Raw genomic sequence first — 96891 nt, 5'->3', positions numbered from 1 at the left:
CTTCGCGTTCGAGAAATTCCCGCAGGCCGACAGCCACCTGACCACGCAGATGAAGTCGGTCGGTGAAGTGATGGCCATGGGCCGTACGTTCCAGGAGTCGTTCCAGAAGGCGCTGCGCGGCCTGGAAGTCGGCGTGGACGGTCTGGATGAAAAGTCCACCGACCGCGACGAGATCATCGAAGAGATCGGCGAAGCCGGTCCGGACCGCATCTGGTATGTGGGCGACGCATTCCGCCTGGGCCTGTCGATCGACGAGGTCTACGCCGAGACGTCCATCGACCCGTGGTTCCTCGCGCAGATCGAAGACATCGTCAAGACCGAAGCGCTGGTGAAGGCCCGCACGCTCGACAGCCTGTCGGCTGCTGAACTGCGTCTGCTCAAGCAGAAGGGCTTCTCGGACCGTCGCCTGGCCAAGCTGATGAAGACGACGGCCAAGGCCGTGCGCGAAAAGCGGATCGCCGAGAAGGTGCGCCCGGTCTACAAGCGCGTGGATACCTGCGCCGCTGAATTCGCGACCAACACGGCCTACCTGTACTCGACGTACGAAGCCGAGCATGGCGAGTGCGAAGCCGAGCCAACCGGCAACAGGAAGATCATGGTCCTGGGCGGTGGCCCGAACCGCATCGGCCAAGGCATCGAGTTCGACTATTGCTGCGTGCACGCCGCGCTGGCGCTGCGCGAAGACGGGTACGAGACCATCATGGTCAACTGCAACCCGGAAACCGTCTCGACCGACTACGATACGTCCGACCGCCTGTACTTCGAGCCGGTGACGCTGGAAGACGTGCTCGAGATCGTCGACAAGGAAAAGCCGGTCGGCGTGATCGTGCAATACGGCGGCCAGACGCCGCTGAAGCTTGCGCTGGACCTGGAAGCCAACGGCGTGCCGATCATCGGTACGTCGCCGGACATGATCGACGCCGCCGAAGACCGTGAGCGCTTCCAGAAGCTGCTGCACGAACTCGGCCTGCGTCAGCCGCCCAACCGCACTGCGCGTGCCGAAGACGAAGCGCTCAAGCTGGCCGAGGAGATCGGCTACCCGCTGGTGGTGCGTCCGTCGTACGTGCTGGGCGGCCGTGCGATGGAGATCGTGCACGAGCCGCGCGACCTCGAGCGCTACATGCGCGAAGCCGTGAAGGTGTCGAACGACAGCCCCGTGCTGCTCGACCGCTTCCTGAACGACGCCATCGAATGCGACGTCGATTGCCTCTCCGATGGCAAGCGCGTGTTCATCGGCGGCGTGATGGAGCACATCGAGCAGGCCGGCGTGCACTCGGGCGACTCGGCTTGCTCGCTGCCGCCGTACTCGCTGTCGCAGGCGACCGTCGACGAACTGAAGCGCCAGACCGCCGCGATGGCGAAGGCGCTGAACGTCGTCGGCCTGATGAACGTCCAGTTTGCCATCCAGCAGAAGGGCGGCGAAGACATCGTCTACGTGCTGGAAGTGAACCCGCGTGCTTCGCGCACGGTGCCGTACGTTTCGAAGGCGACCGGTGTCCCTTTGGCCAAGGTTGCAGCTCGCTGCATGGCGGGGCAGTCGCTGGATTCGCAGGGCGTCGAGACGGAAGTCGTGCCGGCGTACTACAGCGTCAAGGAAGCGGTGTTCCCGTTCAACAAGTTCCCGGGCGTCGACCCGGTGCTCGGACCGGAAATGCGCTCCACCGGTGAGGTGATGGGCGTGGGCAAGACCTTTGGCGAGGCGCTCTTCAAGAGCCAGCTTGCCGCAGGTTCGCGCCTGCCCGAGAAGGGCACCGTGCTGATGACGGTCAAGGACAGCGACAAGCCGCAGGCCGTGGAAGTGGCCCGCGCGCTGCATACGCTGGGCTACCCGATCGTCGCGACGCGCGGTACGGCCTCGGCCATCGAAGCCGCGGGCATTCCCGTGCGCGTGGTGAACAAGGTCAAGGACGGCCGTCCGCACATCGTCGACATGATCAAGAACGGCGAGATCGCGCTCGTGTTCACGACCGTCGATGAGACGCGCACGGCGATTGCCGACTCGCGTTCGATCCGCCAGGCCGCCCTGGCCCAGCGCGTGACGTACTACACGACCATTGCCGGCGCCCGCGCTGCGGTGGAGGGCCTGAAGCACATGCAGAATCTAGACGTGTACGACCTCCAGGGCCTGCACGCCGCCCTGTAAGGCGTTCGTCAGAACCCGCGGCGCGGCATCGCGTCGCGGCGGGCCGCCCACGGGGGGGCAGTTGCCGCCTCCGGACGGTTCGCCTACACTACAGCGTCCGTGTCAAAACAACGACAGCCGCCGTCAGGCGGGTGTGCGCTACGCGCCCTCCCGCTTCGCAGCGGCTGATTTTTTTGTGATTCCGAATTACTTACGATGAGCACCATTCCGATTACCAAACGCGGTGCCGAGATGCTGAAAGACGAACTGCAGCGTCTGAAGACCAAGGAGCGTCCGGCCGTCGTCAACGCCATCGCCGAGGCTCGCGCCCAGGGCGATCTGTCTGAAAACGCCGACTACGATGCCGCCAAGGAGCGCCAGGGCTTCATCGAAGGCCGCATCATGGAGATCGAATCGAAGCTGGCCGCAGCGCAGATCATCGATCCGGCCGCGCTGGATGCTGACGGCCGCATCGTTTTTGGCGCCACGATCGATCTGGAAGACCTCGATTCCGGCAAGGCCGTGACCTACCAGATCGTCGGGGACGACGAAGCGGACCTCGAAACCGGCAAGATCTCGATCAGTTCGCCGATTGCGCGCGCCTTGATCGGCAAGTACGAAGGCGACGTCGCTACCGTCGTCGCCCCGGGTGGCGAGCGCGAGTACGAAGTCGTCGCGGTCAAGTACCTCTAACGTATCCGTACCTCTAACGCACACTCGGAGTCGAACACCATGCCGCAGCGCTTTTTCCAGTTGCTTGTCACGGTGTGGTGCGGTTCGCTCTGGACGATCGGCTACATCGTCGCGCCGACGCTGTTTGCCATGTTGGAGGACCGCCAGCTTGCCGGCTCGATCGCGGGCCGCCTTTTTCACGCGCAGGCGTGGATCGGCCTGGCGACGGGCTGTCTGTTGCTGCTGACCGCCACGGCGTTGGTGCGGCGGGGGCAGGTCGGCTACAGGGCGGTGCGCTGGCTCGTGCTGGCCATGCTGCTCTGCGTGCTGATCGGCTACTTCGGGCTGCAACCGTTCATGGCGTCGCTGCGGGAACAGGCCGATACGCTGGGCGTGGCCGTCGGCGATTCGCCTTACCGCGCCCGCTTTGGCATGTTCCACGGTGTGTCGAGCATCTTCTATCTCGTGGAAAGCCTGCTCGGCCTGGTGCTCGTCTGGAAAGCGGCAGGTATCCGGCAAGGCGGTTGACAAAAAAAGACCGGCGTAAAGCCGGTCGATCTTTGTGCAGGCCAGAAACGAATCAGGAAAGCGCCTTTTTCTTCTGGCTGGACTGCCGCGGCTTGGCGCGCTTCACATTGCCACCGGCGGTGACGCGCTCGTTGCCGAGCACGCTCAGGCGAATCGGCTTGGGGCGGCGCGTGCTGTTCGGGTTGGGCTTGCGCACCACCACGGAACGCGGGCCGGCGCCGACGGAAGTCTTGCGGGGCGGCTTCAGGTCCTTCGGCTGGTTTTCCTTCAGATAGGCCGGACCTTCTCGCCAGATCACCAGCAGCTTGCCGATGTGCTGCACGGGCGCTGCCTGCAGGCGGGCGCAGATGGTGTCGTAGATTTCGATACGCGCTTCGCGGTCATCGCCTGCCACGCGCACCTTGATCAGCGTGTGTGCGGCCAGCGAGCGGTCGATTTCGGCCAGAACGGCCTTGGTCAGGCCCTCCGCACCGATGATGACGACTGGATTCAACGCATGTGCTTCCGAGCGCAGTTCCGATCGCTGGGCAGGGGTGAGGGTAAGGGCGGGCATAAATGAGGGCGGGATCGCGCAAATGGACAAACGGCGCGTATTATCCGCCAAAATCAGTCCAAGCCGCCATGATTGGCGCGACGTTTGGGCGATATTGCAACCAATTCGATGGCTAAGAACAAGTTCAACCAGTCGTGGCTGCACGACCATATCAACGATCCGTACGTGAAGCTGGCGCAGCGCGAGGGTTACCGGGCGCGCGCGGCCTACAAGCTCAAGGAGATCGACGAGCAGGATAAGCTGATCAAGCCTGGCCAGGTCATCGTGGATCTCGGCGCCGCACCGGGCAGCTGGAGCCAGTACGTGCGCAACAAGTTGGCCGCCTCGCCGCGCGCCAAGGATGGCCGGATCGACGGTGCCATCGTCGCCATCGACATCCTGCCGATGGAGCCGATTGCCGACGTCACGTTCATCCAGGGGGATTTCCGCGAGGAGGACGTCTTCCAGCAGCTCGAAAAGATCGTCCTGGATGCCACAGGCGGTGGCAAAGTGGACCTTGTTTTGTCGGATATGGCCCCCAATCTCTCAGGCGTGGCGTCGGCGGACGCCGCGCGCATGGAGCACATTGCCGAACTGGCTGTCGAATTTGCCATGGCGCACCTGAAACCCGAAGGCGCCTTGCTGATCAAATGTTTTCACGGCAGCGGTTACAGTCAGATCGTCGAGATGTTCAAGCGCCATTTCAAGATCGTGGCGCCGCGCAAGCCCAAGGCTTCCCGCGACAAGTCTTCCGAAACGTTCCTGCTGGGACGGCAGCTCAAGCATGCGGGCTGACGGACGATACACGGGGTAGCATCCGGCGACAGGGCGGGAGTTCCGGTTTGCCGCCAATCAACCCGCGGCGGTGTCCGTGCATTACAATGCCAAGCATCCCGTCAAGGCATTTCTAAAGGAGTCTCGCCTTGAATAACAACTGGTTCCAGAAGGCGGCCATCTGGCTGGTGATTGCCTTGGTGCTGTTCACCGTCTTCAAGCAGTTCGACAAGCCGCGCGCCCAAGAGGGTGTGACGTATTCGCAATTCATGGACGACGCGAAGGGCGGCAAGATCAAGCGCGTCGAAGTCCAGGGCCGCACGCTGTTGGTCACGCCCAACGAAGGCAACAAGTATTCCCTCATCTCGCCGGGCGACATCTGGATGGTTGGCGACCTGATGAAGTACGGTGTGCAGGTGACCGGCAAGGCCGAAGAAGAACAGGGCGTGCTTCTCACCGCGCTCTACTACCTGGGCCCCACGCTGCTGATCATCGTGTTCTGGTTCTACATGATGCGGCAGATGCAGGGGGGCGGGAAAGGCGGCGCCTTCTCGTTCGGCAAATCCCGGGCGCGGCTCATCGATGAGAACAACAACAGTGTCACGTTCGCTGACGTGGCAGGTTGCGACGAATCGAAGGAGGAAGTCGTCGAACTGGTCGATTTCCTGAAGGATCCTCAGAAATTCCAGAAGCTGGGCGGCCGCATCCCGCGCGGGGTGCTGCTGGTCGGCCCTCCGGGTACCGGTAAGACGCTGCTGGCGCGCGCCATTGCCGGCGAGGCCAAGGTGCCGTTCTTCAGCATCTCCGGCTCGGATTTCGTTGAAATGTTCGTCGGCGTGGGCGCGGCCCGCGTGCGCGACATGTTCGAAAACGCCAAGAAGCAGGCACCCTGCATCGTCTTCATCGACGAAATCGATGCGGTGGGCCGTCATCGTGGCGCGGGGATGGGCGGCGGTAACGACGAGCGCGAGCAGACCTTGAACCAGATGCTGGTCGAGATGGACGGTTTCGAGGCCAACTCCGGTGTCATCGTCATCGCGGCGACCAACCGTGCTGACGTGCTGGACAAGGCGCTGCTGCGTCCGGGCCGTTTCGACCGCCAGGTCTATGTGGGCCTGCCCGACATCCGCGGCCGCGAGCAAATCCTCAAGGTCCACATGCGCAAGGTGCCGATCGGCAACGACGTGGATGCCTCGGTGCTGGCACGCGGTACGCCGGGCTTCTCGGGGGCCGACCTGGCCAACCTCGTCAACGAGGCTGCGCTGTTTGCCGCTCGCCGCAACAAGCGCGTGGTCGACATGCAGGACTTTGAAGACGCGAAGGACAAGATCTACATGGGTCCGGAGCGCAAGTCGGCTGTCATCCGAGAAGAAGAGCGCCGCGCCACCGCGTACCATGAATCCGGTCACGCTGTGGTGGCCAAGCTGCTACCCAAGGCCGACCCGGTGCACAAGGTGACCATCATGCCGCGCGGCTGGGCTGGCGGCCTGACCTGGCAGCTGCCTGAGCACGACAAGCACTACGCGTACAAGGACACGATGCTCGAAGAGATCGCCATCCTGTTCGGCGGCCGTGCAGCGGAAGAGGTTTTCCTGGGCGCGATGAGCACCGGTGCTTCGAACGACTTCGAGCGTGCGACGAAGATGGCCCGCGACATGGTGACGCGCTACGGCATGAGCGATACGCTCGGCACGATGGTCTATGTCGATACCGAGCAGGACGGCTTCTTTGGCCGGATGGCTTCGAAGACGGTGTCGGAGGCAACGCAGCAGAAGGTCGACGCGGAAATCCGCCGGATCGTCGACGAGCAGTACGCCCTGGCCAAGGGCCTGCTCGAAGCCAACCGCGACAAGGTCGAGGCGATGACCGCCGCGCTGCTTGAGTGGGAAACCATCGACGCCGATCAGGTCAACGACATCATGGCCGGCAAGCCGCCGCGTCCGCCGCGCTACGGCTCCACGGGTGGCGGCAGCACGCCGCCGGGTGGTGGTACGCCGGCCGGTGTGAATCCGGGCAACGTGCCGGCGACGGCATAATTGCCGCCCCGGCGGCGACGCAAAGGAGCCGGTGCACGTGCACCGGCTTTTTTGTTGGCGCCTTTTTTGGCATGCTTCCGCCGCTGCTTCCTGACCAGTCTACCGTGCCTGCCTCCGTTCCCCCGATCACGCACTTCCAGTGCGGACGTTTCCGTTATCCGCGTGACCGGCGCCCGCTGGTCATGGGTATTCTCAATGTCACACCTGACTCGTTTTCCGACGGCGGGCAGCATGCCACGCGCGATGCAGCGCTGCGCCATGCCGAGCAGCTGATCGCCGAAGGTGTCGACATGATCGACATTGGCGGTGAATCGAGCCGCCCAGGTGCGGCGCCGCTGGCCCTCCAGGAAGAGCTGGACCGGGTGATGCCGATCGTCGAGGCGCTGCACGCGTGCGGCAAGCCGCTGTCGATCGATACGTACAAGCCGGAGGTGATGCGTGCCACGCTGGATGCCGGCGCGGACTTGATCAACGACATCTGGGGATTCCGGCGGCCGGGCGCGATCGAGGCCGTGGCAGGCACCAACGCGGGCCTATGCGTCATGCACATGCAGCGCGATCCGGAGACGATGCAGGAGGCGCCCCGTTACACGGACCTGATGAGCGAGGTCGCCGCGTTCCTGCGCGTGCAGACCGAGGCGCTGGCTGCCGCCGGCGTGGCGATGGAGCGCATCTCGCTGGACCCTGGATTTGGCTTCGGCAAGACGCCGGCCCACAATCTGACGATGCTCAACCGACTGGCGGAGTTCCAGCAGATCGGCTTGCCGCTGCTGGTCGGGCTGTCGCGTAAGTCGACCTTGGGGGCGGTGTTGGGTGGCAAGCCGCCCGCCCAACGCATCGCGGCCAGTGTAGCGGCCGCGCTGCTGGCCGCGGAGCGGGGCGCCTTCATCGTCCGCGTGCACGACGTGCGACCCACCGTGGAGGCGCTCCAGACATGGTGGGCGATGCGTCACGAACGCGTCGATCCGCCGCTGGAATGACAGCGACCGCACCTCGCGCGGTCGGGGTCGGGCGAACAGACGATTGTCGGAGCAGGGCCGTCGCCTTACAAACAAAACAAACACTTTAGGAGAGATTCCCCATGTCCAGGAAGTATTTCGGCACCGACGGCATTCGCGGGCGTGTCGGCGAGAGCCCAATCACGCCGGACTTCGTGCTGCGTCTCGGTTATGCCGCCGGCCGGGTGCTGGCGCATGGAGGCGAAGCCCATGGCCACGGCCGGCCCACCGTGCTGATCGGCAAGGACACGCGCTTGTCGGGCTACATGCTTGAAGCCGCCCTGGAAGCCGGTTTCACGGCCGCGGGTGTGGACGTGCTGATGAGCGGCCCGCTGCCGACGCCCGGCGTGGCGTATCTGACACGCGCACTCCGGCTGTCTGCGGGCGTGGTGATTTCAGCCTCTCACAACCCGTATCACGACAACGGCATCAAGTTCTTTTCCGCCACGGGCGACAAGCTGCCCGACGAAACCGAGGCGGAGATCGAGGCCGAGCTGGAAAAGCCGATGGAGTATGCGGCGTCGGACGCCCTAGGGCGTGCGCGCCGCATCGACGATGCCGCAGGCCGCTACATCGAGTTCTGCAAGAGCACGTTCCCGAGCGATCTGAACCTGTTCGGCATGAAGATCGTGCTCGACAGCGCGCACGGCGCGGCCTACCACATTGCGCCGCACGTCTTCCACGAGCTGGGCGCGGACGTCATTTCCATCGGCAACCAGCCGAACGGCCGCAATATCAACGACGGCTATGGCGCGACGGCGCCAGGCAAGCTCGTCGAAGCCACGCGCGAGCATGGCGCCGACATCGGCCTGGCGTTTGACGGTGACGCCGACCGCCTGCAAGTCGTCGATCGCAACGGTCGTCTCTATAACGGCGACGAGTTGCTGTACGTCATGGTGCAGGCGCGCCGGGCTGCGGGGCTGCCGGTGCCGGGCGCCGTCGGCACGCTGATGACCAACCTCGCGGTGGAACTGGCCCTGAAGGCGCAAGGCGTGGAGTTCGTCCGCGCCAAGGTGGGCGACCGCTACGTGCTTGAAGAACTGAAGAAGAACGGCTGGCTGCTCGGCGGCGAAGGCTCCGGCCACCTGCTGTGCCTGGACAAGCACAGCACCGGCGACGGCATCATTTCGGCGCTGCAGGTGCTTGCGGCATTGCGCCGCAGCGGCCAATCGCTGGACGAGATGCTCGACGGCGTTCGTCTCTTCCCGCAAAAGCTGATCAATGTCCGGGTGGAGAAGGGCTTCGACTGGCGGGCCCACGCCGGCCTGCAGGCCGCGCTGAAGGCGAGCGAGGCCGAGCTCAACGGCAAGGGCCGCGTGTTGATCCGTCCCTCCGGTACCGAACCCGTAGTGCGTGTGATGGTGGAGGCGCAAGATGCCGATATGGCCAGCCAGCACGCCGAACGGCTGGCTGCCACGTTCCGCTGACGCACTTTCCTGCCTCACCACAAAAGCGACCTGCGGGTCGCTTTTTTCGTGCGCGCGCGTCCACTTTCACGTACGCACCGTGGGCTGTGAGAAGTTTTCGTGTTGTCACAGAACTGTCATTTGGGCGGCCTAAAGTTCGGATGTCAAAAATTTGTCATCGCTCAACCGCTCCTCTGGAGGACACATGAAACTGGTCAAAACCGCGATCGCGGGCGTGGCTTCGCTGGCTTTCGTTGGTGTTGCGTTCGCTGCCGACATCACCGGCGCTGGCGCGACGTTCCCTGCTCCCGTCTACAGCAAGTGGGCCGATGCCTATCAGAAGGCGACGGGCACGAAGGTGAACTATCAAGCCATCGGCTCGGGCGGCGGCATCAAGCAAATCACCGCCAAGACCGTGGATTTCGGTGCGTCGGACATGCCGCTCAAGGACGCTGACCTGAACAAGGATGGCCTGCTGCAGTTCCCGACCGTGATCGGCGGCGTGGTGCCGGTGATCAACCTGCCTGGCGTGAAGGCTGGCGAGCTGATGCTGACCGGTGAAGTGCTGGGCAAGATTTACCTGGGCGAGATCAAGAAGTGGAATGATCCGGCCATCGCCAAGCTGAACCCCAAGGCCAAGCTGCCGGATCAGGACATCCTGGTGGTGCGCCGTGCAGATGCTTCGGGCACGTCGTTCATCTTCACGAACTACCTCTCGAAGGTGAACGCCGAGTGGAAGAGCAAGGTGGGCGAAGGCACGACCGTGAACTGGCCGACCGGCACGGGCGGCAAGGGTAACGAAGGCGTGGCGGCGTTCGTGCAGCGCCTGGGTGGCGCGATCGGCTACGTCGAATACGCCTACGCCAAGCAGAACCACATGACCCACGTGAACCTGCAGAACGCCTCGGGCGCCGTGGTGCAACCGACCGCCGAAGCCTTCAAGGCTGCAGCAGCAGGCGCCGAGTGGAACAAGTCGTTCTACCAGATCCTGACGAACCAGCCCGGCAAGGACGCATGGCCGATCGCCGGCGCAACCTTCATCCTGCTGCACAAGACGCAGGACAAGCCGGCGCAAGGCGCGGAAGTGATGAAGTTCTTCGACTGGGCCTACAAGGGTGGCGACGACGCTGCCAAGGCGCTGGACTACGTGCCGCTGCCGGATTCGGTCAAGAACCAGATCCGCACGACCTGGAAGTCGAACGTGAAGGACGCGTCGGGCAAGGCGGTCTACTGAACGTTGCCCCGGCATCGCACGCGATGCGTGCAAGGTGCGGGCGGCGGTGCAAAGACGGCCGCCCGCGCCAATTCAACAGCTTCACTCACGGCTGACCGGTTCCCACAATGGCCACGCTCTCTGATTCTTCTACCGCTTCCAGCATGCGCGCCCCGAGCCGCATCGGCGATCTGCTGTTCGGCGGCCTGACCCGCCTTGCCGCCATCGTCACGCTCCTGTTGCTGGGCGGCATCATCGTCTCGCTGATCGTCAGCGCCTGGCCGTCGATCCAGAAGTTCGGTCTGTCGTTCCTGTGGAATTCGGAGTGGGATCCGCCCGCCGACATCTACGGCGCGCTGGTGCCGATCTACGGCACGCTGGTCACGTCGCTGATTGCGCTGATCATCGCCGTGCCCGTGAGCTTCGGTATCGCGCTGTTCCTGACCGAGCTGTCTCCGGCGTGGCTGCGCCGGCCGCTCGGTACTGCCATCGAACTGCTGGCCGCCGTGCCGTCCATCGTCTACGGCATGTGGGGCCTGCTCGTATTTGCGCCGATCTTCGGCGAGTACTTTCAAAAGCCGCTGGCGGCGACGGTCGGCAAGGTTCCATTCATCGGTGCGTTGTTCCACGGTGCGCCGATCGGTATCGGCCTGCTGTGCGCCGGCGTGATCCTGGCGATCATGATCATCCCGTACATCTCGGCCGTCATGCGCGACGTGTTCGAGATCACGCCGACGCTGCTCAAGGAATCGGCCTACGGGGTGGGCTGCACGACCTGGGAAGTCATGTGGAACGTGGTGCTGCCGTACACGAAGGCCGGTGTGATCGGCGGCGTGATGCTGGGTCTGGGGCGTGCGCTGGGCGAAACCATGGCCGTGACGTTCGTGATCGGCAACACCAACCTGCTGGATAACGTCTCGCTGTTTTCGCCGGGCAACAGCATCACGTCGGCGCTGGCCAACGAGTTTGCGGAAGCGGGGCAGGGCCTGCACACGGCGGCGCTGATGGAGCTCGGCCTGATCCTCTTCGTCATCACGTTCTTCGTGCTGGCGGCGTCCAAGGTCTTGCTGCTGCGCCTGCAGAAGGGCGAGGGCCGCAAGTGAACCAACGCGATCTGCCTCAGGTGCCGACTCCAGCCATGAGACCGAATACCATGCGTACCCCTTCCATCCCTGCCGTCCGCGCCGACTCCGAGAAGATCAAGTCGCGCCTGCAGGCCCGCCGCCGCAACGTCAATCGTGTGGCGCTCACGCTGTCGCTTGCGGCCATGGCCTTCGGCCTGGTGTGGCTCGCCTGGATTCTGTGGACCACGCTGTCGCTGGGCGTGGGTGGTCTGTCGCTGTCGCTCTTTACCGAGATGACGCCGCCGCCCAATACGCCCGGAGGCGGTCTCGCCAACGCCATCGCCGGTTCGTTCCTGCTGGTGGGGCTGGCAACGCTGATCGGCACGCCGCTGGGCATCCTGGCCGGCATCTATCTGGCCGAGTATGGCAAGGGTTCGCCGCTGGCCAGCTGCACTCGCTTCATCAACGACATTCTGCTGTCGGCGCCGTCCATCGTGATCGGCCTGTTCGTGTACGCACTGGTGGTAGCGCGTGTGCAGCACTTCTCGGGGATCGCCGGCGTGATCGCTCTGGCGCTGCTGCAGATTCCGATCGTGGTGCGCACCACGGAAAACATGCTCAACCTGGTGCCGAATGCCATGCGTGAAGCCGCGATGGCGCTCGGTACGCCCAAGTGGAAGATGGTGTTGTCGATCACGCTCAAGGCGTCGTATGCCGGCGTGATTACCGGCGTGCTGCTCGCGATCGCCCGTATTGCCGGCGAGACCGCGCCGCTGCTCTTCACCGCGCTGAACAACCAGTTCTGGAGCCTGGATCTGAACCAGCCCGTGGCGACGATGCCGGTGGTGATCTTCCGCTTTGCGATGAGCCCGTTCCCCGAGTGGCAGCAATTGGCCTGGGCCGGGGTGTTCCTGATTACGCTGGGTGTGCTGGGGCTGAACGTCCTCGCGCGTGCCTTGTTCACCAAGAAATGACCATGACTGCTACGTCCCTTGAAGTGCGCGCGCAAAGCCCGAAGATCGATGTGCGCGACCTGAACTTCTACTACGGCAAGTTCCACGCGCTGAAGAACATCTCGCTGCAGATTCCAGAGAAGCAGGTGACGGCCTTCATCGGCCCGTCGGGCTGCGGGAAGTCCACGCTGCTGCGCACGTTCAACAAGATGTATGCGCTTTATCCGGAGCAGCGTGCCGAAGGCGAGATCAACATGGACGGCGAGAACCTGCTGACCTCGCGCATGGACATCGCCCTGCTGCGTGCCAAGGTCGGCATGGTGTTCCAGAAACCGACGCCGTTCCCGATGTCGATCTACGACAACATCGCCTTCGGCGTGAAGCTGTTCGAGCGCCTGTCTCGCTCCGAGATGGACGACCGCGTGGAATGGGCGCTGACCAAGGCCGCGCTGTGGAACGAAGTGAAGGACAAGCTCAACCAGTCCGGTTATGGCCTGTCGGGCGGCCAGCAGCAGCGGCTGTGCATCGCGCGCGGCATTGCCATCCGCCCCGAAGTGCTGCTGCTGGATGAGCCATGCTCGGCGCTGGACCCGATCTCCACGGGCAAGATCGAAGAGCTGATCGCCGAGCTGAAGGATGACTACACGGTCGTCATCGTCACGCATAACATGCAACAGGCTGCCCGTTGCTCCGACTACACGGCGTACATGTACCTGGGCGAGCTGATCGAATTCGGCGAGACCGAGAAGATCTTCATCAAGCCCCAGCGCAAGGAAACGGAAGACTACATCACCGGCCGTTTTGGCTGATCCGGAGAACACGATGTCCGACAAACATCTGTCGACGCAATTCGATACCGACCTGACCTCCATCAGCACGAAGGTGCTGCAGATGGGCGGCCTGGTCGAAGCGCAGATCGCGCGTGCCATGCGTGCGCTCGCGAATTTCGACACGGCCATGTGCGACCAGGTGCTGGCCGTGGAGCTGGAGATCAACGCGCTCGAGATCGAGATCGACGGCGACTGCAACAACATCATCGCCCGCCGTCAGCCGACCGCGCGCGACCTGCGCCTGGTGATGGCCATCTCCAAGACCATCACCAACCTCGAGCGCGCCGGCGACGAAGCCGAGAAGATCGCCAAGCGCACCAAGCGCATCATGCAGGACCCGTCGGCACACGCGCTGAACTACGCCGGCGTGGAGCGCTCGGGCGAAATGGCGGCGACGATCCTGCGTCACGCGCTGGATGCGTTCGCGCGGCTGGATACGGCGGCTGCGGTGTCGATCCTGCAGGAAGACAAGGCGATCGACGAGGAATTCCGGGGCTTCATGCGCGAACTCATCACGTACATGATGGAGAACCCGCGCACCATCTCGGTGGCGCTGGATCTGCTGTTCATTGCCAAGGCCATCGAGCGCATCGGCGATCATGCCAAGAACATCGCCGAGTTTATTATTTACATCGTCAAGGGAACCGACGTCCGTCACGCCTCGCGCGAGGCGCTGCAGCGCGAGATCCTGGGCGAGGGCGAATAAAAGGCAGGATTGGAGACGTGAGTATGCCGAGCAGTATTCTGGTCGTGGAAGATGAGCCGGCAATCGCTGAGCTGATTGCCGTGAACCTGCAGCACGCAGGGCATTACCCGATCCGCGCGTATAACGCTGAACAGGCACTGTCGCTGATGAGCGACGTGCTGCCCGACCTCGTCCTGCTCGACTGGATGCTGCCGGGCAAGTCGGGCGTGATGTTCGCCAAGGAGCTGCGCGCCAACGAACGCACGCGGCAGATCCCGATCATCATGCTGACCGCGCGCAGCGAAGAGCAGGACAAGATCATGGGGCTGGACAGCGGCGCGGACGATTACGTGACCAAGCCGTTCTCTCCCAAGGAACTGCTGGCCCGCATCAAGGCCGTGCTGCGCCGCCGCGCGCCGCAGCTGACCGACGACGTGGTCGCCATCAACGGCCTGAAGCTGGATCCGGCCACGCACCGTGTCACGGCCACGCAGCCGGAATCGGAGAATCCGATCAAGCTCGACCTGGGGCCGACGGAATTCCGCCTGCTGCATTTCCTGATGACGCACCCCGAGCGCGTGCACAGCCGCTCGCAGTTGCTCGACCAGGTGTGGGGCGACCACGTGTTCGTGGAAGAACGCACGGTCGACGTGCACATCAAGCGCCTGCGCGCGGCACTCGCGCCCGGCGGTTACAGCAACATGATCGAAACCGTGCGCGGCAGCGGATATCGCCTGGCCCGCAATCCGGGGCAGTAACACCGTCACCCGACCGGATACGCGAGCAGGTTGCCTGGTCGCGTATTCACACGATCTTCGCGGTCCAGCGCTTAGAATGCCTTCATGAACGTCTTCTGGACCCGCTTTGCCGTCTTTGCCGCGTTGCTGGGCATCGCCACGGCATGTCTCTATGTCTTCGTCGGCCATGCGGTTGCACTGGCTGCGCTCAGTGCGATGCTGCTGGCGACGCTGCTGTATTACGTCTACCAGATCCAGCGGCTGTGGCGTGTGCTGGACTCGCCGGCCTATGGCGAGATCCCCAGCGCGCTGGGCCTGTGGGGCGAGGTCTACTATCGCCTGCACCGGCTGATGAAAGGCTGGCGCACGCAGGTGCTGCAGGTCGAGCAGCAGCACAGCCGCTTCATCCAGGCCATCCAGGCGTCGCCCAACGGCGTGCTGATGCTCGATGGTGAAGACCAGATCGAATGGTGCAACGCCGTGGCCGAGGAGCACTTCGGCCTGTCTGCCCGGCGTGACCTGCGCCAACGCATTACCCACCTGATCCGCCGACCGGAGTTCGTGCGCTACCTGGCGCGCGGCGAGTTCGAGGAGCCGCTCACCATGCATGACGTGGGCCCGCACAAGCAAAGCATCGTCTCTGTCCAGGTCCTGCCGTATGGCGAAGACCGCAAGCTGCTGGTGTCGCAGGACATCACCAAGCTCGAGAACACCGAGGCCATGCGCCGCGACTTCGTCGCCAACGTCTCGCATGAGCTCAAGACGCCGCTGACGGTGCTCTCGGGTTTTCTCGAAACCGTGCGCGACATTCCGCTGCCCGAAGAAGACAAGAAGCGCTACCTGGACATGATGCACGTGCAGGCCATGCGCATGCAGCATCTGGTGGAAGACCTGCTGGCTCTGGCCACGCTGGAAGGCAACTCCGAGCCGCCGGCCGTCACGCCGGTGCCGATGCAGCGGATGATGCTGCAGCTCCAGCACGACGTTGAAGCGCTATCCGCCGGCCGTCACACCATCAGCATGACATGCGACCCAGGCGTGAGCGTGTGCGGGGCGGAGCTCGAGCTGCTGTCGGCCTTCAGCAATCTGGCGTCCAATGCCGTGCGCTACACGCCGGACGGCGGTGCGATCCGCCTCGACTGGAGTGTGAAGGACGGACACGCGGTGTACTCCGTGACGGACACCGGCATCGGTATCGCACCGGAACACATCCCGCGCCTGACAGAGCGCTTCTACCGCGTCGACCGCAGCCGCTCGCGTGACACCGGTGGCACCGGGCTCGGCCTGGCCATCGTCAAGCACGTGCTCTCGCGCCATGGCGGCGAGCTGCAGGTGACGAGCGAACACGGCAAGGGCAGCACGTTCAGCGCGGTGTTCCCGCCTGAGCGGACGGTGGTGCGCACCGCGGCCATCGGCGATGAACGCGCGGCCTGATCCAACGCCTGCGAGCTTCCGGAGCGCCCCATGAAAAACGCACGCCATTGAGCGTGCGTTTTCGTTGAGGTGGACCGGCTCTCAGCCAGCGGAAATCTCCACCGGAGCACGCACGGTCGGCTCAGCCGCTGTTGCCGCCGCAACCGCCGCTGCGGTTTCGGCAGCTGCAGCGGCCTGGGGCGAGAAGTGGTTCAGCAGCTCGAGCTGACTAACACGCACGTGCTTGCCGCGCGTGCGGCGCTGCACGTAGACCCCATCGGGCTGCATCACCCATGCCGATGCGTTGTCGCGCAGATGCACCTGCAGGCTTTCCTTGATGACGCGCGCCTTGAGCTTGCGATCGAGAACGGGGAAGGCCACCTCCACGCGGCGGAACAGGTTGCGGTCCATCCAGTCGGCGCTCGAGAGGTAGACGACTTCCTCGCCGCTGGCGTGGAAGTAGTACACGCGATGGTGTTCCAGGAAGCGCCCCACGATCGAGCGCACGCTGATGTTCTCCGACAGCCCCGGCACACCGGGCTTGAGCGCACACACGCCGCGCACGATCAGGTCGATCTTCACGCCGGCACGCGAGGCCTTGTACAGCTCGTCGATGATGGTGGGCTCCAGCAGCGCATTCATCTTGCCGATGATGCGCGCACGTTTGCCTGAGCGCGCGGCGCGCGCCTCGGCGCGGATATGCTCGATCAGGTTGTCGTGCATCGTGAACGGCGAGTGCCACAGATGATGCAGCTTGACCTGCGCGCCCGTGCCGGTCAGCAGCTGGAATACGTGATGCACGTCTTCGCAGATCTGCTCATTGGCCGTCATGAGGCCAAAGTCGGTGTAGAGGCGGGCGGTCTTGGGGTGATAGTTGCCGGTGCCCAGGTGCGCATAGCGGCGCAGCTTGACGGCCTTGCCCTTGCCGGCGGCCTCGCGGCGCACCACGAGCAGCATCTTTGCGTGGCACTTGTGGCCGACCACCCCGTAGACGACATGCGCCCCCGCCGATTCGAGCTGGTCAGCCCAATTGATGTTGGTCTCTTCATCAAAGCGCGCCAGCAACTCGACGACCACGGTGACTTCCTTGCCGTTGCGCGCCGCCTTGATGAGCGCTTCCATGACCGGCGATTCATTGCCGGTGCGGTACACCGTCTGCTTGATGGCCACCACATCCGGATCGCGCGCGGCCTGCTGCAGCAGCTCGAGCACGGGCGTGAAGCTCTCGTACGGGTGGTGCAGCAGGATGTCGCCCTGGCGGATGGCGTCGAACACGCTCGAGCTGTTGGCCACCTGCTTGACGGTGGCCGGCACGTGCGGGGGATATTTCAGGATCGGCTTGTCGACCATGTCGGGCACCTGCAGCAGGCGCACCAGGTTCACGGGACCCTTGACGCGGTAGCAGTCGGCCTCGGTCAGCCCAAATTCCTGCAGCAGCCGGCGTACGAGTGCCGGCGAGGTGTCGTGGGCAAGTTCGAGGCGCACCGCGTCGCCAAAGTGCCGTGTCGATAATTCACCCTGCAGCGCTTCGCGCAAGTCGGTGATTTCGTCTTCGGACACGAACAGGTCGGAATTGCGCGTCACGCGGAACTGGTAGCAGCCGTGCACATCGATCTGCGGGAACAGCTCGTGCACGAAACCCTGCATGAACGACGACAGCAGCACGAACCCATACGGGTAACCCGACAGCTCGGGCGGCATCTGCACGAGGCGGGGCAGGGCACGCGGCGCCTGCACGATGGCGAGTTCGGCCTCGCGGCCAAAGGCGTCCTTGCCGGACAGCTCGATGATGAAGTTCAGGCTCTTGTTGAGTACCCGCGGGAACGGGTGCGCCGGGTCCAGCGCCATCGGCGTGAGGATCGGCACCAGCTCGCGCTGGAAGAAGCTGCGGCACCACGCGCGCTGCGCCTCGTTCCAGTTGGTGGTCATGTGGAAGAAGACGCCTTCCTTCTCCAGCAGTGGCAGGATCTCGTCCTGCAACATGGCATACTGTTGCGCGACCAGTTGTCGCACGCGCTCCGTGACCACGCCAAACGCCTGCTGCACCGACAGCCCATCGGGCGTCACCGACGACGGGTTGTCGCGCATCTGCTCCTTCAACCCGGCAATGCGGATTTCAAAGAACTCATCGAGATTGCTCGATACGATGCAGATGAACTTCAGCCGCTCCATCAGCGGCACACCGGGGTCTGCCGCCTGGGCCAGCACACGGGCGTTGAATTCCAGGATGCCCAGTTCGCGATTGAGCAGGTCGCCCGCGGGCAGAGTCGACATGTTGCGTTCAGACGGATGACGATCCAGCCACTTTTTCATAGTTAAGTGTCAAATTTGTGACACATTGGAATTGTCACGTTCGGGACACAATAAAGACATATTTTGTTGGCCGACGTTGCGAACCACAATACTCCGCGTTTCGAAGGCGCGCCTCACCCGTTCCCATTCATGAGTCCCACCCCCCGTCTGCTGGCCGCTGTCGACATGGGCTCCAACAGCTTTCGGCTGATGATCGGCCGCGTCGACGAAACGATCGGTCCCAACGGTGCCAGCAGCACCCAGATCTTTCAGGTTGACGCGCTGCGCGAGCCGGTGCGTCTGGCTGCCGGCCTGACGCAGGACAAGTACCTCGACCAGCCGGCGCGCCGGCGCGGTGTGGACGCCCTGCGCCGCTTTGGCGACCGCCTGCGCGATTTCGCGCCCGACCACGTGCGTGCTGTGGCCACCAACACACTGCGCGTGGCCAAGAACGCGCAGGAATTCCTGATCGAAGCGGAGGCGGCGCTCGGCTTCCCCATTGAAGTGATTGCAGGCCGCGAAGAGGCTCGCCTGATCTATCTCGGGGCGTCGCACGATGCGCCGGCGTGCCAGGGCAACCGTCTTGTCGTCGACATCGGCGGCGGCTCGACCGAATTCATCATCGGCAACGGATACAAGCCCAGGCTGATGGAGTCGCTGTATATCGGCTGCGTGTCGCACAGCCGCCATTTCTTTCCGAATGGCAATGTCGACGAGTACGCGATGAAGCAGGCCGAGCTGGCCGCGCGCCGCGAGATCCAGGTGCTCGTGCAGCAGTACCGTACCGCGGGCTGGAACCAGGCGGTGGGCTCGTCGGGCACCGCCCGCGCACTGGCCGAGCTGATCGAGCTGAACGGCTTCAACGAGAAAAGCACCGAGCACGGCATCACGCGCGAGGGGCTGGAGCGGCTCAAGCGCGCGCTCGTGAAAGCCGAGAACACCAATCGCCTGAAGCTCAATGGCCTCAAGCCCGACCGCATTCCGGTGTTGCCGGGCGGCCTGTCGATCATGCTGGGCGTGTTTGCCGAGCTCGACATCGATCGCATGGACGTGACGGATGGCGCGCTGCGCCTGGGCGTGCTGTACGACCTGCTCGGTCGCACGCACCATGAAGACATGCGCACGGTGACGATCGAGCAGTTCATGCGCCGCTACAACGTCGATCGCGCGCAGGCGCAACGCGTGCGGGATGCGGCGACGGCGCTGCTCTCGCAGTTCCCGGATCCGCCCGACGAGCGCCGCGAAGACAACCTCGCCCTGCTGGGCTGGGCCGCGAGCCTGCACGAGATCGGCATGAGCATCTCGCACAGCGGCTACCACAAGCACTCGGCATACATCGCCAGTCATGCGGATATGCCGGGCTTTTCCAAGACCGACCAGGCACGCCTGGCGACGCTGCTGCTCGGGCATGCGGGCAAGCTGGGCAAGCTGTCGGGCGGCGGCAAGTTCCTGGATTGGCGGATGCTGTTCAGCCTGCGCCTGGCGTTCGTGCTGTGCCGCCGCCGCGGGGCGATTCAGTTGCCGGACCTGCGTGTGCGCCACAGCGAAGGCGAGCTCAACGAAGGCGGCTTCGAGGTGGAACTGCCCAAGAGCTGGATCGAGCAGAATCCACTGGTCGAATACAGCCTGGCGAAAGAGGCCGACGAATGGCAGCGCATCGGCCGCCGATACAAGGTGGTGTACGTGTAGCGCCGCGCGGTGGCAGCGGCCCAATGCAAACGGCCCGGAAGACTCCGGGCCGTTTTGCTTGTATGGCGAACGCGCCTCAGGCGCGCAGGAAATGCCGTGCGTAGCGCGGGTTGATGTCGGACAGGCGCAGCAGGGTGAGGAAATCGGCGACGTTGAAGTCCGGATCCCAAGCCGGTGCGCCGCAGATGCGTGCACCCAGGCGCAGGTACCCCTTCACCAGCGCGGGCGGCTCTACTTCAAGCGTCTGGTTCAGCTCCTCAACCGGCAGCGCCACACGCGGAAACGCGTGGTATTCGATGGGCGCGAGCGAGCCGTCTTCCACGAAGCTGCGGTACAGGCTTGCTGCAAAGTGCCCGCCATCGCCCATCGACACGCTCGCGCAGCCCAGCATCGATTCAAAGCCGTAGCGCTGCATGTATTCGCCAAGTCCCGCCCACAGCGCCATGATGACGCTGCCCGAGCGGTAGTCGCGGTGCACGCACGAGCGACCCAGCTCGACCATCTTCGGGCGCAGGTGAGCCAGGCGCACGAGGTCGAACTCGGACTCCGAGTACAGGCAGCCGATCTGCTTTGCGGCGTCCGGGCGCAGCACGCGGTAGGTGCCGACCACGCGCAGCGTCTTCTGGTCACGCACGATCAGGTGGTCGCACACGGCGTCGAACATGTCGACGTCAAGCTCGGCGTGGGCCGAGGCCAGGCGGGCGCCCATCTCTTCGGCAAAGACCTTGTAGCGCAGGCGCTGCGCCTCGGTCACTTCATCCTGGTGGCGCGCCCACGAAACGGCCAGAACAGGCTTGTCACGCGTCGGAACAGCGTCCGGTGTGCGAGGAAGACCCCTCCGTGCGTTGGCTTGCCCGATATTCGCCAGGCTCAGGCTCGGCAGTGCGTCGATCAACGGCTGGGTGGGCGTCGGCAGGTCTCGCATTCATCATCCCCATGGGTGAATTTCGGGGCGATTCTAGAGACGCTGCGTGACAGATCAGCGACAAAAGGGTGTCAATCGTGACGGTTGCGTGAATTTTGCGTGGCGTTGGCGTGACAGGCACGTCGTGTCACACAAGATCGGGGTTCACCACGGCGCGCAGCACGGTCTGCGCCTCGCCTTCGCGCACGCGCCGGCATAGCCACCACACGGCCGCCTTCTTGACGCTCCAGTCCATCTCGTTGCCGGCGATGAGGAGGCTCGCCAGCCGCCCGATCCACGGTTGGTGGCCGACCAGCAGCAGATTCGTATTCGACGGCCAGTCCAGTGCGTCGAGGATGGCGCTGACGTCCGCGCCCGGCGAAAGCGCGGGCAGGGTCTGGTAGTGCTCGGTCAGCGCGCGCGCTGTCTGCTGCGTGCGCACTGCGGGGCTGGCGAGCACCAGCGTGTCTTCGGGCAGGCGGGGACGCAGCCATGCGGCCACTTTCTCGGCCTGCTTGTGGCCGCGCTTGGTGAGTTCACGCTGGAGATCGGTGCTGCGCTGGATGCGCAGCGGTGCGGCCACGTCTTCGGCTTCGGCGTGGCGCCACAGGATGAGGTTCATGAGCAGGTGTCAGGCAGTGCAGCGATGCTGTCGTTATAGCACCCGCATATGACACGGCTTGTCGTGCACGAAGCAAAACGGCTTACGCGATGAACGTAAGCCGTTTTGCTTGACTGCTTATTGTGGTCGGAGCGATAGGATTCGAACCTACGACCCTCTGATCCCAAATCAGATGCGCTACCAGGCTGCGCTACGCTCCGGAACCGGCGATTGTACCGCTTTCGCAACAATCCGGTCAAATAAAGGCCCTGGCGATCAATCCGAGCGCGACCACGCCCGCAAATGCGGCGAACCCGCGCTGCAGTGCGGGCCCGGCCAGATGGCGCGCAAAGCGCCGGCCGACAAGCATGCCGGTCAACGCACCGGCGGCAAACGGCAGCGCGACAGACCAATCGACATGCCCACCGATCGCCGCGGCAACCACGCCCCCCGTCGACACCAGCGCGATGACGGCAAGCGACGTGGCGACGATGGTCTGCATCGGCAGATCGGTCGCGCGGCGAAGCGCCGGCACGATCACGAAGCCGCCGCCCACACCCAGCAGGCCGGACAGGAACCCGGCTCCCGCTCCGGATGCGGCGAGCGCGCGGGCACAGGGCAGCGTCCAGATGAGCCTGGCAGTCGTTTGATCGAGGTGGCAGGGCGGGGCGGCATGCCGATGCTGCGGTTCGGTATGGCCGGCGGCCTGCGCCTGACGGAACATGCGCATCGCCACATGGCCCAGGACGGCAGCAAACACGACGGTCAGCGGGGTATTCGGCACCTGGTGCGCGACCCAGAGGCCAAGCGGCGACGCCACGATGCCACATGCCGCCATCAGCGCGGCGGCCTTGTAGCGCACCTTGCCTTCGCGCAGGCCCAGCACCGCACCGAGCCCCGCTGACAGGCCGACCGCAAGCAATGCGATCGGCGCGGCCTGCTGCACGGACAGATGCAACCCGAAGATCAACAGCGGCACCGCCACAATGGCGCCGCCGGCCCCGGTCAGCGCAAGAATGAGGCCCACCACGGAACCGAGCCCCGCGCTGAGGATCCAGCCCATCTCCGACGGCGACATGCTCAGCGCCCCGCGACCGTGATGCCGCGCGGCGGTCGCCGCGGGCGCAGGCCGGCAGCCACGCCAATGCGCGCGGCGCCGCAGCCCAAGGGCGGTACAGAAGGGAGTTCGGTCAGCATGCGATCTAGTGGAGGCCGCCGGGCTATCCGGCGGGTGCATCGATGGAAGGGTGCGGCAGGCGGCCTATGTGACCGTCTTCAAGACCTTGCCGCAGTACAGGGCGGAGAGCGTCTGCATGATCTGGATGACCTCGAAGCTCGCCAGCCGGTAATAGATGTATTTGCCTTCGCGGCGCGTAGCCACGAGGCCTTCATCGCGCAACACGCCCAACTGCTGCGACAGGCTGGGCTGATGCAGCCCCACCAGCGCCTCGAGTTCGCCCACGTTGCGCTCGCCCTGGGTGAGCTGGCACAGCAACAGCAGGCGGTCTTCGTGGGCCATGGCCTTTAGTACCGCACACGCCTGCGAGGCAGACGCGCGCAGCATGGAGATGGCCGCCTCGGGCAGCGGCACAACGTCGGGTGGGGCGGTGGTCGAATCGGTCATCGGGGCGCTGCGCAGGCGAAATCTGCGCTATTGGCAGACACAATGTCTGACGATATTCTATAAAAATATAGATTGTTTGCGAAAGCCCGCCATGCACGCCCAGATCGAACCGTTCTTCGACCCCGATACCTGCACCATGAGCTACGTGGTCCACGCAGGGCCGGGCACGCAATGCGCCATCATCGATTCCGTGCTCGATTACGACCCCAAATCGGGCCGCACGCGGACGCACTCGGCCGATCGTGTGGCGGCGTTCATCGAGACGCAAGACTTGCGCGTGCAATGGCTGCTCGAGACGCACGCGCATGCCGATCATCTGTCGGCTGCGCCGTACCTGCGTGCGCGCTTTGGCGGCCGCATTGCCATTGGCGAGTCGATCCGCGTGGTGCAGGGCGTCTTCAAGCCGATCTTCAACCTCGAGCCCTCGTTCCGGCTGGATGGCTCGCAGTTCGACCACCTGTTCGCGCCGGATGAGGTCTTCCGCATTGGTGAGCTTGAAGCCAGGGCGCTGGCCGTGCCGGGCCACACGCCGGCCGACATGGCGTATCAGGTGGGCGACGCTGTCTTCGTGGGCGACACGCTGTTCATGCCGGATGTCGGCACCGCGCGCTGCGACTTTCCCGGCGGCGATGCGGGCACGCTGTATCAGTCCATCCGCCGCCTGCTGGCGCTGCCGCCCGACACGCGGCTCTACATGTGTCACGACTATCCGCCCGCCGGCCGGGAGGCGATGTGCCAGACCACGGTGGCGGAACAGCGCCGCGCCAATATCCACGTGCATGACGGCGTGACCGAGGCCGAGTTCGTGCAGATGCGCACGAAGCGCGATGCGACGCTTTCCATGCCGACCCTGATGTTGCCCTCCATTCAGGTCAACATCCGCGCGGGCGCGCTGCCGCCTGCCGAACCGAACGGCGTGCAGTACCTCAAGATCCCGCTCAACGCGCTGTAGCGCTCACGGCGCCCGGAGCGCCGAGCGCGCCGCGGCCATCACTTCGCGGCTCAGCCCATCGAGCAATGTGGAAGCCGCCCGCGCGTATTGCCAGTGCAGCGGTACATCCAGCGGGGTATCGGGCACCAGCTCGACCATCGCGCCGTCTTCAAGATGCGAGGCAATGAGCGCCTCTGGATGCATGCCCCATCCCATGCCAGCCAGCGCGGCCGCCACAAATGCCTGCGACGAAGGCAGCGTGTGGCGCGGCAGCTCGACATGCCGATGGCAAAGGCGCCGTGCCCAGCGCGTCTGCAGTTCGTCCTTGGTATTGAAGACGAGGCTTGGCGCCTTGGCGAGGGTGCCGGCGCCCACGCCGTCGGGGAAGTGCCGTTGCATGAACGCGGGGCTTGCTGCGGCCAGGTAGCGCATGGAGCCGAGCGGACGGCTGTTGCAGCCCGCGGCCGGGCGTGCCGTTGCCGTGACGGCCGCCAGCACCGCGCCGCTGCGCAGCCATTCGGTCGTGTGGTCCTGGTCATCGACCGCCACATCCATCAGCACCGGATGCGCTGCCGCAAAACCGGCAATGGCCGGGGCCAGCCATGTGGCGAGGCTGTCTGCATTGACAGCAATGGGCAGCGCCACACGCGCCTGGCCTTCAGGGGCCAGGGTGGGCAGCGCTTCGTGCAGTTCCTGTTCGAGCAGCCGTACGCGATCGACGTGCTGACACAGGCGCCGGCCCGTTTCGGTGGCGCGGCAAGGTTGATCGCGCACTACCAGCGCGCAGCCAACGCGCTCTTCGAGCAGCCGGATGCGCTGCGACACGGCCGAAGGCGTGACATGCAGCGCCCGCGCCGCGCGCTCGAAGCTGCCTTCGCGGATGACGGCGGCCAGCGCGGCCAAGGCGGAGTAATCGAGCATGGGAATTAGCAAAACTGAATCAGGTAAAGAAAATATAGTTTGTCTTCATCGCAACGTGCCGGCAAGCTGCACGCATGACGACCGCACTTTCCTCGGCTCCGCCGATGTTTTCCGTGTTTCTGCAGGGCCTCGCACTGAGCCTCGGGCTGATTGTCGCCATTGGCGCCCAGAACGCTTTCGTGCTGCGCCAGGGGCTTCGACGCGAGCACGTCGGCAGCGTGGTGCTGTTCTGTGCGATGGCCGATGCGCTGCTGATTTCAGCCGGCGTGCTCGGCATGGCGCATGCCCTGGGGGAGCGTCCAGCGCTGGCGAGAGGGCTGGCGGTGGCGGGCGCCGCCTTCCTGCTGCTCTACGGCGTGCAGGCGCTGCGGCGCGCACGGCATCCGCACCAGCTGAGGGCGGCGGCGGGCGGCGAGGGTATGAGCCGGGTCGCGGCGCTTGCGCAGGCGGCGGCCTTCACGCTGCTCAATCCGCACGTCTATCTCGACACGGTCCTGCTGGTCGGCAGCATTGGCGCGCAGCAGGCGGCCGGATTGCGCGGGTGGTTTGTGGCGGGCGCAAGCTCGGCCAGCCTCTTCTGGTTTACGGGGCTGGGGTTTGGTGCGCGATGGCTGGCACCGTGGTTTGCGCGGCCAGGGGCGTGGCGCGTGCTGGACGGCCTGATCGGCGTGACGATGCTCGTGCTGGCAGCGCTGCTGCTGCGTCACGCCGTGGCCGGGCTCTGATCGGCCCTCCATTGGCCGCCGAAGAGGCGGCCGACCGATGCGCCCGTGCCGTCACCGTAAGGCCGAGAGGCACCCCCTGCGGGCCGGCGTGCGCATGACGCCGAGCGACTTCAACAACGCATGTCCCTGAACCGTGACGCGCGGCTCGCTCAACCCCGAGTCCATCGGCTCGAGCGTAATGAGCTGATGTGCGAGCAGCGCCTCGATGTCGGCCATGTCGAGATCGCGGGGTTTGGACTCCTCGCACACCAGGACCAGCGCCGCAATTTCATGGGGGCTCAACATGGTTGTCTCCTGTGCTCCTTTCTCTTTATTGGATGGCCGGCCGCACCATGCGCGACGCGTTTGTACAACCTGCGCGTAACGGCTACCGGCTTCACGCCTCGGCTGCATGGCCGCCACAGTGCCGCAACCGGCGGTTATGCGGCCTGCCACGCGCTTCACGTCGGCCTGGCGCGAGGCACCGTGCCCCGGGCGCGTGCGGTCACGCAATTGGCGTTCCCGCTGGCCGTGCATGAAGCGTTCGAATGGGTACGGCCCGTGCTGGGTGATCAGTGTTCCATCGGCGTAACGCGCCGGCGCCCTTGGGGCAACCGGTCATCCAGTCGGCGCATGAGGAGATTCCATGAGAGTTCGAGAAGCGATGACGCAGGACGTCAAGCTCGTCAATCCGGATCAGACCATTCAGGACGCCGCGCGGCTGATGTCCGAATGCGACATCGGTGCGCTGCCGGTCGGGCAGGGTGACCGGCTCGTCGGCATGCTGACGGATCGCGACATTGCCGTACGCGCGGTAGCGGAAGGGCGCGGGCCCGACACCCGGATCGGCGATGTGATGTCGCAGGAAGTGATGTACTGCTACGACGACGAAGACCTCGACCACGTCACGCACAACATGGGCAACATCCAGGTGCGGCGCCTGCCCGTGGTGAGCCGCGACAAGCGCCTGGTGGGCATCGTCTCCATCGGCGACATCGCGGGCTGCGGCAATCCGAAGAAGACGGGCCAGGCCGTGAGCGGCATTTCCACGCCCGGTGGCAGCCACTCGCAGACCGCGCACTGACGCGTAACTGCTTCAGCAGCGGGTAAGTTCTCAACGGACGCCTGTCGCCTTAACGACGCGCCGGGTCTCTTGTAGATTCGTGTCTGGCTCCCCAACCGGAAAGCGAGACATGAAACAAGTCACATTGCCCGATGGAGAACGCGTCCCGGCGCTCGGCATGGGCACGTGGAACATGGGCGACCGCCCGGCCGCGCGCGCAGAGGAAATCGCCACGTTGCGCCTGGGCCTCGACCTGGGCCTGCGCCTTATCGACACCGCCGAGATGTACGGCGAGGGCCTCTCCGAAACCTTGATCGGGGAGGCCATCGCCGGGCGCCGCGACGAGGTCTTCCTCGTCAGCAAGGTCTACCCGCACAACGCGACCCGGCGCGGCATTGCCGCCGCGTGCGAGCGCAGCCTGCAGCGGCTTGGCACCGACCGCCTCGATCTCTACCTGCTGCACTGGCGCGGCAGCGTGCCGCTCGAAGAGACCGTGCAAGGCCTGCAGGCCCTGCAGCGCGAAGGCAAGATCCGCCATTACGGCGTCAGCAACCTCGATCTGTCCGACATGGAGGAACTGTGGGAGGTGCCCGGCGGCGATGCGGTCGCGGTCAACCAGTTGCTGTACAACCTGAGCCGCCGTGGCATCGAATGGGACCTGCTGCCGTGGCTGCGCCAGCGCCGCGTGCCGGTGATGGCCTATTCGCCCATCGAGCAGGCGCGGCTGCTCCGGCACCCGAAGCTCGTCGGCTTTGCGCGCGAATGCGGCATGACGCCGGCGCAGGTCGCCCTGGCATGGCTGCTGGCCCGCGACGACATCATCGCCATCCCCAAGACCGGGCACCGCCGGCGGCTGAAGGAGAACGTCGGCGCGTTGTCGCACACGCTCACGGCTGAGCAGCTCGCCGCGCTGGACGACATCTTCCCGCCGCCGAAGGGGCCGCGCGCGCTGGAGATGCTGTAGCGCTCTAGCGCGAGTTCGCCACGTAGCGTTCGTGTTCGACGTAGCCGGTGAGGTAGACGCGCGCTTTCTCGCGGGTGTCTTGCGTGACGCGGTCGGAGGCCCGGCGCGCGCCCGACGACGACATCTGCGTGCTGAGGTGGTCGCGGAAGGCGTCGTGCATGGCACTCAGGTCGCCTTCGCACGCGCTCAGGGCCGCTGAGACGACCGACTTGGCCTGGGCCGTGCCGGGGATGCCGTCTGCGGCGCGGCGCTGGACGCAGTCCATGTATTTGGCACGCAGCGCCTGCCAGCCGTTGTCGGCTGCGGCTGCGCTCGTGGTGTCTGTGAGGGCGGCGTCGGCTTGTTGCTGGGGCGTGCGTGAAGCGCACGCGGCAAGCAAGGCGAACACGATCAGAGGCGAGTAAAGGCGGGCGTCTTTCATGACATGGACTTTACTGCACGGCCACGCCCGCTGCGTAGTGCCGAAGTCGGCATTGGCTCACGCCGGTAACATTTGGAAACGAAAACGTGGCGGAAGGCTGGGCCGGATGTGAGGCGCGTTCGCTGGGGCTGATCTTCGTGCCGAACAATCGCGGCGCCCGGCGCCCAAAAACGCAATTCGCTGCCGCGTCGTGGTCGGTGAACGGTACCATCGCCCGCACCGCTGCTTCTAAGCTTGATGCCGTGCAAGCGGGTTGGCGCGCCGGTCGGCCCGTTGTCTGCTTTCGGCGTTCACTCACTCAGGAGCATTTCATGGCCCTTCGGGATTTCAAGGTGCTGACTTTCGACGTCGTCGGGACGTTGATCGATTTCGAGGGCGGCATGCTCGCCTACCTGCGCCGCGCCGTGCCCAACAGCACGGTGACGGACGATGCGTTCCTCGCGGCGTATCGCGCAGCCCGCAAGCGCGGCCAGACGGAGTGGTACCCCGATGACCTCGTGCCGTGCTGGCACATCGTCGCGCAGCAGCTTGGGCTGCCCGATACCGATGCGCTTGCCAAGGGCTTTCGCGATTCGGTGGCCGAGTGGCCCGCGTTTCCCGACTCGGTGGAGGCCCTGCAGCGCCTGCGCAAGCGCTTCAAGCTCGTGACGATGACGAACGCGCAATCCTGGGCGCTGGCGCATTTTCAGCGCACGCTGGGCTCGCCATTCGACCTGCTGCTCTCGTGCGATGACGCGCTGTGCGAAAAGCCCAACCCGCGCTACTTCGCCTACGCGCGCGGCCGCTACGAAGGCGCCTGGGGCTACAGGCAGACCGACAACCTGCACGTGGCGCAGAGCCAGTATCACGACATCGGCATCTCCAAGCGGCTTGGCATCGCCACGTGCTGGATCGAGCGTCGCCATGGCATGCCGGGCTCGGGCGGCACCATCGAGTCCGAACACACCGTGCCGGACTATCACTTCCACACGCTGGCGCAACTTGCCGATGCGGTGGAGGCTGGCCAATGAAGCCCGACGCCGTCGTGGAGCCCGTGGCGGACCTGCTGCCCGAACTCGTCGCCCTGCGCCGCGACCTGCATGCCAACCCGGAACTCGCGTACGAGGAACACCGCACCGCGGGCATCGTGGCGCAGTCGCTGCGGGTGCTGGGGCTCGAGGTGGAAGAGGGCGTCGGTGGCACCGGCGTGGTCGGCACGCTGCGCGGCGGCCGGAGCGGCCGCAGTGTCGGGCTGCGTGCCGACATGGACGCGCTGCCGATGGTGGAACTTGGCCGCGCGCCGCATGCCAGCCGCGTGCGGGGCCGGCACCATGGCTGCGGGCATGACGGCCACACGAGCATGCTGATCGGCGCCGCGCGCCAGCTTGCCCGCACGGGCGTCGATGGCACGGTCCGTTTCATCTTCCAGCCCGCCGAAGAGGGTCAGGCGGGCGCGCGCCGCATGATCGAAGACGGCCTGTTCGAGCGCTTCCCGTGCGACAGCGTCTATGCCTTGCACAACTGGCCCGACCTGCCGCTGGGCCACGCACAGACGCGCCCCGGCCCGATCATGGCGGCCGCCGATCGCTTCGACATCACCCTGCGCGGACGCGGCGGCCATGCCGCGCAGCCGCACCACACGCCCGACGCCATCCTCGCCGCCAGCCAGCTGGTGGCGCAGCTGCATACGATCGTGTCGCGGCGTATTGATCCGGGCGAATCGGCGGTGCTGTCGGTCACGCGCATCGAGGGCGGCCGCAGCCATAACGTGCTGCCCGCCGAAGTGCGCGTGACGGGTACGGTGCGCAGCTTCGATGCGGCTTCACAAGACCGCATCGAAGCTGCGCTGCGCGACACGGCCCACGGCGTTGCGCTGGCCAGCGGCACGCAGGTCGACGTCGAGTATCGCCGCTACTACCCGGCCACGATCAACACGGCAGCCGAAGCCCAGCTCGCGCTGGATGCGGCGAAGGCGATCGGCCTGCAGGCCGACATGGCGCCGCGCGCGGCGTTCACCTCGGAAGACTTCGCCTTCATGCTGCAGCAAAAGCCGGGTGCGTATCTGTGGCTCGGCCAGGGGCGCGCGGAGCCAGGCCCAGATGGCGAATACCCGCTCCATCATCCGTGCTACGACTTCAACGACGATGCGCTGCCGCTTGGCGTGCGCTGGTTTTGCGAAGTCGCCCGCCGCGCGCTGGCCGCCGTCCCATCCGGTTCCTGAACTGTGGCCATGTGGGATGGCCCCCCGGTATTGCCGCCCTAGAAGTCAGCGACCTTGCCCCAGGCCGAGTGCCTGAAGCGCGCCGGGTCGTAGGGGGCAGGGTCGAAGATCGGCTTTTCACCCGTCACCAGATCGGCAATCAGATGGCCGGCGCCGGGACCGATACCGAACCCGTGGCCCGAGAAGCCCGCGGCCAGGATGAATCCGGGGACCTCCGGGACTTCGCCGATGCCGGGCACGCCGTCGGGCGTGTTGTCGACGAAACCGGCCCAGGCATTGGCGATACCAGCCTGGCCGAACACCGGCAGCAGTTCGACGGCGCGGTCGTAGGTTTGCCTGACCGCGACCGGATCGGGCCGGGGGTCGAGGATCCGCATGCGCTCCATCGGTGTGGGCGTATCGAGCCGCCACCGCGCGAGGGTTTCGTGGCCCGCGCGAATGCCTTCCAACCCGCCGGGGAACACATTGCGCCAGCGCTTCGCGAACATCGGCAGGAACTGCGGCGCAAAGCGCAGCAGCTGCGCCGTCGGGTCGACGCGTCCGCGCCCGCTGATGGCGAGGTTGTAGCTGCCATCGCTGCGGCGGGTGATGGACACGCGCGCCGTATGCAGGGCGTCGGGCACCGGTTCGGTCACGCCGGTCACCCGCACGATGGACTGGCGAACCGTTGCCTGCGGAAAGCGGATGCCCAACTGGCGGCAGAACGACGAGGCCCATGCCCCGCCTGCAAATACCACGGTGCGCGTCTTGATGGTGCCCGCTTCGGTGACGACGCCGCTCACGCGGCCGCCCTCCACCTCAATGCCCCGCGCGGCGCAGTTCTGGTGCACCGTGCCGCCGAGTTTCATGAGCGCCGCTGCGACCGACGGTGCCGCCTTCGCCGGGTCGGCCGTGCCGTCGCTCGGTGAAAACACGCCGCCCTTCCACGTGCGGCCCGTCAGACGGCCCCGCTCGGAGGCCTCGCGGCTGCTCAGCATGTGCGTGATCACGCCGGCCGTCCTGGCGAAATCGCGCCACTTCGTCCAGCGCGCGAGTTCGTCTTCGTCGTTGCTGAGATAGAGCAGGCCGCAGCGGCGGAAACCCGTGTCTTCGCCGGTGTCTGCGGCAAATTGCTCCCACAGTTCAAGGCTCTTGGTGGCCATCGGCAGCTCGCGCGCATCGCGGTTTTGCTGCCGGCACCAGCCCCAGTTGCGGCTCGACTGTTCGGCGCCGATGCGGCCCTTTTCGACGACGGCCACCGACACGCCGCGCCGGGCCAGGTAGTAGGCGGCAAACACGCCGATGATGCCGCCGCCGATCACGACGACGTCGGCTTGCGCTGGCAGGGAAGAGGCGCTCTCGATGAGACGCAGCGGCTGGGACATGGATGGCTCTCCTCGCTCTTTCAGGCTTGCGCGTTTTGCACCACGTAGAACTTCGCCACGCGCTGCGTGCTCTCCCACCCGATGGGCGCGCCCTGCGGCACGAAGATGGCGTCGCCGGTGCTCACGGTGACTGCGTTGCCGTCGGGGCCGGCAAATCGCACAACGCCATCGAGCACGTACATGAATTCATTCACCGGATGCGGGCGGACGATGCGGTGGTAGGGCGTCGAGTCCCAGGTGCCAGCGCGGTATTGCGTGGGCTCGTCGGTGAAGACGTTGTCGCTGCGGCATTGCGGGGAGGGCCCGAGCAGCACCTCCGGGGCCGGGCCGCCGGACGGCTTGAAGTCTGCATCTGCGCGCAGCGGGATGAGAGCCGGCGACGTGGGCGCGTTACCCGCGGCGGCGCAGAACACAAACCGGACGCCGGCAGCAGCCTCGATGCGCACGGCCGTGCCGGCGGCGATCACCGCGCCGGCGCCCGCGCCGATGACGTGCCGCGCCGAGCCCGGTGCGCTGAGTGTGAGTTCGCCCTCCACGACGGCGAGTGTCTCCGTATGGGGATAGCTCGCGACGTCGCGTTGGCCAACAAAGCTGGCGCGGCCGGCGCTCATTGCATTCGGGCCCTCCCAGGCAATCTCGCGGCCTTGCGCGAACGGGTCTTCGGCGCTCAGTGCCGCTTGCCGGAATGCGGTCGACAGGGGCGCGCCATCGGCGCGGTGCAGCATCAGGGCAGTGCTCATGCGGATTCTTCCTCACCGTATCCAAGAATGGCCTGGCTTTCGCGGTACGCCTCAAGGCCTTTGACTGGAGTCATTGCAACATAGAGTTGCGAGGCGCTTGTCACGAAATGCCGCATCGATCATGAGGAAGCTGCTGTTTTGAAACGGGTTGCCAGCATGGCGTGCTGAGCGTGCGAAAGGCCTGCATGAGCGCCCGTTCCCGGGTGGCGAACGCCGTACGGAAAGGGCCGGTGTAACGCCGGCCACGGCGATCGCGGCGAACGGCAAGCGGCACCCTCGTGCGCCCGCCAGCGTCAGGTACGTGGCATCAGCGCTGGTTGGGAAACAGCCGCTCGATCGGGCAGTACGTCTTCACGAACGGCGACTTGATGACGATGTAGCTGAAGTACTTGGCGATGCCGATATTGCGCTCCAGCAGGCCCTCGATGACTTCCTGGTAGTGGTTGACGCCCCGCGTGATGAAGCGCAGCAGGTAGTCGTAGCCGCCGCTGAGCAGGTGGCATTCGAGCACCTCGTCCACGTCTCGGATGGCGGCTTCGAAGCGCGCGAAGGTTTCGCGGTGGTGGTCCGACAACGTGACTTCAGTGAAGACGGTGAGCGTGTCGCCCAGCTTCTCCATGCGGATGTGCGCGCCGTAGCCCGAGATATAGCCGGCCTGCTCAAGGCGCTTGACGCGGATGAGGCAGGGGCTGGGCGAGAGGCCCACGGCGTCCGCCAGATCCACGTTGGTCATGCGGCCGTTCTTCTGCAGCTGCGCGAGGATGCGCAAGTCCAGGCGGTCGATCTTGAGAGCTTCGGTCATGGCGGTGGCGCGTGCGTGGAAGATGGATCGATTCTGCGGCAGCCAGCGTCTCTTGTGTCAGGTTGTTGCGTCAACCGAGCGCCGCGCGTACGGCCGGCACGGCCAGCACGTCGTCGAGCGTCGTCTTCAGCCGGGTGAACAGTTGCGCGAACTCGTCTTCGGTATACGTCAGCGCGGGGGCAAAGCCGAGGATGTTGTCGCCGAACGCCCGGAACACGATGCCGTTGCGATAGGCAGCCGAGGCAATCAGATCCGGCAGGCCGAGGCTCGCGTCAAAGCCGCGTTTGGTGGCCTTGTCGCTCACCAGTTCGAGCGCGCCGAGCAGGCCGCGGTGGCGTGAATCGCCCACCAGCGGATGCGCCAGCAGCGCATCGAGCCCCGCCGCAAAGCTGGCCGCACCGCGCTGGCCGTTGGCGAGGATGCCGCCTTCCTCGTACAGCCGCAGCACTTCCAGCGCGACCGCCGCGCTTACCGGGTGGGCGGAATACGTGGCGCCGTGGCCGATGGGTGCGCCGGCGGGTGCGCCGTCGGCAATGCCGGCATAGATCTCGTCGGAGATCATCGTGGCGCCCATGGGCACGTAGCCGGCGGTGAGGCCCTTGGCCATCGTCATGACGTCGGGCTCCACACCCTCGGCATCGCACGCAAACATGGGGCCGGTGCGGCCAAAGCCGGTGATGACTTCATCGACGACAAACAGGATGCCCAGCTCGCGCGCGGCATCGCGCATGGCCTTGAGCCAGCCCTTGGGCGGCACGATCACGCCGCCCGACCCCTGGATCGGTTCGCAGAAGAACGCCGCGACGTTGTCGGCGCCCAGCTCGGCCACCTTCGCACGCAAGGCAGCCACGGAGCCGGCGATGATGCCTTGCGCATCCGCTGGGTCGGCCGCCCGGTACGGGTTCGGCGACGGGATGTAGTGCTGCGTGGCCAGCGGCAGGTCAAAGCCGCGATGAAACGCGGGCAGCGCCGTCAGCCCCGCGCCCGTCGACGACGAGCCGTGATACCCGCGTTCCAGCGCAATGAAGTGCTTCTTCGTGGGTTTCCCGATCGCGTTGAAGTACTGCACGATGAAGCGCACGGCAGCATCCACGGCTTCGGAGCCGCCCAGCGTCAGGTACACATGGGTCAGCGAGCGGGGCGCGATCTGCACGAGCTTCTCGGCCAACTGGATGGCGGGCTCGCTGCTGAAGTGGAAGTAGCCGGTGGCGTAGGGCAGGCGGCGCATCTGCCCGGCGGCAGCCTGCACCACGCTTTCCTGGCCGTAGCCGACGTTGACGCACCACAGGCCGGCAAACGCATCGAGCAGTTCATGGCCGTGCGCGTCGGTCAGCCATGCGCCCTTGCCGGACGAAAGCACGGTCGGCCCGCGTTGCTCGTGCGTGCGCCACGACGCCACGGGGTGGATCAGATGGGCACGGTCAATGGCATCGAGCGAGGCAAGCTGGGGCAGATCGGTTAGCTGGGTCATGGCGGAGTCCGTGCGTGCGGGAGAGCAATCGATGGACTCAAGAGTAGGCCGTGGTGCCCAAGGCTTGGTGCTGCTTTGCGGGCAGGAAACGCACTGTGCTGCTGTTGTTCGGGCAGCGGCAGCACATCGTGCCGAGCGTCGTTTCCCGCCTCGTTTCAATAGCCGCGCGTGCGGTCCACCAGCCCGAGCAGGGGCTCCCCGGCGGCCAGGCGGCGCAGGTTGTCGATGACTACGGCTGCCGCAGAAAGCGGCTGCGTCATGCTCGCGATGTGCGGCGTGATCTGGATGCGCGGGTGCCGCCAGAGCGCATGTCCGGACGGCAGCGGTTCGGGGTCGGTCACGTCGAGCATGGCTTCGCTGAGCCTGCCGCTGTCGAGCGCGGCGAGCAGGTCATCGCTCACCAGCTGCGGGCCGCGGCCCACGTGCACCAGCATGGCGCCTTGCGGCAGCTGGGCGAACAGCGCGGCGTTCAGCATGCCGCGCGTGGCGTCCGTCAGGGGCAGCAGGCACACGAGGATGTCGGTGCGCGCCAGGAACGCCGGCAACTCTGCCTGCCCGGCAAAGCACTGCACGCCGTCGATCGCATGGCGGGAGCGGCTCCAGCCCGCGCAGTCAAAGCCAAAGCCGCTCAGTTGTTCGAGCACCGCCTGCCCGAGCGAACCCAGGCCCAGCACGCCGACGCGGCGCTCGCCCGCCTGACGCACCGGCAGCGGCCGCCATTGTCCGGCCGACTGCTGGCGCCGATACGCGGGAATGTCGCGGTGCAGCGCAAGGACGGCATGCGTGACGTACTCCACCATGCCGCGCACGATGCCGGGCTCGACCATGCGCACGACCGGCAGCGTTGGCGGCAGCGCGGCGAAGTTGAACTGGTCGACCCCGGCGCCCGATGAAAACAACACTTCGAGGTTCGGGAACTGCGCGGCGATATCGGCCGGTGGCTCCCACGCGGCAAGAAAGCGCACCTTGTGCGGATCGCCGATGTCGGGCCAGATGCGGAAGTCGATGTCGGGCGCGTGCTGGCGAAAAACCTCGGCCCATTGCTGGCCGCGCACGGGGTCGGACTTGTAGAGGAAGGTCGTGGTCACGGAGAAGCGTCTGTGCAATGTGGAGATCAGCCCACCGCCTGGGCGACGATGGCAACCAGCGCGGCCGCCCCGGGCGGCGTTGACAGCGGCGCGCCGCGCACCATGGTGGTCGACGTATCCACGCGCAGCAGGCCGATGCTCTCGAGCCATTCGGCCAGCCCGCTGTCGAAGTCGATGTCGATGCGCGTGAAATGCCCCGCGTTGATGCCGGCCAGATGCGCAATCAGCGCCTTGGCACTCTCGGCGTCGGGCGCCACGACGGGGCCGATCGCATGGCCGCGCCCGAAGCGGCGCAGCATGGCGAAGCCGCGCGGCTCGCCGTCGTCGTCCAGCACGACGCAGCCGTCGGCGATGGCGAGCAGGTCGTCGATCAGCGCGTCGCGGGGCATGCCGCGCGCCTGCGCGTCGAGCCGGCGCAGCGTTTCGGCTTCATTGGTGCCAGCCGGCCGCAGCCGCCAGCCCGCGGGCAGCGCGATCAGCGGCGTGGGTTGCGCAATGCCCTGGTGCTGGCGGATTTCACCGGTACGCACGAAACCGAGCCGCTCATACAGGCCACGCCCTTCGGCCGTGGCGTGCAGCAGCACGGTGTGGTCCTCCAGGCCATCGAGCAATGCGCTCATCAGGCGATGGCCGACGCGCCGGCCCTGACAGGCGGGCGTGACGATCACCAGCCCGATCGTCGCGTGGCGCGGGCCCCAGCGCCAGCGCTGGGCCGTGGCGATGATCTGTCCGTCGCGCTCGGCCACGAAGCCTTCGGCGTGCGCAAACATCTGGGCCCAGTCGGCAGGGCGATGCGGCCAGCGCTGTTCTTCGGACAGCGCGTGCGCCGCGGTGAGATCGTCGGCGGTCATGGGACGCAGCACCACGCCGTCGTCGGCGGCGGTGGTCTGGGTGGACGCAGGGGAGCTGAGCATGGAGGGCGCCTTCTGAAGGTGGGCATAACACGCTCTCATCTTGGACGACATCGCGCCGCTGGGCCAGATCGAATTGGGGTTTGCCCGCAATTTGCAAGCATCGTCTGCCGAGGGTGCGGGTTTCGCAATTCGATGCGGTGGCGGCCGGCGTTACGAACACAAATGCCGGGCCATCCTGCCTAGCATCAATAACCTCCATCCGATATGGGTGCCCGGCTGCGGCACCTCCTCATCCTGTGCCGATCTTCAACCCTGAAACCATCCGCGTGCCTTCGGGCCATTTCATTGGCGGCGAGCATGTCAGCGACGCCCGCCACACCGGGGCGCTTGCCGTGCGGCGGCCGTCCGATAACGCGGTGCATGCCGATTTGCCGATGGCCGATGCCGACATGGTGGACATGGCCGTGCAGAACGCCTGGCAAGCGTGGGGCACCACCGACTGGGCACGCCGCGCGCCGCGCGAGCGGGCCCGCGTGCTGCGCCGCTGGGCTGATCTGATCGACGCGGACGTGGCGCATCTGGCGCCGCTGGAAGCCGTGTGTTCCACACGCCCCGTGCGCGATGCCGTCGCCTGGGATGTGCCGTTCACCGCCGAAGGCCTGCGCTTCTTTGCCGAATACGCCGACAAGCTCGGCGGCGACGTGGCGGCCACGCGCCACGATCATCTGGGCATGGTCGTGGCCGAGCCTTACGGCGTGGTGGGCGCGATCACGCCGTGGAATTTTCCGCTGGTCATGGTGTCGTGGAAGGTCGGTGCGGCGCTGGCGGCCGGCAATGCCGTCGTGCTCAAACCATCCGAGCTGACGCCGTACTCGGCCATCCGGCTCGCCGAACTGGCCGTGCAGGCCGGTGTGCCGGCCGGGCTCTTCAACGTGGTGCAGGGCGATGGCCGCACCACGGGCGATGCGCTCACGCGGCATCCGCGCATTGCCAAGATGACGTTTACCGGTTCGACACGCACCGGTGCCGCGATCATGGCGACATGCGCGTCGCACGGCCCCAAGCCCGTCACGCTGGAGCTGGGCGGAAAGAGTCCGCAGCTGGTGTTTGATGACGCGCCGCACATCGACCGGCTGGCCGGCATCATTGCCGGCGCCATCACGGGCAATGCGGGGCAGGTCTGTGTGGCGGGGTCGCGCCTGATCGTGCAGCGCGGCGTTGCCCAGGCATTGATCGACCGCATTGCGGCGCGCTTTGCGGCACTGCGGCCGGGTGCCACGTGGGACGACACGGCCACGCTGCCGCCCATCATCTCTTCCGTGCAGGCGGCACGCATCCAGGACATCGTCGATCGCGCCAAGGGCGCCGGCGCGGACGTGCGCTGCGGCGGCGGCCTGTTCGACGGCGGCCCCGGCGGGGCGTATTACCAGCCAACGCTCATCGAAGGCGTGCGCGCAGACAACCCCGCCGTGCAGGAAGAGATCTTCGGCCCGGTGCTGACCGTGCAGACCTTCGACGACGAAGAGGAGGGCCTGGCCCTGGCCGCGCACGAACACTACGGCCTGGCCGCCGGTGTGCACACGGCCGACATCGGACGCGCGCTGCGCGCCATGCGCGGCATTGCGGCCGGCACGGTCTGGATCAACCGTTACGGGCGCAGCGCCGATTTCGTCATCCCCACCGGCGGCTATCACCAGTCGGGCATCGGCAAGGATCTCGGCCGGCAAGCCGTGGAGGCCAACCTGCGCTTCAAAAGCGTGCTGATCGACTTTGCTGCAGCGCATTAGCAGTGCGTCCGGCACACCGGCGGTGCAGACCGCATGGCATGCCGCGAGCGCCATCGCAAACAGCAGCTTTCTCACGTGAGGCACCGCAATTCCCTACAACGCGTGCGGGCCTGCATGCTTCAATGATTTCGTCATAACCCTGTCGCACAGACCGCATCAGTGCACCGACCCTGAGGATCACCGCCATGACCTTCCGACCCAAGTACATCACGTTCGATTGCTACGGCACGCTCACCCGTTTCCGCATGGGCGAGATGACGCGCGAGCTGTTTGCCGACCGCATTCCGGCCGAGCACATGGAGCAGTTCATTGCTGACTTCACCGCTTACCGCTTCGACGAGGTGCTGGGCGACTGGAAGCCGTACGAGGTCGTGCTGAAGAACGCCGTGCGCCGCCTGTGCAAGAAATGGAAGATCCAGTATTTCGATACGGACGGGCAGGCCTACTACGACGCGGTGCCCACGTGGGATCCGCACCCCGACGTGCCGGCCGGCCTGGCGAAGGTCGCCAGGGAAATCCCGCTGGTGATCCTGTCGAACGCCGACGACGCGCAGATCCAGAAGAACGTGGCAATGCTGGGCGCGCCGTTCTATCGTGTCTATACCGCGCAGCAGGCCCAGGCCTACAAGCCGCGCCTGAAGGCCTTCGAATACATGTTTGATTCGCTCGGCTGCAACCCGGAAGACGTGCTGCACGTGTCGTCCAGCCTGCGCTATGACCTGATGTCGGCCGACGATCTCGGCATCGTCAACAAGGTGTTCGTCAATCGCGGCCACGGCCCCGGCAACCCGGCGTACCGCTACACCGAGATCCAGGACATCGGCGGCCTTGCCGGCGTCGTGGGTCTGTAAGCACGACGTGCCTGACCGCGCCATGACCTCCATGAAACTCGACTCCTACTGGAACGACTCGGTGCCCGCGCTGGCGCTCGATCCGCACGATCTGCCGGCGCAGGTGGATGTGGCGATCGTGGGCGGCGGCTTCACGGGGCTGTCGGCGGCCCTGGCGCTGGCGCGGCGCGGTGCCAGCGTGGTCGTGCTGGAGGCCGGCAGCACCGTGGCCGTCGAAGCCTCGGGGCGCAACGGCGGCCATGTCAACAACGGCCTGGCAATCGATTACGCCGAGCTGGCCGGCAAGGTCGGCGTGGACCGGGCGCGGGCCTGGTATCACGCCTACGACGCGGCCGTGGACACGGTGGAGCGCATCGTCCGCGAAGAAGGCATCGCCTGCGACTTCCAGCGCAATGGCAAGCTCAAGCTCGCCACCCGGCCGTATCACATGGATGCGCTGCAGCGCAGCGCCGACCGGCTCATTGGCGACGGCGTGGACCTGGACGTGGAGATTCTCGATGCCGCCCGCGTGCGCGCCGAGGTGCAGAGCGAACGCTTCCACGGCGGTTTGCTGTACAAGCGCAGCGGCCAGATGCACATGGGCCGCTTCGCGCAAGGCCTGGCCCTGGCAGCGCAGCGGCAGGGCGCGCAGATCCACACGCGCACGTGCGTGCAGCGCCTTGAGCGCGTGCAGGGGCAGGTGCATCGCGTGCATACCTCGCGCGGCACGGTGCTGGCCAGCCAGGTGCTGCTCGCCACGGGGGCTTCGCGCCACGGCGGCTACGGCACGTTCGGCTGGCTGCGTCGGCGCATCGTGCCGATCGGCAGCTTCATCGTCACCACGGAGCCGCTGGGCGCGGAGCGCGCGCACGCCTTGCTCGCGGCGCGCCGCACCTATGTGACGGTGGCGAACATCCACCATTACTTCCGCCTGACGCCCGACCACCGCCTGGTGTTTGGCGGCCGCGCGCGCTTTGCGGTCTCCAGCCCGCAGCAGGACGCCATGAGCGGCGAGATCCTGCGCAGCGGCCTGGCCGAGACGTTTCCGCAACTGCGCGACGTGCGCCTCGATTACTGCTGGGGCGGCCTCGTCGACATGACGCAGGACCGCCTGCCGCATGCTGGCGAGCGCGACGGCCTGTTCTATTCGATGGGCTACAGCGGCCACGGCACACAGATGTCCGTGCACATGGGCGAGCGCATGGCCGCGGTGATGGCCGGCGATGCCTCCGCCAACCCGTGGCGCGATCGCGGCTGGAGCGCCATTCCCGGCCACTTCGGGCCGCCGTGGTTCCTGCCCGCCGTGGGCATGTACTACCAGCTCAAGGACCGGTTCGCCTAGCCGCGCACCGTCTGTATTCCCATTACAAGCAACGCAGTGTTCGCTGTTCCCACATCAGATCCATCAGGAGCCCCACCATGAGCGACCGCCGTAATGAGTTCGAGAACCTAGTTGGCCCCAGCGAAAGCCTGCGCGTGATGGAGTCGCTCAAGCGCGGTGCCTCGCGCCGCGACGTCCTGAAGATGCTGATGGCGGGCGGCATGCAAGCCACGCTGGCCGGCAGCCTCGCGGGCACGGCCCTCAATGTGTACGCGCAGACGCCGCGCCGCGGTGGGCGCATCCGCGTGGCCGCCGCCACCGCCGCCGCGACCGACACGCTGGACCCGGCCAAGCAGTCGAACCAGAACGACTACGTGCGCTGCAACATGGTCTACAACGGCCTGTTCGCGCTCGACGGCAGCCTCACGCCGCGCCCGGCGCTGGCCGAGTCGTACCAGACGGCGGATGCCAAGACGTGGGTGATGACGCTTCGCAAGGGCGTGACCTTCCATGACGGCAAGGCGCTGTCCCCGGCCGATGTGGTGTATTCGATCATGCGCCACAAGAACCCGGCCACGGCATCCAAGGCCAAGGTATTGGCCGACCAGATCGACAGCGTGAAGGCCACGGGGCCGAACGAGGTCACGGTGGTGCTGACGGCACCGAACGCCGATCTGCCCGTGATCCTGGGCACCTTCCACTTTCACATCGTCAAGGACGGCACGACGGACTTCAACGCCGGCATCGGCACCGGCCCGTACAAGATCAAGGAATTCAAGCCGGGCGTGCGTACGCTCGTGGTGCGCAACGAGGGCTACTGGAAGCCTGGCAAGCCGTACCTGGATGAAATCGAGTTCGTCGGCATTGGCGACGACAGCGCGCGGGTGAATGCGCTGCTTTCCGGCGGGATGGACCTGGTGGCCTCCGTCAACCCGCGCGCCGTGGCCCGCGTGAAGGGCACGCCGGGGTATGCGATCTTCACCACGCAATCGGGCCAGTACTCCGACCTGATCATGCGCAAGGATACGGGCCCGGGCACGAACGCCGACTTCGTGATGGCGATGAAGTACCTGTTCGACCGCGAGCAGATGAAGAAGACCATCGCGCTGGACCACGCCGTGCTGGCCAACGACCAGCCGATCGACCCGACCAACCGGTTCTACTTCAAGGAGCTGCCGCAGCGCGCGTTCGACATCGACAAGGCGAAGTTCCATCTGCAGAAGTCGGGCGTGACGGGCAAGGTCCCGGTGGTGACGTCGCCCGCGGCCATGTATTCGGTCGAGATTGCGCTCGTGCTGCAGCAGACGGCCCAGCGCATCGGGCTGGACCTCGACATCAAGCGCATGCCGGCCGATGGTTACTGGTCCAACCACTGGCTCAACAGCCCGGTCGGCTTCGGCAACGTCAACCCGCGCCCGAGTGCGGACACCATCCTCACGCAGTTCTTCAAGTCCGACGCGGCGTGGAACGAGTCGCGCTGGAAGAGCCCGAAGTTCGACCAGCTGCTGACCAGCGCACGCGCCGAGACGGACCTCGCAAAGCGCAAGCAGATGTACGCCGACATGCAGACCATGATCCACGACGAGGCGGGCATCGGCATTCCGCTGTTCCTGGCGAGCATCGACGGCCACTCGACCAAGCTCAAGGGGCTGGCGCCGATTCCGCTGGGCGGCCTGATGGGCTACGCATTTGCCGAGAACGTCTGGCTGGACGCCTGACGGACGGTGCGGTGCGGCGTGTTTTTGCGTAAGGGGCTGCCATGAATGGAGTGATCCTCAAGCTGCTGGCGCGGCGCGTGGCGATGGCGCTGCTGTCGCTGCTGGCCGTATCGGTGATCGTGTTCTCGATCACAGCCGTGCTGCCGGGCGACGCGGCGCAGGAGCAACTCGGGCAGGACGCGACACCCGAGGCGCTGGCCGCGCTGCGGGCGCAGATGGGCCTCGACGTGCCTGCGCCGCAGCGCTACCTGCATTGGCTCGGCGGCATTGCCCGGGGCGATCTCGGGCAATCGACCACCACGCAGATGCCGGTGGCGGAGCTGGTGGCGAGCCGCCTGCCGAATTCGCTGCTGCTGGCCGCGGTGACGGCGCTGTTCTCCGTGCCGATTGCGCTCGGCCTCGGGATAGCGTCTGCCGTGTGGCGCGGCTCGTGGTTCGACCGGCTGGCGTCGACCGCGTCGGTGGCGGTGGTGTCGGTGCCGGAGTTCCTGGTGGCGACGCTGGCGGTGCTGGTGTTTGCCGTCAAGCTGCGCTGGCTGCCGGCGCTGTCGTACGTCAACGATATCGAATCGCTCGGGCAGATGCTGCAGGCCTTTGCCATGCCGGTGCTGAGCCTGTGCTGCGTGATCGTCGCGCAGATGATGCGCATGAGCCGCGCCGCCGTCATCGACCAGCTCGAAGCGCCGTACATCGAGATGGTCCGGCTCAAGGGGGCATCGCCCATGCGCGTGGTGCTGGCGCATGCGCTGCCCAACGCCGTGGGGCCGATCGCCAATGCCGTGGCGCTGTCGCTGTCGTACCTGCTCGGCGGCGTGATCATCATCGAGACGATCTTCAACTACCCCGGGATCGCCAAGCTGATGGTGGACGGCGTGTCGCAACGCGACATGCCGCTCGTGCAGGCCTGCGCCATGATCTTCTGCACGGGCTACCTGCTGCTGGTGACCACGGCCGATGTGCTGGGCATCGTTGCGAACCCACGTTTGCGCCATCGCTGACATCGCGCCAAATGCGGATGCTGACCTTATGAACAAGAGCCTCACGATGGAAACCACGCCCACCTCTCCGACCTTGCCGGCCGCCACGCCGCCAGCACCGCGCCATCCGGTGCGGCGTCTGCTGGGCGGCTTCGGCAGGCTCGGCACAAGCGGCCTCATCGGCCTGGCCGTGCTGGTGTTCTGGCTGCTGGCGGCGCTGGCTGGCCCCGCGCTGTTGCCGGCCCACCTGATCACCAGCGGCGACGGCAATGGCGCGGTCTTCGGCCCCATGAGCGCCGCGCACTGGTTCGGTACCGACTACCTCGGCCGCGACATGTTCGTGCGCGTGGTGGAAGGCGCGCGCTACACCGTGGGCGTGGCGCTGGTGGCCACGCTGCTGGCCAGCGGCGCGGGCACGGTGCTGGCGCTCTTCGCCGCCGCGATGGGCGGCTGGGTCGATACCGCACTGAGCCGCCTGCTCGACACGCTCACCGCCATCCCGAGCAAGATGTTCGCGCTGCTGATGGTTGCCGGCTTCGGGTCTTCGGTGACGATGCTCGTGGTGACCGCCGCCATCATCTATGTGCCCGGCGCGTATCGCATCGCCCGCTCGCTGGCGGTCAATATCAACGCGCTCGATTACGTGACCGTGGCCCGCACGCGCGGCGAAGGCACGCTCTACATCATGCTGCGCGAGATCTTTCCGAACATCGTCGGGCCGATGCTGGCCGACCTGGGCCTGCGCTTTGTCTACGTGGTGCTGCTGCTCGCCAGCCTGAGTTTTCTGGGCCTCGGCATCCAGCCGCCGTCGGCGGACTGGGGCTCGCTCGTGCGCGAGAACATCAGCGCGCTGCCCGATGCCGGCGCGTCCGTCATCTTGCCGGCCCTGGCGATCGCCAGCCTGACCATCTCGGTCAACCTCGTCATTGACAACCTGCCGGGCCGCGCGGCCCGCGAACGCGGAGGGCGTTGACCATGGGCGCATCCGTCGTTGTGGAAGGCCTGCACATCACCGCAGGCGAACAGACCCTGGTGGACAACCTCAGCTTTGCCATCGAGCCCGGCGAAGTGCTGGCCCTGATTGGCGAATCCGGCTCGGGCAAGACCACCACCGCGCTGGCACTGATGGGCTTTGCGCGCCATGGCTGCGCAATCGCATCGGGCAGCGTGCGCATCGGCGATATCGATGTCCTGCATTTGCCGGCCGCACAGCAACGCGCCTTGCGTGGCCGCACCGTTGCCTACATCGCGCAGAGCGCCGCCGCGTCCTTCAACCCGTCGCGCACGATCATGGACCAGGTGGTGGAGCCCGCCCGCATCCACGGCACGATGACGCGCGCAGAGGCGCAAGCCAAGGCCGTGCAGCTGTTCCGCGAGCTGGCGCTGCCCGAGCCCGAGACCATCGGCCAGCGCTACCCGCACCAGGTGTCGGGCGGCCAACTGCAGCGGCTCATGGCTGCGATGGCGCTCATCACCGATCCGGATCTGGTGATTCTCGACGAGCCCACCACCGCGCTGGACGTGACCACGCAGATCGAAGTGCTGCGCGCGTTCCGCCGCGTCGTGCGCGAGCGCCGCGCCACGGCCGTCTACGTGAGCCACGACCTGGCGGTGGTGGCGCAGATGGCGGACCACATCCTCGTATTGCGCGGCGGCCAGATGCAGGAGCTGAACCCGACGGGGCACATTCTTGCCACGCCCGATCACGACTACACCAAGAGCCTGCTGGCCGCCGCACGGCCCGCACCGCGGCCGCTCGAGCATTGCCTGGGCGAGGGCGAACTGCTGCTCGACGTGCACGGACTCAGCGCCGGTTACGGCCCGGTCGACGCCAACGGCCAGCCGGCCACGCGCATCCTCGACGACATCGATTTCAAGCTCTATCGCGGACAGGCCATCGGCGTGATCGGCGAATCGGGTTCGGGCAAGACGACGCTTGCACGCGCCATCGCGGGCCTGATCGCGCCCTGCCACGGGGGCATGACGTTCCGGGGCAGGCCGCTCCAGCCGCAGCTCGCCAACCGCACGCACGATGAGCTGCGCCGCATCCAGATCGTGTTCCAGATGGCCGATACGGCGCTCAATCCGTCGCACACCATCGAGCGCATCCTGGCGCGGCCGCTGCAGTTCTACAAGGGGTTGAAGGGCGAGGCACTGCAGCGTCGCATTCGCGAGCTGCTCGATCTCGTGCGGCTGCCGCATAGCGTCGCGCGGCGCCTGCCCGGCGGGTTGTCCGGCGGGCAGAAACAGCGCGTGAACCTGGCGCGCGCACTGGCTGCAGAGCCGGACCTGATCCTCTGCGACGAGGTGACCTCTGCGCTGGACACCGTGGTGGGCGCCGCCGTGCTCAACCTCATGGCCGATCTGCGGCGCGACCTGGGTGTGTCGTATCTGTTCATCAGCCACGACCTGCACACCGTGCGCGCCGTCTGCGACGAGATCGTCGTGATGCAGCACGGCCGCAAGCTCGCGCAGGTGGCGCGCGCCGATTTTGACCGCGGCCCGCACCATCCGTACTACGAACAGCTCGCCAACTCGGTGCCGGAGCTGCGGCAGGGCTGGCTCGACGAACGGGACCACGCGATGCCGCATCCGGTGCCGCTCTCCGCCTGACAAGACAAAGGAACACCATGAACCCAGCATTCCGCATCGCAATCATTCCCGGAGACGGCATCGGCAAGGAGGTCATGCCCGAGGGCCTGCGCGTCATCCAGGCGGCGGCCGAGCGCTTCGGTTTCGAGCTGGAGTGCCATCACATCGAATGGGCCAGCTGCGATTACTACGAGCAGCACGGCCAGATGATGCCCGACGACTGGAAGACCCAGCTCAAGGGCATGGATGCAATCTTCTTCGGTGCCGTCGGCTGGCCGGCCACCGTGCCGGACCACGTTTCGCTGTGGGGTTCGCTGCTCAAGTTCCGCCGCGAATTCGACCAGTACATCAACCTGCGTCCGGTGCGCCTGTTCGAAGGCGTGCCGTGCCCGCTCGCCCACCGCAAGCCCGGCGACATCGACTACTACGTCGTGCGCGAGAACACCGAAGGCGAATACACGTCGCTCGGCGGCATCATGTACGAAGGCACCGACCGCGAAGTCGTGATCCAGGAATCGGTTTACTCGCGCAAGGGTGCAGAGCGGCTGCTGAAGTTCGCCTTCGACCTCGCGAAGAGCCGCGCACGCAAGCACGTGACGCTTGCCACCAAGAGCAACGGCATCGCCATCAGCATGCCGTGGTGGGACAAGCGCGCGGATGAAGTCGCGCGGCAATATCCCGATGTCACGCTCGACAAGCAGCACATCGACATCCTGACCGCGCGCTTCGTGCTGCAGCCGGGCCGCTTCGATGTGGTGGCCGCCACCAACCTGTTCGGCGACATCCTCTCGGACCTTGGGCCCGCCACCACCGGCACGATCGGCCTGGCGCCATCGGCCAACCTGAACCCCGATCGCACGTTCCCGTCGCTGTTCGAGCCGGTGCACGGCTCGGCGCCCGACATCTACGGCAAGAACATCGCCAACCCGATCGCGATGATCTGGTCCGGCGCGTTGATGCTGGATTTCCTCACGCAAGGCCAGGGGGCGGGACGCGCCGCCCACGACGCGATCGTTGCCGCCATCGAGGCGGTGCTCAAGGACGGCCCGCGCACGCCCGACCTGGGCGGCACCGCCAACACCACGCAGGTGGGCGAGGCGATTGCCGCGCACGTTGCCTCCGCCTGATCGTTCATTTGCTGCCGACTCCACACCATGTCTCTCTCGATCCAACGTGCGGATCTGATCCGCAACGCCAACTACATTGCCGGCGAATGGCAGGCCGCTGCCGGCGCGCAGCTCGACGTGACCGACCCGGCCACCGGCAACCTGATCGCGCGCGTGCCGGATTCGGGCGCGGCGCAGGCCCGTGCCGCGCTCGATGCCGCGCATGCTGCATTTCCGGCCTGGCGCAAGGTGCCGGCCAAGCAGCGCGCCCAGATCATCAAGCGCTGGAACGATCTCGTGCTCGCGCATCAGGATGACCTGGGCGCGCTCATCTCGCTGGAGCAGGGCAAGCCGCTGGCCGAAGGCAAGGGGGAGGTCGCCTATGCCGCAAGCTACATCGAATGGTTTGGCGAAGAGGCCACGCGCATGAACGGCGAGACCATTCCCGCGCCCGTGCCAGGCCGCCGCATGTTTGCGTTGCGCGAGCCGGTGGGCGTGGTGGCGGCCATCACGCCGTGGAACTTTCCCGCGGCGATGATCGCGCGCAAGATCGCCCCCGCGCTGGCGGCGGGCTGCACGGTGGTCTGCAAGCCGGCCGAGGACACGCCGCTGACTTCCCTCGCGCTCGTGCGGCTGACGCAGGAGGCGGGCGTGCCGCCCGGCGTGCTGAACATCGTGACGGCCTCGCGCGAGCGCACGCCGGAAGTCGTCGATGTGTGGCTGGACGATGCGCGCGTGCGCAAGATCACGTTTACCGGCTCCACCCCCGTGGGCAAGCACCTGGCGCGCCGCAGCGCCGACACGCTCAAGAAGCTGTCGCTCGAGCTGGGCGGCAATGCGCCGTTCATCGTATTTGATGACGCCGATATCGACGCGGCCGTCGACGGCTTCATGGCCGCCAAGTTCCGCAACGGCGGGCAGACCTGCGTATCGCCGAACCGCGTGTTCGTGCACGACGCCGTGCACGATGCGTTTGCCGCCAAACTGGCTGCCCGCGTGGCAGCGCTCAAGGTGGGCCCCGCCAGCGACCCCTCCTCCCAGATCGGCCCGATGATCAACGCCCGCGCCGTCGAGAAGATCGATCGGCATGTGCGGGACGCCATCGGCAAGGGCGCCAGGCTGATGGCAGGCGGCGAGCGCCTCACGCAGCTCGGCCCGAACTACTACGCCCCCACGGTGCTGACCGGCGCCGATGCCACCATGGCCTGCGCGTGCGAAGAAACGTTCGGCCCCGTCGCACCGCTCACGCGGTTCTCCAACGAGGCGGAGGTCGTTGCCGCCGCCAACGACACGCCGTTCGGCCTGGCCGCCTATTTCTACAGCCAGGATGTACGCCGCATCTGGCGCGTGGCCGAAGCGCTGGAAACCGGCATCGTGGGCATCAACGAAGGTGCGCTGGCCGCGGAGGCCGCACCGTTCGGCGGAGTCAAGGAATCCGGCTATGGCCGCGAAGGCTCGGTGCACGGACTGGACGACTACCTGCACATCAAGTATGTCTGCCAGGGACAGCTTGATTAGGGCGATGCGGTAGAGCGGTAGGCATCCGGAGGGGGAGATGCGTCTCCTCCTGTGCGTTTGTCCTTGAGGACATTTCGCCAAGACAGTGCCGACGCGAGCCGGCGAGCGGGGCTTATGTCGCGTAGGCTTTCAGGATGTCTGGTGTGCTGCTGGCGTTGCATGCCAACGCCGCTGTTGCGGTCGCACTGTGCTTTTGCTACCTGGCGCCGAGCGCCGTCGAGACGCCTCGGCGATGCGCGCCCCGGCCGGGTGGCGCGAGGGCTCACACCGCTGCCGCCGCGTCGCCTTCCCTGACCGCCGGCAGCGGCAGCTGTGCGATTCTCTCTGCTTCCGCGCGCTTGACTCCCAGTGCCTGGAGTACGAAGACGGCCGCACGTTCGGCCAAGTGTTCGATGCGAACCGCAGCGGCCCGCTGACTGCGCTGCGCGGTGGCGGGGGCTGCCGCAAAGTGCAGCTCGGCCGCCACACCCGCGAGCACGGTGCCAATCACCGACAGCACGCTTGTCAGCGGATCCGACACCACGAACCGCTTGGCTGCCAGCCCGCGCCTGCTGTCGCGTAGCAGGCGCAGGCCCAGGCCGCGCGTCAGGGCGCGTGTCGACAAGCCTTCGCGCATCAGCAGCCGGCCCCAGACCGGTTCGCGCTGCGCCCGCAGCAAGGTATGGCGGACCGAGATGGCGATGACCTCTGCCGGATCGCTCAGGCCATGCGCAATGCCATCCAGCCTGTCGGCAAAGTCCTCGAACGCCCAGTCGATCAGGGCGGTAACGAGCCCCTCCTTCGATCCGAAGTGGTTATAGAACGAGCCGAAGCCCACATCAGCGGCTTCGGTGATCTCGTTGATGGCGACGCGCTCGATGTTCCTTTCAGACAACAGCAACAGCGCCGCTTGAAGCAGACGTGCCCGTGTTTCTTGTTTGCGCCGTGTGCCGCGCCGCTCGCGGCAGCCTTCTGCCACGCGATTCGTGAGGTTCCGCATAGGGGTCTGGAATGATGTTCTCATCCGCGATGATAGTGTCTTACGTCATAGTTGACAAGATTATCAGTTATGAGTTTAATGTCGGAATGTAGGGTCGATCAGGGTGATGCGCCCTGAGTTAGGACGCGGTGATGGGGCAAGCACCCAGGCGAAAAGGCCAGAGAGCCGTCCGCCGTTGCTTGCCGGCTGAGTGCAGCCATTCGCCGAGAAGTGGTTCCTGAACGCCGTGGAGACAGGCGACTCGCGTACCCGACATCCGAGTTCCGTTACGCGTAACCGGAGAGCCGATCGCACAGAAGAGGCGCGGCTCCTGGGTGTGCGTTACCCATTGTTCGTTAGGCCATCACTTGCTTGGAAACATCGTGAAACATCCCGGTCGTCATGCGCAAACGACAGCGCGCCCCCACCTGTCCGTTGTCGGGCGTTCCAAACGTGCGCCCCTTGTCATTGCTGCCTGCTGCGCTGTACTGCTGGCGGGCTGTCACCACAGCGAAACCCTGGTCAGCGCGCCCAAACCGGTCGTTGCGCTGACGCTGCACCCGGACGGCAACGCCGTTGCCAACACACTGCCGGGGCAGGTGCAGGCGCGGTACTCCACGCCGCTGTCGTTCCGTGTTGCCGGCAAAGTGGTCGAGCGCCGCGTGCGCATCGGCGATAGCGTCAAGCAAGGCCAGGTGCTGGCGATGCTCGATCAGGCTGATTTGCGCAACGACCTTGCCAACGCTCGGGCGCAGCTGGAAGCTGCTGAACATCGTCTCGTCTATGCCAAGCAACAGCTTGACCGCGACCGCGCCCAATTGCAGGCGAACCTGATCGCGCCGGCGCAGATGGAGCAGACGCAGGACGCCTACGCATCCGCGCTTGCGCAACGCGATTCGGCGCGCGCGCAGGCCGCACTCGTTGGCGATCGCCTGCGCTACGCGACGCTGGTGGCAGACCACGATGGCGTCATCACGTCGGAGGACGCCGACACCGGTCAGAACGTCCAGGCAGGTCAATCGGTCTATCACCTCGATTGGACGGGCGACGTCGACATCGTTTGCGATGCACCGGAGAGCGCACTGTCCTCGCTGACCATCGGCAGCAAGGCTCGCGTGAGCCTTCCCGCCGCGCCCTCGCAAACGTTCGAGGCGCGCGTGCGCGAGGTATCGCCGACGGCCGATTCGCAAAGCCGGACGTGGCGGGTCAAGTTGTCTCTCGTGGCGCCGAACGCGGCGGTGCGCATGGGCATGACCGCCACGATCGCCTTCGATGCCAAGGGCGAGGTGGGAGCCGCGCGCCCGTTCAAGCTCCCGGTCACGGCGCTCTTTCACCGTGGCGAGGAGCCCGCAGTCTGGGTGGTGCGCGCCAACACAGATACCTTGGAGCTGCGCCCGGTCACCATCGCGCGTTACGACGAGCGCAGCGTGCTGGTCGCTTCCGGCCTGCACGACGGCGATCGCGTTGTGATGCAGGGCGTGCACGCCGTGAACGCCGGCCAACACGTGCAGGTGGTTGCCCCGCTGCACCCTGAGGACTTCGCATCATGAGCGCCGACGATCGCGAAACCGTGCAAGGCACGGCGCCGGCCGCGGCGTCTGCATCTCAGGCGGACGAAGGCGGCTTCAACCTGTCGGCATGGGCTCTGCGCCACCAGCAGCTGGTGATCTTCCTGATTGGGCTGGCGACGCTTTTTGGCGTGATTGGCTACACGCATCTCGCGCAGTCGGAAGATCCGCCGTTCACGTTTCGGACGATGGTGATCCAGACGTACTGGCCCGGCGCCACCGCGCGCGAAGTCCAGGAGCAGATCACCGACCGCATCGGGCGCCAGCTCCAGGCGGCGCCGTATGTCGACAACATCAAGAGCTATTCGCGTCCCGGCGAGTCGATGATCTTCTTCGCCATGAAGGACTCGGCGCCGGTGAAGGACGTGCCCGAGACCTGGTATCAGGTGAGAAAGAAGGTGGGCGATATCCGTGCGACATTGCCCAAGGGAACGGTCGGGCCGTTCTTCAACGATGAGTTCGGCGATGTCTACACCAATATCTATGCGCTGGAAGGCGATGGCTTCTCGCCGGCGCAGCTGCACGACTATGCAGACAAGCTGCGGACCGTTCTGCTGCGCGTGCCCGGCGTCGCCAAGGTGGACTACTTCGGCGATCCGGCCCAGCACGTCTTCATCGAAATCTCGAACACGCAGCTGACCCGCCTCGCCATCACGCCGGAGCAGATCGCACAGGCCATCGACGCACAGAACACCGTGGCACCGGTCGGCACGATCACGACCGCCGATGACCGCGTCTTCGTGCGGCCGACCGGCGCGTTCAAGGATGTGCAGGCGCTGGCCGACATGCTCATCACCGTCAACAAGCGCACCTTCCGGCTGGGCGACATCGCCAAGATCACACGCGGCTATGACGACCCGCCCGTGACGCAGATGCGCGCCAACGGCCATGCCGTGCTGGGCATCGGCGTCACGATGCAAAAGGGCGGCGATGTGATCGACCTCGGCAAAGCCCTCGACGCAACGGCGGGTGAACTGCAGGCGACGCTGCCGGCAGGGCTGAAGCTGTCTCCGATTTCGAGCATGCCGCATGCCGTCAAGCACTCGGTGGACGAATTCGTGCGGTCGGTCGGTGAAGCCGTGGCGATTGTGCTGATCGTGAGCCTTGTATCGCTGGGCTTGCGCACGGGCATGGTGGTGGTGATTTCCATCCCCATCGTGCTGGCGGTGACCGCACTGTGCATGCACATCTTCGGCATCGGGCTCGACAAGGTTTCGCTCGGCACCCTGGTGCTGGCGCTGGGGCTGCTCGTGGACGACGCCATCATTGCCGTCGAGATGATGGCCGTGAAGCTGGAACAAGGGTGGAGCCGCCTGCGCGCCGCCGCCTTTGCCTACTCGAGCACGGCATTCCCGATGCTGACCGGCACGCTGGTGACGGTGTCCGGCTTCCTTCCGATCGCGCTCGCCAAGTCGAGCACGGGCGAGTACACGCGCTCGATTTTCGAGGTGTCCGCCATCTCGCTGATCGTGTCGTGGTTTGCTGCCGTGGTGCTGGTGCCGCTGCTGGGTTATCACATGCTGCCCGAGCACAAGAACGGCGCCTCTGAACACGGCCATGACCACGACATCTACAACACCGGCTTTTATCAGCGCCTGTCGGGGTGGATCGCGTTCTGCATCCAGCGCCGATGGGTGATCCTGGGTGTGACGGCGGTGCTGTTCGCGCTGGCCATGGCGGCGTTCACGCGCGTGCCCCAGCAGTTCTTCCCGAATTCGGAACGCCCTGAATTGCTGGTGGATCTGCGCTTGCCCGAAGGGGCGTCGTTTGACGCCACGCTGCGCGAGGCCAAGCGCCTGGAGAAAGCGCTCGACGGTCGAAAGGAGATCGAACACTTTGTCGACTACGTCGGCACCGGCGCTCCGCGTTTCTATCTGCCGCTGGATCAGCAGCTTCAGCAGCCGAACTTCGCGCAGTTCGTGATCACGGCCAAGAACGTTGAAGAACGCGACGCGCTCTCGCGCTGGCTCAACGCCACGCTCGAGAAGGATTTCTCCGGCGTGCGCACCCGTGTGGCCCAGCTTGAGAACGGCCCGCCCGTGGGCTTCCCGATCAAGTTCCGCGTGAGCGGCGACGACATCGCCACCGTGCGCAGCATCGCCGAGAAGGTGGCCGAGAAGGTCCGTGCCGACGCGCGCACCCAGAACGTGCAGTTCGACTGGGATGAACCGGCAGAACGTTCGATGTCGTTCGAGATCGACCAGATCAAGGCGCGTCAGCTTGGCGTGACGTCGGAGGATGTCTCCAACTTCCTCGCCATGACGCTGTCCGGCTATACGGTCACGCAGTATCGCGAACGCGACAAGCTCATCAACGTCGACCTGCGCGCGCCGAAGACGGAACGCGTCGACCCCGCCAGGCTGGCCGGCCTGGCCATGCCGACGCCCAACGGCCCGGTTCCGCTCGGCGCGCTTGGGCATATGCAGAACAAGCTCGAGTACGGCGTGATCTGGGAACGCGATCGCCAGCCGACCATCACGGTGCAGGCCGACGTACGCGGCAACGCGCAGGGCATTGGCGTGACGCGTGACATCGACCAGGCCCTGGCCGACGAACGCGCCAAGCTGCCGGTTGGCTATCGCATCCAGATTGGCGGCGCGGTGGAAGAGAGCGTGAAGGGCCAGACGTCCATTAATGCTGAGATGCCGCTGATGATCATTGCCGTACTGACGCTGCTGATGATCCAGCTCAAGAGCTTTTCGCGCACGTTCATCGTCGTGCTGACGGCACCGTTGGGCCTGATTGGCGTGGTGACTGCGCTGCTGCTCTTCGGCAAGCCGTTCGGGTTCGTGGCGCTGCTCGGCGTGATTGCCATGTTCGGGATCATCATGCGCAACTCCGTGATCCTGGTGGACCAGATCGACCAGGACATCGCGGCCGGCCAGAAACGCTTCGACGCCATCATCGGCGCAACGGTGCGGCGCTTCCGGCCCATCATGCTGACAGCGGCCGCCGCCGTGCTGGCGCTGATTCCGCTGCTGCGCTCCGGCTTCTTCGGGCCGATGGCCACCGCGCTGATGGGCGGTATCACCATCGCCACGGTACTGACCATCTTCTTCCTGCCGGCGCTGTATGCCGCGTGTTTCAAGGTGCGGCCGGACGAACGGCAAGTGCCTCCGACCGGCACCGCAGCCCTGGAGAATTGATCATGAAACTCTCTCGTATGACGTGCGCGCTTGCAGCGACGTCGGTGCTCGCGCTCACGGCGTGCTCCTTGGCACCGACCAGCACGCCGCCAGCCGTGCCTTCGCCGGAGCACTATGGCGTGACCACGCCGCCTGCAAAGACGGTGGAAGCTGCAGGCGTTGCCCAGCAGTTTGATGTGGGCGCCGCACCTGTGCCGCAGTGGTGGAAGCTCTATCGCTCCGATGCATTGAACGCGCTGGTGGAAGAGGGCTTGCGCAACAACCCCACGCTGGCCGCAACGCAGAAGACCTTGTCCGCCGCGCAGGAGGAATTGCGTGCGCAGGTAGGGGCATCAACATTGCCGTCCCTCGACGCCGGGGCGCAGGTCGCGCGCCAGCGTACGCCAAACCTCGCTGGCGTGGGGCCCGAGGCGCTGCGCTACAACGTGTTTGTTGGGCAGTTGCAGGCGCATTACACCTTCGATCTCTTCGGTGCGACGCGCTATGCCAACGCCGCGAGCGCGGCGCGGGTGGATGTGCGTGGCTGCCAACTGGAGGCAGCACGGCGTGCGCTCGCAGCGAATATTGTCGGCACGGTCATCAATGCGGCCGCGCTGGATCAGCAGATCGCCTTGACGGAGCGTCTCGTTGTGGTGGCAGACGCCGCGGCGCGGGATGCCCAACGGCGGTACGAGCTGGGGGCGCTCTCACATGCGCAGGCGCTGGCATCCACGCAGAGCGCCGCGTCGCTGGCGGCGACGCTGCCTCAGCTGCGTCAACAGCGTGCGGTGTCCATCCATGCATTGGCTGTGTTGCTGGGCCGCACGCCGGACGCAGCGCCCGCGGTGCCGGAATTCAGCAGCCTTTCGCTCCCGAACCAGGTGCCTGTGGCGGTGCCATCGGATCTGCTGCGGGCACGGCCGGATATCCGCGCTGCCGCCGCTGCAGTCAGGGCAGCGTCCGCAGACGCGGGCGAGGCCACCGCGCAGCTGTTCCCAAGCCTGTCGCTCACAGCCTCGCTCGGTCGCGGTGGGTTGAGCTGGCCGGCGTTGCTCTCAGGTGCAGGCGGCTTATGGGCGGTGGGCGCCGGGCTGTCGCAGCCGATCTTCCACGGCGGCGCATTGATGGCGCACCGCCGGGCCACGCTGGAGCTGTATGACGCCGCGGTCCTGCAATACAAGTCGGCTGTGTTGTCGGCATTTGAAAACGTTGCCGATGCGCTCGCCGCGCTCGAGAACGACGCGCAGACGCTCGCTTCAGCCGAAGTGGCGTCGTCCGCAGCGCGTACAGCGTTCAACGAGACCGCATCGCGCCGCCGCCTCGGTGCGCTGCCGGCATCCGCGGAGCAGTCGAGCGAGCAGCAGTACCTGACTGCGCAACTCGACACCGTGCGTGCGACCAGCCGCCGGATGAGCGACACGGCGGCGCTGCTCCAGGCCATGGGCGAACTGCCCGAAACCACCGCTCAGACGATCGCCAAAGACTGACATTGCCTTGGGTCGGGCTCGGCCTCCACGCCACAAGCGTGGAGTGCCGTGCTTCGCCTGCAATGTCGCTTGGCTAGTCGATTGGCTTAGTCCACGCCCATGGAATCCGCCCACCTGATTGCCTGTCATGAGTGCGACCGCATGTTTCGGCGGCCGCCAATGTTGGACGGTTTGAACGTCCGGTGCTCGCGTTGTGCGAGCGACCTGACCAGTGTCCACAGCGCCCGCCCGACATTGGACGCCGTATCGGCAATGGCGGTTGCGGCGCTCATTACGCTGCTGATCGCCCAATGCTTCCCGATCATTACCCTCAGGGCGCAGGGCATGGCGTCGCAAGCCACGTTGTTTGACGCGGTGTCTTCGCTATGGGCGGGGCACATGCGCTTGGTGGCTGCGGCCGTGTGGTTCACGACCACGCTGTTTCCGTCGATGGAACTGGTCGCCTTGCTGTACGTGTTGCTTCCCTTGCGCGCGGGCACTGTGACGCCTGGCTTTCGCCACGTCATCCGCTTCCTGCAATGGCTGCGGCCTTGGGGAATGATCGAAGTGTTCATGCTGGGCGTGCTCGTCACGACGGTGAAGATGATCAGCCTCGCGCGGGTGATTCCCGGTGCCGGCCTGTTTGCATTCGCCGCGTTGACGGTGCTGCTGGCGCTTGTGTCGCGGTTCGATCCACACAGGCTCTGGCATGCCTGCGACGAAATCAGGGCAGGGGATGGCGCAACGCCGTCTGCTGAACTGCGAGCTGACTCGCCGCAGAACGAAGCCGACGTGGCCGACCCGGTCAAGGGCGTCTGCGCGAAGCAGGCGGGGCTCGTGGCGTGCCACACATGCGGCAGCGTCCAACCGTTTCAGCGGGGCGAGGCACACCAGCGGTGCCATCGTTGTCATTCGATCCTGCACGAACGCCGCCCGGCCAGCGTTTCGCGGACAACCGCCTTGCTGCTTGCCGCTGCGCTGCTTTACATCCCCGCCAACCTGTTGCCGGTGATGCACAGCACTTCGCTCGGCCGTTCGGAAGACGACACCATCCTGAGCGGCGTGGCGTACTTCTGGACGTCCGGCGATTGGGGTCTGGCCGCCGTCGTCTTCATTGCCAGCGTGGTGGTGCCGATGCTCAAGCTCGCCATTCTTGCGGTGCTGGTATTTGCGGCACATCGGCGCTCCACATGGCGTCCGCACGAAAGGACACGGCTCTATCGCTTGGTCGAACGCATCGGCCGGTGGTCGATGCTCGATGTGTTCGTCGTGGCGCTCACGGTTGCGTTGGTGCACTTCGGCTCCTTCGCCGTCATCACCGCGGGCCCGGGCGCACTGGCCTTTGGCGCGGTGGTGATCCTGACCATGATCGCCTCCATGCAATTCGACCCCCGGCTTATCTGGGACCCGATTCCCGACGCCGATGCCGACGCCGCGCAAAGCGACTCCTGAACGCATCCCGCGCACACCCCTCGTTCGCCACCTCTTCTTTCCAAGCAATGCGTCCTATCGATCTCCCCCTTCCCGACATCACGCCGCCGCGGCGCTGGCTTCCGTCCATTGTCTGGCTCGTGCCGTTGATCGCCGCGCTGATCGGGCTCGCGCTCGTCGCCAAGACCATCTCCGAGAAAGGCCCGGTCGTCACCGTCACCTTTGCCAATGCGGAAGGCCTCGAAGCTGGCAAGACGAAGGTCAAATACAAGGATGTCGAGATCGGCACGATTCAGGCCATCTCGCTCACGCCGGATCTGAAGCGCGTGATGGTGACGATTCAACTGGCGCGTGAAGCTGAGCGCTTTGCGGCCAAGGACACCCGGTTCTGGGTGGTCCGCCCGCGCGTGGGCGCGAGCGGCATCTCCGGGCTGGGCACGTTGCTTTCCGGCGCGTATATCGGCGTGGATATTGGGCATTCCAAAGAGAGCCGGACCCAGTTTGTCGGGCTGGAGAGTCCGCCATCCGTCACCACCGATCAGCAAGGGCGCCAGTTTTCGCTGCACGGCGATTCGCTCGGTTCGGTCGATATTGGTGCGCCGGTTTTCTATCGCCATCTGCAAGTGGGGCAGGTGGTGGGTTTTGCATTGGACAAGCAAGGTGGGGGCGTGCAGGTGAAGGTGTTCGTCAACGCCCCCTACGACAAATACGTGGGCACCAACACGCGCTGGTGGCATGCCAGCGGGGTCGACCTGCGGCTCGATTCCAGCGGCTTGAAGCTGAATACGCAGTCGCTGGCGACCGTCATCGTCGGTGGGCTGGCGTTTCAGTCGCCGCCGGGCCAGGCGGATGGGCCCCCGCCACCGGATAGCACCGTGTTCCACCTGGCGTCCGATGAAGCCGATGCGATGCGCGAGCCCGACGGTGCGCCGCTGACTGTGGTCATGCGGTTCAACCAGTCGCTGCGTGGCCTGTCTGTTGGCGCGCCCGTGGACCTGCGCGGCATTGCGCTGGGCAACGTCACCGACATCGGCATTGAATACGACGAGGCTGGCAAAACGTTCAGCATGCGCGTCACGATGGCGCTGTATCCGTCGCGGCTGAGCCGGCGCACCAACACCTCGCTTCCTGCGCCGGACACGCCAGGCGGCCATGAACTGCTGCAGCACTTGGTCATGCAAGGGCTGCGCGGGCAGTTGCGCATGGGCAACCTCCTGACGGGCCAGTTGTACGTGGCGCTCGACATGTTCCCCAAGGCACCACGTGCGACGGTCGATGTCCACCGGTCCCCGGTCGAGTTGCCGACCGTGCCGAATTCGCTGGATGAACTGCAGGTGCAGCTTGCCGACATCGCGAAGAAGCTGAACCAGGTGCCGTTCGACAAGATCGGCAACAACCTGAATGGCACGCTCGAAAATGCGAACCGCCTGTTCGGTCATCTCGACGCAGACGTGGTGCCGCAGGCGCGGGACACGCTGGCCTCCGCACAGCAGACCTTCAATGCAGCGCAGGCGACGTTGCGGCAGGACTCACCGCTCCAGTCGGACGTGCATGACGCGATGCAGGAACTGACGCGCACGCTTCAATCGGTCAATGCGCTGACGGACTATCTGGAGCGTCACCCGGAATCGCTGCTGTTCGGCAAAAAAGGAGATGCACGGTGATGGTGTCGTGGCTCCCAATTTGCCGCGTCGGTGCCGGCGTGGTTGTCTGCGCAGCGCTCGCGGCATGCAGCTCGCCGCCGGCGCGCTTTCACAGCTTGCTAGGTGGTGATGCCGATAGCGTTGCGGTGGCCGCACGGGCGCAGGCACCCGCACGCGCCTTTTTCGTTGATGTGGTGTCGGTGCGCGTTCCGCCGTCGGTGGCGGGCAGGCGGCTCGTCGTCCAGGCCGGTTCAGGGCAGGTCGACGTCCTGGAAATGGACCGCTGGGCGTCGCCTGTGGGCGATGAGATCCGTGCGGCGCTGTCGTCCGGGCTGGCGTTGCAGACCGGCACGATGGATCTGCACGGTCTTCCCTACGATGGGAAAAGGCCGATCTACCGCGTGGCCGTGGATGTACAGCGGTTTGATGCGTGGCGCGGCTCGCACGTCCTGATCGATGCCGTCTGGACGATTCGTACTGCGGATGACCGTCAACTGCTGACGTGCCGCAGCGTCGTCCAGGAGGACGTCTCCGCCGGTATTGACGGCGTGGTAGAAGGCCATCGGCGCGCGCTGAAGGCGCTGGCTTCGCAGATGGCCGATGCGGTGGTGGCTTACGCTGCCGAACCGTCAGAGGTCGCGCGATCGAAGCGAGATTGCCTGGATTCGGCGGCTAGCACCGTCCGCAAGTAAGGTTGTTTGCGTAGACGCTCGCGTTTCAACGCGGGCGCTCAGGTCAGCTTGCGCTGTCGGCTGTTTCCACAACGGGCAGCGGCCGGGCGGCCACTTTTTCGGCTTCAGCGCGCTTGAGCCCCAGCGTCTGCAGCAGCGCCGCCGCCGTGCGCTCGGGGAAATGGTCCCCAGAAAATCCCAGCTCCTTGACGACATCCGCGGCTGGCGCACCGGGCGCCAGAAAGTTGAGTTCGGCCGAGATGGCGGTCAGCACGGTGCCGCCGACCGACAGGAATCCGATGAACGGATCCACCACGACAAACCGCTTTGCCGCGATGCCGCGCTCGATATCGCGCAGCAGGCGCTGACCGAGGCCGTGCGTCAGCACGCGCGCCGAGAAGCCCTCGCGAATGAGGAAGCGTCCCCACACAGGCTCGCGCCGCGCCCGAACCAACGTATGCCGCACCGACACCGAGATGATCTCGGCCGGGTCGGATAACCCTTCCGTCAGCTTGTCGAGCGAATCGGCGAACTCCTCGAACACCGCGCTCACCAGCGCGGCGTAGATGGCTTCTTTCGACTCGAAGTGGTTGTAGAACGACCCGAAACCCACATCCGCGGCCTCGGTGATTTCGTTGATGGCCACGCCCTCCATGCCCCGATCCGCCATGAGCCGGAGCGCGGCGTCGAGCAGCCGCGCGCGTGTTTCCCGTTTGCGGCGTGCGCCACGGGGCTCGCGCTCGTCGGTGGCAGGCGCCGCAGGGGTAGGCGTCTTTGCGACGGAGCGCTTCGGGGTTCGGCGAGTCTCGGTGGTGGCCATGATGGTCTTGGGGTCCGTCCTGTGGTCCTTGTCGTGGCTGCAATTATAGATTTGAATGTCGATATTGACAAAATCATCAGCGATGACTCTAATGTCAGAAAAGGTGAAAAACCTGACCGAGACGTAGACAAAGAAACGGAGTAGCGGTGGAGACAAATGCACATGCGCGTGCCAGTTCACGCGCCACGGCTGGCGCACGCCCCCGGGCGGCTGGCGCGATGCCATCTGAGGTGGACGTCCTTGTCGTCGGGCTCGGCCCCGTCGGGGCCATGCTGGCGCATCTGCTCGCGCGCCACGGCGTGAGCGTGATGGCGATCGACAAGGCTCCCGACATCTACATGGCCCCGCGTGCCATTGCGCTGGATAACGAGGCCCTGCGGATCCTGCAACAGGCCGGAATCGGGCAAGGGGATTTCGAAACGGTAGCCATTCCCCACGTCCGCATGCATTCACCCTGGCTGGGCGAATTCGGGCGGGTGAACACGCTGGGCAGCCTGGATGGCCATCCGAAGCTCGTCACGTTCTATCAGCCCGATCTGGAGCGCTGCCTGCGCGCACGCCTGGCCGCGCACGATGATGTGCATGTTGCGCTCGGCACCACGCTGCTCAGTCTCACGAATCTGCCGGATGGCGTACTGGCTTCACTGGACGTCGGCTCCGGGCAGGTGCGCCGGGTCCGCGCTCGCTACCTGGTGGGCGCAGACGGGGCGAGTTCGCTCGTGCGCCACCTGATCGGGCAGGAATTTCGCGGCACCACGTATGCGGAGGATTGGCTTATCGTCGATGCGCGTCACGTTCCCCGGCCGATCGACCATGTGGAATTCCTCTGCGACCACCGGCGCCCCACGCCGCACATGGTCGCCCCAGGCGCGCGCGAGCGCTGGGAGTTCATGCTCCAGCCGGGCGAGCGACGTGAAGAGATGGAGTCGGACGGCCGCATTCGCGAGCTGCTGGCGCCATGGACCGACGTTGACAACATCACGATCGAACGCAAGGCGGTCTATCGCTTTCATGCCAGAACCGTCGACCGGTTCAGCGTGGGCCGGGTATTCCTCGTTGGCGATGCGGCGCACATCACCCCGCCGTTTGTCGGCCAAGGGCTGGTCGCCGGGCTGCGGGACGCCGCCAACCTGAGCTGGAAGCTGGCCTGGGTGCTGCAAGGACGGGCCGATGCGCGGATTCTCGATAGCTACGACGAGGAACGCCGCCCGCACGCGAAAGCCATGATCAATCTCGCGCGGTTCATGGGCAAGCTGGTGATGCCGCGCAGTGCGCCCATCGCGCTGCTGACGCACGGCTTGATGCGCTTGACGCGGCTGGTGCCCAGCCTGCGCTCGCAGTTTGAAGAACTGCGCATCAAGCCGAAGAACGCGTTCAAGACCGGGCTGTTCGTCAAAGGATGTTCGTCAACCAAGCTGATGCGCGGTGGCGTGATCCCGCAGGGCTGGGTCAGGAATGCCGAGGGGCACACGTGCCTGAGCGACGACGTGCTCGGCCACGGCTACACGCTCGTCGGTTTCGGCTGCGACGCCCGCGCGGCGTTGGAGCCCGCAACGGCAGCGGCATTCGAACGCCTGGGCGGCACGTTCGTTCGGATCGCACATCGCGGGCAGCCTCTGCACCGCGAGGTGCCCGGCGTTTGGGAAGACCTCAACGGCACGTTCCTTCCCGACGCGGTGCCGGTGGGTTGGGCGGCCGTCGTGCGTCCGGACCGCACGGTCGCCCATGACGGGCCAGCCGCCCAGGCAGACCGCCTCGTTTGCGAAAGCCTGGCGCTGCTCGGCAACCAACCTGCGCCCATGCCCGCAGCGGACACCGCCGCTGCCGTTGCCGCCGTTCAATCCGCCTGAGTGCCTTGCCATGAAACTCACCACAGCACAGCCTGCACGCCATCCGCAGCCGACGACCAAGGCGTTGGCGCTGGCCTACCTGATGTTCGATCGGCCCGACCTCGAGCGCGCCGAGCGGTTCCTCAATGACTTTGGTCTCGTGACGGTTCAGCGCGACGAGGCGACATTGCTCTTGCGCGGCACCGGCCCCGCGCCGTTCTGCTATGTCGTGCGCAAGGCGCCAAAGGCCGCTTTTGCCGGCTTCGGCTTGCAGGTGGCCGGACGCGCCGCCCTGGATGCCCTTGCGAAACTGCCCGGAGCCTCGATCGTGGAGCCGTCGGATTGGCCGGGTGGTGGCGAGCGCGTGCGACTCGTCGATCCTTCCGGGTTCCGCGTCGATGCGATTGCCGGTCAGGCGCAGACAACCGAATTGCCGCACCGTTCACCGTTGCCGCTCAACTCGGCAGACGCCGCCGTGCGCATCAACGCAACGCAGCGGCCACCCGTGGGCACGCCGGAGGTGATTCGCCTCGGGCATGTCGTCCTGGAGCTGGCCGACTTTCAGGCCACTTGCGCCTGGTACACGCAGCACTTCGGTTTCATCCCGAGCGACGTGCAGGTGTTGCCCGACGGCTCGCCTGCGGTTGCATTCATGCGGCTGGATCTGGGCGATACGCCGGCCGACCACCACACGCTCGCGCTGGCGCAGGGCTTTGTGTCGAAGTACAGCCACAGCGCCTTCGAACTGATCGATGCCGATGCCGTCGGCATGGGCCATCGCATGCTGCGCGAGCAAGGGTGGAAGCACGCCTGGGGGCTGGGCCGGCACATCCTCGGCAGCCAGATTTTCGACTACTGGCAAGACCCGTGGGGCGACAAGCACGAGCACTACTGCGACGGTGACCTGTTCACCGCCGACCTGCCGACCGGCATTCACCCCGTCAGCCGCGAAGCCATGTCGCAGTGGGGCCAGGCCATGCCGGCCAGCTTCACCAAGCCGAAGCTGACACCGGCGGCCATTGCGGCCCTGATCCGCAACCTGCGGCGCAGCCCCGACCTGACGCTGCGCAAGCTCGTCACGCTCGCCCGGCTCTTTGCCTGAGGCCGCACAAACGCCGTCGGCCGTCATCCATCCAACGCATCGTTCGCCATGTCCATCAATATCGTTCGCTTTGAATACCAGGATCAGACCCAATGGGGCGTGATCCGCGATACCCGCATCACGCCCGTGCCCGGTACTTATGCCACGACGGGTGACTTGGTTCGCAACACCACGCTTGCTGGGCTTGCTGCGCTGAGTGGAGAAACACTGCCCGTGTCGGCGGTGAAGCTGCTGTCTCCGGTCACGCGCAACCAGCAGTTCATCTGCCAGGGCGCGAACTACCGCCAGCACATGATCGAGTCCGGCATGGACCCGGACGTGAAGACGTACAACATGATCTTCACCAAGGCATCGAGCTGCATCGTCGCGGCCGACAGCGACGTGATCAAGCCGAAGCGCGTGCAGTTTCTCGATTACGAAATCGAGCTTGGCCTGGTGATGCGCAAGGCGATGCATGGGCCAGTCGACGTGACCGAAGACAACCTGCACGAATATGTGGCGGGCGCCGTGATCGTGAACGACTATTCCGCGCGCGACGTGCAGATCCCGCAGATGCAGTTCTACAAGGGCAAGTCGTTCCGTACGTTCGGGCCGGTGGGCCCATGGCTCACGCTGCTGGAACCGCGCGAGATCCCGGCGCTCCGGAGTCTGCAGCTCAAGCTGACCGTCAACGACAAGCTGCGGCAGAACGACACGACGGCCAACCTCGTCTACGGCCCGGCCGAGACGCTGACCGAGCTGTCCCGCGTGCATGACCTGGAAGCAGGCGATCTGCTGGCCACGGGCACGCCGGCGGGCTGCGCGTTGTCGGTTCCGTCGCCGACCAAGCAGAAGATGGCCGCGATGCTGCCCGAGAAGGCGAAGTGGGAGATGTTCCTGAAAGTGCAGGCCGCGCGCCCTCAGTACCTGAAGCCGGGCGACGTGGTGGAAGCGCGGATCCATTCGGCGGATGGGCGGATCGATCTGGGCACGCAGCGCAATCGCATCGTTGCCGAGGAGTAAGCGCCATGTCCGGTTTTTCCAGCCTGCAGGACGTGGAAGCCGCGGAAGGGCAGGGTCTTCCGCCCGATCTTCCGTCGAGCACCTACGAAATGATCCGTCGCGGCGCCAGCCTGAATCCGCAGGCGCCGGCATTGAGCTTCTTTCTGAGCGTCAATGACCACCGCACCCCGCAGACGTGGAGCTACGCGGCGCTTCTTGAACGCATCACGCAGACGGCCAATTTCTTCGACAGCATCGGCGTCAAGAAAGACAGCGTGATTGCGTTTGTGCTGCCCAACCTGCCGGAAACACATTTCGTGATCTGGGGCGGCCAGGCGGCCGGCATTGTCGCGGCGTTCAATCCGCTGCTCGAAGGGCCCGCGCTGGCCGAGCTGCTCAATGCCGCCGGTGCGTCGGTGCTGGTCACGTTGGCACCGTTTCCCGGCACCGATACGTGGGTCAAGTTGCAGCCGCACTTGCCCGCGATCAAGAGCCTGCGGCACCTGGTGCTGGTCAACCTGGCCGACCGCGTGCATGGCGCGGCGCAATGTGCCGCGCAGATCCAGAAGAACGAAGTGCTGCGCTTGCTGGGCCCGCAGGGCGTGCATGGTGCAGTCCCGATGTCGGTGCGCGTCCACGATTTCAACAGCGCGATCCAGGCGCAGCGTGCAGACGGCCTGAACAGCCGACGGCACATTGCTGCGCACGATGCGTCTTCGTACTTCTGCACCGGCGGCACCACGGGCTTGCCGAAGATCGCGATGCGCACGCATGGCAATGAAGTTGCCAACGCGTGGAGCACGGCGCAGGTGTTGGGCGAAGGCATCGGCCCCGGCAAGGTGGTGTTTTGCGGCTTGCCGTTGTTCCATGTGAATGGCGTTCTGGTGACCGGGCTGCTGCCGTTTTCCAGGGGCGCGCATGTCGTGCTCGGCACGCCACAAGGCTATCGCGGCGAGGGCGTGATCCAGCGCTTCTGGGAGATCGTGGAGCACCACCGCGTGAACTTCTTCAGCGGCGTGCCGACGCTCTACGCTTCGCTGCTGCAGGTGCCCGTTGGCGAGCGCGATGTGCGATCGCTCGAATACGGCCTCTGCGGCGCCGCGCCCATGCCGGTTGAAGTCTTTCGCCGCTTCCAGGAGCAGACCGGCATCAAGATTCTCGAAGGCTATGGGCTGACCGAAGCGACGTGCGTGAGCAGCGTCAACCCGCCCATGGGCGAGCGCCGTCTTGGCTCCATCGGCCTGCGCGTGCCCATGCAGCCGATGAAGACCGTCGTGCTGGACGAGGGGGGCGCGTACCTGCGGGATTGCGCGGTAGACGAGGTGGGCGTGGTGCTGGTGTCGGGCCCCAACGTCTTTTCGGGCTACCGCCAGGCCGCGCAGAACGAGGGACTCTGGATCGATACGGGCGATGGCCGGCGGTGGCTCAATACCGGCGACCTGGCTCGGCAGGATGGACAGGGCTACTTCTGGCTCACGGGCCGCAAGAAGGAGCTGATCATCCGCGGCGGCCACAACATCGATCCGCAGACCATCGAGGCGCCGCTGCATCGTCACCCCGCCGTGCAGATTGCCGCCGCCGTGGGGCGCCCGGATGTGCATGCGGGCGAGTTGCCGGTTGCCTACGTGCAATTGCGCGCCGGTGCGTCCGTCACGGAAGCCGACCTGCTCGCCTTCCTGAAGGCGGAAATTGCCGAACGTGCGGCGCTGCCCCGGCAGGTCAACATCATTGAAACCATGCCCCTGACCGCGGTGGGCAAGATCTTCAAGCCGGCACTCAAGCACCGTGAAACGCGTGATGCGCTGTCTGCTGCCCTCAAGGATGCGGGTATCTCATTTGAGGCGCTGGAGGTGGCGGAAGACAAGTCCAGAGGTCTCGTTGCGTCGGTCAAGCTCGACGCCTGCGCATCGATTGCCACCGCGCGTGAAGTGCTTGGACGTTTCCCATTTCCCTTTTCCATCAATTGAAGTGCGGATGCGCCAGCGTTGTGGCGCATCGAAACGAAGGAGGAATTCCTCGCCCGCCCACCGTCGCATTCAATGTCGCATGAGCGGGTGAAGTGCCCCGCGCCGCATCACGGCGCATTCCAGCAGTTGCAGTCCCTACATTAAAAAAAACGGAGACAACATGAAGACCACACGCGCGGCAATGCTCTTGTCGCTCGCGGCGACCTCGCTCGCCCATGCGCAGTCGGCAGGGCAGTGGGTCGTCAACGCGGGCTGGGTGCATCTCGCCCCTCAGGATTCCAGCCAACCGCTGACGGTGAATGCGCTCGGGCAATCAGCCGTGGTGCCGGGCAGCGGGTCCACGCTGGCCAACGCCAATACCTTTGCGCTCACCACGCGGTATTTCGTCACTGACCATGTAGCGTTGGAAACGGTGTTCGGCGTTCCGCCCAAGCTGCACCTGCGCGGCACCGGATCGCTGGCGGCGGTCGGCGAAATGGGCACCGCACGGGCGTGGAGCCCGGCCGTGCAACTGCAATACCACTTTGGTGACCCGGATGCGCGCCTGAGGCCGTATCTTGGCGCGGGGCTGGCCTATGTGTGGTATCGGGATATCGAGTTGAGCCGGCCGCTGGCAACGGGGCAGATACTGGCCTCGCCCACCACGGGCTCCATGCTGGTCGGCCCGACCACGGCATCGCTGAGCAAGTCGTTCGCGCCCCTCGTCAATGCCGGGTTGACGTACAACCTCGACGCACATTGGTCGATCGGCGCATCGGTGTCGTATATGTGGCTATCCACCAAGACCACGCTGACGACGCAAGCGCCCGTGGGCACCGTGACAACGACGACGAAGGTGCGGATCAACCCGTTGGCGAGCTTTCTGTCGGTGGGGTATCGGTTCTAAAACGGGGGAAGGGCGCAAAAGGCATGCGGCACGGGAGCCATACGCCTTCCACGGCTGACCCGGAGGTAGCGGGAATGCAGGCATGCGTCGGGCGCCCACCTTGCCGGTTGGCATTCCGGCTCGACGCGGGAATGCGCCGGACCGGCAGCGGCCAACCCGGCCCCGTCGCCCCACGTCGTCCTCTCGCAGAGCGCCGAGTGTCACGGTGTTGATTGCGTATGCCGATGTCAAACGTCCGATGTTGACCGTCCAACATCGGCGCGCAACCGTCGAACAGTGGCGCGCGGCCCTCAGAGGCCCGAACGCGGCCCAAAAACATCCGACCCATCGGAGCTTCGAGGGCCGAGCTTCGCCGTCAAAGACTCGACGTTGACCTGTTGAGGCTGAAGCGCCACCGTCTGGGGCTCGAAGGCGGCTGTCGGAGGTCGAACATGTCGAGCTTGAAGAGCGGAAGGCGAATGTTTGAGGTGCGTCTTCCACCCGCTGAAGGTCGATGCCGGATGTTGGAGGGGCATGTTCCGGCGTCAGAGGCTCGTGTGCGGGGTTAGACCCGGCTTCGCAACACAGGCTTCAAAGCAATCGCCCCGGAGCGCCAGAAACGCTACGCACGGAGGGCGTAAGGCAGTGCCGGTACAAATTCCTCGCCGCTCTGGACCAAATGGCGCTCAAGCCGATAGCCGACGTTGTAGACCCCGCGCAGGACTACGCCATTGTCTTCATACAGCCCGAGTTTGGTCCGCAGCCGCGATACATGGGTGTCGATGGTCCGCGTCATCAGTGGAGCAGTGCGCCCCCAGGCCAACGCAAAGATCTGGCTGCGTGACAGGGTGCGATCGATGTTGGTAAACAGCAGCAGCGCAAGGCGGGTTTCTATCTCGGTCAGGTCGGCAGGAACACCGTGCACCCGAACCATGCGTCGTGAGGGCGCGACGTTGAACGCGCCCACGGTAAAGCTGGCCTGGTGCATTCTGGCGGGGTACACGCGTCGCAATAGCGCCGTGACGCGGGCCGAGAAAGCCAGGGCTCCGGTTGGCATTTCCACATAGTCGTCCGCCCCACCGTCAAGCAGGCGGGCGATGGCAAGCTGGTCTGGTTTGCTGCCGTAGATCAGAGCCGGGACAGTCTGGAGAGCGCGTGAGCGCAGGAACGCCAGCGCTTCAAGAATGTCCGCATGATCTGCGGCGTCATGCAAGACAACAAGATCGTACGAAGCCTGATGAAGGGTGCTGACAAGCGCTTCCAGCGTTGTCAAGCGAACAACCTCGTGGCCGAGGTGCCTCAAGGTGCTTTCCACCCAATCTCCGTCGTTCGATGCGGAATGGACGAGCGCGATGTGCATAGAAATTCCTGATGTGAATCGGGCGTGCTATCCGGAAGCCGCTAGCCGTTGGCGATGATGTCGACGGTGTCGATGTCGGCATGCCGAGTTACCGACCCAGAGTCAGCGCCTCGCCTTCTCTGCCGGTGTATTCGAATGTCGCGCCATCGGTGGGTTCGAGGTCCTCAGCCGGAGAGAATCGATATCCGCCGGATCGCACGGTCTGCACCCACCCCTCGGAGTGGGTGCCTTCGAGCGCCATGCGCAGCTTGCGTATGTGCACATCCACCGTACGTTTTCCGATGCAGAGGCAGTTGCCCCAGACCTGCGCCAACAGTTCTTCTCGTGAGTGCACGCGCCGCGGGTTGGCTACGAGAAAGCGCAGCAGCCGGAAGGCAATGGGGCTGAGCACAATCCTTCGGGGGCCGAGTTCGGTTTGTGCAGTCACGGAATGCGACATCGCGTGCAGTTGGAGACTGTGCATTCGGCTTTCCAGCTCCGTTGCAACCCAGCCGCTGCGCCGTAGAAGCGCACGGATGCGGGCGTGCAGCTCTCCCGCGTGGCACTGTCCGCTCCAGACCTCATCGGCACCCGCATCGAAGGCTGAGATACGTGCTGCGGGTGTGGCATCGCGCACCGCCGCGATTACCGGCAGCCGGGCGGTGTGCGCATTGGAACGCAGAGAACGCAGGTCGCGAAGTGCTTCTTCATCGATTGCGCCGAGCGACAAAAGGACAACGTCGGCCTTCGCAGTGATGACGGCCGCGTGTGCGCCTGTCGGGTCATTGACGTGCGTTGTGCTGTAGCCGCCTTCGCGCAGCGCCGCTATCACGCGATCGAGCCACCAGCGATCAGTCCCGACGACGAGCGTCCGAACAGCCCATGCCTGATTCATCTTTGACCTCGAATGACGATCGGACGCGACCAGAAAGAGGGCGCCATTCCGTGCATCGCAATTGGACGGATACGATCCCGTGCGGAGCCCGCCGGGCCGTGTTCTGCGTAGGTGTGCATTGTTTTCACTGCTTGTCGACTCTCGCTAGTCGTACAGAATCTGAACGGTGACCACGGCCGTGAACGGCCCGATCTTCGGGGCGCCCAGCGGCTTGAGCGTTGCCGTCATCGGCACATCGATGTAGGTGTCCGATGGCGAAAACGTGGCCAGCGAAAACGGCTCGCCGATCGGAAGCATCTTGCCGGTCCGGTCCTGGATGCTGATGCCGAAGTGGCTGTCAGCCGATGGCAGCACGAGCCCATCTTGCAGCGGGTTCGATGTCTGGAAATAGCCATTGATCTTGACCGAGGTTGTGCACTGCTGCTTGGTCAGCGCGAGGCTGAACGGCCGGGTCGGAGCCGTGGGCGAAAAGCCTGTCGGTGTGGCTTGAACCTGTCCGAAGTCGACGATGCCGGGCTCCGGTGTGACCGTGACATCGACAATGCACGGCGTCGGCTTCAGGTTCTCCAGCCCGCTCAGGATGTATTGAAAGCTCGTATTGCAGCAGTTCAAGCCCCGTGCGCCGTCGAACTGGAATACGGGATAGGTGTCCTGCGGCACGCCCGTCCACGTGCCGCGCTTTCTGACGACGACTTGATACGTGATGCTGACCGGCACCTTGGGGCACAGGCCTGCATCGAAATCCGCGGTCGTACACACGGGCACGATGTCGCCCGTCGGCACGCCGGTGCCCACTTGGTTGCTGGCTCCGAAGTGGTCGACGCCCTTGTAGCGGATACCGATCTCCAGGCCCCAGGCAGCGGGGTCCATGTTGGCGGGATTGGCGTAGAAGAAGACGGGGTCCTCCCACGACACGCCGGCACGCAGATCCTTGTAGCAGTAGCCGGTCGTCGTGCGCGTGGGCGATATCCAGATGATGTAGCCGTCTGGCGCGTTGACAGGATACGTTTGCACGGAGCCGATCGGCTCGACAAACTTGTCGGCACCACCGGAAGCGACGCAGCGCATGGCCATCGCCGATTGCGATCCGAGCACACAAGCCAGTGCAAGCATGGCTTGGAAAGCGAGCTTCGCCACGAACCGTTGAGCAGACGTCGTCATGGCTGCGCGCTCCGGCACGTTGCGCCGTCGCAGGTGTACTTGACGGCGTTCTGTCCACCCCAGTCGTTCATATGAGAGACGTACAGCGTGGCCGGCAGCGCGCCGGAGAAATCAGCTTCAGCGGTGGCCTTGGGCGCGACCATGACCGCATCGAACTTCAGCGTCTTTTTCTCCTCACCCGCAGCAAGCTCCACCACCGTGATGTGAAGAGGCGTCGGGTTGTCGAGCACCAACTTATGGCGTGATGCGTCGAGCCGCAGCGTCATCGGGAGAGACGGATCGTCTTCGGGCTTGGGTTGCACGCCCTTGGGCCGGTAGAACAGTTTGATCTTCGAGTGCAGTGCGATCTGGATCGCATTCTGCGCGTCCGTCTTGGGCGGAATCTCCCTCACGTTCAGATAGAAGACCGATTCCCGGTCCGTCGGCAGCATATCGCCGGGCAGCTTCACGATGCGGAGGATGTTGCGCTCGTTCGGTTCAATGCGCTGCAGCGGAGGCAGCACCATGAAAGGCGAGGTGATGCGCTTGCCTGCAGCGTCCTCGATCCACGACTGGACCACGTAGGGATACTTCTCGCTCTTGTTGGCGACGGTCAGGCTTTCCGATTGCGACTCGGCGTTGTAGATGATGCGTGTGCGGTCCGGAACGACCGCCGCGTGCACCGGTGAGCAAAGCTGCATCAGGATGCTCAGGCCTGCGAAGTACGAGATGGGGGCGAAAGCGGATCGGATCATGAAGGTTTCCTCTCAGAAATATCGGCGCCCGCCGTGCAGGGCAGGGCAATGGGATCAGGGGTGAGCGTGAGTGCGGCAGGCACGTCGGCCACATCGCACAGGCGCTTGTCCGACTGCCTGACAGAAAGCACGGTGCCGGGGCGCACGCCGGCCAGATAAACGACACCATGTTCGCCAACGATGCCCAGCTCCTTGCCGGTTCCCACGTCCACGACAGAAGCGCCGAAAGGAACGGCCTTGCCCGCCGCGTCGGTGAGCGCGACAAGTACGTTGCTTCCGTGCGTGGTGTCGAAGCGCAGGAAGCCGATGGCGCCATCCGTCAGGACGACGCGCTGGACTGGGTTGTTCACCGTGGTCTCCAGCGACGTGCGCTGCGTGTTGATGCGCGCGTCGTAGATGTTGAATGGCGCGACGGAGCCGATCACGGCATAGCCGCGCGAGTCTGTCCGCGCCTGCGTGCCGGCAAAGGCCACGCCGGGTACGCCGTCTGCGGAGACGAGCAGACGGGTGTCGCCGTTCATCCCCATGGCATGCGCGGCGACGCCATACCGGGTGGCCACCAGCGAGCCATCGAGTTCGAGCGATGCCGCGCGATAGGTATCGCCCGTGGCGGATGCCTGCGCGTTGACCTGCATGGTGCTGGTCTGCTTGCGCAGGTTTGCGGCCAGTGATGCGCGCCCATTCGTGGCGCCCGTGTATGCGGCATAGCTCAGCCCCTGGTCGTCGCTGCCCGAGTAGCCCGTACTGAAGTTCAGGCCGCCGGCGCCGGACGTCGTGACGCTGGACGACGCCACCTGCCGGTTCCCAAGCGGGATCGTCATCGCGAGGAACACCTGGTTGCTTCCGCCCGCAAAACCGCGTGTGTGGTACGCAGAAAAATTCAGCGATACGTTGTGCAGACTGCCGAGTGAGACCGTTCTGGCAAGCGTCAATCCGATGCGGTCGTCCGGCGTCCGATCCCAATAGCTGGTCCGGTCGTATGTCAGGAAGGTCGAAAGCATGCCGAGGCGCTTGGCCAATGAAACCGAAACGCGTTGACGGCTGCCGGCCAACCCGGCCACCGTCGGATCTCCGAAGAACTGGGGAAAGCTCGTGTAGGTACGGTCCGAGAATCGATAGCCGAAGAAGCGCAGATCCGAATCCAGGGTGTCGAAGTGCTTGGCGTAGTTGAATCGATAGGAGCGTCCGGTCTGCGTCTCGCCGCTCCACCACAGGTGCGCGCGCGCGTAGGTTACGTCGGCAGAGACGGCGCCCAGTTTGCCGAGATTCTTGCCGGCGCCCAAAGCAATGGAGCCGTATCCGGACGCGCCGATGCCGCCGCCGTACAGCGTCACTTCATGCGGCAGCCCGTACGCCACTTCAGCAAATCCGAAGACCGGCGTGATGCCGTTGCCGCCAAAGAGCCGCGGCGTGCCCGTTGCGGCCTTGTAGCGCAGCTCACCCTCGCGCGCGAGGAAGGGCACTGCGGCGGTGGTGACGGTAAAGCGCTGCTCCGTGCCATCTTCTTCCTGCACGGTCACATCCAGCGTGCCTTGCACATTTGCCGAAAAATCCTGCAGCGAAAACGCGCCGGGCGGTACCCGCGTCGCATACAGCACGCGGCCCTGCTGCGAGACCGTCACCGTGGCATAGGTGCGCGCAACGCCGGTAATGGGTGCTGCGTAGCCCCGCATGCCCGGCGGCAGCATGCGGTCGTCGCTCTGCACGGCTGCGCCGGTCAGTGCAAAGGTGTCGAAGATGTCGGAGTTCAGGTAGGTCTGCCCGAGCGATACCGTCGAGCGGATCGTCGGGAGCGCCCGATATGCATACAGCCGGTTGAACTGGAATGTACTGGACGATCCACCAAAATCGGACGCCGCGCCGGAAGCCAGCTGAGCCTGGTAGTCGCCTCGAACGCGCCATGCCCCGGCGTTTGCGCCAACCGTGCCGTAGCCTTGTAGCGTGGTCGTGTGTCCGGACTGACTCTGCTGGGTGGTGCCGATGAGCCGGTAGTCGAGCATCGCTCCGGGGATGCCATCGCTCCAGCGTTGCGGCGGGACGTAATTCGCATCCGCATATTCGAGTGCGGCCTGCGGGACTGAAATCAGCAAGCGGCCCGATGCCTTGTCATGCCGGACGACGGCGCCGTCGATGCTGGTGAGGTCAACGCACTTGCCATCCTGGGTGATGTTCAGCGACTTTGATACCCCGGGCTTCAGATCGAACTGGGCGACCAGGGCTGATGGCAGGCATGCCCGCGTGTTGTCGCCCGGTGCCGCCACGAATTCAATCTGCTCTCGGGAAAGCAACTGCCCATTGAAGACAACGTCGAGCAGATAGGCGCCGGGCGGCGTGTAATCGGCGCGCGCGAATTGCGTCAGATCCACATCGCTCGCGCCGTCGATGCTGAGGAACGAGGTATTGAATTCAGTGGCGCCGGCGTCTGCAGCCAACCAGATGGCCGCAATGCTGGCGCAGAGGATCCGTTGCTTGAAGTTCACGTCTGAATGGGCCGGCGGTTTCTCCGGCGAGCAAGGAGTGGGCAAGAAAAAGGGGGCTTGCGCCCCCTCTGCCGCTCAGGCTGAAAAGATCGCTTTACTGGTAGCGCACCGTGAAGTTGGCGACCGAGTTGGCCAGGCCGGGGGTGACGGTGGCTGCGGTCGACTCGTACATCGCCGCGAACTGCACCGTGTTGTTGCCGTTGGACAGAACGACCGGTGCCTTTTGCTCGGCGCCGTTGTCCAGGTATTCACCCGAGGCGGTCTGCAGGCGTACGCCGACGTTGGCAGCGCTGCCCGTGGTTGCGAACAGGCCCGGGGTGACGGTGTCGGCCGTGCCCGTGAACGTGAAGTACGCGTTCTTGGCCGTGCTGGTGTCGCAGTCCGTCAACTGGATGTTGAAGGGCGTCGCCTGCGAGCGGTCGCCGAGCTTGCTGAACAGGTTGGCCGGCACTTGACCCAGCGAGACGGTTTGGTCGAGCGTGTCACCGCTGATGCCGCAGGCGCCGGCGACGATTTCGCCGTTGAAGGTGATGGTGCCCGGGTTGCCGTTGCCAGCAGCAAATGCGGAGGCGGAGAGTGCTGCGATAACGGCGGCTGCAAATGCTTGTTTCATAGGAGTGGAGACTTGTTGATGTTTGTCAGGGCCTGCACGGGATGTGCACGCAGGTTGATTATTGGAAATGCAGTCGGGCAGGAACATCAGTCCAGTACGAAATGCGTCGCGATGTCTCGTCGTAGCAACCCGGCAGGTCAGTGGTCTGTTGGCATGACTGGACGATTGGCAACGCGGTACTCCGCAGTCGTCTCCCAACCGAGTTCGAGGGCGTAGCGATAAAGGTCCGCCTCACGGTCGATACCCAGCTTGCGCATGGCAGAGACCTTCTGTGCGCTGATGGTCTGCTTGCCGCGTTCCAGGCGTTGCGCAATCTGGCCGACGGATAGGCCCGACACGAACAGACGGATGACCTGTTCTTCACGCACAGTGAGGGCTGGGCGTGCCTTTCCGCCGACACCGCGTGATCCATCAAGCGTTGCCTGCATGAGCGGTGACAGGTAGGTCCGCCCGCGCTCGACGCTGCGTATGGCCAGCGGGATATGCGACAGCTCGTCGGCCTTGCTGACGAGGCCGTGGATGCCTGTTGCCGCGAGTCTCGGGAGGATGGCGCCGTTGTCGAGCATGGTCAGCACAACGATGCGGAGCAGCGGATAGCGGCCCAGCAGAAAGCCCATCAACGGAATGCCGTCGCCGTAGTCGCCGCCCGGCATGGCGTAGTCGGTCAGGAGGACGTCGCACGGATAGCGATCCAGCAGCGCAACCATTTCGCTGGAGTTGCACGCTGTGCCGACGATCTCCATGTCGCCGGATTCTTCAATGATGGCGGTGACGCCCGCGACAACGACAGGATGGTCGTCCGCGAGCACAACTCGGATTCGTGCGTTCATTGGAATGGGGATGTTGCGGCGGAATGCGGAAAAAAGGCGGCGGTAGAACACCGCCGCCTCGTGGCGCAGACCGATCGCTGTTCAGGCTGGCCTGAGCAGCGCGGCAGCCTGGCTTACCACTGGTACGAGACGCCAGCGCCGTAGGTGCTGCCCGAGCCGCTGATGCTGGCGCCGAACTTGGCCTTGATGCGATCGCTCAGGCGGGTGCTCACGCCGATGGCCGATGCGGTATAGCCCTCGTACGTCGCCACCCCCACGCCCACGGCAATCGTCTTGCCAGCATCCACGTCCGGAATCATCGTGAGCGCCGTGGCGCCTGCAATGCCGGAGTAAGCCTTGCGCGACACATCGCCCAGCGCCTGCTGCACCATGCCGACCTTCTGGTCGGTGTAGCTGTTGGCGCCCGACACGGCCGCGTCCATGCTGCGCTTGTTCACGGCATCGGTGCTCATGACGGCATCTGCCACATTCGCCACGACACGCTCGCTGCCGACCGAGCCGACCGACACCGTGTTGTCGCGGTCGGTGGTCGAACCCGCGCCAAGTGCCACGCTGTTGTCGTGCTTGGCAGACGCACCCGCGCCGATGGCGACCGCGGTGTTGCCGGTGGCGCTTGCCGTGTTGGCTTGGTCGCCCGTCGTCGCCACGTGCGCGTTGGATGCGCCGGTGGAAATCACCTTCTCGATGGTCGTCACACGATCGCCGGTCTGGCCGATCGATACCGCCAGCCCATTCAGTGCATCGCCGACGGTGTTGTACGTCGTGTTGTTGAGCGTGTAGGTCGGTGCGACGAACGAGCCGTCCGGTGCGAAGCCCGCACCGCCGCCCAGCGAACCTGCCAGGCCGCGCAGTTGCCCCACGTTCGCAGCGTCCGTGTCGGCCATGCCGGCGCGCACATTGGACAGCAGCACTGGCGTACCGGCAGAGCCGAACGTCACAGAGGTGCGGTTGGAGCCGGCGTCGTACGTGACGGCGTCCAACGCGGTGCCGTTCTGGTCGATCAGGCCGGCTTGCTTGAGCTGTCGCAGGTTCACGGCGTCGGTGTCGGCCGCACCGTCGGCCACGTTGTGCAACTGCACGGGGCCGCTTGCCTGCGTGCCGCCGAGCGTCACGCTGTTGTAGTTGGCCGTACCGTCGGCATGCAGGTCGTAGGTCACCGCTGCAAGCGTATTGCCGTTGTTGTCGATCAGGCCCGTCTTCTTGAGCTGGCTCACGTTCACTGCATCGGTATCCGCGCTGCCTTCGGCCACGCCGGTCAGACGGCGTGCGCCTGCGGTGCCCGTGAAGTCGACCACGGTGCCGTCGGTGCCGCCAGCCACGGTGATGTTGCGCGTGGCCGCATCCTGCTGCACCAGGCCGATCGAACCCTGCCCAAGCTGCTGCTGCAGGTTGAGGATGTTGGTTTCGTTGTTGGTGACGCGACCGTCCAGGTTCACGATGTTGCTCTGTGCCGTCTTCAGGCCGCCGTCGATGGCGTCGAGTGCCGTGCCGACATCGTGCTGCGTTTCGCCCTGCACGTTGTAGGTCGGGCCCGACACCACACCGGTGTTGGCGTCAATCTTTGCACCGCCACCCAGGCTCGCGATGACGGGCGTGAGCTGTTGAACGTTGACCGCGTCGGTCGCTTGGTTACCGTTGGCCACGTTGACGATCTGGCGGGTGCCATTGCCGCCCATGCCCCAGCCGACGGAGACCACGTTGTCGCGGTCGGCCACCGAGTTGGCCCCCAGGGCTACCGAGTTTTCGCCGGTGGCGCTCGCGTTCGAGCCGATCGCCACGCCGTAGGACCCGGCGGCGACCTGGGCTTTGTCGCCCTTGTTGCTCCAGCCGTCTGCCTGGAAATAGGCCGTATCCGTCGCGCTCGACTTGGCGATTTCCGTTCGCAGTTGCTGCACGTTCACCGCGTCGGTATCGGCCACGCCGCTGCTGATGTTGGCCAGCGTGCGGGTATTGCCGTTCTTGTCGGCAAAGTTGACGCGCACGCCGTCGGTGGCGGCACCCACCGTCAGGTCTGCGCCGGCTGTGGCTTGTTGCACCAGGCCGATCTGCCCGGAAGAGATCTGGTCGCCCAGCTGCGTCACGTTGTTGCTGACGTTCGTAATCTGGTTGCCAAGCTGCGTGGCAGTGTCGTTCAGTTGGCGGACGTTGACTGCATCGGTGTCGGCCGTGCCAGCAGCGAGATTCGTGATCTGACGCTGATTAGTGTCGGAGCCCACCGAGATGGTGTTGCTGCGCGTGTTCGTGCTGTTCGAGCCCAGCGCAACTGCGTCGGTTACGTTGGCGGCGACAGTGGCACGGTAGCCAATGGCGCTCGAGTTTGCGGCGCTGGCATTGACATTAGCGGCTCCGCCAATGGCAACCGCACCCTGCGCGGCTGCGCTGGAGTTCGTGCCCATGGCGAACGAGTTGCCACCTGATGCGTTGGACGCGTAGCCGATCGCGGTCGCATTGTTGCCGCCGGCCGTTGAACCGCTGCCGACCGCAGTGGCGCCGTTGGCAGCCGCGCGGGCGTTCGAGCCGAACGCGTTGGCTGAGTTGCCGCTGGCGTAAGCAGCTTGCCCCACTGCGAGCGAGTTCGGCCCTGCCGGCGTGGCGGCGGCTGCGCCCGTGTTCTCGAAGGCGGAGATGAAGCGGCTGCGGTCCGTCAGGTTTTGGATTGCCGTCGTGTGCTGCGTCACCGTTGCGTTGACGGCGTTCAACTGCGCCACGTTCACGGCATCGGTGTCAGCCGTACCTGCGGCAACGTTGGTGATCTGGCGCTGAGCCGTGCTGGAGCCGACGGACACCGTGTTGGCACGATCGGCGATGCTCGCCTGGCCCAGTGCCACGCTGCCCGCAACGGCCGACGTGTTGGCACCCAGCGCCATGGCGTTGTCACCAGTGGTCTTGGCTGCCGAGCCCAGGGCAACCGATTTGTCACCGGCAACGGTGACGCTGCGGCCGAATGCCATCGAATCAACGCCTTGTGCGTTGGCGCTGTAACCAAGTGCGAAGGAATTGGTACCGGTTGCCTTAGCGCCGCTGCCCACCGCTACGCTGGCGTCGCCGGTTGCAGACGAGTTGGTGCCAAGCGAGAGCGCATTGGTGGCGCTTGCTACTGCGCTCTGGCCAATGGCAGTTGCCCAGCCGCCGGTTGCTTTGGCGCCGGCACCGATGGCTTGCGACCAGCTACTTGCCGTCGCATATGCACCGATGGCGACACTGTTTGCGCCAGTCGTACTGGCATGGTCACCGATCGCCGTTGTCGCGCCAGCGGTCGAGGATGCGCTGTTGCCGATGATCGTGCTGCATGCGGAGCCCGGCAGATAGCTGCTGTTACAACCGGCGGCGCTGCCGTCGGCGTTATCGCCAATGACCGTGTTGTTGGCATTGCCTTGCTGCGCGCCGTTGCCAGCAACGTAGGCGAATGCCTGCGTCGCGCCCAGCGCCAGCGTGACGGCTGCGAGAGCGATTGCGTGACGGACCAGTGCGCGTTGGCCGCCGGCCTTCGTGCGGCTCTTTGCGGTTTCGGATGCTGCCACCCACGTGCCGGTGGCGATGTTGAAGATGGTGCGATGCGTCTTGTTCATGGTGACTCCGTAGGTGTGTTGTTCCGACGGGTTCACTGTATTTTTTTGACGCAGTGCACACTATCTGACGAGTACTAAAACGCCCCGCATCCTGAACGGGGACGAGGCTTTTCGTACTTGTACGAGTTGCCGCGGCTCTGAGGGATGAGGGGGCCGCTCAGGCCTGCTCTTCAGGGGATTGCGGCGTCGCTGCCGATACCAGGCCGGTCTCGATTGCGTACCGGAACAGGTCGACATCGCGCTCGATGCCGAGCTTGCGCATGGCCGTCGACTTCTGCGTGCTGACGGTCTGTTTGCTCCGGTGCAGGCGCTGTGCGATCTCGTTCACGGACAGACCGGAGACGTACAAGCGAAGGACTTCGCTTTCCCTGCGGGTGAGCGCTTGGTCGCCGTCGCCTTGTACGCGTTTCGCAGCGTCCAGGGCTGCACGTGTGGTGGGCGAGAAATACGGCTGGCCCTGCATCGCCGCATGGACGGCAGGAATGATGTGCGAGAGATCGTCCGACTTGCTCAGAACGCCATGCACGCCGGCCGCGGCAATGGCCGACAGAATGGCGGGGTTGTCCATCATGGTCAGCACGATCACTTTCATGGCCGGATACCGGCGCATGACGAACGAGAGCAGCGGGATGCCGTCGCCGTATGCCCCGCCCGGCATGGAGTAATCCGTTACGAGCACATCGCACGCGTGCGTATCGAGAAAGGCGACCATCTCGGTAGAGCTCCGCGAGGTGCCGACAATCTCGATGCCATGCGCGTTTTCGACGGCGACTTTCACCCCGAGAATGATCGCAGGATGATCGTCAGCAAGCAGCAGCCGAATACGCTCGTTCATGGAAATCCCCGGTGGTGCGTTGGTTTTGCGTTGGGATATGGCACCTAAGTCGGCTCTACGGCCTTTGCATCCCATTGCGCGATGAGCGCGCGCCTTCCATGCGGAGAGGCATACAGGAAGGCGTTGAGATGCAGTATAAAACGCCGTCGCTGTTCGCAGGGCAACTGCGCAAACGCCAGCAGTGCTTGTGCGGATTGCGATGAGATGGGTGCGAGAGACTGTGTCGGCGCAGCCAGTTTGGCATCCATGATGAGCGGTCCAACGTTGCGGGAACGTTCATTCTCCGCGCCTTGTTGCGCTCCGCTAATAGGACATAGTCGAAATCGCTTCGGCACGTAGGACAAGTACGAACTTTCGGGCTTGGATGCGCACAGCGCGCACGATTTCAATAAAGTAGTGGTTCGGCATCCCTACCACCTACAGATCATGACCACTGAAACGCAACCTTGGTATCGCCGGGTACCCCGTTTCAAAGAGCTTGGTGCACTGGGCCTCATGCAGCGCGGCATGTTGTTCGGCGGCGCGGTTGTCCTGTCACTTGTGATGGTGGGAGTCGCCGGGCTCGCGACCTATGCGAAGGTTTCAAACTACATTGCCGCCGGGCGAGAGATTTTTCTCACGCACAAAGCGCTGCTGCTGATCGACGTTGAGACGAAGCAGGCAGCGCTGCAGCGCGGTGTGATCAACGCCGAGTTTCTCTGGAGCGAGCACCGCCCGGCGCGAGAGGCACTGCTACGCGACTTCAGGATGCAAGGTGGCCGTGCCTACCTCAGGGCGAGTCCTGAGCTGGAAGCGCAGCTATCGATGGGCGATATCGAGCAGAAGCGCCCAGAGAGCTACAGCAACTACCTGGCGTTCAGCGAGGAACAGGCGTTTACCGCCAGCGCCAGTGCTCGGCAGCGCGGCAGGCCGTTGACCGGCTACTACTACTCTCCAGACGAACGCTTCATCACGATCATGCCGCCGCCGCGCTCGGGCGACCCGATGCGCGACGTCAAGGCGCATTCCCTTGCCGAACTCATTCACCTGCTTGCAAAGGACGTTGGCGATCTGAACGACCCTGAAGTCGATCGCCGCCTGCTGGAAACACGCAAGGTGACCTGGGTGGCGCCGCACGTCGACCCGTTTACCGGAGACAGCGTTTTCAAGCTTGTGCAGCCTGCGTTTGAAGGGGGCAAACCTTTCATCGTCTTCGTCAGTGACCTGCCGGTGAAGGTCCTGGCGGACCGCCTTGCCCAGGCGCCTTATGACGGCAACATGCTGCTGCTGTCCAAGGGGGGAGACGTGCTGCTGGAGGGCATCGGCAGCAAAGCCACGTCGACGGAAGCCGCTCGTGCCCTCACGACGAAGGTTGTGAAAGACCGCATGTGGGAGCGCGGGCTGGTTCGTCCGGACAGCAGTTATCACGACGGCATTTTCACCATCAGTGAGCCGCTCTCCGAAACCGGCTGGGTGTTGGTGTACACCTATTCGTGGCGAACGATTCTGAACGCGCTGCGTGAGCCGCTGCTTGCCTATGCGGCGGCGTTGTTCATCGTGCTGGCCGTGCTCTGGAGTTTTGTCCTGCTGTTTCACTACCGCGTGTTTCAGCCAGCGTACCGGCGGTCCTTGCGGGTGTTCGAAAGCGAAAACCTGAGCCGCACCATCATTGGTGCTGCGCCTGTCGGACTCAGTCTGGTGGCGCTCGACTCCGGCGCCCCGCTGCTGCAGAACGATGTCGCCGGCCAGTATCGGGCAGGTGGGCAGCCTTTGCACAGGCGGCTCCTTGACGCCTACGGCGCGGGGCAGGCCAAAGCCGCCGCCGTCGTCAGTCAGGACATCGAAGTCGATGGACCGGATGGCCGGCCGGCTGAACTGCACGTCGATCTTCTGCCCACCAAATATCAGGGCGAGGATGCGTTGCTTTGCAGCTTTGTCGACATCACCTCGCGCAAGCAGACGCAGCGTGCGTTGGAAGAAGCCCGCGCGGCGGCAGACGCTGCGAACCGCGCAAAGTCTTCGTTCCTGGCGATGATGAGCCACGAGATCCGTACGCCGCTGAACGCGATTCTGGGCAACCTCGAACTCATTCAACGCTCGCATGCCTTGCAGGGGGTGGAGCGAGACCGCCTGAATGTGGTGGCCGCGTCGTCCCATACGCTGGTTGCGTTGATCGACGATATTCTCGATTTCTCGAAAATCGAAGCTGGCCAGATGCAGCTGGAGTCCATCGCTTTTGACGTGGTGGACGTTGTGGAATCCGTGATCGCGGTCTTTCTTCCGGTTGCCGAAGCGAAGGGGCTTGCGCTCTATTACCAGATCGACCCTACCGTCGCACAACGTTATGTGGGCGACCCAACGCGCTTGCGACAGATCCTCAACAACTTGCTGAGCAATGCCATCAAGTTCACGCAGGCTGGGTCCGTCAGGGTTGGCGTGCAGTTGCCGCGCAAACAAGGCGGGCAGGCTCGACTCGCCTTCAGCGTGACGGACACCGGCATCGGTATTTCGGCTGACAAGCAGGAAGCACTGTTTCAGCCGTTCGTGCAGGCGGATACGTCCATTACGCGCCAGTTTGGCGGCACCGGGCTGGGGCTGGCCTTATGCCGGCGGCTTGCAGAACTGATGAGCGGGGCTGTGAGGGTAGAGAGTGCGCCAGGGAGCGGCTCCACATTCACGGTAGAGCTGGTGCTGGATGCGCCTACCGCATCCGAAAGCCCGACGCAGCCGCTCAGAGGCCTGTCCGTATCGTTTCTATGTGAGGACGAGACCTGGAAGCAGGCGCTTGTCCCGCATCTACAGGCTTCAGGTGCCAACGTGCGCGTGAGCGCGCGCCCCACCGACCTTGCGGGCGAGTGCGACGTGCTGCTGATTCATCACAGCGACGCGCGTTGGCTTCTTGCCGATGAGGATGCGTTGGTCCGCCGTGCCCAGCGCGTTGTAGATGTGCTTGATGATGGTCCGCGTGAGCCTGTGACCGAGCGCGGTCGAACCGTGGTGTCGAGCTATAGCCTGCGCAACCTGCTACAGGCGTTGCGCACGTCTGCACCAAAGATGCAGGCATTCGAAGAACAGCCTGGGGAGGCCGACACCCAACCTCACGCAGCACTGCGTGTGCTGGTCGCAGAAGACAATCCGGTGAACCGTCTGCTGCTGCGTGACCAACTGAAGACGCTCGGGCATGACGTCACACTCGCAGCAAGCGGCGGCGAAGCACTGGAGCGATTCAATGCCGCGCAGTACGACGTCGTGTTGACCGATCTGAGCATGCCGGGGATGGACGGGTTTGCCCTGTGCCGGACGCTACGGAATCAGGGGACGACCGTGCCTGTGCTGGCAGTGACCGCGCATGCGAGCGCCGAAGAGCGTTTGGCATGCGAGGCGGCCGGCATGAACGACATGCTCGTCAAGCCGTTGTCGATCGAGGCGCTTGCGCAAGCATTGAGCGGCATTGCGGTAAGCAAGGCAGCTGTCATGCAGCATGCAGTGGCCCAAGCCCCAGTCGAAGGTGGGAGCAGAGGCATCAGGCCGCTATCGCAGGAAATCTGGTCGGCGCTGACCTCGTCGTTCCGAACGTCTGTGAGCGAGGCGCGGGCGGCCATCGAGGCCTCGGACTATGGCCGAGCCGCGAAGTCTCTGCATTTCATCAAGGGCGGCTTTGCGGTGGTGGGTGAAGTGTCGTTGACCGAGGCTTCACACGCGCTGGAGACCCTGTTGCTGAATGGGGGCGACCGGGACGCCATCCTGACGCGTTTGCAAGGCCTTGTGGAAGATGCGGAGCGCATGTTCGCGAAACGGGAGCCGGTGCCACGGCCATCGTAGCGGCTGGAGTTCGGTCTAAAAGTTAACAAAAGCCCAAATTGCCCTGCTCGCGTTCGTCACTGCAGCTCCCCCGCTGCAACCCGTACATGAAGGTGAACCAGCGCCGTCGACGTTCGTACCGGTCAATCAACAAGCGAAAGCTGGTCCGCTCGGACAATGAGGGGCACGACAATGTTCTTGGACGCGATGTCCGGTGCGCCCGTGCAGGATTGCCCAGGCGCAGCACCGCTCTGCTGGCTCGGGTGGGGTGTCCCCAGAACTCTCGTGAATTTGCTTACAACACAGTTACACGGCGAAAGTCCCGAAATCGAGTTGCCTCGAGTTTCTGTGTAACTCATTGATTTTCTTGGCCTGCCCAGAGGGATTCGAACCCCCGACCGTCGGCTTAGAAGGCCGATGCTCTATCCAGCTGAGCTATGGGCAGATCTGCATGGGCTGCCCAGACGTGCCAGCGCGGCCTCCGGTCTGGGTTTGCCTGGGAGGCCGCGATTCTAACAGATGGGGTTGGCGCCGCGCGTCAGTGCTGGGGCGGAATTTCCGGAGGGACTTCGCCCGGCGGCAGCTCGATCGGAGGGGTCTTCGGTTCGGGGTCGTGGACAGGGTCGTGCGCGGGCTCGTCGGGCGGCGGCATTTCCGGCGGCGGATGCGGCGGCTGCTCAGACGGCTGCGGTGGCGTGATGTGGGCGCGGCGGGTCGGGTGAGGCAGGGAGGGATGCATGGACGGCTCCATAACAAGGCGAATGGCAGGGTTGCCCCAATCCGGTCCGCAAATGTCGTTCCCACGCATCATCCAAACGGTCATAGGTGGAATGCGTACCCCCCTTTTGGGGGGGATTCTTGATACATTTCGTGCCATCGCGTCGTGCTCCAGCATTGCGCGTCTACTCGAAATCCGTGCGACGACGCGGAACGACATGCCGACGCACGCCGACGAGCGTGGCGGATGCTTTGCGGTTTCGATGACCAGACGGGAAACCAAGGGGGAGTCTTGTTTGGCTGCCATGGAGTGATCCATGGGGCTGTTGTGTTTTGCCGGCAACAGGGCCGGCGAAGCCACGGTCTTGGGGCAGGGAGGAAACAACATGAGCACGCGTCATGCACGGCGCCCGGCGGGGGCGCCTCGTAGCACGTATATCCGCAGGGCCCAGGGCGGCCGCATTGGCGGCCGTTCCGGCGGCGCCGATCATCGCCTGCCGCCCACCGGCGTCCCGCGCCTGCTGCTGTGGATGCTGGCCGCCACGATCGCCCTGGCGGTCGTGAACGCCGTCTGGCGGCACTTCAACTGAGGGCGCCGCGTTACAGCACCTTTCCGGGGTTCATCAGGCCGCGCGGGTCCAGCGCCTGCTTGATGGCGCGCATGGCGGCCAGTTCGACGGCGCTCTTGTAGCGCGCGTTGTCCTCGCGCTTGAGCTGGCCGATGCCGTGTTCGGCAGAGATGGAGCCGCCGTGCGCGTGCACGCTGTCGTGCACGATGCGGTTGATGCCGCCCTGGTTAGCCAGGAAGGCGTCGTGCGCATGGCCTTCCGGCGGCGACACGTTGTAATGGAGGTTGCCGTCGCCGAGGTGTCCGAACGTCACCATGCGGATGTTCGGATAGGCCTGCGCCAACGCACGGTCCGTCACGTCGATGAAGTCTGCAATGCGCGAGATCGGCACGGCAATGTCGTGCTTGATGTTCTTGCCTTCCTCGGCCTGGGCCAGCGGGATGTGCTCGCGCAGGTTCCAGAAGTCGCGCGACTGGGCGACCGATTCGGCCACCGCCGCGTCGTCGATCACACCGCGCGCGAGCGCTTCTTCCATGAGCGATTCGAATAGCGCGCGGGCGTGCTCTTCGCTCTCGAGGTCGGACAGCTCCAGCAGCACGTATTGCGGATACCGCTGCGGGAACGGCACGCGCAGCTGCGGGTAGTGCTTGTGCACCAGATCCAGGCAGAACGCCGACATCAGCTCGAAGCCCGTCAGCAGCGTGCCCGCATGGCCTTGTGCCAGCGACAGGAACTCCAGCGCCTGACGCGGCGATTGCAGCGCCGCCAGCGCCGTCACCTTGGCGCGCGGTTGCGGAAACAGCTTCAGCATCGCTCCGGTGATGATGCCGAGCGTGCCTTCCGCGCCGATCAGCAAGTCGCGCAGGTCGTAGCCGGTGTTGTCCTTGCGCAGGCCTCGCAGGCCATTCCACAGTTCGCCGTTGGGCAGCACGGCTTCGATGCCGAGGCAGAGCTCGCGGGCGTTGCCGTAGCGCAGGACGGCGGTGCCGCCGGCGTTCGTCGCCAGGTTGCCGCCGATGGTGCAGCTGCCTTCCGCAGCCAGGCTGAGCGGGAACAGGCGCCCGGCATGGGCCGCGGCCTGCTGCACGTTGGCCAGGATGCAGCCGGCATCCACGGTGATGGTGTTGTTGACCGGGTCGACCGCACGCACACGCTGCAGACGCTGTAACGAGATCACCACGGCGTTGCCGGCCATGTCGGGCGTGGCGCCGCCGCACAGGCCTGTGTTGCCGCCTTGCGGAACGATCGGCACGCCGTGTTCGCCGCACAGTCGCACGAGCGCCGCGACTTCGTCCGGGCTGGCAGGACGCAGCACCGCACGCGCGCGGCCGGTGAAACGCTTGCGCCAGTCCGTCAGGTAGGGCGCCTGGTCTTGCGGCGCGGTCAGGACGTGCGCGGTGCCAATCGCATCAACGCAGGCTTGCAGGAACGCATCGTGGGTCATGGCCGATCAGGTTTGTTGGCGCGCGCGGGCCTTGGCGGCGCGCTTGAAGGGGCGCAGGTAGAAGATCGTCGCGCAGAAGAAGACCACGCTGAGCGTCACCTCGCCCCAGGCCAGGGCGCGCGACAGCCCCACGTCGGAAGTGGCGCGCACGATGCCTTCCGTAAAGAACAGCAGGATGAACATCGACGCCCACTGCATCGTGTAGTGGTTCCTGCGCAGCACGCCGGCCAGCGGCCACGCCAGCAGCAGCGCCTTGAGCGCGAGCCACGAGCCGCCGGGCCGCAAGGGGGCGAGCCACAACTCCCACGCAGCGCACAGCAGGATCAGCGCGATGAGGCTGCCCGCGCTGAGCCGTGCCAGGGCTGGAGACTCGACGGCGACAGGGTGGGCGGTGCTCATGCGGCGAGCTTCAGGGCGGTCTGTGCAAGCCGGCGGCCCATGGCCGTGGCCAGCGTGCGTTCGTGCGCGGTGAGCGGCGCGGTGTCGCCGCGATGCGCGACGTGAGACGGGCCGTACGGCGTTCCCCCGGCCTCGGTGGAAAGCAGTTCGCTGTGCTGATACGGCAAGCCGAGCAACACCATGCCATGGTGCAGCAACGGCAGCATCATCGAGAGCAGGGTGGTTTCCTGGCCGCCGTGCATGCTGCCCGTGGAGGTGAACACGCACGCCGGCTTGCCGGCCAGTGCACCCGCCAGCCACTGCGGTGTGGTGCCGTCCAGGAAATACTTCAGCGGTGCGGCCATGTTCCCGAAGCGTGTCGGCGAGCCCAGTGCCAGTCCAACGCATTCCTCCAGGTCGCGGACGTCCACATACGGTGGGCCGTCGTCAGGCACGTCGGGGTGCGTGGCCTCGCAGACGGCGGAGACCGCCGGCACGGTACGTACCCGTGCCTGCGCGCCGTCGACGCTTTCAATGCCTTGCGCGATGGCTTCGGCCAATGCGCGCGTGCTGCCGTGACGGCTGTAATACAGGACCAGGATATCTTTCATGACGAAGCGTTGAGAGCGTCGCGGTATTATAGTTGCGCCCCTTATTCCCGCCTCCCGCCTCATTTTTCATGCTTTTTGACACCCGAGCGCTTCGTCAATGGAATGCCGCCAAGCTGCGTGCGCTGGCGCGTTATGCGCTGCGCCGCGCGGGCGAGGACCGCCTGCCGCAGGTGGCGGGCAGCCTGACGTTTACGACGGTGCTGTCGCTCGTACCGATTCTGACGGTGGCGTTTGCGCTGTTCACGGCGTTCCCGATGTTCAAGAGCTTTCGCGCGGACATCGAGGGCTATATGTTCAGCAACCTGGTGCCGGGCAACATCAGCCGTCCGATCCTGATGTACCTGAACCAGTTCTCGTCCAATGCCAAGGGGCTGACGGCGGCGGGCCTGATCGGTCTGGTGGTGACGTCGGTCCTGACGATGCTGACGGTGGAGAACGCGCTCAACGCCATCTGGCGCGTGCGCCAACGGCGGCCGCTGGCGCAGCGCGTGCTGGTGTTCTGGGCACTGATGACCTTCGCGCCCGTGCTGATCGGCGCGAGCCTGTCGGTCAGTTCGTACCTGGTATCGATTTCGGCGGGTTACGTGAACAAGCTGCCGTTCGGGCTGGGCGTGATCGTCGGCGTCATCCCGATTCTGCTGTCGGCGATTGCGTTTGCGATGCTCTACGTATTTGTGCCGAACACCTACGTGGAGCGGCGCGATGCCTTGACGGCAGGCCTAGTTGCAGCCGTCGCGTTCGAGTTTGCAAAGCGGGGCTTCGGGGCCTACGTTGCGCACATCCCCACGTATACAGCTGTGTATGGCGCCTTTGCGGCGTTACCGATCTTCCTGACCTGGATCTACGTCAGCTGGCTCGTCACGCTGCTCGGTGCCACGATCGCCTCGACGCTGCCGATCATCCGCCGGGGCTATTGGCAGCGGCGCACGTTTCCGGGCAGTCAGTTCTTCGACGCGCTGGGCGTCCTGCTGCTGTTGTATCGAGCCCGCGAGCAGGCCCCCCGCACGCTGGCGGAGCGGGATATCGGCCGTCGCCTGCAACTCGAGTCCGACTACCTGACCGATCTGCTGACCCAGCTCAAGGCGCTGCACCTGATCGGCAAGCTGCAGCAGGATCGCGGCGATGCCCACTGGGCCCTGCTGTGCGACGCGCACACGACCACGCTGCGGCCGCTGTATGAAAAGCTGGTGCTGAATCTGCCGCGCTTGCCTCGAACGGCCCTGGCACGCCACCTCGGAGACACCGGGTGGCTGGTCGCTCAACTGCGGAATCCGGCGCTCGATGCCACCCTGCAGAGCGTCTTCACCGCTGGCGAACATGGCGTCGCGGCTGCGGCGCAAGCGGTCGAGGCAGACCAGCCTGCGGCTGCGGCGCTCAGCGCCTGAACCGACGGTTCAGAACGGGATTTTTCCCGTCCACATGTCGCGGTACATCACCCAGTCGCCCACGAGGCTGTAGAGCGGGTGCCGGAAGGTGGCGGGGCGGTTCTTCTCGAAGCCGAAGTGGCCCACCCACGCGAACCCGTAGCCGCTGATGACGGCGCCGAGCAGCCACCACAGGCTGCCGGTCAACACCAGCAACACCAAGCACACCAGCGCCACGGTCGACCCCGCGAAATGCAGGCGCCGGCAGGTGCGGTCCTGGTGTTCGCTGAGGTAGTAGGGGTAGAACTCGGCGAAGCTGCTGAAGCCGTGGGTGTCGGTGGTGGCCATGGTGCGTCTCCTGTGGGTGACGGGGCTACGCGGCGACGGCGTCTCGTTCGCGCGCAAAGGCGATCAGCGCGTCGAGTGTGCCGTCAGGGCATTCTCCCATGATCGCGTGCCCGCCGGGCAGCCCTACCACGCGGCTCCCAGGCAGGCCCGCGGCGACCTGGCGGCCGGCCTTCGCGGGCGTCATCTGGTCTTTTTCGCCGACGATCACGAGGGAAGGGCACTTCACTGCGGCCATGGCTTCCGCGCCACGCGCATAAGCGTTGCAGGCGGCGAAATCCGTGTAGAAGACCGGTGCCTCGGAGCCGCGGGCGACGCGCTCCATCAGCCGCTGGCTGCCGCCATGCATCCAGAAACCCGGCCCCGGCGCAGACGGCTTGTTGGCCAGGCTGGAATGCGACCATGCATTCACCATGTCGATGGCGCTCGCGGTGTTGTTGCGCGCCGCGTCCAGCAGCGCATCCGACACCTTCATCGGCCATGCCGTGGCCACCAGCGCAATACGGCGCACGCGATCGGCGTATCGCGCAGCGCACTCCAGCGCAATCAGCGAGCCCATGCTGTGCCCGACCACGATCACGGGCTGCGTGACGCCGGCTGCCTGCACGACGGCCATTACCCAGTCGGCCATGGCCTCCACCGTCTGCAGCGGGGCGCCGGTGCTACGCCCGTGGCCTGGCAGGTCCACCGCCAGCACGCTGAAGCCGTGGTGCGCAAACCAGCGCGTCTGCAGTCCCCAGACGGAATGATCGTTCTGCGCACCATGCACGAACACCACGCAGGGCAGTTCGGCGTTGAACGGCTTGCCGCCGGTGTAGGCGTAGGCACGCTGGCCTTGTACGGTGAATTCCATCAGCGGGCTCCGGTCGTGGTGGACGCGGCCTTGCCGGGCGCGGCGGACATCGCGCGCTCGGCGGCCTTGAGACCGCGCTTGAGGTCGTCGATCAGGTCGTCGGCATCTTCCAGGCCGATCGACAGCCGGATCGTGCCCTCGCTGATGCCGGCCCCGGCCAACGCATTTGCGTCCATGCGGAAATGCGTGGTCGACGCCGGATGAATCACCAGCGACCGCGCATCGCCCACGTTGGCCAGGTGCGAGAACAGGCCCAGCGATTCGATGAACTGCTGGCCCGCACGCCGGTCTCCCTTGAGATCGAAGCTGAAGACGGCGCCGCTGCCGCGCGGCAGCAGGCGCTTGGCGAGCGCATGGTCGGGGTGCGATTCGAGCTCCGGGTAGGCGACCGACGCCACCATCGGATGGCTCGCCAGGAAGGCGGCCACGCGGCGTGTGTTCTCCACGTGCCGGGCCATGCGCAACGGCAGCGTTTCAATGCCCTGGAGCAGCTGCCAGGCCGCCATCGGGTTCATGCAGGCACCGAAATCCCGCAGGCCCTCGCGGCGGGCGCGCAGCAGGAAAGGCGCGACGGTGCTTTCCTCGGCGAAGACCATGTCGTGAAAGCCCGCGTACCGCTCGGTCAGTTCGGGATGCTTGCCGGCCGCAACGTAGTCGAAGGTCCCGCCATCCACCAGCACGCCGCCGATGGTCGTGCCATGGCCGCCGAGGAACTTGGTCGCCGAGTGGTAGACGAGGTCGGCTCCGTGTGCGAAGGGCTGCAGCAGCCACGGCGTGGTGAACGTCGAATCGACGAGCAGCGGCACACCCGCGTCATGCGCAATGGAGGCAATGGTCGGGATGTCGAGCACATCGAGCCTCGGGTTGCCGAGCGTCTCGCCAAACAGCAGCCGCGTGTTCGGCCGGATGGCGGCGCGCCAGCCGTCGATGTCGCCAGGCTTGACGAAGGTCGTCTCGATGCCGAAGCGGCGCAGCGTGTAATGCAGCAGGTTGTGCGAGCCGCCGTACAGCGCGGACGAGGCCACGATATGCGAACCCGCACCCATCAGCGTGACGATGGCCAGGTGCAGGGCCGCCTGGCCCGAGGCGGTGGCGATGGCGCCCACGCCGTTCTCGAGCGCCGCCATGCGCTCCTCGAACACGGCCACGGTCGGGTTGGAGATGCGCGAGTAGACGTGGCCCGCGCGTTCCATATTGAACAATGACGCCGCGTGTTCGCTATCGCGGAACACGAACGACGTGCTGAGGTGGATGGGCGTGGCGCGCGCGCCGGTGGCCGGGTCGGGCGCGGCACCAGCGTGCAGGGCCAGCGTGTCGAAGCGGGCTTTGGACATGGATTGAGGCACCCCGAAAGGGAGCGGAAGCAGGTTTGGACGGGGCATGCTAGCACTGCTCCCTGTTGCGGTGCATCTCGGGCAAACGCCGAGCGGGCGCGGTTTTTGACAGGTTTTTTCTGCGCCGCATGCTTGTCGAAGCGCTTCGGTTTGGGCTAGGATCGAAACACAACCATAACCACAACCCGCGCGCGGTCGCCCCCCCGGCAGACCGGCACCCCGATACCCTGGGAGACGCACTATGAAAGTCAGCGACATCCTTCACGTGAAGGGCAACACGCTCTACACCGTGGCACCGGAAACCAAACTCCAGGTGGCCGTGCAGACGATGGCCGAGAAAGACATCGGCTCGCTCGTGGTCATGGAATACGGCGAGCTGGTCGGCATGCTGACCTTCCGCGAAATCATCAAGGTGCTCGCCAGGAACAACGGTACCGTCGGCGACGGCACCACCATCCGCAAGGTGATGGACGACCATCCCGTCACCTGCACCCCCGAAACCGAAGTCAACGAAGTGCGTCGCATCATGCTGGAGCACCATGTGCGCTACCTGCCGGTGCTCGACAGCCGCACGCTCATGGGCGTGATCTCGTTCTACGATGTGGCCAAGGCCGTGCTCGAAGACCAGAGCTTCGAGAACAGGATGCTCAAGGCGTACATTCGCGACTGGCCCGAAGAGAAGGCCAACGAAGACTGACCTGCCGTCTTTTTACTGCACACCGCTGAAACCCGCCCGCCGTTGCGAGCGGGTTTTTTGTTGAACTCCGAATCGTCTGTCGATGAGCCAATCGAGCCAGTTTTCACTGCTGCAGCAGCGTCGTTTTGCACCGTTCTTCTGGACCCAGTTCCTGGGTGCCATGAACGACAACGTCTTCAAGGTCGCGTTTTCCTCGCTGGTGACCTACCACGCCGCCTTGTTCGGCAACGCCGACCCGGCTTCCGCGGCGTTCCTCATTTCAGCCATCTTCATTGCGCCTTTCGTGCTGCTGTCGGCTACCAGCGGGCAGATTGCCGACCGCATGGACAAGGCGCGGCTGATCCGCCTGGTGAAGACGCTGGAAATCGCCATCATGGCGATCGGGTGTGCGGGCTTTGCGCTGCGCCACGTCGAACTGCTGTACCTGTGCACGTTCCTGATGGGCGTGCATTCGACGCTGTTCGGGCCGGTCAAGTACGCGTATCTGCCGCAGCATCTGCAATCGGCCGAACTGGTTGGCGGCAACGGGCTGGTCGAGATGGGCACCTTCGTCGCCATCCTCATCGGCACCATCGGCGGCGGTGAACTCGCCAACTACACGCGCCACGGCGAGCTGGTCGGCCCCCTGCTCACGGGCATCGCCTGCATGGTGATTGCCGTGGCGGGTTGGCTCACCGCGCGCGGCGTGCCGATGTCGCCGGCCTCGCAGCCGGATCTGCGCATCAACTGGAACCCGGTCTCCGAAACCTGGCGCAACCTCAGGCTGGCGAGCAACCAGCGTGCGGTGTTTCTGAGCCTGCTCGGCATCTCGTGGCTGTGGTTTGTCGGGGCGACTTTCCTGACATCGTTCTTTGCGTTTGCGCGCAATGTGCTCGGTGGCGACCAGAACGTCGTGACGCTGCTGCTGGCGGTGTTCTCGGTCGGCATCGGCCTGGGCTCGGTGCTGTGCGAAAAGCTCTCCGGGCGGACGGTCGAGATTGGCCTGGTGCCGTTCGGCTCCATCGGCATGACGGTGTTTGCGGTGGACCTGTATTTCGCCTCGCATGCCGAGGCCCTCGTTGCGCACGATGTGCTGACGGGCATTTCCGGCTTCCTGCAGGACCACCGCCACTGGCGCGTGCTGGCCGACCTGTTCCTCCTGGCGATGTTCGGCGGCTTCTACAGCGTGCCGTTGTATGCGCTGATCCAGAGCCGCTGCGAGCCGACGCACCGCGCCCGCATCATCGCCGCCAACAACATCCTCAATGCGCTGTTCATGATTGCTTCGGCAGTGCTGGCGATGGTGCTCACACGCGCCGGATTCACGATTCCGCAGCTGTTCCTCGTCACGGGCATCCTGAATGCCGTGGTGGCGATCTACATCTACACGCTGGTGCCGGAGTTCCTGATCCGCTTCGTGATGTGGCTGCTGATCCATACCGTCTACCGCGTGAAGGTGGAGGGCGCCGAGCGGATTCCCGATGAAGGGCCGTGTCTACTGGTGTGCAACCACGTGAGTTTCGTCGATGCAGTGGTGGTGGGCGCCTTCGTCCGCCGGCCCGTGCGTTTCGTGATGGACCATCGCATCTTCAAGGTGCCGGTGCTGTCGTGGTTCTTCCGCACCGTCAAGGCGATTCCGATTGCGCCCCAGCACGAAGATCCGCAGATGCTCCAGCGGGCGTACGACAGCATTGCGGCAGCGCTGGCCGAAGGCGAGGTCGTCTGCATTTTCCCCGAGGGCAAGATCACCGCCACGGGCGAAATCAACCCATTCAAGGAAGGCGTGCGCCGCATTGTGGAACGCACGCCGGTGCCGGTGGTGCCCATGGCGCTTCGCGGCCTGTGGGGCAGCTTTTTCTCGCGCAAGGGCGGGGCGGCGATGACGCGCCCATTCCGTCGCGGCATCCTCAATAAGCTGGAACTGTGCATTGGCGCACCGGTGCCGGCGCAGGCGGTATCGCCGGAAGGCCTGCAGCAAGCCGTGCTGGCATTGCGCGGCGAGCGGCGATAGCCGGGGCGCAATTCGCTACACTGCCGGCTCCCTCAATCTCTTTCGTTATCTGCTCATGAAACGCCTTTCCCTGCTCATGTGTGCTTCGTCGCTGGCCCTGGCTTCCGTTGCAGCGCAGGCTGCCGCGCCCGCGTCGAGTGAAACGCTGCCCTCCGGCGTGGTCGTCCAGACGCTGACCAAGGGCACCGGCCCGTCGCCCAAGGCCAGCGATACGGTCAAGGTGCACTACCGAGGCACGCTGACCGACGGCAAGGAGTTCGACAGCTCCTACAAGCGCGGGCAGCCGATCTCGTTTCCCCTGAAACGCGTGATCCCGTGCTGGACCGAAGGCGTGCAAAAGATGCAGGTGGGCGGCAAGGCCAAGCTGACGTGCCCGGCGGCCACGGCCTACGGCGAGCGCGGCGTGCCCGGCACGATTCCGCCCAACGCCACGCTGAACTTCGAGGTCGAGCTGCTGGGCATCGGCGGCTGATCGATCGGCTTACAATATCCGTTTTCCGATGTTTCGCGCCGCGGCAACCGCGGCGCTCTTCCGAGCACGATCATGTCTGGCAATACCCTGGGCCTGCTGTTTTCCGTCACTACCTTCGGCGAGTCGCATGGCCCTGCCATCGGCGCCGTCATCGACGGCTGCCCGCCCGGCATGGCGCTCAGCGCAGAAGACATCCAGCCCGACCTGGACCGCCGCAAGCCCGGCACGTCGCGCCACGTCACCCAGCGCAAGGAAGATGACGTGGTCGAAATTCTGTCCGGCGTGTACGAAGGCAAGACGACCGGCACGCCGATCTGCCTGCTGATCCGCAACACCGACCAGCGCAGCAAGGACTACAGCAACATCGCCGAGACCTTCCGCCCAGGCCACGCCGACTACACCTACTGGCACAAGTACGGCATCCGCGATCCGCGCGGCGGCGGCCGGTCTTCGGCACGGCTGACGGCCCCGGTGGTGGCCGCCGGTGCGGTGGCCAAGAAGTGGATGCGCGAGAAGTTTGGCGTGGAAATCCACGGCTTCATGTCGCAGCTGGGCGATATCCAGATCCCGTTCGTCGACTGGAACGAGGTGCCGAACAACCCGTTCTTCGCACCGAACGCCGACATCATCCCGGAGCTCGAAACGTACATGGATGCGCTGCGCAAGGACGGCGATTCCGTCGGCGCGCGCATTGAGGTTGTGGCGACCGGCGTGCCGGTCGGCTGGGGCGAGCCGCTGTTCGATCGCCTGGACGCCGACATCGCGCACGCCATGATGGGCCTGAACGCCGTGAAGGGCGTCGAGATCGGGGCAGGTTTCCATGCCGTGGCGCAGCGCGGTTCGGAGCACGGTGACGAGCTGACGCCGGACGGTTTCGTCGGCAACAACGCCGGCGGCATCCTCGGCGGGATTTCGACGGGGCAGGACATTTCGGTATCGCTTGCGATCAAGCCGACGTCGAGCATCCGCACGCCGCGTCGCTCGATCGACAAGGCAGGCGATCCCGCCGTGGTCGAGACCTTCGGCCGCCATGATCCGTGCGTCGGCATCCGCGCCACGCCGATCGCCGAAGCGCTGCTGGCGCTGGTGCTCATCGACCACGCGCTGCGCCATCGCGCGCAATGCGGCGATGTGTCGGTCCAGACGCCGGCCATTGCCGCGAAGGCGCCTTGAACCGTTCCGCGCGGGCAACAAAAAAGACGGCTTGAAGCCGTCTTTTTTGTTGGTGCGTCCTTCTTTACATCCCGACGTAGTTCGGGCCGCCACCGCCTTCCGGCGTCACCCACACGATATTCTGCGTCGGGTCCTTGATGTCGCAGGTCTTGCAGTGCACGCAGTTCTGCGCGTTGATCTGCAGGCGCTCCACGCCTTCGTCGTTCTTGACGAACTCGTACACGCCAGCCGGGCAGTAGCGTTGCTCGGGGCCTGCAAACTCCGGCAGGTTGATGCGCGTCGGAACGGTCGGGTCCTTCAGCGTCAGGTGCGCGGGCTGGTTCTCTTCGTGGTTGGTGTTGGAGATGAACACCGACGACAGGCGGTCGAACGTGATCTTGCCGTCCGGTTTCGGATACACGATCTTCTCGCACTCCGAGGCAGGCTTGAGCGACTGGTTGTCCGACTTCGTGCCGTGCAGCGTCCACGGCGGGCTGGCGACGCCGATCTTGGGCAGCAGCCATTGCTCGATGCCGGTCATGATCTTGCCCAGCGTCGGGCTCTTCTTGAACCACAGCTTGAAGTTGCGCGACTGGTCGAGTTCTTCCTTCAGCCAGCTCTTCTCGAACGCGGCCGGGTAGGCCGACAGCTCATCGCCCGAACGGCCGGCGGTCACGGCTTCGAATACGGCGTCGCCGCAGAGCATGCCGCTCTTGATGGCCGCGTGGCTGCCCTTGATGCGTGCGGCATTCAGGTAACCAGCGTCGCAGCCAACCAGCGCGCCGCCCGGGAATACCGTCTTGGGCAGAGCCTGCGGCGTGCCGTTGTTGATGGCGCGAGCGCCGTACCCGATGCGCTTGCCACCTTCGATGTGCGCGCGGATGGCCGGATGGGTCTTCCATCGCTGCATTTCTTCGAACGGGCTCATCCACGGGTTCTTGTAGTCAAGGCCGATGACGAAGCCCAGCGTGACCTTGTTGTCTTCCAGGTGGTACAGGAAGCCGCCGCCGAAGGTATCGTCTTCGATCGGCCAGCCGGCGGTGTGGACGACGAGGCCGGGCTTGGCCTTGGCCGGGTCGATTTCCCAGAGCTCCTTGATGCCGATGGCGAAGGTCTGCGGGTCTTTGCCGGCGTTGAGCTTGAATTTCTCCAGCAGCTGGCGGCCCAGGTGACCGCGCGCGCCCTCGGCGAAGATCGTGTACTTGCCGAGCAGCTCCATGCCCAGCTGGAAGTTCTCGGTCGGCTCGCCGTCTTTGCCGATGCCCATGTTGCCGGTGGCGACGCCGCGCACGGCGCCGTTGTCGTCGTACAGGACTTCAGCGGCGGCAAAGCCGGGGAAGATCTCCACGCCGAGCGCCTCGGCCTGCGTTGCCATCCACTTGACCACGTTCGACAGCGAGATCACGTAGCAGCCATCGTTGTGGAAGTTGCGCGGCACGAGCCAATCGGGCGTACGCTTGGCGTCGGTTTCGCTCAGGAAGAGCACGTCGTCGCCCGTGACCGGCTGGTTCAGCGGGGCGCCATCGGCTTTCCAGTTGGGCAGCAGTTCGGTGATGGCACGTGGGTCCATCACGGCGCCCGACAGGATGTGGGCACCCGGCTCCGAACCCTTTTCCAGCACGACGACGGACACATCCTTGCCCGTCCCGGCGGCCAGTTGCTTGATGCGGATCGCGGTCGCCAGGCCGGCAGGGCCGCCGCCGACGATCACGACGTCATACTCCATGGACTCTCGCGGGCCGTATTGTTCGAGGAGCTGCTGCTGGTTCATAGGTGTCTCTTCGCTGCTTGGGGACAGTTAGGGGCGTTTGCTTATTGGTATGACGGATTGCTGCATTAGAATTTTCCGCATTGTCCG

82 protein-coding genes and 2 tRNA genes are annotated in these 96891 nt (G+C 65.3%); 48 read left to right on the top strand and 36 right to left on the bottom strand.

The features are described 5' to 3' along the window. The 3 genes from carB to A6M56_RS12450 all read left to right on the top strand — a co-directional run. On the top strand, positions 1-2143 hold a 2143-nt coding region (gene carB, locus A6M56_RS12460; protein ID WP_286758147.1), incomplete at its 5' end, for a carbamoyl-phosphate synthase large subunit. A gap of 195 nt (positions 2144-2338) precedes the next feature. Then, positions 2339-2815, top strand: a complete 477-nt coding sequence (gene greA, locus A6M56_RS12455) for a transcription elongation factor GreA (RefSeq protein WP_045787098.1) — start codon at positions 2339-2341, stop codon at positions 2813-2815. 39 nt (positions 2816-2854) lie between these two features. Then, a complete protein-coding gene (locus A6M56_RS12450; protein WP_102079891.1) occupies positions 2855-3322 on the top strand; it encodes a DUF4149 domain-containing protein in 468 nt (155 codons plus the stop codon). A 52-nt stretch (positions 3323-3374) separates the two neighbouring features. Here A6M56_RS12450 and A6M56_RS12445 read toward each other — a convergent pair whose 3' ends face one another. Continuing rightward, positions 3375-3875, bottom strand: a complete 501-nt coding sequence (locus A6M56_RS12445; protein WP_045787096.1) for a YhbY family RNA-binding protein — start codon at positions 3873-3875, stop codon at positions 3375-3377. A gap of 108 nt (positions 3876-3983) precedes the next feature. Here A6M56_RS12445 and A6M56_RS12440 point away from each other — a divergent pair, with 108 nt between their 5' ends. The 11 genes from A6M56_RS12440 (at position 3984) to phoR (ending at position 15984) form a co-directional block, all read left to right on the top strand. Continuing rightward, positions 3984-4649, top strand: coding sequence for an RlmE family RNA methyltransferase (locus tag A6M56_RS12440; protein ID WP_045787887.1), 666 nt, complete (start codon positions 3984-3986; stop codon positions 4647-4649). A gap of 128 nt (positions 4650-4777) precedes the next feature. Next, on the top strand, positions 4778-6664 hold the full coding sequence (ftsH, locus tag A6M56_RS12435; RefSeq protein ID WP_062738432.1) for an ATP-dependent zinc metalloprotease FtsH: 1887 nt from the start codon (positions 4778-4780) through the stop codon (positions 6662-6664). A gap of 71 nt (positions 6665-6735) precedes the next feature. Next, entirely contained in the window at positions 6736-7644 is a 909-nt protein-coding gene (gene folP, locus A6M56_RS12430) for a dihydropteroate synthase (protein WP_145997191.1), read from the top strand. Positions 7645-7745: 101 nt separating this feature from the next. Next, complete coding sequence (gene glmM / locus A6M56_RS12425) at positions 7746-9089, top strand: phosphoglucosamine mutase (RefSeq protein WP_062738434.1); 1344 nt, start codon at positions 7746-7748, stop codon at positions 9087-9089. A 184-nt stretch (positions 9090-9273) separates the two neighbouring features. Next, the gene (gene pstS, locus A6M56_RS12420) at positions 9274-10302 is read left to right on the top strand and encodes a phosphate ABC transporter substrate-binding protein PstS (RefSeq protein WP_045787092.1); all 1029 of its coding nucleotides are present in this window, start codon (positions 9274-9276) and stop codon (positions 10300-10302) included. A 107-nt stretch (positions 10303-10409) separates the two neighbouring features. Continuing rightward, on the top strand, positions 10410-11384 hold the full coding sequence (gene pstC / locus A6M56_RS12415) for a phosphate ABC transporter permease PstC (RefSeq protein ID WP_045787091.1): 975 nt from the start codon (positions 10410-10412) through the stop codon (positions 11382-11384). A gap of 50 nt (positions 11385-11434) precedes the next feature. Next, positions 11435-12319 carry a phosphate ABC transporter permease PstA gene (gene pstA, locus A6M56_RS12410; protein ID WP_045787090.1) on the top strand — a complete coding sequence of 295 codons (885 nt, stop codon included), beginning with the start codon at positions 11435-11437 and terminating at the stop codon, positions 12317-12319. Then, positions 12316-13107, top strand: a complete 792-nt coding sequence (pstB, locus tag A6M56_RS12405; RefSeq protein WP_045787089.1) for a phosphate ABC transporter ATP-binding protein PstB — start codon at positions 12316-12318, stop codon at positions 13105-13107. Before pstA ends, pstB begins: the two co-directional genes overlap by 4 nt. A gap of 13 nt (positions 13108-13120) precedes the next feature. After that, on the top strand, positions 13121-13834 hold the full coding sequence (gene phoU / locus A6M56_RS12400) for a phosphate signaling complex protein PhoU (RefSeq protein ID WP_045787088.1): 714 nt from the start codon (positions 13121-13123) through the stop codon (positions 13832-13834). A gap of 23 nt (positions 13835-13857) precedes the next feature. Then, a complete protein-coding gene (gene phoB / locus A6M56_RS12395; protein ID WP_045787087.1) occupies positions 13858-14571 on the top strand; it encodes a phosphate regulon transcriptional regulator PhoB in 714 nt (237 codons plus the stop codon). Between the two features lie 84 nt (positions 14572-14655). Beyond that, complete coding sequence (gene phoR, locus A6M56_RS12390; RefSeq protein ID WP_062738435.1) at positions 14656-15984, top strand: phosphate regulon sensor histidine kinase PhoR; 1329 nt, start codon at positions 14656-14658, stop codon at positions 15982-15984. An 81-nt stretch (positions 15985-16065) separates the two neighbouring features. Here the strand turns inward: phoR and ppk1 are convergent, their stop codons facing one another. Next, positions 16066-18237: a polyphosphate kinase 1 gene (gene ppk1, locus A6M56_RS12385; protein ID WP_045787085.1), complete on the bottom strand. Its 2172-nt coding sequence runs from the start codon at positions 18235-18237 to the stop codon at positions 16066-16068. A 168-nt stretch (positions 18238-18405) separates the two neighbouring features. Between ppk1 and ppx the strand changes: the two genes are divergently transcribed. After that, complete coding sequence (gene ppx / locus A6M56_RS12380) at positions 18406-19944, top strand: exopolyphosphatase (protein ID WP_062738436.1); 1539 nt, start codon at positions 18406-18408, stop codon at positions 19942-19944. 76 nt (positions 19945-20020) lie between these two features. Here ppx and A6M56_RS12375 read toward each other — a convergent pair whose 3' ends face one another. The 5 genes from A6M56_RS12375 to A6M56_RS12355 all read right to left on the bottom strand — a co-directional run bounded on the left by A6M56_RS12375 (position 20021) and on the right by A6M56_RS12355 (position 23073). Next, entirely contained in the window at positions 20021-20869 is an 849-nt protein-coding gene (locus tag A6M56_RS12375) for a GNAT family N-acetyltransferase (RefSeq protein WP_045787083.1), read from the bottom strand. A 127-nt stretch (positions 20870-20996) separates the two neighbouring features. Continuing rightward, positions 20997-21470: a phosphohistidine phosphatase SixA gene (sixA, locus tag A6M56_RS12370; RefSeq protein ID WP_102079889.1), complete on the bottom strand. Its 474-nt coding sequence runs from the start codon at positions 21468-21470 to the stop codon at positions 20997-20999. A 123-nt stretch (positions 21471-21593) separates the two neighbouring features. Continuing rightward, a tRNA-Pro gene (locus tag A6M56_RS12365) sits at positions 21594-21670 on the bottom strand. 35 nt (positions 21671-21705) lie between these two features. After that, entirely contained in the window at positions 21706-22527 is an 822-nt protein-coding gene (locus A6M56_RS12360; protein WP_102079888.1) for a sulfite exporter TauE/SafE family protein, read from the bottom strand. 183 nt (positions 22528-22710) lie between these two features. Next, positions 22711-23073, bottom strand: coding sequence for an ArsR/SmtB family transcription factor (locus tag A6M56_RS12355; RefSeq protein ID WP_045787068.1), 363 nt, complete (start codon positions 23071-23073; stop codon positions 22711-22713). A gap of 91 nt (positions 23074-23164) precedes the next feature. Between A6M56_RS12355 and A6M56_RS12350 the strand changes: the two genes are divergently transcribed. Next, positions 23165-24025 (top strand): MBL fold metallo-hydrolase, encoded by an 861-nt coding sequence (locus A6M56_RS12350; RefSeq protein ID WP_045787067.1) that lies wholly within the window; start codon positions 23165-23167, stop codon positions 24023-24025. Between the two features lie 3 nt (positions 24026-24028). On the opposite strand, the gene A6M56_RS12345 is transcribed toward A6M56_RS12350, so the two are convergent. Beyond that, the gene (locus A6M56_RS12345; protein WP_102079887.1) at positions 24029-24925 is read right to left on the bottom strand and encodes a LysR family transcriptional regulator ArgP; all 897 of its coding nucleotides are present in this window, start codon (positions 24923-24925) and stop codon (positions 24029-24031) included. Positions 24926-24999: 74 nt separating this feature from the next. Between A6M56_RS12345 and A6M56_RS12340 the strand changes: the two genes are divergently transcribed. Next, positions 25000-25650, top strand: a complete 651-nt coding sequence (locus A6M56_RS12340; protein WP_045787065.1) for a LysE/ArgO family amino acid transporter — start codon at positions 25000-25002, stop codon at positions 25648-25650. Positions 25651-25701: 51 nt separating this feature from the next. Here A6M56_RS12340 and A6M56_RS12335 read toward each other — a convergent pair whose 3' ends face one another. Beyond that, the gene (locus tag A6M56_RS12335) at positions 25702-25935 is read right to left on the bottom strand and encodes a hypothetical protein (RefSeq protein ID WP_045787064.1); all 234 of its coding nucleotides are present in this window, start codon (positions 25933-25935) and stop codon (positions 25702-25704) included. 340 nt (positions 25936-26275) lie between these two features. Here A6M56_RS12335 and A6M56_RS12330 point away from each other — a divergent pair, with 340 nt between their 5' ends. Both A6M56_RS12330 and A6M56_RS12325 read left to right on the top strand, forming a co-directional pair. Continuing rightward, the gene (locus A6M56_RS12330) at positions 26276-26713 is read left to right on the top strand and encodes a CBS domain-containing protein (RefSeq protein WP_045787063.1); all 438 of its coding nucleotides are present in this window, start codon (positions 26276-26278) and stop codon (positions 26711-26713) included. Between the two features lie 109 nt (positions 26714-26822). Continuing rightward, positions 26823-27656, top strand: a complete 834-nt coding sequence (locus A6M56_RS12325; RefSeq protein ID WP_102079886.1) for an aldo/keto reductase — start codon at positions 26823-26825, stop codon at positions 27654-27656. Between the two features lie 4 nt (positions 27657-27660). Here A6M56_RS12325 and A6M56_RS12320 read toward each other — a convergent pair whose 3' ends face one another. Continuing rightward, positions 27661-28077 (bottom strand): hypothetical protein, encoded by a 417-nt coding sequence (locus A6M56_RS12320; RefSeq protein WP_045787061.1) that lies wholly within the window; start codon positions 28075-28077, stop codon positions 27661-27663. Between the two features lie 311 nt (positions 28078-28388). On the opposite strand from A6M56_RS12320, the gene A6M56_RS12315 reads away from it, so the two are divergent. Together A6M56_RS12315 and A6M56_RS12310 are read left to right on the top strand one after the other, a co-directional pair. After that, a complete protein-coding gene (locus A6M56_RS12315) occupies positions 28389-29087 on the top strand; it encodes an HAD-IA family hydrolase (RefSeq protein ID WP_102079885.1) in 699 nt (232 codons plus the stop codon). Further along, positions 29084-30277 carry a M20 aminoacylase family protein gene (locus A6M56_RS12310; protein WP_102079884.1) on the top strand — a complete coding sequence of 398 codons (1194 nt, stop codon included), beginning with the start codon at positions 29084-29086 and terminating at the stop codon, positions 30275-30277. The genes A6M56_RS12315 and A6M56_RS12310 overlap by 4 nt, the downstream gene beginning before the upstream one ends. Positions 30278-30315: 38 nt before the next feature. Here the strand turns inward: A6M56_RS12310 and A6M56_RS12305 are convergent, their stop codons facing one another. The 6 genes from A6M56_RS12305 to A6M56_RS12280 form a co-directional block, all read right to left on the bottom strand. Then, positions 30316-31641: an NAD(P)/FAD-dependent oxidoreductase gene (locus A6M56_RS12305; RefSeq protein ID WP_102079883.1), complete on the bottom strand. Its 1326-nt coding sequence runs from the start codon at positions 31639-31641 to the stop codon at positions 30316-30318. A 20-nt stretch (positions 31642-31661) separates the two neighbouring features. After that, the gene (locus tag A6M56_RS12300) at positions 31662-32381 is read right to left on the bottom strand and encodes a cupin domain-containing protein (RefSeq protein ID WP_102079882.1); all 720 of its coding nucleotides are present in this window, start codon (positions 32379-32381) and stop codon (positions 31662-31664) included. A 307-nt stretch (positions 32382-32688) separates the two neighbouring features. Then, a complete protein-coding gene (locus A6M56_RS12295) occupies positions 32689-33183 on the bottom strand; it encodes an Lrp/AsnC family transcriptional regulator (RefSeq protein WP_045787056.1) in 495 nt (164 codons plus the stop codon). A gap of 70 nt (positions 33184-33253) precedes the next feature. Next, entirely contained in the window at positions 33254-34654 is a 1401-nt protein-coding gene (locus tag A6M56_RS12290; protein ID WP_045787055.1) for an aspartate aminotransferase family protein, read from the bottom strand. A 155-nt stretch (positions 34655-34809) separates the two neighbouring features. Continuing rightward, positions 34810-35742 carry a 2-hydroxyacid dehydrogenase gene (locus tag A6M56_RS12285; protein ID WP_062738446.1) on the bottom strand — a complete coding sequence of 311 codons (933 nt, stop codon included), beginning with the start codon at positions 35740-35742 and terminating at the stop codon, positions 34810-34812. Positions 35743-35768: 26 nt separating this feature from the next. Continuing rightward, positions 35769-36656 (bottom strand): GNAT family N-acetyltransferase, encoded by an 888-nt coding sequence (locus tag A6M56_RS12280; RefSeq protein ID WP_102079881.1) that lies wholly within the window; start codon positions 36654-36656, stop codon positions 35769-35771. 236 nt (positions 36657-36892) lie between these two features. On the opposite strand from A6M56_RS12280, the gene A6M56_RS12275 reads away from it, so the two are divergent. The 9 genes from A6M56_RS12275 to A6M56_RS12235 all read left to right on the top strand — a co-directional run bounded on the left by A6M56_RS12275 (position 36893) and on the right by A6M56_RS12235 (position 48445). Continuing rightward, positions 36893-38383, top strand: coding sequence for an aldehyde dehydrogenase family protein (locus tag A6M56_RS12275; RefSeq protein ID WP_102079880.1), 1491 nt, complete (start codon positions 36893-36895; stop codon positions 38381-38383). A 185-nt stretch (positions 38384-38568) separates the two neighbouring features. Next, positions 38569-39234 carry a haloacid dehalogenase type II gene (locus A6M56_RS12270; RefSeq protein WP_045787051.1) on the top strand — a complete coding sequence of 222 codons (666 nt, stop codon included), beginning with the start codon at positions 38569-38571 and terminating at the stop codon, positions 39232-39234. Positions 39235-39265: 31 nt separating this feature from the next. Further along, positions 39266-40555 carry an NAD(P)/FAD-dependent oxidoreductase gene (locus tag A6M56_RS12265; RefSeq protein ID WP_102079879.1) on the top strand — a complete coding sequence of 430 codons (1290 nt, stop codon included), beginning with the start codon at positions 39266-39268 and terminating at the stop codon, positions 40553-40555. A 77-nt stretch (positions 40556-40632) separates the two neighbouring features. Further along, on the top strand, positions 40633-42252 hold the full coding sequence (locus tag A6M56_RS12260) for an ABC transporter substrate-binding protein (RefSeq protein ID WP_102079878.1): 1620 nt from the start codon (positions 40633-40635) through the stop codon (positions 42250-42252). A gap of 41 nt (positions 42253-42293) precedes the next feature. After that, positions 42294-43250: an ABC transporter permease gene (locus tag A6M56_RS12255; protein ID WP_062738449.1), complete on the top strand. Its 957-nt coding sequence runs from the start codon at positions 42294-42296 to the stop codon at positions 43248-43250. A gap of 46 nt (positions 43251-43296) precedes the next feature. Then, positions 43297-44202, top strand: coding sequence for an ABC transporter permease (locus A6M56_RS12250; protein WP_102080264.1), 906 nt, complete (start codon positions 43297-43299; stop codon positions 44200-44202). 2 nt (positions 44203-44204) lie between these two features. Then, positions 44205-45842 (top strand): ABC transporter ATP-binding protein, encoded by a 1638-nt coding sequence (locus A6M56_RS12245; RefSeq protein ID WP_102079877.1) that lies wholly within the window; start codon positions 44205-44207, stop codon positions 45840-45842. A gap of 17 nt (positions 45843-45859) precedes the next feature. Then, positions 45860-46948: a tartrate dehydrogenase gene (locus tag A6M56_RS12240; RefSeq protein ID WP_045787046.1), complete on the top strand. Its 1089-nt coding sequence runs from the start codon at positions 45860-45862 to the stop codon at positions 46946-46948. 27 nt (positions 46949-46975) lie between these two features. Then, positions 46976-48445: an NAD-dependent succinate-semialdehyde dehydrogenase gene (locus A6M56_RS12235; protein ID WP_102079876.1), complete on the top strand. Its 1470-nt coding sequence runs from the start codon at positions 46976-46978 to the stop codon at positions 48443-48445. A gap of 262 nt (positions 48446-48707) precedes the next feature. Here the strand turns inward: A6M56_RS12235 and A6M56_RS12230 are convergent, their stop codons facing one another. Then, on the bottom strand, positions 48708-49424 hold the full coding sequence (locus A6M56_RS12230; RefSeq protein WP_045787044.1) for a TetR/AcrR family transcriptional regulator: 717 nt from the start codon (positions 49422-49424) through the stop codon (positions 48708-48710). Positions 49425-49786: 362 nt separating this feature from the next. Between A6M56_RS12230 and A6M56_RS12225 the strand changes: the two genes are divergently transcribed. The 6 genes from A6M56_RS12225 (at position 49787) to A6M56_RS12200 (ending at position 59328) form a co-directional block, all read left to right on the top strand. Then, on the top strand, positions 49787-50953 hold the full coding sequence (locus tag A6M56_RS12225; RefSeq protein ID WP_102079875.1) for an efflux RND transporter periplasmic adaptor subunit: 1167 nt from the start codon (positions 49787-49789) through the stop codon (positions 50951-50953). After that, positions 50950-54117: an efflux RND transporter permease subunit gene (locus A6M56_RS12220; RefSeq protein ID WP_102079874.1), complete on the top strand. Its 3168-nt coding sequence runs from the start codon at positions 50950-50952 to the stop codon at positions 54115-54117. The genes A6M56_RS12225 and A6M56_RS12220 overlap by 4 nt, the downstream gene beginning before the upstream one ends. 2 nt (positions 54118-54119) lie before the next feature. Continuing rightward, positions 54120-55583 (top strand): efflux transporter outer membrane subunit, encoded by a 1464-nt coding sequence (locus tag A6M56_RS12215; RefSeq protein ID WP_102079873.1) that lies wholly within the window; start codon positions 54120-54122, stop codon positions 55581-55583. 99 nt (positions 55584-55682) lie between these two features. Continuing rightward, positions 55683-57014 (top strand): paraquat-inducible protein A, encoded by a 1332-nt coding sequence (locus tag A6M56_RS12210; protein ID WP_102079872.1) that lies wholly within the window; start codon positions 55683-55685, stop codon positions 57012-57014. Positions 57015-57061: 47 nt separating this feature from the next. Then, positions 57062-58657: a PqiB family protein gene (locus A6M56_RS12205; RefSeq protein WP_102079871.1), complete on the top strand. Its 1596-nt coding sequence runs from the start codon at positions 57062-57064 to the stop codon at positions 58655-58657. Then, the gene (locus tag A6M56_RS12200; protein ID WP_102079870.1) at positions 58657-59328 is read left to right on the top strand and encodes a PqiC family protein; all 672 of its coding nucleotides are present in this window, start codon (positions 58657-58659) and stop codon (positions 59326-59328) included. Before A6M56_RS12205 ends, A6M56_RS12200 begins: the two co-directional genes overlap by 1 nt. A gap of 43 nt (positions 59329-59371) precedes the next feature. Here the strand turns inward: A6M56_RS12200 and A6M56_RS12195 are convergent, their stop codons facing one another. Then, entirely contained in the window at positions 59372-60127 is a 756-nt protein-coding gene (locus tag A6M56_RS12195; protein ID WP_045787037.1) for a TetR/AcrR family transcriptional regulator, read from the bottom strand. Positions 60128-60345: 218 nt separating this feature from the next. Here A6M56_RS12195 and A6M56_RS12190 point away from each other — a divergent pair, with 218 nt between their 5' ends. From A6M56_RS12190 to A6M56_RS12170, 5 genes are all read left to right on the top strand, one after another. Further along, on the top strand, positions 60346-61977 hold the full coding sequence (locus A6M56_RS12190) for a bifunctional 3-(3-hydroxy-phenyl)propionate/3-hydroxycinnamic acid hydroxylase (RefSeq protein ID WP_102079869.1): 1632 nt from the start codon (positions 60346-60348) through the stop codon (positions 61975-61977). Between the two features lie 10 nt (positions 61978-61987). Continuing rightward, the gene (locus A6M56_RS12185; protein WP_102079868.1) at positions 61988-63058 is read left to right on the top strand and encodes a VOC family protein; all 1071 of its coding nucleotides are present in this window, start codon (positions 61988-61990) and stop codon (positions 63056-63058) included. Between the two features lie 48 nt (positions 63059-63106). Then, the gene (locus A6M56_RS12180; RefSeq protein ID WP_102079867.1) at positions 63107-64060 is read left to right on the top strand and encodes a fumarylacetoacetate hydrolase family protein; all 954 of its coding nucleotides are present in this window, start codon (positions 63107-63109) and stop codon (positions 64058-64060) included. 5 nt (positions 64061-64065) lie between these two features. After that, entirely contained in the window at positions 64066-66006 is a 1941-nt protein-coding gene (locus tag A6M56_RS12175) for an acyl-CoA synthetase (protein WP_102079866.1), read from the top strand. Positions 66007-66166: 160 nt separating this feature from the next. Continuing rightward, a complete protein-coding gene (locus A6M56_RS12170) occupies positions 66167-66892 on the top strand; it encodes an OmpW/AlkL family protein (protein ID WP_102079865.1) in 726 nt (241 codons plus the stop codon). A 601-nt stretch (positions 66893-67493) separates the two neighbouring features. On the opposite strand, the gene A6M56_RS12165 is transcribed toward A6M56_RS12170, so the two are convergent. The 9 genes from A6M56_RS12165 to A6M56_RS12125 form a co-directional block, all read right to left on the bottom strand. Continuing rightward, positions 67494-68231 (bottom strand): response regulator transcription factor, encoded by a 738-nt coding sequence (locus A6M56_RS12165; RefSeq protein ID WP_102079864.1) that lies wholly within the window; start codon positions 68229-68231, stop codon positions 67494-67496. 88 nt (positions 68232-68319) lie between these two features. Then, positions 68320-69105 carry a winged helix-turn-helix domain-containing protein gene (locus A6M56_RS12160; RefSeq protein WP_052698608.1) on the bottom strand — a complete coding sequence of 262 codons (786 nt, stop codon included), beginning with the start codon at positions 69103-69105 and terminating at the stop codon, positions 68320-68322. Positions 69106-69249: 144 nt separating this feature from the next. Beyond that, entirely contained in the window at positions 69250-70266 is a 1017-nt protein-coding gene (locus tag A6M56_RS12155) for a fimbrial protein (RefSeq protein ID WP_045787030.1), read from the bottom strand. Next, positions 70263-70946, bottom strand: a complete 684-nt coding sequence (locus A6M56_RS12150; protein ID WP_238587563.1) for a fimbrial biogenesis chaperone — start codon at positions 70944-70946, stop codon at positions 70263-70265. The genes A6M56_RS12155 and A6M56_RS12150 overlap by 4 nt, the downstream gene beginning before the upstream one ends. A gap of 50 nt (positions 70947-70996) precedes the next feature. Next, positions 70997-73480, bottom strand: a complete 2484-nt coding sequence (locus A6M56_RS12145; RefSeq protein WP_102079862.1) for a fimbria/pilus outer membrane usher protein — start codon at positions 73478-73480, stop codon at positions 70997-70999. 94 nt (positions 73481-73574) lie between these two features. Then, positions 73575-74093 carry a fimbrial protein gene (locus A6M56_RS12140; protein WP_045787027.1) on the bottom strand — a complete coding sequence of 173 codons (519 nt, stop codon included), beginning with the start codon at positions 74091-74093 and terminating at the stop codon, positions 73575-73577. Positions 74094-74230: 137 nt separating this feature from the next. Continuing rightward, complete coding sequence (locus A6M56_RS12135) at positions 74231-74974, bottom strand: response regulator (protein ID WP_233902578.1); 744 nt, start codon at positions 74972-74974, stop codon at positions 74231-74233. A 62-nt stretch (positions 74975-75036) separates the two neighbouring features. Then, positions 75037-78492 (bottom strand): YadA-like family protein, encoded by a 3456-nt coding sequence (locus A6M56_RS12130; RefSeq protein ID WP_102079861.1) that lies wholly within the window; start codon positions 78490-78492, stop codon positions 75037-75039. A gap of 157 nt (positions 78493-78649) precedes the next feature. Further along, positions 78650-79327, bottom strand: a complete 678-nt coding sequence (locus A6M56_RS12125) for a response regulator (RefSeq protein ID WP_045787024.1) — start codon at positions 79325-79327, stop codon at positions 78650-78652. Positions 79328-79753: 426 nt separating this feature from the next. Between A6M56_RS12125 and A6M56_RS12120 the strand changes: the two genes are divergently transcribed. After that, the gene (locus tag A6M56_RS12120; RefSeq protein ID WP_102079859.1) at positions 79754-83128 is read left to right on the top strand and encodes a hybrid sensor histidine kinase/response regulator; all 3375 of its coding nucleotides are present in this window, start codon (positions 79754-79756) and stop codon (positions 83126-83128) included. 347 nt (positions 83129-83475) lie between these two features. Here A6M56_RS12120 and A6M56_RS12115 read toward each other — a convergent pair. Further along, a tRNA-Arg gene (locus A6M56_RS12115) sits at positions 83476-83552 on the bottom strand. A 93-nt stretch (positions 83553-83645) separates the two neighbouring features. Next, a complete protein-coding gene (locus A6M56_RS12110) occupies positions 83646-83846 on the bottom strand; it encodes a hypothetical protein (protein ID WP_082076316.1) in 201 nt (66 codons plus the stop codon). Between the two features lie 364 nt (positions 83847-84210). Here A6M56_RS12110 and A6M56_RS12105 point away from each other — a divergent pair, with 364 nt between their 5' ends. After that, positions 84211-84414, top strand: a complete 204-nt coding sequence (locus A6M56_RS12105) for a hypothetical protein (protein WP_045787875.1) — start codon at positions 84211-84213, stop codon at positions 84412-84414. A gap of 10 nt (positions 84415-84424) precedes the next feature. On the opposite strand, the gene A6M56_RS12100 is transcribed toward A6M56_RS12105, so the two are convergent. Genes A6M56_RS12100 through wrbA form a run of 3 tightly spaced genes read right to left on the bottom strand, consistent with a single transcriptional unit; the run spans position 84425 to position 86826 of the window. Next, on the bottom strand, positions 84425-85837 hold the full coding sequence (locus tag A6M56_RS12100) for an FAD-binding oxidoreductase (RefSeq protein ID WP_045787010.1): 1413 nt from the start codon (positions 85835-85837) through the stop codon (positions 84425-84427). 6 nt (positions 85838-85843) lie between these two features. After that, positions 85844-86236 carry a DUF2069 domain-containing protein gene (locus A6M56_RS12095; protein WP_045787009.1) on the bottom strand — a complete coding sequence of 131 codons (393 nt, stop codon included), beginning with the start codon at positions 86234-86236 and terminating at the stop codon, positions 85844-85846. After that, complete coding sequence (gene wrbA / locus A6M56_RS12090) at positions 86233-86826, bottom strand: NAD(P)H:quinone oxidoreductase (protein WP_045787008.1); 594 nt, start codon at positions 86824-86826, stop codon at positions 86233-86235. The genes A6M56_RS12095 and wrbA overlap by 4 nt, the downstream gene beginning before the upstream one ends. A 68-nt stretch (positions 86827-86894) precedes the next feature. Between wrbA and A6M56_RS12085 the strand changes: the two genes are divergently transcribed. Continuing rightward, positions 86895-88211 carry a YihY family inner membrane protein gene (locus tag A6M56_RS12085; protein ID WP_045787007.1) on the top strand — a complete coding sequence of 439 codons (1317 nt, stop codon included), beginning with the start codon at positions 86895-86897 and terminating at the stop codon, positions 88209-88211. Between the two features lie 9 nt (positions 88212-88220). Here A6M56_RS12085 and A6M56_RS12080 read toward each other — a convergent pair whose 3' ends face one another. The 3 genes from A6M56_RS12080 to A6M56_RS12070 are packed head-to-tail and all read right to left on the bottom strand — an operon-like array spanning position 88221 to position 90722. Next, positions 88221-88538 carry an Mpo1-like protein gene (locus tag A6M56_RS12080; protein WP_045787006.1) on the bottom strand — a complete coding sequence of 106 codons (318 nt, stop codon included), beginning with the start codon at positions 88536-88538 and terminating at the stop codon, positions 88221-88223. A 25-nt stretch (positions 88539-88563) separates the two neighbouring features. Next, the gene (locus A6M56_RS12075) at positions 88564-89388 is read right to left on the bottom strand and encodes an alpha/beta fold hydrolase (protein ID WP_045787005.1); all 825 of its coding nucleotides are present in this window, start codon (positions 89386-89388) and stop codon (positions 88564-88566) included. Continuing rightward, complete coding sequence (locus A6M56_RS12070) at positions 89388-90722, bottom strand: O-acetylhomoserine aminocarboxypropyltransferase (protein ID WP_045787004.1); 1335 nt, start codon at positions 90720-90722, stop codon at positions 89388-89390. Before A6M56_RS12070 ends, A6M56_RS12075 begins: the two co-directional genes overlap by 1 nt. Before the next feature lie 241 nt (positions 90723-90963). On the opposite strand from A6M56_RS12070, the gene A6M56_RS12065 reads away from it, so the two are divergent. From A6M56_RS12065 to aroC, 4 genes are all read left to right on the top strand, one after another. Continuing rightward, positions 90964-91419, top strand: coding sequence for a CBS domain-containing protein (locus A6M56_RS12065; protein ID WP_045787003.1), 456 nt, complete (start codon positions 90964-90966; stop codon positions 91417-91419). A gap of 82 nt (positions 91420-91501) precedes the next feature. Then, positions 91502-93409, top strand: coding sequence for an MFS transporter (locus A6M56_RS12060; RefSeq protein WP_045787002.1), 1908 nt, complete (start codon positions 91502-91504; stop codon positions 93407-93409). A gap of 55 nt (positions 93410-93464) precedes the next feature. Next, positions 93465-93881, top strand: coding sequence for an FKBP-type peptidyl-prolyl cis-trans isomerase (locus A6M56_RS12055; RefSeq protein ID WP_286758146.1), 417 nt, complete (start codon positions 93465-93467; stop codon positions 93879-93881). 72 nt (positions 93882-93953) lie between these two features. Continuing rightward, positions 93954-95054 (top strand): chorismate synthase, encoded by a 1101-nt coding sequence (gene aroC, locus A6M56_RS12050; protein WP_045787000.1) that lies wholly within the window; start codon positions 93954-93956, stop codon positions 95052-95054. 64 nt (positions 95055-95118) lie between these two features. Here aroC and A6M56_RS12045 read toward each other — a convergent pair whose 3' ends face one another. After that, on the bottom strand, positions 95119-96804 hold the full coding sequence (locus A6M56_RS12045) for an electron transfer flavoprotein-ubiquinone oxidoreductase (protein WP_045786999.1): 1686 nt from the start codon (positions 96802-96804) through the stop codon (positions 95119-95121). Between the last annotated feature and the right edge of the window lie 87 nt (positions 96805-96891).

The sequence above is a fragment of the Ralstonia sp. RL genome (assembly GCF_001683835.1).
Classification (GTDB): domain Bacteria; phylum Pseudomonadota; class Gammaproteobacteria; order Burkholderiales; family Burkholderiaceae; genus Ralstonia; species Ralstonia mannitolilytica.
The sequence above is the reverse complement of the archived record's forward strand: the minus strand, read 5'-3'. Positions and strand labels throughout refer to the sequence as shown.

What these genes read in the sequence shown, in the direction of transcription:
- A6M56_RS12220 (WP_102079874.1), top strand. Translation starts at nt 50,950, where the DNA reads ATGAGCGCCGACGATCGCGAAACCGTGCAAGGCACGGCGCCGGCCGCG.
- A6M56_RS12230 (WP_045787044.1), bottom strand. Translation starts at nt 49,424, where the DNA reads ATGCGGAACCTCACGAATCGCGTGGCAGAAGGCTGCCGCGAGCGGCGC.
- A6M56_RS12330 (WP_045787063.1), top strand. Translation starts at nt 26,276, where the DNA reads ATGAGAGTTCGAGAAGCGATGACGCAGGACGTCAAGCTCGTCAATCCG.
- phoB (WP_045787087.1), top strand. Translation starts at nt 13,858, where the DNA reads ATGCCGAGCAGTATTCTGGTCGTGGAAGATGAGCCGGCAATCGCTGAG.
- A6M56_RS12295 (WP_045787056.1), bottom strand. Translation starts at nt 33,183, where the DNA reads ATGACCGAAGCTCTCAAGATCGACCGCCTGGACTTGCGCATCCTCGCG.
- A6M56_RS12450 (WP_102079891.1), top strand. Translation starts at nt 2,855, where the DNA reads ATGCCGCAGCGCTTTTTCCAGTTGCTTGTCACGGTGTGGTGCGGTTCG.
- A6M56_RS12125 (WP_045787024.1), bottom strand. Translation starts at nt 79,327, where the DNA reads ATGAACGAGCGTATTCGGCTGCTGCTTGCTGACGATCATCCTGCGATC.
- A6M56_RS12255 (WP_062738449.1), top strand. Translation starts at nt 42,294, where the DNA reads ATGAATGGAGTGATCCTCAAGCTGCTGGCGCGGCGCGTGGCGATGGCG.
- A6M56_RS12170 (WP_102079865.1), top strand. Translation starts at nt 66,167, where the DNA reads ATGAAGACCACACGCGCGGCAATGCTCTTGTCGCTCGCGGCGACCTCG.
- A6M56_RS12065 (WP_045787003.1), top strand. Translation starts at nt 90,964, where the DNA reads ATGAAAGTCAGCGACATCCTTCACGTGAAGGGCAACACGCTCTACACC.
- A6M56_RS12045 (WP_045786999.1), bottom strand. Translation starts at nt 96,804, where the DNA reads ATGAACCAGCAGCAGCTCCTCGAACAATACGGCCCGCGAGAGTCCATG.
- A6M56_RS12315 (WP_102079885.1), top strand. Translation starts at nt 28,389, where the DNA reads ATGGCCCTTCGGGATTTCAAGGTGCTGACTTTCGACGTCGTCGGGACG.
- A6M56_RS12345 (WP_102079887.1), bottom strand. Translation starts at nt 24,925, where the DNA reads ATGCTCGATTACTCCGCCTTGGCCGCGCTGGCCGCCGTCATCCGCGAA.
- A6M56_RS12075 (WP_045787005.1), bottom strand. Translation starts at nt 89,388, where the DNA reads ATGGAATTCACCGTACAAGGCCAGCGTGCCTACGCCTACACCGGCGGC.
- A6M56_RS12140 (WP_045787027.1), bottom strand. Translation starts at nt 74,093, where the DNA reads ATGAAACAAGCATTTGCAGCCGCCGTTATCGCAGCACTCTCCGCCTCC.
- A6M56_RS12335 (WP_045787064.1), bottom strand. Translation starts at nt 25,935, where the DNA reads ATGTTGAGCCCCCATGAAATTGCGGCGCTGGTCCTGGTGTGCGAGGAG.
- phoR (WP_062738435.1), top strand. Translation starts at nt 14,656, where the DNA reads ATGAACGTCTTCTGGACCCGCTTTGCCGTCTTTGCCGCGTTGCTGGGC.
- A6M56_RS12185 (WP_102079868.1), top strand. Translation starts at nt 61,988, where the DNA reads ATGAAACTCACCACAGCACAGCCTGCACGCCATCCGCAGCCGACGACC.
- A6M56_RS12265 (WP_102079879.1), top strand. Translation starts at nt 39,266, where the DNA reads ATGAAACTCGACTCCTACTGGAACGACTCGGTGCCCGCGCTGGCGCTC.
- A6M56_RS12210 (WP_102079872.1), top strand. Translation starts at nt 55,683, where the DNA reads ATGGAATCCGCCCACCTGATTGCCTGTCATGAGTGCGACCGCATGTTT.
- pstC (WP_045787091.1), top strand. Translation starts at nt 10,410, where the DNA reads ATGGCCACGCTCTCTGATTCTTCTACCGCTTCCAGCATGCGCGCCCCG.
- A6M56_RS12175 (WP_102079866.1), top strand. Translation starts at nt 64,066, where the DNA reads ATGTCCGGTTTTTCCAGCCTGCAGGACGTGGAAGCCGCGGAAGGGCAG.
- A6M56_RS12290 (WP_045787055.1), bottom strand. Translation starts at nt 34,654, where the DNA reads ATGACCCAGCTAACCGATCTGCCCCAGCTTGCCTCGCTCGATGCCATT.
- A6M56_RS12440 (WP_045787887.1), top strand. Translation starts at nt 3,984, where the DNA reads ATGGCTAAGAACAAGTTCAACCAGTCGTGGCTGCACGACCATATCAAC.
- A6M56_RS12325 (WP_102079886.1), top strand. Translation starts at nt 26,823, where the DNA reads ATGAAACAAGTCACATTGCCCGATGGAGAACGCGTCCCGGCGCTCGGC.
- A6M56_RS12250 (WP_102080264.1), top strand. Translation starts at nt 43,297, where the DNA reads ATGGAAACCACGCCCACCTCTCCGACCTTGCCGGCCGCCACGCCGCCA.
- A6M56_RS12150 (WP_238587563.1), bottom strand. Translation starts at nt 70,946, where the DNA reads ATGCAGCTTTGCTCACCGGTGCACGCGGCGGTCGTTCCGGACCGCACA.
- A6M56_RS12165 (WP_102079864.1), bottom strand. Translation starts at nt 68,231, where the DNA reads ATGCACATCGCGCTCGTCCATTCCGCATCGAACGACGGAGATTGGGTG.
- A6M56_RS12110 (WP_082076316.1), bottom strand. Translation starts at nt 83,846, where the DNA reads ATGCATCCCTCCCTGCCTCACCCGACCCGCCGCGCCCACATCACGCCA.
- A6M56_RS12320 (WP_045787061.1), bottom strand. Translation starts at nt 28,077, where the DNA reads ATGAAAGACGCCCGCCTTTACTCGCCTCTGATCGTGTTCGCCTTGCTT.
- A6M56_RS12060 (WP_045787002.1), top strand. Translation starts at nt 91,502, where the DNA reads ATGAGCCAATCGAGCCAGTTTTCACTGCTGCAGCAGCGTCGTTTTGCA.
- A6M56_RS12375 (WP_045787083.1), bottom strand. Translation starts at nt 20,869, where the DNA reads ATGCGAGACCTGCCGACGCCCACCCAGCCGTTGATCGACGCACTGCCG.
- A6M56_RS12100 (WP_045787010.1), bottom strand. Translation starts at nt 85,837, where the DNA reads ATGACCCACGATGCGTTCCTGCAAGCCTGCGTTGATGCGATTGGCACC.
- A6M56_RS12120 (WP_102079859.1), top strand. Translation starts at nt 79,754, where the DNA reads ATGACCACTGAAACGCAACCTTGGTATCGCCGGGTACCCCGTTTCAAA.
- pstS (WP_045787092.1), top strand. Translation starts at nt 9,274, where the DNA reads ATGAAACTGGTCAAAACCGCGATCGCGGGCGTGGCTTCGCTGGCTTTC.
- A6M56_RS12095 (WP_045787009.1), bottom strand. Translation starts at nt 86,236, where the DNA reads ATGAGCACCGCCCACCCTGTCGCCGTCGAGTCTCCAGCCCTGGCACGG.
- greA (WP_045787098.1), top strand. Translation starts at nt 2,339, where the DNA reads ATGAGCACCATTCCGATTACCAAACGCGGTGCCGAGATGCTGAAAGAC.
- folP (WP_145997191.1), top strand. Translation starts at nt 6,736, where the DNA reads ATGCTTCCGCCGCTGCTTCCTGACCAGTCTACCGTGCCTGCCTCCGTT.
- A6M56_RS12105 (WP_045787875.1), top strand. Translation starts at nt 84,211, where the DNA reads ATGAGCACGCGTCATGCACGGCGCCCGGCGGGGGCGCCTCGTAGCACG.
- glmM (WP_062738434.1), top strand. Translation starts at nt 7,746, where the DNA reads ATGTCCAGGAAGTATTTCGGCACCGACGGCATTCGCGGGCGTGTCGGC.
- pstA (WP_045787090.1), top strand. Translation starts at nt 11,435, where the DNA reads ATGCGTACCCCTTCCATCCCTGCCGTCCGCGCCGACTCCGAGAAGATC.
- A6M56_RS12270 (WP_045787051.1), top strand. Translation starts at nt 38,569, where the DNA reads ATGACCTTCCGACCCAAGTACATCACGTTCGATTGCTACGGCACGCTC.
- A6M56_RS12280 (WP_102079881.1), bottom strand. Translation starts at nt 36,656, where the DNA reads ATGCTCAGCTCCCCTGCGTCCACCCAGACCACCGCCGCCGACGACGGC.
- A6M56_RS12340 (WP_045787065.1), top strand. Translation starts at nt 25,000, where the DNA reads ATGACGACCGCACTTTCCTCGGCTCCGCCGATGTTTTCCGTGTTTCTG.
- A6M56_RS12240 (WP_045787046.1), top strand. Translation starts at nt 45,860, where the DNA reads ATGAACCCAGCATTCCGCATCGCAATCATTCCCGGAGACGGCATCGGC.
- A6M56_RS12205 (WP_102079871.1), top strand. Translation starts at nt 57,062, where the DNA reads ATGCGTCCTATCGATCTCCCCCTTCCCGACATCACGCCGCCGCGGCGC.
- A6M56_RS12055 (WP_286758146.1), top strand. Translation starts at nt 93,465, where the DNA reads ATGAAACGCCTTTCCCTGCTCATGTGTGCTTCGTCGCTGGCCCTGGCT.
- A6M56_RS12200 (WP_102079870.1), top strand. Translation starts at nt 58,657, where the DNA reads ATGGTGTCGTGGCTCCCAATTTGCCGCGTCGGTGCCGGCGTGGTTGTC.
- A6M56_RS12350 (WP_045787067.1), top strand. Translation starts at nt 23,165, where the DNA reads ATGCACGCCCAGATCGAACCGTTCTTCGACCCCGATACCTGCACCATG.
- aroC (WP_045787000.1), top strand. Translation starts at nt 93,954, where the DNA reads ATGTCTGGCAATACCCTGGGCCTGCTGTTTTCCGTCACTACCTTCGGC.
- A6M56_RS12310 (WP_102079884.1), top strand. Translation starts at nt 29,084, where the DNA reads ATGAAGCCCGACGCCGTCGTGGAGCCCGTGGCGGACCTGCTGCCCGAA.
- A6M56_RS12300 (WP_102079882.1), bottom strand. Translation starts at nt 32,381, where the DNA reads ATGAGCACTGCCCTGATGCTGCACCGCGCCGATGGCGCGCCCCTGTCG.
- A6M56_RS12180 (WP_102079867.1), top strand. Translation starts at nt 63,107, where the DNA reads ATGTCCATCAATATCGTTCGCTTTGAATACCAGGATCAGACCCAATGG.
- A6M56_RS12245 (WP_102079877.1), top strand. Translation starts at nt 44,205, where the DNA reads ATGGGCGCATCCGTCGTTGTGGAAGGCCTGCACATCACCGCAGGCGAA.
- sixA (WP_102079889.1), bottom strand. Translation starts at nt 21,470, where the DNA reads ATGAACCTCATCCTGTGGCGCCACGCCGAAGCCGAAGACGTGGCCGCA.
- A6M56_RS12235 (WP_102079876.1), top strand. Translation starts at nt 46,976, where the DNA reads ATGTCTCTCTCGATCCAACGTGCGGATCTGATCCGCAACGCCAACTAC.
- A6M56_RS12445 (WP_045787096.1), bottom strand. Translation starts at nt 3,875, where the DNA reads ATGCCCGCCCTTACCCTCACCCCTGCCCAGCGATCGGAACTGCGCTCG.
- A6M56_RS12195 (WP_045787037.1), bottom strand. Translation starts at nt 60,127, where the DNA reads ATGGCCACCACCGAGACTCGCCGAACCCCGAAGCGCTCCGTCGCAAAG.
- ppk1 (WP_045787085.1), bottom strand. Translation starts at nt 18,237, where the DNA reads ATGTCGACTCTGCCCGCGGGCGACCTGCTCAATCGCGAACTGGGCATC.
- A6M56_RS12355 (WP_045787068.1), bottom strand. Translation starts at nt 23,073, where the DNA reads ATGACCGATTCGACCACCGCCCCACCCGACGTTGTGCCGCTGCCCGAG.
- A6M56_RS12080 (WP_045787006.1), bottom strand. Translation starts at nt 88,538, where the DNA reads ATGGCCACCACCGACACCCACGGCTTCAGCAGCTTCGCCGAGTTCTAC.
- ppx (WP_062738436.1), top strand. Translation starts at nt 18,406, where the DNA reads ATGAGTCCCACCCCCCGTCTGCTGGCCGCTGTCGACATGGGCTCCAAC.
- A6M56_RS12085 (WP_045787007.1), top strand. Translation starts at nt 86,895, where the DNA reads ATGCTTTTTGACACCCGAGCGCTTCGTCAATGGAATGCCGCCAAGCTG.
- A6M56_RS12215 (WP_102079873.1), top strand. Translation starts at nt 54,120, where the DNA reads ATGAAACTCTCTCGTATGACGTGCGCGCTTGCAGCGACGTCGGTGCTC.
- A6M56_RS12130 (WP_102079861.1), bottom strand. Translation starts at nt 78,492, where the DNA reads ATGAACAAGACGCATCGCACCATCTTCAACATCGCCACCGGCACGTGG.
- A6M56_RS12070 (WP_045787004.1), bottom strand. Translation starts at nt 90,722, where the DNA reads ATGTCCAAAGCCCGCTTCGACACGCTGGCCCTGCACGCTGGTGCCGCG.
- A6M56_RS12190 (WP_102079869.1), top strand. Translation starts at nt 60,346, where the DNA reads ATGCCATCTGAGGTGGACGTCCTTGTCGTCGGGCTCGGCCCCGTCGGG.
- wrbA (WP_045787008.1), bottom strand. Translation starts at nt 86,826, where the DNA reads ATGAAAGATATCCTGGTCCTGTATTACAGCCGTCACGGCAGCACGCGC.
- pstB (WP_045787089.1), top strand. Translation starts at nt 12,316, where the DNA reads ATGACCATGACTGCTACGTCCCTTGAAGTGCGCGCGCAAAGCCCGAAG.
- A6M56_RS12260 (WP_102079878.1), top strand. Translation starts at nt 40,633, where the DNA reads ATGAGCGACCGCCGTAATGAGTTCGAGAACCTAGTTGGCCCCAGCGAA.
- phoU (WP_045787088.1), top strand. Translation starts at nt 13,121, where the DNA reads ATGTCCGACAAACATCTGTCGACGCAATTCGATACCGACCTGACCTCC.
- A6M56_RS12360 (WP_102079888.1), bottom strand. Translation starts at nt 22,527, where the DNA reads ATGTCGCCGTCGGAGATGGGCTGGATCCTCAGCGCGGGGCTCGGTTCC.
- A6M56_RS12155 (WP_045787030.1), bottom strand. Translation starts at nt 70,266, where the DNA reads ATGACGACGTCTGCTCAACGGTTCGTGGCGAAGCTCGCTTTCCAAGCC.
- A6M56_RS12305 (WP_102079883.1), bottom strand. Translation starts at nt 31,641, where the DNA reads ATGTCCCAGCCGCTGCGTCTCATCGAGAGCGCCTCTTCCCTGCCAGCG.
- A6M56_RS12160 (WP_052698608.1), bottom strand. Translation starts at nt 69,105, where the DNA reads ATGAATCAGGCATGGGCTGTTCGGACGCTCGTCGTCGGGACTGATCGC.